Annotated in this window: 104 protein-coding genes (1 of these 104 cut by a window edge); 44 read left to right on the top strand and 60 right to left on the bottom strand. The window is 68.2% G+C overall.

Annotated features, from left to right (window positions below; all coding sequences use genetic code 11):
• The first annotated feature begins 8 nt into the window (after positions 1 to 8).
• Complete coding sequence (locus ABD116_RS34855) at positions 9 to 1,298, top strand: nicotinate phosphoribosyltransferase (RefSeq protein WP_425552215.1); 1,290 nt, start codon at positions 9 to 11, stop codon at positions 1,296 to 1,298.
• Positions 1,295 to 1,771 (top strand): MarR family winged helix-turn-helix transcriptional regulator, encoded by a 477-nt coding sequence (locus ABD116_RS34850; RefSeq protein ID WP_343980528.1) that lies wholly within the window; start codon positions 1,295 to 1,297, stop codon positions 1,769 to 1,771. The genes ABD116_RS34855 and ABD116_RS34850 overlap by 4 nt, the downstream gene beginning before the upstream one ends.
• Before the next feature lie 98 nt (positions 1,772 to 1,869).
• On the opposite strand, the gene ABD116_RS34845 is transcribed toward ABD116_RS34850, so the two are convergent.
• Genes ABD116_RS34845 through ABD116_RS34825 form a run of 5 tightly spaced genes read right to left on the bottom strand, consistent with a single transcriptional unit; the run spans position 1,870 to position 7,262 of the window.
• Complete coding sequence (locus ABD116_RS34845; RefSeq protein WP_343980525.1) at positions 1,870 to 2,679, bottom strand: ABC transporter permease; 810 nt, start codon at positions 2,677 to 2,679, stop codon at positions 1,870 to 1,872.
• A complete protein-coding gene (locus tag ABD116_RS34840) occupies positions 2,676 to 3,578 on the bottom strand; it encodes an ABC transporter permease (RefSeq protein ID WP_343980522.1) in 903 nt (300 codons plus the stop codon). Before ABD116_RS34840 ends, ABD116_RS34845 begins: the two co-directional genes overlap by 4 nt.
• Complete coding sequence (locus ABD116_RS34835) at positions 3,557 to 4,759, bottom strand: ABC transporter substrate-binding protein (protein ID WP_343980520.1); 1,203 nt, start codon at positions 4,757 to 4,759, stop codon at positions 3,557 to 3,559. Before ABD116_RS34835 ends, ABD116_RS34840 begins: the two co-directional genes overlap by 22 nt.
• Positions 4,760 to 4,783: 24 nt before the next feature.
• Positions 4,784 to 5,827 (bottom strand): ABC transporter ATP-binding protein, encoded by a 1,044-nt coding sequence (locus ABD116_RS34830; protein WP_343980517.1) that lies wholly within the window; start codon positions 5,825 to 5,827, stop codon positions 4,784 to 4,786.
• Position 5,828: 1 nt separating this feature from the next.
• Positions 5,829 to 7,262 (bottom strand): aminobutyraldehyde dehydrogenase, encoded by a 1,434-nt coding sequence (locus ABD116_RS34825; RefSeq protein ID WP_343980514.1) that lies wholly within the window; start codon positions 7,260 to 7,262, stop codon positions 5,829 to 5,831.
• A 132-nt stretch (positions 7,263 to 7,394) separates the two neighbouring features.
• On the opposite strand from ABD116_RS34825, the gene ABD116_RS34820 reads away from it, so the two are divergent.
• Both ABD116_RS34820 and ABD116_RS34815 read left to right on the top strand, forming a co-directional pair.
• A complete protein-coding gene (locus ABD116_RS34820) occupies positions 7,395 to 8,138 on the top strand; it encodes a FadR/GntR family transcriptional regulator (RefSeq protein ID WP_343980511.1) in 744 nt (247 codons plus the stop codon).
• A gap of 19 nt (positions 8,139 to 8,157) precedes the next feature.
• On the top strand, positions 8,158 to 8,883 hold the full coding sequence (locus ABD116_RS34815) for a cache domain-containing protein (protein ID WP_343980509.1): 726 nt from the start codon (positions 8,158 to 8,160) through the stop codon (positions 8,881 to 8,883).
• Here the strand turns inward: ABD116_RS34815 and ABD116_RS34810 are convergent.
• A complete protein-coding gene (locus tag ABD116_RS34810) occupies positions 8,870 to 9,553 on the bottom strand; it encodes a glycoside hydrolase family 12 protein (RefSeq protein WP_343980506.1) in 684 nt (227 codons plus the stop codon). The genes ABD116_RS34815 and ABD116_RS34810 overlap by 14 nt on opposite strands.
• A 137-nt stretch (positions 9,554 to 9,690) precedes the next feature.
• Between ABD116_RS34810 and ABD116_RS34805 the strand changes: the two genes are divergently transcribed.
• Complete coding sequence (locus ABD116_RS34805) at positions 9,691 to 10,830, top strand: LacI family DNA-binding transcriptional regulator (RefSeq protein WP_343980502.1); 1,140 nt, start codon at positions 9,691 to 9,693, stop codon at positions 10,828 to 10,830.
• On the opposite strand, the gene ABD116_RS34800 is transcribed toward ABD116_RS34805, so the two are convergent.
• Genes ABD116_RS34800 through ABD116_RS34780 form a run of 5 tightly spaced genes read right to left on the bottom strand, consistent with a single transcriptional unit; the run spans position 10,809 to position 18,552 of the window.
• Positions 10,809 to 12,755, bottom strand: coding sequence for a beta-galactosidase (locus tag ABD116_RS34800; RefSeq protein WP_343980499.1), 1,947 nt, complete (start codon positions 12,753 to 12,755; stop codon positions 10,809 to 10,811). The two genes, ABD116_RS34805 and ABD116_RS34800, sit on opposite strands and share 22 nt — an antisense overlap.
• A complete protein-coding gene (locus ABD116_RS34795; RefSeq protein WP_343980496.1) occupies positions 12,752 to 14,941 on the bottom strand; it encodes a carbohydrate-binding protein in 2,190 nt (729 codons plus the stop codon). Before ABD116_RS34795 ends, ABD116_RS34800 begins: the two co-directional genes overlap by 4 nt.
• A 23-nt stretch (positions 14,942 to 14,964) precedes the next feature.
• Positions 14,965 to 15,927, bottom strand: coding sequence for a carbohydrate ABC transporter permease (locus ABD116_RS34790; RefSeq protein ID WP_343980493.1), 963 nt, complete (start codon positions 15,925 to 15,927; stop codon positions 14,965 to 14,967).
• Positions 15,924 to 16,901: an ABC transporter permease gene (locus ABD116_RS34785; protein WP_343980490.1), complete on the bottom strand. Its 978-nt coding sequence runs from the start codon at positions 16,899 to 16,901 to the stop codon at positions 15,924 to 15,926. The genes ABD116_RS34790 and ABD116_RS34785 overlap by 4 nt, the downstream gene beginning before the upstream one ends.
• Entirely contained in the window at positions 16,885 to 18,552 is a 1,668-nt protein-coding gene (locus ABD116_RS34780) for an extracellular solute-binding protein (protein WP_343980488.1), read from the bottom strand. Before ABD116_RS34780 ends, ABD116_RS34785 begins: the two co-directional genes overlap by 17 nt.
• 154 nt (positions 18,553 to 18,706) lie before the next feature.
• On the opposite strand from ABD116_RS34780, the gene ABD116_RS34775 reads away from it, so the two are divergent.
• Positions 18,707 to 19,912 (top strand): ROK family protein, encoded by a 1,206-nt coding sequence (locus ABD116_RS34775; RefSeq protein WP_343980485.1) that lies wholly within the window; start codon positions 18,707 to 18,709, stop codon positions 19,910 to 19,912.
• A gap of 159 nt (positions 19,913 to 20,071) precedes the next feature.
• The gene (locus ABD116_RS34770) at positions 20,072 to 22,906 is read left to right on the top strand and encodes a glycoside hydrolase family 3 C-terminal domain-containing protein (protein ID WP_343980482.1); all 2,835 of its coding nucleotides are present in this window, start codon (positions 20,072 to 20,074) and stop codon (positions 22,904 to 22,906) included.
• Here the strand turns inward: ABD116_RS34770 and yicI are convergent.
• The 6 genes from yicI to ABD116_RS34740 all read right to left on the bottom strand — a co-directional run bounded on the left by yicI (position 22,890) and on the right by ABD116_RS34740 (position 30,638).
• Positions 22,890 to 25,115, bottom strand: coding sequence for an alpha-xylosidase (gene yicI, locus ABD116_RS34765; RefSeq protein ID WP_343980479.1), 2,226 nt, complete (start codon positions 25,113 to 25,115; stop codon positions 22,890 to 22,892). The genes ABD116_RS34770 and yicI overlap by 17 nt on opposite strands.
• A gap of 11 nt (positions 25,116 to 25,126) precedes the next feature.
• Positions 25,127 to 26,005: a carbohydrate ABC transporter permease gene (locus tag ABD116_RS34760; protein ID WP_343980476.1), complete on the bottom strand. Its 879-nt coding sequence runs from the start codon at positions 26,003 to 26,005 to the stop codon at positions 25,127 to 25,129.
• Positions 26,002 to 26,877, bottom strand: coding sequence for a carbohydrate ABC transporter permease (locus ABD116_RS34755; RefSeq protein ID WP_343980473.1), 876 nt, complete (start codon positions 26,875 to 26,877; stop codon positions 26,002 to 26,004). Before ABD116_RS34755 ends, ABD116_RS34760 begins: the two co-directional genes overlap by 4 nt.
• Entirely contained in the window at positions 26,874 to 28,184 is a 1,311-nt protein-coding gene (locus tag ABD116_RS34750; protein WP_343980470.1) for an ABC transporter substrate-binding protein, read from the bottom strand. Before ABD116_RS34750 ends, ABD116_RS34755 begins: the two co-directional genes overlap by 4 nt.
• 79 nt (positions 28,185 to 28,263) lie before the next feature.
• Positions 28,264 to 29,292 (bottom strand): LacI family DNA-binding transcriptional regulator, encoded by a 1,029-nt coding sequence (locus ABD116_RS34745; protein WP_343980467.1) that lies wholly within the window; start codon positions 29,290 to 29,292, stop codon positions 28,264 to 28,266.
• A 110-nt stretch (positions 29,293 to 29,402) separates the two neighbouring features.
• Complete coding sequence (locus tag ABD116_RS34740) at positions 29,403 to 30,638, bottom strand: D-arabinono-1,4-lactone oxidase (RefSeq protein ID WP_343980464.1); 1,236 nt, start codon at positions 30,636 to 30,638, stop codon at positions 29,403 to 29,405.
• 65 nt (positions 30,639 to 30,703) lie between these two features.
• Between ABD116_RS34740 and ABD116_RS34735 the strand changes: the two genes are divergently transcribed.
• The 3 genes from ABD116_RS34735 (at position 30,704) to ABD116_RS34725 (ending at position 33,650) form a co-directional block, all read left to right on the top strand.
• Positions 30,704 to 31,510 carry an inositol monophosphatase family protein gene (locus ABD116_RS34735; protein ID WP_343980460.1) on the top strand — a complete coding sequence of 269 codons (807 nt, stop codon included), beginning with the start codon at positions 30,704 to 30,706 and terminating at the stop codon, positions 31,508 to 31,510.
• 31 nt (positions 31,511 to 31,541) lie between these two features.
• Positions 31,542 to 32,528, top strand: coding sequence for a hypothetical protein (locus ABD116_RS34730; RefSeq protein WP_343980457.1), 987 nt, complete (start codon positions 31,542 to 31,544; stop codon positions 32,526 to 32,528).
• 120 nt (positions 32,529 to 32,648) lie between these two features.
• The gene (locus ABD116_RS34725; RefSeq protein WP_343980453.1) at positions 32,649 to 33,650 is read left to right on the top strand and encodes a YdcF family protein; all 1,002 of its coding nucleotides are present in this window, start codon (positions 32,649 to 32,651) and stop codon (positions 33,648 to 33,650) included.
• Here the strand turns inward: ABD116_RS34725 and ABD116_RS34720 are convergent.
• Both ABD116_RS34720 and ABD116_RS34715 read right to left on the bottom strand, forming a co-directional pair.
• A complete protein-coding gene (locus ABD116_RS34720) occupies positions 33,647 to 34,405 on the bottom strand; it encodes a sulfite exporter TauE/SafE family protein (protein ID WP_343980450.1) in 759 nt (252 codons plus the stop codon). The two genes, ABD116_RS34725 and ABD116_RS34720, sit on opposite strands and share 4 nt — an antisense overlap.
• Complete coding sequence (locus ABD116_RS34715) at positions 34,402 to 35,202, bottom strand: FadR/GntR family transcriptional regulator (protein ID WP_343980448.1); 801 nt, start codon at positions 35,200 to 35,202, stop codon at positions 34,402 to 34,404. The genes ABD116_RS34720 and ABD116_RS34715 overlap by 4 nt, the downstream gene beginning before the upstream one ends.
• A 106-nt stretch (positions 35,203 to 35,308) precedes the next feature.
• Between ABD116_RS34715 and ABD116_RS34710 the strand changes: the two genes are divergently transcribed.
• The 3 genes from ABD116_RS34710 to ABD116_RS34700 are packed head-to-tail and all read left to right on the top strand — an operon-like array spanning position 35,309 to position 39,236.
• Positions 35,309 to 36,628 (top strand): SLC13 family permease, encoded by a 1,320-nt coding sequence (locus ABD116_RS34710; RefSeq protein ID WP_343980445.1) that lies wholly within the window; start codon positions 35,309 to 35,311, stop codon positions 36,626 to 36,628.
• Positions 36,628 to 37,770, top strand: a complete 1,143-nt coding sequence (locus tag ABD116_RS34705; RefSeq protein WP_343980443.1) for a CaiB/BaiF CoA transferase family protein — start codon at positions 36,628 to 36,630, stop codon at positions 37,768 to 37,770. The genes ABD116_RS34710 and ABD116_RS34705 overlap by 1 nt, the downstream gene beginning before the upstream one ends.
• A complete protein-coding gene (locus ABD116_RS34700) occupies positions 37,767 to 39,236 on the top strand; it encodes a carboxyl transferase domain-containing protein (protein ID WP_343980440.1) in 1,470 nt (489 codons plus the stop codon). Before ABD116_RS34705 ends, ABD116_RS34700 begins: the two co-directional genes overlap by 4 nt.
• 232 nt (positions 39,237 to 39,468) lie before the next feature.
• Here the strand turns inward: ABD116_RS34700 and ABD116_RS34695 are convergent, their stop codons facing one another.
• The 5 genes from ABD116_RS34695 to ABD116_RS34675 all read right to left on the bottom strand — a co-directional run bounded on the left by ABD116_RS34695 (position 39,469) and on the right by ABD116_RS34675 (position 43,452).
• A complete protein-coding gene (locus tag ABD116_RS34695; RefSeq protein WP_343980438.1) occupies positions 39,469 to 40,227 on the bottom strand; it encodes a helix-turn-helix domain-containing protein in 759 nt (252 codons plus the stop codon).
• 40 nt (positions 40,228 to 40,267) lie between these two features.
• Positions 40,268 to 40,861 (bottom strand): DUF3105 domain-containing protein, encoded by a 594-nt coding sequence (locus ABD116_RS34690; RefSeq protein WP_343980435.1) that lies wholly within the window; start codon positions 40,859 to 40,861, stop codon positions 40,268 to 40,270.
• On the bottom strand, positions 40,858 to 42,123 hold the full coding sequence (locus tag ABD116_RS34685) for a PqqD family protein (RefSeq protein ID WP_343980432.1): 1,266 nt from the start codon (positions 42,121 to 42,123) through the stop codon (positions 40,858 to 40,860). The genes ABD116_RS34690 and ABD116_RS34685 overlap by 4 nt, the downstream gene beginning before the upstream one ends.
• Entirely contained in the window at positions 42,120 to 43,217 is a 1,098-nt protein-coding gene (locus ABD116_RS34680; RefSeq protein WP_343980430.1) for a HesA/MoeB/ThiF family protein, read from the bottom strand. Before ABD116_RS34680 ends, ABD116_RS34685 begins: the two co-directional genes overlap by 4 nt.
• Positions 43,218 to 43,320: 103 nt before the next feature.
• The gene (locus ABD116_RS34675) at positions 43,321 to 43,452 is read right to left on the bottom strand and encodes a hypothetical protein (protein ID WP_343980427.1); all 132 of its coding nucleotides are present in this window, start codon (positions 43,450 to 43,452) and stop codon (positions 43,321 to 43,323) included.
• A 382-nt stretch (positions 43,453 to 43,834) separates the two neighbouring features.
• Here ABD116_RS34675 and ABD116_RS34670 point away from each other — a divergent pair, with 382 nt between their 5' ends.
• Positions 43,835 to 44,923, top strand: coding sequence for a hypothetical protein (locus ABD116_RS34670; protein WP_343980424.1), 1,089 nt, complete (start codon positions 43,835 to 43,837; stop codon positions 44,921 to 44,923).
• Positions 44,924 to 44,983: 60 nt separating this feature from the next.
• Here ABD116_RS34670 and ABD116_RS34665 read toward each other — a convergent pair whose 3' ends face one another.
• Entirely contained in the window at positions 44,984 to 45,742 is a 759-nt protein-coding gene (locus ABD116_RS34665) for an AIM24 family protein (protein WP_343980421.1), read from the bottom strand.
• 170 nt (positions 45,743 to 45,912) lie between these two features.
• Here ABD116_RS34665 and ABD116_RS34660 point away from each other — a divergent pair, with 170 nt between their 5' ends.
• The 3 genes from ABD116_RS34660 to ABD116_RS34650 all read left to right on the top strand — a co-directional run bounded on the left by ABD116_RS34660 (position 45,913) and on the right by ABD116_RS34650 (position 48,986).
• Positions 45,913 to 47,436 carry a hypothetical protein gene (locus ABD116_RS34660; RefSeq protein WP_343980418.1) on the top strand — a complete coding sequence of 508 codons (1,524 nt, stop codon included), beginning with the start codon at positions 45,913 to 45,915 and terminating at the stop codon, positions 47,434 to 47,436.
• Between the two features lie 85 nt (positions 47,437 to 47,521).
• Entirely contained in the window at positions 47,522 to 48,292 is a 771-nt protein-coding gene (locus ABD116_RS34655) for an SDR family NAD(P)-dependent oxidoreductase (protein WP_343980415.1), read from the top strand.
• Positions 48,293 to 48,407: 115 nt separating this feature from the next.
• Complete coding sequence (locus tag ABD116_RS34650; RefSeq protein ID WP_343980412.1) at positions 48,408 to 48,986, top strand: nicotinamidase; 579 nt, start codon at positions 48,408 to 48,410, stop codon at positions 48,984 to 48,986.
• Here the strand turns inward: ABD116_RS34650 and ABD116_RS34645 are convergent.
• The 6 genes from ABD116_RS34645 to ABD116_RS34620 all read right to left on the bottom strand — a co-directional run bounded on the left by ABD116_RS34645 (position 48,979) and on the right by ABD116_RS34620 (position 55,018).
• Complete coding sequence (locus ABD116_RS34645; RefSeq protein ID WP_343980409.1) at positions 48,979 to 50,517, bottom strand: AbgT family transporter; 1,539 nt, start codon at positions 50,515 to 50,517, stop codon at positions 48,979 to 48,981. The two genes, ABD116_RS34650 and ABD116_RS34645, sit on opposite strands and share 8 nt — an antisense overlap.
• On the bottom strand, positions 50,514 to 51,431 hold the full coding sequence (locus tag ABD116_RS34640; RefSeq protein ID WP_343980406.1) for a CE1 family esterase: 918 nt from the start codon (positions 51,429 to 51,431) through the stop codon (positions 50,514 to 50,516). The genes ABD116_RS34645 and ABD116_RS34640 overlap by 4 nt, the downstream gene beginning before the upstream one ends.
• Positions 51,432 to 51,525: 94 nt before the next feature.
• Positions 51,526 to 52,284: a creatininase family protein gene (locus tag ABD116_RS34635; protein ID WP_343980404.1), complete on the bottom strand. Its 759-nt coding sequence runs from the start codon at positions 52,282 to 52,284 to the stop codon at positions 51,526 to 51,528.
• Complete coding sequence (locus ABD116_RS34630) at positions 52,281 to 53,066, bottom strand: FadR/GntR family transcriptional regulator (protein WP_343980401.1); 786 nt, start codon at positions 53,064 to 53,066, stop codon at positions 52,281 to 52,283. The genes ABD116_RS34635 and ABD116_RS34630 overlap by 4 nt, the downstream gene beginning before the upstream one ends.
• Positions 53,067 to 53,159: 93 nt before the next feature.
• Positions 53,160 to 53,828 (bottom strand): response regulator, encoded by a 669-nt coding sequence (locus ABD116_RS34625; RefSeq protein ID WP_343980398.1) that lies wholly within the window; start codon positions 53,826 to 53,828, stop codon positions 53,160 to 53,162.
• Positions 53,828 to 55,018: a sensor histidine kinase gene (locus tag ABD116_RS34620; RefSeq protein WP_343980394.1), complete on the bottom strand. Its 1,191-nt coding sequence runs from the start codon at positions 55,016 to 55,018 to the stop codon at positions 53,828 to 53,830. Before ABD116_RS34620 ends, ABD116_RS34625 begins: the two co-directional genes overlap by 1 nt.
• Before the next feature lie 339 nt (positions 55,019 to 55,357).
• On the opposite strand from ABD116_RS34620, the gene ABD116_RS34615 reads away from it, so the two are divergent.
• Positions 55,358 to 56,878 (top strand): M1 family metallopeptidase, encoded by a 1,521-nt coding sequence (locus ABD116_RS34615; protein WP_343980391.1) that lies wholly within the window; start codon positions 55,358 to 55,360, stop codon positions 56,876 to 56,878.
• Positions 56,878 to 57,180 (top strand): hypothetical protein, encoded by a 303-nt coding sequence (locus tag ABD116_RS34610; protein WP_343980389.1) that lies wholly within the window; start codon positions 56,878 to 56,880, stop codon positions 57,178 to 57,180. The genes ABD116_RS34615 and ABD116_RS34610 overlap by 1 nt, the downstream gene beginning before the upstream one ends.
• Here ABD116_RS34610 and ABD116_RS34605 read toward each other — a convergent pair.
• A complete protein-coding gene (locus tag ABD116_RS34605; protein WP_343980386.1) occupies positions 57,170 to 59,071 on the bottom strand; it encodes a bifunctional metallophosphatase/5'-nucleotidase in 1,902 nt (633 codons plus the stop codon). The genes ABD116_RS34610 and ABD116_RS34605 overlap by 11 nt on opposite strands.
• 158 nt (positions 59,072 to 59,229) lie before the next feature.
• On the opposite strand from ABD116_RS34605, the gene ABD116_RS34600 reads away from it, so the two are divergent.
• Positions 59,230 to 60,018 (top strand): polysaccharide deacetylase family protein, encoded by a 789-nt coding sequence (locus ABD116_RS34600; protein WP_343980383.1) that lies wholly within the window; start codon positions 59,230 to 59,232, stop codon positions 60,016 to 60,018.
• Here the strand turns inward: ABD116_RS34600 and ABD116_RS34595 are convergent.
• Positions 60,015 to 60,641 carry a hypothetical protein gene (locus ABD116_RS34595; RefSeq protein WP_343980380.1) on the bottom strand — a complete coding sequence of 209 codons (627 nt, stop codon included), beginning with the start codon at positions 60,639 to 60,641 and terminating at the stop codon, positions 60,015 to 60,017. The genes ABD116_RS34600 and ABD116_RS34595 overlap by 4 nt on opposite strands.
• 176 nt (positions 60,642 to 60,817) lie before the next feature.
• Between ABD116_RS34595 and ABD116_RS34590 the strand changes: the two genes are divergently transcribed.
• The gene (locus ABD116_RS34590) at positions 60,818 to 61,219 is read left to right on the top strand and encodes a VOC family protein (RefSeq protein ID WP_343980377.1); all 402 of its coding nucleotides are present in this window, start codon (positions 60,818 to 60,820) and stop codon (positions 61,217 to 61,219) included.
• Between the two features lie 41 nt (positions 61,220 to 61,260).
• Here ABD116_RS34590 and ABD116_RS34585 read toward each other — a convergent pair whose 3' ends face one another.
• A complete protein-coding gene (locus ABD116_RS34585) occupies positions 61,261 to 61,827 on the bottom strand; it encodes a dihydrofolate reductase family protein (RefSeq protein ID WP_343980374.1) in 567 nt (188 codons plus the stop codon).
• A 335-nt stretch (positions 61,828 to 62,162) separates the two neighbouring features.
• Here ABD116_RS34585 and ABD116_RS34580 point away from each other — a divergent pair, with 335 nt between their 5' ends.
• Positions 62,163 to 62,624 (top strand): NUDIX domain-containing protein, encoded by a 462-nt coding sequence (locus ABD116_RS34580; RefSeq protein WP_343980371.1) that lies wholly within the window; start codon positions 62,163 to 62,165, stop codon positions 62,622 to 62,624.
• 315 nt (positions 62,625 to 62,939) lie between these two features.
• On the opposite strand, the gene ABD116_RS34575 is transcribed toward ABD116_RS34580, so the two are convergent.
• Positions 62,940 to 64,130: a homogentisate 1,2-dioxygenase gene (locus ABD116_RS34575; RefSeq protein ID WP_343980368.1), complete on the bottom strand. Its 1,191-nt coding sequence runs from the start codon at positions 64,128 to 64,130 to the stop codon at positions 62,940 to 62,942.
• A 69-nt stretch (positions 64,131 to 64,199) separates the two neighbouring features.
• Here ABD116_RS34575 and ABD116_RS34570 point away from each other — a divergent pair, with 69 nt between their 5' ends.
• The 3 genes from ABD116_RS34570 to ABD116_RS34560 all read left to right on the top strand — a co-directional run bounded on the left by ABD116_RS34570 (position 64,200) and on the right by ABD116_RS34560 (position 70,285).
• Positions 64,200 to 65,063: a hypothetical protein gene (locus ABD116_RS34570; protein ID WP_343980365.1), complete on the top strand. Its 864-nt coding sequence runs from the start codon at positions 64,200 to 64,202 to the stop codon at positions 65,061 to 65,063.
• Positions 65,060 to 66,262, top strand: coding sequence for a fumarylacetoacetase (fahA, locus tag ABD116_RS34565; protein WP_343980363.1), 1,203 nt, complete (start codon positions 65,060 to 65,062; stop codon positions 66,260 to 66,262). Before ABD116_RS34570 ends, fahA begins: the two co-directional genes overlap by 4 nt.
• Positions 66,263 to 66,511: 249 nt before the next feature.
• Entirely contained in the window at positions 66,512 to 70,285 is a 3,774-nt protein-coding gene (locus ABD116_RS34560) for an endo-alpha-N-acetylgalactosaminidase family protein (protein WP_343980360.1), read from the top strand.
• A 52-nt stretch (positions 70,286 to 70,337) separates the two neighbouring features.
• Here the strand turns inward: ABD116_RS34560 and ABD116_RS34555 are convergent, their stop codons facing one another.
• From ABD116_RS34555 to hppD, 7 genes are all read right to left on the bottom strand, one after another.
• Positions 70,338 to 70,760: a hypothetical protein gene (locus ABD116_RS34555; protein ID WP_343980357.1), complete on the bottom strand. Its 423-nt coding sequence runs from the start codon at positions 70,758 to 70,760 to the stop codon at positions 70,338 to 70,340.
• Between the two features lie 81 nt (positions 70,761 to 70,841).
• Positions 70,842 to 72,086 carry a HAMP domain-containing sensor histidine kinase gene (locus tag ABD116_RS34550; protein ID WP_343980354.1) on the bottom strand — a complete coding sequence of 415 codons (1,245 nt, stop codon included), beginning with the start codon at positions 72,084 to 72,086 and terminating at the stop codon, positions 70,842 to 70,844.
• A gap of 1 nt (position 72,087) precedes the next feature.
• Complete coding sequence (cseB, locus tag ABD116_RS34545) at positions 72,088 to 72,753, bottom strand: two-component system response regulator CseB (RefSeq protein ID WP_343980351.1); 666 nt, start codon at positions 72,751 to 72,753, stop codon at positions 72,088 to 72,090.
• A 39-nt stretch (positions 72,754 to 72,792) separates the two neighbouring features.
• Positions 72,793 to 73,407 carry a hypothetical protein gene (locus ABD116_RS34540; RefSeq protein WP_343980348.1) on the bottom strand — a complete coding sequence of 205 codons (615 nt, stop codon included), beginning with the start codon at positions 73,405 to 73,407 and terminating at the stop codon, positions 72,793 to 72,795.
• 150 nt (positions 73,408 to 73,557) lie between these two features.
• Complete coding sequence (locus tag ABD116_RS34535; RefSeq protein ID WP_343980345.1) at positions 73,558 to 74,931, bottom strand: FAD-binding oxidoreductase; 1,374 nt, start codon at positions 74,929 to 74,931, stop codon at positions 73,558 to 73,560.
• A 41-nt stretch (positions 74,932 to 74,972) separates the two neighbouring features.
• Positions 74,973 to 75,443, bottom strand: coding sequence for a hypothetical protein (locus ABD116_RS34530; RefSeq protein ID WP_343980342.1), 471 nt, complete (start codon positions 75,441 to 75,443; stop codon positions 74,973 to 74,975).
• Positions 75,444 to 75,666: 223 nt separating this feature from the next.
• Entirely contained in the window at positions 75,667 to 76,869 is a 1,203-nt protein-coding gene (gene hppD / locus ABD116_RS34525; protein WP_343980339.1) for a 4-hydroxyphenylpyruvate dioxygenase, read from the bottom strand.
• A 167-nt stretch (positions 76,870 to 77,036) separates the two neighbouring features.
• On the opposite strand from hppD, the gene ABD116_RS34520 reads away from it, so the two are divergent.
• A complete protein-coding gene (locus ABD116_RS34520; protein WP_328320444.1) occupies positions 77,037 to 77,510 on the top strand; it encodes an Lrp/AsnC family transcriptional regulator in 474 nt (157 codons plus the stop codon).
• 238 nt (positions 77,511 to 77,748) lie between these two features.
• Here ABD116_RS34520 and ABD116_RS34515 read toward each other — a convergent pair whose 3' ends face one another.
• A complete protein-coding gene (locus ABD116_RS34515) occupies positions 77,749 to 78,393 on the bottom strand; it encodes an IclR family transcriptional regulator (RefSeq protein ID WP_343980335.1) in 645 nt (214 codons plus the stop codon).
• Positions 78,394 to 78,448: 55 nt separating this feature from the next.
• On the opposite strand from ABD116_RS34515, the gene ABD116_RS34510 reads away from it, so the two are divergent.
• The gene (locus ABD116_RS34510) at positions 78,449 to 79,183 is read left to right on the top strand and encodes a hypothetical protein (protein WP_343980332.1); all 735 of its coding nucleotides are present in this window, start codon (positions 78,449 to 78,451) and stop codon (positions 79,181 to 79,183) included.
• 2 nt (positions 79,184 to 79,185) lie between these two features.
• On the opposite strand, the gene ABD116_RS34505 is transcribed toward ABD116_RS34510, so the two are convergent.
• Together ABD116_RS34505 and ABD116_RS34500 are read right to left on the bottom strand one after the other, a co-directional pair.
• Positions 79,186 to 80,421 carry an MFS transporter gene (locus ABD116_RS34505; protein WP_343980329.1) on the bottom strand — a complete coding sequence of 412 codons (1,236 nt, stop codon included), beginning with the start codon at positions 80,419 to 80,421 and terminating at the stop codon, positions 79,186 to 79,188.
• Positions 80,422 to 80,490: 69 nt separating this feature from the next.
• Positions 80,491 to 81,213 (bottom strand): SDR family oxidoreductase, encoded by a 723-nt coding sequence (locus ABD116_RS34500; protein ID WP_343980326.1) that lies wholly within the window; start codon positions 81,211 to 81,213, stop codon positions 80,491 to 80,493.
• Positions 81,214 to 81,314: 101 nt separating this feature from the next.
• Here ABD116_RS34500 and ABD116_RS34495 point away from each other — a divergent pair, with 101 nt between their 5' ends.
• A complete protein-coding gene (locus tag ABD116_RS34495; RefSeq protein ID WP_343980323.1) occupies positions 81,315 to 82,166 on the top strand; it encodes a helix-turn-helix transcriptional regulator in 852 nt (283 codons plus the stop codon).
• Here ABD116_RS34495 and ABD116_RS34490 read toward each other — a convergent pair whose 3' ends face one another.
• Positions 82,167 to 83,963 (bottom strand): DEAD/DEAH box helicase, encoded by a 1,797-nt coding sequence (locus tag ABD116_RS34490; protein WP_343980320.1) that lies wholly within the window; start codon positions 83,961 to 83,963, stop codon positions 82,167 to 82,169. It lies immediately after the preceding gene.
• 51 nt (positions 83,964 to 84,014) lie between these two features.
• Entirely contained in the window at positions 84,015 to 84,602 is a 588-nt protein-coding gene (locus ABD116_RS34485) for a Uma2 family endonuclease (protein ID WP_343980317.1), read from the bottom strand.
• Between the two features lie 139 nt (positions 84,603 to 84,741).
• Between ABD116_RS34485 and ABD116_RS34480 the strand changes: the two genes are divergently transcribed.
• Positions 84,742 to 85,002, top strand: coding sequence for a DUF3039 domain-containing protein (locus tag ABD116_RS34480; protein ID WP_343980315.1), 261 nt, complete (start codon positions 84,742 to 84,744; stop codon positions 85,000 to 85,002).
• 24 nt (positions 85,003 to 85,026) lie between these two features.
• Here ABD116_RS34480 and ABD116_RS34475 read toward each other — a convergent pair whose 3' ends face one another.
• The 3 genes from ABD116_RS34475 to ABD116_RS34465 are packed head-to-tail and all read right to left on the bottom strand — an operon-like array spanning position 85,027 to position 87,440.
• Positions 85,027 to 85,584: a YqgE/AlgH family protein gene (locus tag ABD116_RS34475; RefSeq protein WP_343980313.1), complete on the bottom strand. Its 558-nt coding sequence runs from the start codon at positions 85,582 to 85,584 to the stop codon at positions 85,027 to 85,029.
• A gap of 7 nt (positions 85,585 to 85,591) precedes the next feature.
• Positions 85,592 to 85,993: a VanZ family protein gene (locus tag ABD116_RS34470; protein ID WP_343980310.1), complete on the bottom strand. Its 402-nt coding sequence runs from the start codon at positions 85,991 to 85,993 to the stop codon at positions 85,592 to 85,594.
• Between the two features lie 10 nt (positions 85,994 to 86,003).
• Positions 86,004 to 87,440, bottom strand: a complete 1,437-nt coding sequence (locus ABD116_RS34465) for an NAD-dependent malic enzyme (RefSeq protein ID WP_343980307.1) — start codon at positions 87,438 to 87,440, stop codon at positions 86,004 to 86,006.
• A 128-nt stretch (positions 87,441 to 87,568) separates the two neighbouring features.
• On the opposite strand from ABD116_RS34465, the gene ABD116_RS34460 reads away from it, so the two are divergent.
• The gene (locus ABD116_RS34460) at positions 87,569 to 88,564 is read left to right on the top strand and encodes a LacI family DNA-binding transcriptional regulator (protein WP_343980305.1); all 996 of its coding nucleotides are present in this window, start codon (positions 87,569 to 87,571) and stop codon (positions 88,562 to 88,564) included.
• Between the two features lie 101 nt (positions 88,565 to 88,665).
• Here ABD116_RS34460 and ABD116_RS34455 read toward each other — a convergent pair whose 3' ends face one another.
• The 4 genes from ABD116_RS34455 to ABD116_RS34440 form a co-directional block, all read right to left on the bottom strand.
• On the bottom strand, positions 88,666 to 89,673 hold the full coding sequence (locus tag ABD116_RS34455; RefSeq protein WP_343980303.1) for a substrate-binding domain-containing protein: 1,008 nt from the start codon (positions 89,671 to 89,673) through the stop codon (positions 88,666 to 88,668).
• A gap of 23 nt (positions 89,674 to 89,696) precedes the next feature.
• Positions 89,697 to 91,019 carry an ABC transporter permease gene (locus tag ABD116_RS34450; RefSeq protein WP_343980301.1) on the bottom strand — a complete coding sequence of 441 codons (1,323 nt, stop codon included), beginning with the start codon at positions 91,017 to 91,019 and terminating at the stop codon, positions 89,697 to 89,699.
• The gene (locus ABD116_RS34445) at positions 91,016 to 92,551 is read right to left on the bottom strand and encodes a sugar ABC transporter ATP-binding protein (protein WP_343980298.1); all 1,536 of its coding nucleotides are present in this window, start codon (positions 92,549 to 92,551) and stop codon (positions 91,016 to 91,018) included. Before ABD116_RS34445 ends, ABD116_RS34450 begins: the two co-directional genes overlap by 4 nt.
• A 438-nt stretch (positions 92,552 to 92,989) precedes the next feature.
• Positions 92,990 to 94,135, bottom strand: coding sequence for a CaiB/BaiF CoA transferase family protein (locus ABD116_RS34440; protein WP_343980295.1), 1,146 nt, complete (start codon positions 94,133 to 94,135; stop codon positions 92,990 to 92,992).
• 44 nt (positions 94,136 to 94,179) lie between these two features.
• On the opposite strand from ABD116_RS34440, the gene ABD116_RS34435 reads away from it, so the two are divergent.
• Positions 94,180 to 94,578 carry a DUF6855 family protein gene (locus tag ABD116_RS34435; protein ID WP_343980293.1) on the top strand — a complete coding sequence of 133 codons (399 nt, stop codon included), beginning with the start codon at positions 94,180 to 94,182 and terminating at the stop codon, positions 94,576 to 94,578.
• Here the strand turns inward: ABD116_RS34435 and ABD116_RS34430 are convergent.
• Genes ABD116_RS34430 through ABD116_RS34420 form a run of 3 tightly spaced genes read right to left on the bottom strand, consistent with a single transcriptional unit; the run spans position 94,575 to position 98,145 of the window.
• Positions 94,575 to 95,516 (bottom strand): alpha/beta fold hydrolase, encoded by a 942-nt coding sequence (locus tag ABD116_RS34430; protein WP_343980291.1) that lies wholly within the window; start codon positions 95,514 to 95,516, stop codon positions 94,575 to 94,577. The two genes, ABD116_RS34435 and ABD116_RS34430, sit on opposite strands and share 4 nt — an antisense overlap.
• A gap of 2 nt (positions 95,517 to 95,518) precedes the next feature.
• Positions 95,519 to 96,337 carry an SDR family NAD(P)-dependent oxidoreductase gene (locus ABD116_RS34425; RefSeq protein ID WP_343980289.1) on the bottom strand — a complete coding sequence of 273 codons (819 nt, stop codon included), beginning with the start codon at positions 96,335 to 96,337 and terminating at the stop codon, positions 95,519 to 95,521.
• Positions 96,334 to 98,145, bottom strand: a complete 1,812-nt coding sequence (locus tag ABD116_RS34420; protein ID WP_343980286.1) for a hypothetical protein — start codon at positions 98,143 to 98,145, stop codon at positions 96,334 to 96,336. The genes ABD116_RS34425 and ABD116_RS34420 overlap by 4 nt, the downstream gene beginning before the upstream one ends.
• An 86-nt stretch (positions 98,146 to 98,231) precedes the next feature.
• Between ABD116_RS34420 and ABD116_RS34415 the strand changes: the two genes are divergently transcribed.
• The 4 genes from ABD116_RS34415 (at position 98,232) to ABD116_RS34400 (ending at position 101,831) form a co-directional block, all read left to right on the top strand.
• On the top strand, positions 98,232 to 98,990 hold the full coding sequence (locus ABD116_RS34415; protein ID WP_343980283.1) for a MerR family transcriptional regulator: 759 nt from the start codon (positions 98,232 to 98,234) through the stop codon (positions 98,988 to 98,990).
• A gap of 41 nt (positions 98,991 to 99,031) precedes the next feature.
• Positions 99,032 to 99,592 (top strand): GNAT family N-acetyltransferase, encoded by a 561-nt coding sequence (locus ABD116_RS34410; protein WP_343980280.1) that lies wholly within the window; start codon positions 99,032 to 99,034, stop codon positions 99,590 to 99,592.
• Positions 99,593 to 99,632: 40 nt separating this feature from the next.
• A complete protein-coding gene (locus ABD116_RS34405) occupies positions 99,633 to 100,214 on the top strand; it encodes a hypothetical protein (protein WP_343980278.1) in 582 nt (193 codons plus the stop codon).
• 87 nt (positions 100,215 to 100,301) lie between these two features.
• Positions 100,302 to 101,831 carry a WD40 repeat domain-containing protein gene (locus ABD116_RS34400; RefSeq protein WP_343980275.1) on the top strand — a complete coding sequence of 510 codons (1,530 nt, stop codon included), beginning with the start codon at positions 100,302 to 100,304 and terminating at the stop codon, positions 101,829 to 101,831.
• Here the strand turns inward: ABD116_RS34400 and ABD116_RS34395 are convergent.
• The 3 genes from ABD116_RS34395 to ABD116_RS34385 form a co-directional block, all read right to left on the bottom strand.
• Entirely contained in the window at positions 101,794 to 102,012 is a 219-nt protein-coding gene (locus ABD116_RS34395) for a hypothetical protein (RefSeq protein WP_343980272.1), read from the bottom strand. The genes ABD116_RS34400 and ABD116_RS34395 overlap by 38 nt on opposite strands.
• Positions 102,009 to 103,370, bottom strand: coding sequence for a hypothetical protein (locus tag ABD116_RS34390; protein ID WP_343980269.1), 1,362 nt, complete (start codon positions 103,368 to 103,370; stop codon positions 102,009 to 102,011). The genes ABD116_RS34395 and ABD116_RS34390 overlap by 4 nt, the downstream gene beginning before the upstream one ends.
• An 83-nt stretch (positions 103,371 to 103,453) precedes the next feature.
• Positions 103,454 to 104,899 carry a flavin-containing monooxygenase gene (locus tag ABD116_RS34385; RefSeq protein ID WP_343980266.1) on the bottom strand — a complete coding sequence of 482 codons (1,446 nt, stop codon included), beginning with the start codon at positions 104,897 to 104,899 and terminating at the stop codon, positions 103,454 to 103,456.
• Between the two features lie 112 nt (positions 104,900 to 105,011).
• Here ABD116_RS34385 and ABD116_RS34380 point away from each other — a divergent pair, with 112 nt between their 5' ends.
• From ABD116_RS34380 to ABD116_RS34340, 9 genes are all read left to right on the top strand, one after another.
• A complete protein-coding gene (locus ABD116_RS34380; RefSeq protein ID WP_343980263.1) occupies positions 105,012 to 105,683 on the top strand; it encodes a TetR/AcrR family transcriptional regulator in 672 nt (223 codons plus the stop codon).
• A 197-nt stretch (positions 105,684 to 105,880) separates the two neighbouring features.
• Positions 105,881 to 106,735, top strand: coding sequence for an EamA family transporter (locus ABD116_RS34375; protein ID WP_343980260.1), 855 nt, complete (start codon positions 105,881 to 105,883; stop codon positions 106,733 to 106,735).
• 301 nt (positions 106,736 to 107,036) lie between these two features.
• Entirely contained in the window at positions 107,037 to 108,443 is a 1,407-nt protein-coding gene (locus tag ABD116_RS34370; RefSeq protein WP_343980257.1) for a glycosyl hydrolase family 18 protein, read from the top strand.
• A gap of 222 nt (positions 108,444 to 108,665) precedes the next feature.
• A complete protein-coding gene (locus tag ABD116_RS34365; protein WP_343980254.1) occupies positions 108,666 to 109,565 on the top strand; it encodes an ABC transporter ATP-binding protein in 900 nt (299 codons plus the stop codon).
• Entirely contained in the window at positions 109,562 to 110,296 is a 735-nt protein-coding gene (locus tag ABD116_RS34360) for an ABC transporter permease (RefSeq protein ID WP_343980251.1), read from the top strand. Before ABD116_RS34365 ends, ABD116_RS34360 begins: the two co-directional genes overlap by 4 nt.
• 24 nt (positions 110,297 to 110,320) lie before the next feature.
• Complete coding sequence (locus tag ABD116_RS34355) at positions 110,321 to 111,475, top strand: sensor histidine kinase (protein ID WP_343980248.1); 1,155 nt, start codon at positions 110,321 to 110,323, stop codon at positions 111,473 to 111,475.
• Positions 111,472 to 112,080 (top strand): response regulator transcription factor, encoded by a 609-nt coding sequence (locus ABD116_RS34350; RefSeq protein WP_343980245.1) that lies wholly within the window; start codon positions 111,472 to 111,474, stop codon positions 112,078 to 112,080. Before ABD116_RS34355 ends, ABD116_RS34350 begins: the two co-directional genes overlap by 4 nt.
• A gap of 1 nt (position 112,081) precedes the next feature.
• Entirely contained in the window at positions 112,082 to 112,636 is a 555-nt protein-coding gene (locus ABD116_RS34345) for a 3'-5' exonuclease (RefSeq protein WP_343980242.1), read from the top strand.
• 22 nt (positions 112,637 to 112,658) lie between these two features.
• On the top strand, positions 112,659 to 113,337 hold the 5' portion of the coding sequence (locus tag ABD116_RS34340) for a sulfite oxidase (protein WP_343980240.1). It continues 431 nt past the right edge of the window; the window shows 679 of its 1,110 coding nt (coding positions 1–679); it begins with the start codon at positions 112,659 to 112,661; its stop codon lies beyond the right edge, outside the window.

The following is a 113,337-nucleotide window of genomic DNA, read 5'->3' as shown; positions in this document are numbered from 1 at the left end:
AGCTGACCATGCTGCAGGCCAGCCTGGCCGACGGCACGGCGCACCGCCGCTCGGTTTTCGAGCTGTTCGCCCGCCGCCTGCCCGACGGACGCCGGTACGGCGTGGTAGCGGGCGTGAACCGGCTCCTGGACGCGCTGGAGCGGTTCCGCTTCGACGAGCAGACGATCGCCTTCCTGGCCGACCGCGGCATCGTCGACCAGGCTACCCGGGACTGGCTGGCCGGCTACCGGTTCACCGGCGACATCGCCGGGTACGCCGATGGCGAAATCTTCTTCCCGGGCTCACCGGTCCTGGTGGTGGAGTCGAGTTTCGCCGAGGCCGTGCTGCTGGAAACCGTCTTCCTGTCGATCCTGAACCACGACTCGGCGGTCGCCTCGGCCGCCTCCCGGATGACCTGGTGGGCCGGCGGCCGGCCCTGCATCGAGATGGGCTCGCGGCGGACCCACGAGGAGGCGGCGGTCGCCTCCGCGCTCGCGGCGTACATCGCGGGCTTCGCCACCACCTCGAATCTGGAGGCAGCCCGCCGCTTCGGCATCCCGAGCGCCGGGACCGCGGCCCACTCGTTCACCCTGCTGCACGACACCGAGCGGGATGCGTTCGTCTCCCAGGTGGATGCCCTCGGCAAGGGAACGACGCTGCTCATCGACACCTACGACCTGACCCAGGCGGTCAAGACCGCGATCGAGGTGACCGGCACCGAGCTGGGCGCCGTACGGCTGGACTCCGGTGACCTGCCGTCGCTGGCCGGGCAGGTGCGGGAGCAGCTCGACGCGCTCGGCGCCACCAAGACCCGGGTGATCGTCACGAGCGACCTGGACGAGTACCAGATCGCCGCCCTCGCCCCAGCCGCTGTCGACGGGTACGGCGTCGGTACGTCGCTGGTGACCGGCAGCGGCTACCCGACCTGCGGGTTCGTCTACAAGCTGGTCGCCCGCGAGGACGCGGACGGCGCTATGAAGCCGGTGGCGAAGAAGAGCCCCGACAAGATCTCGATCGGCGGCCGCAAGTACGCCCTGCGCCGGAGAAGTGCCGCCGGGGTGGCCGAGGTCGAGCTGATCGGCGTCGGCGAGCCGCCGGTGGACGACGGCGACGACCGCGAGCTTCTCAAGCCGCTGGTCGAGGCGGGCAAGATCGTCGGCCGCACCACGCCGGCCGAGTCGCAGGCGCACCACCTCAAGGTCCGCGACGAGCTCCCCCGCAGCGCCAGCCAGCTCAGCCGCGGCGAGCCCGCCATCCCGACGGAGTACATCGGCGACCTCAAGGCCCGCAACCCGTTCGCTCCCCGGAGCAACATATGAGTACTACGGAAGCCAAGCCCCCACGCTGGGACCCGGAGGCGCCGGCCAGTGGCGGGGACATCCTGATCGCCCTGCGCTTCGCCGACCGCGCCGCCCGGAAGGCGATCGGCGAGGAACTGGCCGGCACTGGCGTCCATACCGGTCAGGAGATCGTGCTGGCCAAGCTGCTCCACCACGGCTCGCTACAGGTGGCTCAACTCGCCAAGGTCCTCGATGTCGAGGTCCCCACCGCCACCCGCACCACCCAGCGCATGGAGGCAGCAGGCCTGGTCCGCCGCCTCAAGAGCGACACAGACGCCCGCAAGGTGAGCATCGAGCTCACCGAGCACGGCACCGAGGTGGCCCACACCGTCGCCCGGCTCCACACCCAGGCAGGCGACCGGGCCCTCCAGGGCATCTCCCCCGAGGACCGCCGCCTCCTCCGCAACCTCCTCTGGACCATCGCCGGCAACATCGAGGACCTCCCGGGCTGAGCCCACCAATGGTGGGCTGGAACACCCAACGGCGACCTTGAACAGGTAATAACGTGTTCAAGGTCGCCGTTGGGTGTTCAAGGTCGCCGCAACTGGCCTCAGCGACCGGCTCCCAGAGACTCGGCGTCGCCGGAGAGCTTTTGGGCGAGCCAGACGGGGATGATGGAGATGATGATCATGGCGGCGGCGATCACGTTGACGATCGGCGCCTGATTCGGCCGGAACAGGTTGTTGAAGATCCAGATCGGCAACGTCTGCTGCTGGGCGCCGGCCGTGAAGGTCGTCACGATGATCTCGTCGAAGGACAGCGCGAAGGCAAGCAACGCCCCCGCCAGCAAAGCGGATCGCAGCAACGGGAAGGTGACCAGCCGGAAGGTCGTGAACGCCGAGGCCCCGAGATCGGCCGAGGCCTGCTCCAGCTGTACGCCGGTACGCCGAAGCCGCGCGATCACGTTGTTGAACACGGTCACGATGCAGAACGTCGCGTGCGCCACCACGATCGTCGCGAAGCCGAGTTGCCAGCCGAAGATCGTTCGGAACGCGTTGTTCAGGGCGATTCCGGTGACGATGCCGGGGAGCGCGATCGGCAGGATCACCAGCAGCGAGACGGCATCGCGGCCGTAGAAGTCGAACCGCTGCAGGGCGAAAGCGATCATCGTGCCGAGCACCAGCGCGATGACGGTCGCGGCCAGACCGACCCGCACACTCACCCAGAGCGCATCCAGCGCACCCTGACTCTCCGCCGCCCGCTTCCACCATTCCAGCGTCAGATCCCGCGGCGGCCACGCAAAGGTCTTGTTCGCGTTGAACGAGTTGACCACCACAAGCATGAGCGGCACGTAGATGACCGCCAGGATCAGTGCGGTCAGGACCCGCAGCAGGAGCCGAGTAGGCCGGGAGAAGGTCATAGCGACTCCATCGCGCCAGTACGCCGTACGGCCGCCAGATACACCAACATGACCACCACCGGCACCGTCGCCACCGCCGCCGCGAAGGGCAGGTTGTTAGCTGCACCCACATTGTCGTAGACCACATTGCCCAGCAACTGATTCGTCCCACCGACGATCCGCACCGCGATGTAGTCCCCCAGCGTCAGCGAGAACGTGAAGATCGACCCCGCCACCACCGCCGGCACGATCACCGGCAACACGATCCGCCGCAGCGTCGTCGCCGTCTTGCCACCGAGATCAGCCGATGCCTCCAGCAACGAGTTCGGCAGCCGCTCCAACCCCGCGAAGATCGGCAGAATCATGTACGGCAGCCACAGATAAGCCAGCGTCACGATCGTCGCCGTCAACCCGTACCCAGGCGACGACAACCCGACGAGCCCGGCCAGCGACGACACCAGCCCGCCTTCGGAGAACATCCCGCGCCACGCATACGCCTTCACCAGATAGCTGGCCCACAACGGCATCAGCACCGCGACGAGCAGCACCCGCCGCAGTCCCGGCCGTGCCACCTTCGACATGTAGAGCGCGATCGGGAACGCCACCACCGCGTCGATCACGGTCACCAGCACGGCGACCGCGATCGTCCGCAGCGCGATCGTCCGGTACACCTCGACCGTGAACAACGTCCGGAAACTGTCCAGCGACCAGTCCCGCTCGACCAGCCCGGTGAAACTGTTCTGCGACCACAACGCGGTCACGAACAACGCGGCGAGCGCGCCGAGGTAGGCGACGCCGAGCCACAACATCGGCGGCCCGAGCAACAACCCCAACCGCACCCGCGGGTGGCGGTACAGCACGTTGCCGCGCCGTACCGCCCCACGGGAAGACGCTGCGGTCAGCCCTTGATCTGAGTCCACGCCTGCGTCCACTTGCCGTAGTCGGTGCACTTGACGTCGGTGCGGCCGTCCAGGCACTGCTCGATCGGCGTGGTCCAGTACCAGATCTTCTCCGAGTACGCCGCGTCGCCGGCATGGAACGTCGCGCAGTGCTTCTTGTCCGCGGTCAGATCGCACGCCTTCCCGTTCGACGGCGACTCACCGAAGTACTCGGCAACCGCCGCGTTCGCCTCCGGGCTGATGATGTGATCCATCCACAGGTACCCGCAGTTCTTGTTCTTCGACGTCGCGCTGAGCATCCACGTGTCCGACCACCCGGTGACACCTTCCGAAGGCACCGCCACCTGAACCGGTACCTTCTCCCCGGTCGCCACGTTCGCGATCACCTGCCAGGTGGTACCGATCACCGAGTTGCCACTCGTGAACGCCTGCACCTCCTTCAGATAGTCCGACCAGTACTCCGAGACCAGCGTCTTCTGCTGCTTGAGCAGATCGACGACCGCCTGCAGCTGCGTGTCGTCCAGCGCGTACGGGTTCTTGATCCCCAGATCCGGCTTCTTCGCCATCAGGTACATCGCGGCGTCGGCGATGTAGATCGGCGAGTCGTACGCCGTCACCTTGCCCTTGTACGGCGAATCGGCCTCGAACACCGCACTCCAGCTGGTCGGCGGCGTCGTCACCTTGTCGGTCCGCCACATCAGCAGGTTCGCGCCGTACCCGTGCGGGATGCCGTACATCTGCCCCTTGACCGAGTTCCACGGCCGGTCCTTCAGGAACGGGTAGACGTCCTTGTAGTTCGGCACCAGATCGGTGTTGACCGGCTCGACCTGACCACCGGCGATCAGCCGCAGCGACGCGTCGCCGGACGCCGACACCACGTCGTACTGGCCGGTCTTCATCAGGCTGACGGCCTCGTCGGAGGTGCCGAACGTCTTGACGGTCACCTGGCAGCCGGTCTTCTTCTCGAACGAGCTGACCCAGTCGACCTTGGGATCGTTCGAGCCGTCCTCCGCGTAGCCGGGCCAGGCGAGCACGCTCAGCTTGCCCTCGCCGGCGCCGAGCTTGTCCAGCTTCGGCAGGTTCGGCGCGGTGAAGCCGGCGTCGCTCTTGGTACCGCCGCCGGAGCTGTCGTCCGACGTACCGCAGGAGGCTGCCACCAACGTGAGGGCGCTGAGCCCCACGAGCAGAGTGAGTTTCTTCATCGAGGCTCCCGGATAGATGTCATCTCACGCACCGCCGATGACGACGGTGTGTTCACGGCGCCAGCTGAGCCGGACGGCAACTCCTCGGCGGCCCAGGCTGTCCCCGGCGGAATCCTGCGTGTTCTGCTCCAGAACGAGCAGCGTTCCGCCCGCGTCGAGGTCGACGACCGACTGCGTCGCCGACCCCAGATAGACGACCTCACGAACCACCCCGGTCGCCGTACAGTCGCCGGCCCCGGCTGAGGCTGAGGCAGGCGACATCCTGATCTTCTCGGGCCGGACGGTATAGGTGCCGACGGCACCGATCACCTCGGCCGCCACCGCACCCTCCAGCAGGTTCGACGTACCGACGAACCCGGCGACGAAGGCCGTCGCGGGGTGTTCGTAGAGCTCGGCCGGTGTGGCGAGCTGTTCGATCCGGCCACCGTTGAAGACGGCGATCCGGTCGCTCATCGTGAGCGCTTCCTCCTGGTCGTGCGTCACGAAGACGAAGGTGATGCCGACGTCGCGCTGCATCGCCTTCAGCTCGATCTGCATCTCCCGGCGCAGCTTCAGGTCGAGCGCGCCGAGCGGCTCGTCCAGCAGCAGCACCTTCGGCCGGTTGACCAGCGCCCGCGCGAGCGCGACTCGTTGCCGCTGGCCACCGGACAGTTGATGCGGACGCCGCTGCGCGAACCCCTGCAGCCGGACGGTTTCCAGCGCCTCGATCGCCCGCTTCCGGCGCTCGCGACGCTCGACCCGCTTCACCCGCAGCCCGTACTCGACGTTCTGCAGCACGCTCATGTGCGGGAACAGCGCATAGTCCTGGAAGACCGTGTTCACATCCCGCGCGTACGGCGGGAGCGCGGTGACGTCGACGCCGCCGAGCAGCACCTGCCCCGACGTCGGCGTCTCGAAGCCGGCCACCATCCGCAGGACCGTCGTCTTGCCGGAGCCGGACGGCCCGAGCATCGAGAAGAACTCCCCCTCGGCCAGCTCCAGGTCGATCCCGTCGACGGCGGTGATGTCGCCGAAGGTCTTGGTCAGGCCGCGCAAGCTGATGGCGGTCCTCGTCTCGGTCAGCGTCATCTCAGATCGCCGACATCACGTGCTTGACCCGGGTGTAGTCCTCCAGGCCGTACATCGACAGGTCCTTGCCATGGCCCGAATGCTTGAACCCACCGTGCGGCATCTCGGCCACCAACGGGATGTGCGTGTTGATCCACACGCAGCCGAAGTCGAGCGCGGCCGACATCCGCAGTGCCCGGCTGTGATCGGTCGTGAAGACGCTCGATGCCAGCCCGTACTGGACCCCGTTGGCCATCCGCAGCGCCTCGGCCTCGTCAGCGAAGGTCTGCACGGTGATCACCGGCCCGAACACCTCGTCCTGGATCATCTCGTCGTCCTGCCGCAGCCCGGTGACGATCGTCGCGTCGTGGAAGAACCCGTCGGCCAGCACGCCGGCCGACCGCTCTCCACCCAGTACCACCGACGCGTGGGTGGGCATCCGGGCCACGAATCCGCGGACCCGTTCGAGCTGCATCGCGTTGTTCAGCGGGCCGAACAGCGCATCCTCGTCATCGGCCAGCCCCGGTTTGGCGTTGTCGCGAGCCCAGCCGATCAGGGCGTCGAGGAAGGCGTCGTACTTGCTCTCCTGCACGAGCACCCGGCAGGCTGCCGTACAGTCCTGGCCGGCGTTGAAGTAGCCGCCGACCCCGATCGCCTCGGCCGCCGCCGCGAAGTCCGCATCCTCGAAGACGATGGCCGGTGCTTTGCCGCCCAGCTCCAGGTGGGTGCGCTTGAGGTCGAGCGCTGCCGTGCTGGCGACCTGCGTGCCGGCCCGGGTCGAGCCGGTGATGCTGACGAGCTGTGGAGCCGGATGCTCGACCAACGCCTGACCAGTGTCACGGTCGCCGCAGACGACGTTGAGGACACCGGGTGGCAAGACCTCCGCCGCCAGTTCGGCGAGCATCACGGTCGTCACCGGGGTCGTCTCGGCCGGTTTGAGGACGACGGTGTTGCCGGCGGCAAGGGCCGGGGCGAACTTCCAGATCGCCATCATCATCGGGTAGTTCCATGGCGTGATCTGCCCGACGACGCCGATCGGCTCCCGGCGTACATAGGAGGTATGACCGGCCAGGTACTCGCCGGCCGACTTGCCCTCCAGCATCCGCGCGGCACCGGCGAAGAAGCGCAGCTGGTCGATCAGTACCGCGAGCTCCTCGGTGCGGGTCAGCTCGAGTGGCTTGCCGGTGTTCTGGGACTCGGCGGTGACGAGGTCGTTGCCACGGGACTCGATCAGGTCGGCGAGCTTCAGCAGGCCGCGCTGCCGGTCCGACGGCGTCGCCGCGGCCCATCCGGGCGCAGCATCGGCGGCCACGCGGTAGGCCAGGTCGATGTCCTCGGCCCCGGACAGCGGCGCCGTCCCGAACGCCTTGCCCGTGGCGGGATCGACCAGCTCACTGGTGGCGCCTGAGAGCGCGTCGTGGGGTGTCCCGTTGATCAGATTCCGAACGATTCGCATGAACGCTCCTCCGACTCAGGGCGCTAAACATATGAAATCAGATGTTAAAGTTCAAGCGATCGGCTTGAATACTCCGGAAACGTGTCGGAGATGTGTGCCAACTTCCGACTCAGGACGCTAGGAGGTGGGGGCGTGGCACTGCGGTTCTACGGGAGTGGGGCGGCGGCGGTGTTCGCGCCGCTGGAGTCGCTGAGCCGGTCCGAGCTGGTCGCCCGGCGGCTGACCGACGCGATCGCGCTCGGTCTGCTGCCCGATGCCGAGCAACTGCCCGGCGAGGCCGACCTGGCCGGCATCTTCGGCGTCTCCACCACGACCATCCGCGAAGCCTTGTCCTCCCTCAGACTGCGCGGCCTGATCGACACCCGCCGCGGCCGGGGCGGCGGTAGCTTCGTCCGGGCCCAGGGCAAGATCTCCACCGAGATCGTCCGGGACCGGCTGGACGAGCTGAGCCTCGCCGACCTGCGCGACCTCGGCGACCACTACTCAGCCATCGCCGGTACCGCCGCCCGCCTCGCCGCTGAGCGCGCGACCCCCGAGGACGTCGACCGGCTGACCGGGGTCTGCGACGCGCTGGAGCATGCCGAGGGCGCGGGCGCCAGACGCCGGGCCGACGCGCAGTTCCACATCGAAGTCGCCGCGACGGCGCAATCAACCCGGCTCTATCGGGCGGAGGTCAGTCTGCAGGCCGAGGTCGGAACGTTGCTCTGGCTCGCTTTCGGCGACGACGAGAGCCACCGGCTGACCGTCCAGAGCTGCCGCGAAGTGGTCGCCGCGATCGACCGTGGTGACAGCGAGGCCGCTCGGGCCGCGGCCGAAGAGCGGGTGGCGGACTCGACGGCACGGCTGATCGACCTCAGACTGACACTGGACGACTGATCGCGATGGAGGACCGGCCATGAGCGAACAACTGACGCATCCCGGTGCGCTCGCCGAGGATCCGGGTGTCGCGGCGATCCAGCAGCTGGTCGACACGGTCGCGGGCGAGGCTTTCGGGCTGGCGACGCGGATCGCGGACGAGGTGACAGCGATCTTCGGCCGGCAGGCGGCGGTACGGCGTACCGATCTGGCCGGAGTCGGTGCATTGGTACTGCCGAGCCTGGCCGACCCGGAAGGGCGGATCCAGGGCGCTGGGTATGTCGCGGCGGTGGACGCGCTGGCCGATTCGCGCTGGTGGCTCGAGTGGTTCATGCTGCGCAACGGCTCCCCCGAGCGGCTGGTCGTCGACACCGACCCGCGCGGCGAGAACTTCTACGACTACGAGTCCCTGCCCTGGTACGACGTCCCGCGCACTACCGGCCGACGCCACATCACCGGCCCCTACGTCGACTACCTCTGCACCGACGACTACACCCTCACCTTCACGGTGCCGGTGCTCGTCGGCGGCCGGTTCACCGGGGTGGCGGGCGCAGACCTCAAGGTCTTCGCGTTCGAGAAGGCCGTCCTGCCCCGGCTGCGCGCCAGCCATCACACGATGGCGATCGTCAACGCCCAGGGCCGGGTCGTCCTCTCCAACAGCGCCCGCCACGTCAGCGGCACTCTCCTGCGCGGTCCCGGCACCACCTCCTACCCGATCGGTGACCTGCCCCTGGCGCTGGTCGACCTACCGGTCAGGAAAAGCTGACCGAGTAGCTGTTGGTGGTGAAATTCAGCCCACCACTGGACGAGGTGATCTCGAAGCCGAATTGCACCTCGTTCATCGTCGCGTCGCCGATCCAGCCGCGGTTCCTGATCCAGTTCATCACCGCTTTGATGTCGACACTGCCGGAATTGGTGTTGCCGGACCGCAGGAACGAGAAGACCTGGTTGGACCCGTTGCTGCCTTTGTAGACGTCCCAGCTGTGGCCGCCGACGCTGACACTGGTCTGGTAGCTGCCGATCGGGCCGACCGCGCCCTGCTTGTTCATCCAGAGCATGATCTCGTAGGCGTTCCCGCCGGCCCAGATGTCGTACGCCGAGGTGTAGGCCCCGCTGCCCGGCCGGCTGACGTTGAAGCTGCTGGTCAGGCTGCCGAGCGCGCTGATCTTCTTGCCGACGTTGCGGGCCGAGTGCGGGTAGGCCTTGACCCCGCCGGTGTTCGGGTGATCGGCCCAGACGCCCCAGTTGGAGTAGGAGTTCGCCCAGATGCTCTGGGCGCCGGCGCCGCCGCCCCAGACGTCGTTGCGCACCGTGTAGCCGCCGTTCGACCAGCTGCCGAACTTGTCGCTCGACGACCACGCGGCCGCGTTCGCCGGCAGCGCCGACAGTGCGGTGACCGCGAGCAGCGTCACCAGCGCCACTACCGCCGACCTCATCGATCTACTCATCCTCATCCCTTTCCGAAAGGCAGGGGAACTGATTTCATGATCGCCGGCCGTCGAATTCGAATCGAATTCGACGAATGCACCGAATTACAATTGCAGCGGCGAATGCCAGAACTATCCCAGCGGTTATGGCACAGGTCAACAGTCATTTCGCCCTTGACAAAGCGGGCCCGCCACTCGACCCTGTACCTGAGAAATCGAAGCGCTTCGACCTTGAAGCCCGGACCCCGGAGGCAGCCATCGTCACGATCGCCGACGTCGCGCGGCACGCAGGCGTCGCGGCCAGCACGGTGTCGTACGTCCTCAGCGGCAAGCGGTCGATCTCCAGCGAGACCCGCGACCGGGTCCAGGACAGCGTCCGCGCGCTGGGCTACCGGCCGAACGCCAGTGCCCGCGCACTCGCCTCGAACCGGTCGAATGTACTCGCCCTGGTGATTCCGCTCCGGGCCGGCATGCACGTGCCGGTGCTGATGCAGTTCGCCACCGCCGTCGTCACCACCGCCCGGCGGTACGACCACGACGTCCTGCTGCTGACCGCCGACGAGGGCCGTTCGGGGCTCGAGCGGGTCTCGCAGAGCGCGCTCGTCGATGCCCTGGTGGTGATGGACGTGGAGTTGCACGACGAACGCGTCCCGCTGCTGCGGGAGCTGCCGATGCCGTCCGTGCTGATCGGGATCCCGGCCGACACCGACGGCCTCAGCTGTATCGACCTCGATTTCTTCGCCGCCGCCGAGCAGTGCGTGGACCACCTGACCGATCTCGGTCATCGCAGCATCGCCTTGCTGGGCACGCCTTCGGCCGTCTACGAGCGGCAGACCGGCTTCGCCGCACGGACCCTGGCCGGCTTCCAGGCCGCGACCGCGCGACGGGGAGTCGTCGGGATCGAGACGCCCTGCGAGCCCGCCTTCGACGCCGTGCTCGACACGGTCGAGGACCTGCTCCACGACCACCCCGGGATCACCGGCCTGGTCGTCCAGAACGAGCCGATCATCGGGCCGCTGCTCGACGTACTGCGCCTGCTCGGCCGCCGGGTGCCCGAGGACATGTCGCTGATGGCGATCTGCGCCGACGACGTGGCCGAGCGGCATGTGCCCAACCTGTCCTCCGTCACGCTGCCCGCCGACGACATCGGCCAGCGCGCGGTCGAGATGCTGATCGCCAAGCTCGAAGGCGGCCAGACCGAGGCGGTGACGCTGGTGCCCGCGCAGCTCGTCGCCCGCGCGAGCACCAGCGCCGCTCCCGGTGTTCATGCCCGCACTACTGCCTGACCTCCGGCAATGAGCCTCAACGGGCTCAGGACCTGGGTGCCGGACAGCAGGTCGTAGCCCTCGATCGGCAGCTCGACCACCACTTCCGAGTGGTTGATCAGAATCGTCCAGGTGCGCTCGCCTGCCCGCCGGCGGACCAGCTCCACTCCTGCGGGCAGCTCTGGTCGTTCGATCCCCGCGTCCTGAACCACCTGCTCCACAAGAGATTCGTAGGCCTCGTCCTCGAGCTGGGTCGACACATACCAGGCCACGCCCTCGCCGTACTCGTTCCTGGTGATCGCCGGCGAACCGTCGAGCACGCCACCGGAGTACCGGTCGACTGCCTCGGCGCCGGCCAGGTCGACCTGCTCGCTCCACACCCGCCCCCGGCCACCCGAACGGAGGCGAACCTCTTCGACCGGGTGGAACTCCTCGACCCTGATACCGAGAACCTCGCTGAACGCACCGGGATAGCCACCGAGCCGGACCTGCGCGTCCTCGTTCACGATGCCGCTGAAATAGGTGACGAGCAGCCGCCCACCGCGCTCGACGTAGCGGGCGATCGACGCAGCAGCCTGATCCGAGACGAGATAAAGACTGGGTACGACCACCAACCGGTACGCCGAGAGGTCGGCGTCCGGGGCGACCAGGTCAACGCCGATCCCGGCAGCCCAGAACTGTCGATGCGCTGCTTGCACGGCCGCCAGGTAGTCCAGCTCGGACGACGGCAGGTGAGTCGACTGCATGGCCCACCACGCCTCGGCGTCCCACAGGATCGCGACCTCGGCCTCCACCGGGCTGCCCTCGAGCTCGGCGAGCTGCGGCAACGAAGCGCCGAACTCGGCGACCTCGGCGAACCTCCGTGAGTCGGCGCCCGCGTGCGGCACCATCGCGGAGTGGAACATCTCCGCCCCGCCTCGCGAAGCACGCCACTGGAAGAACAAGGCGCCACGCGATCCGCGGGCGAGATGGGACAGCGAGTGCCGCGCCATCCGGCCCGGCTCTTTCGTGTGCAGCCGGCGGCCGACGTTCAAGGAGCCGGCCGCCTGCTCCATCAACAGCCACGAGCGTCCGCCGGCCCATCCGCGGGCCAGATCCGCGCCGAACGCGGTCTGCTCTTCGGCGCCCAGGCCGGCGCTGCCGGGGTAGTGGTCGATCGCGACCAGATCCACCTCGGCCGCCCAGCGCGCATGGTTGACCGGCACCCAGCCGCCGAAGACGAAGTTGGTGGTGATCGGGGTCTCCGGCGACAAGGACCGCAAGATCGCCTTCTGCTCCTGGAAGGCGCTGAGCAGCTCGTCCGACCAGAACCGCTTGAAGTCCAGCGCCTGGGTCGGGTTCACCAGGTACTGCGTGGCGCGCGGCGGCTGAATCTGGTCCCAGTGGGAGTACCCCTGACTCCAGAAGGCCGTGGTCCAAGCGTCGTTCAGCCGGTCCAGGTCGCCGTACCGCTCCTGCAGCCACAACCGGAACGCGGCCGCCGCATGGTCGCAGTAGCAGGTGGTCCCGTACTCGTTGTGCACATGCCACATCGCCAGCGCCGGGTGCTCGGAGTACCGCTCCGCCAGCACCCGGGCGATCCCGGCCGCCGCCTTCCGGTACGCCGGCGCACTCGCGCAGTACGTGTCCCTGCTCCCGTGAGTCAGCCGGGTGCCATCGGCCTTCACCGGTAGGGCGTCGGGATGACGCAGGCTGAACCACGGAGGAGGTGAGGCCGTCGGGGTCGCCAGGTCGACCTGGATCCCGCCGTCGTGCAGAAGGTCCAGCACCTGGTCGAGCCAGCCGAACTCGTACCTCCCCGGCTCGGGTTCGAGGCTGGACCAAGCGAAGACGCCGACCGTCACCAGGTTGACCCCGGCGCGCTGCATCAGGGCGACGTCTTCCTTCCAGACCTCCGGTGACCACTGCTCGGGGTTGTAGTCCCCGCCGAAGTAGAACGCTGTCATACCGGTTCTCCGTAAGGGATACCGAGGCCGTTGGTGGACAGATAGACCCGCCCGAACACTCTCGGGTCGCCGGTGATCGCGTCGTTGGTGGACGCGTACTGATGCCGGTCGTCGTTCACCCGCACCCAGCTGCCGCCACTGTCATCGGACCGGAAGATGCCTTGAACACCGTCGACCTTGCCAGAGGTGAAGACGGCCATCTCCGTCCGGCCCCGCGCCGCCTTCCCGAATCCCACCGTCAGGGCTTCCTCGATCGTGGTCAGCCGTTGATAGCTGAGCCCTTGGTCCACCGAGCGATACAGCCCACTCGCGCCCGCCGCCAGCCAGCAGTGCCCGCTCCGGTCCAGCACGGTTTCGAGCTTGCCACCCCCGACCGGCAAACCCGTTGCCGTCGGCAAGAAGGTCGCACCGCCGTCGAGACTCCGGTACGCCGTACCTGTGGCGCCGTCGAAGGCGTAGAACAACCCCGGGCTCACCCGGTCGGCGGCCATCGCCACCTGGTTGGGCAATCCGGTCACCGCGGTCCAGGTTGCGCCCCGGTCGCGCGAGTAGTGCGGCGGCACGTCGCCGGGCACCCAGACGATCGTGCGGGCGTCCGTACCGATGACGATCTTGCCGGGCTGGGTCGAACCGCTGGGCTCCCCCGCGAACGGCTGCCAACTGATCCCGGCATCAGTCGAATACGCGCCGCGTTGCAGGCTGCCGCCGTACGCGACCCTGACGACGAATCCCTCCGCCTTCGCCGCGTAGTCGACACTCGGCGAGGAACCGCTGACCGGATTGGAGGCCTGTCCGTCAGGTGGTACCACGTCGAGCCGGTCGTGCCGGTAGACACCGATGTCGCCCAGTGCGCTGATCAACGGCGGCCCCCAGGGCGGGCTGATCAGGTCGAGCACGGCGGTCTCCTCCAGCCCCTGCGCCCGGACCGACCAGTGCGTGCTGCGACCGGCCTCCGCGTTCGTCACGTCGTCGGTGCCGAAGATGGTGGCGCCGGTGACGTACATGACCTTGCCGGAGTCGAACGGGTCGATCGAGATGTCCCCGATCATCCAGCCCAGCTTGGGTGTCCCGTGGAAGTTCAGGAACGGCGCGCCGGAGGTGTCCAGGACGATCTTCGCGCCGATCGAGTGCCAGGTCGCTCCCCCGTCGACCGACCGGAAGATGTCGTCCACCGGACCCCAGCGGCTCATCGTGGACACCATCACTGTGCCGGGCCTTCGCGGATCGATCGCCAGGCCGGCATAGCCGAAGCCCGCTTCACCACCGGTGTTGGGCCGCAGCGGGGTGATGTCGGTCCAGACTCCGGTAGCCGTGTCGACCTTGTGGACCCCGCCGTCGTACATCTCGTATGGTCCGGGCAGGTCGCCATAGGTCAGGTAGAGGTTTCCGTCCGGCGCCAGCTCACCGTGGTGGGGCAGCAACCCGGTCGGTTGACCCGGTACCGGCGACCAGCTCGCACCACCGTCCGTACTGCGCCACAAGGGATTCGCCCGATCGGTCGAGCCCACGTAGATGGTCCGCGTCGGACGGCCGCGCCGGGACGTCCGCGGATCGAAGAGGACGAAGCCGAGTCCGATCCCCGCCGTACCGGTCGTCGGGAAGCTTTCGACCCGGGCCCACGTCTCACCACGATCGGTACTGCGCCACAAGCCCTGGTTACGCGTACCGAAGTACAGGACCCGGCCATCGCGAGGGTCGACCGCCAACCGCTCCCCCATCGAGCGGCCGGGCTCGTTGCCGCCCAGCTTGAACGGCAGATCGGTACGCCGGAAGGTGCGGCCCTGGTCCGTCGAGCGAAGGATGGCCCCGTTGATCGGCGACCACTCGTTGGTATAGGTGCCGACGGCAAGGTAGAGCCGCGACGGGTCCTGCGGGTCGAGGGCGAGGCTCTCGACGCCGGTGAGGCTCCAGTCCTCCAGCCCGACCCACTCGAGCAGCTGAACCCAGCGGCGGGTCCGCTGGTCCAGCCGGGCGGCGCCGCCGATGTCGGTCCTGGCGTAGACCAGTCCGCGCCGGCCGGGGTGGTGGATGATGCCGGTGACGAAACCACCCCCGACGATCTCGACGTTCCGCCAGCGGTACCGCCCGGACGATCCCTGTACTGCCGCAGCCGACTGTGGCAACGCGGCGACGGCCACGGCCGCACCGGCGCCCAGCCCAAGGAAGTGCCTGCGCTGAAGCGTCATCTCACTCCTTCTCCTGAACCATGTCAGCCCTTGACCGCGCCGATGATGACGCCCTTGGTGAAGTGCTTCTGGATGAACGGGTAGATCACCAGCACCGGCACGATCGCGATCACCACGATCGCCATCTTGATCGCCAGGCTCGGCGCCGGCGAAAGGCCCAGCCCCGTCGACGAGGTGACCCCGCCGGCTCCGGTCGGCAGCACCTGCGCCTGCACGATGTAGGTCCGCAGCACCATCTGCAGCGGCCACTTGTTGTTGTCGTTGAGGTAGAGCATCGCGTTGAAGAAGGCGTTCCAGTAGCCGACCGCGTAGAACAGCCCGACCACCGCGACCACCGCGCGCGACAGCGGCAGCACGATCCGGGTCAGCACCGCGAACTCACCGGCGCCGTCGATCCGGGCGCTGTCGATCAGCTCGCCGGGGATACCCATGAAGAAGGACCGCATGACGATCAGGTTGAACGCCGACACCGCCGTCGGCAGGATCAGTGAGCCGTAGCTGTCGATCAGCCCCAGCGAGTTGACGACCAGGTAGCTGGGGATGATCCCCGGCCCGAACAGGAAGGTCAGCAAGACGACGAACAGCAACGGCCGGTGCAGCAGCGATCCGGGACGCGACAGCCCGTACGCCGCGAGCACCGTGATCGCCAGGCTGAAGAACGTACCGATCGCTGTGATGCCGGTACTGATCAGCAGCGCCCGGGTGACCACGCCCCCGGACAGCAGTTGCACGTACGCGGCGATCGTGAGCTCCCGCGGCACCACGACCAGGCCACCGGCCCGCGTGACCGCTTCGGTTGTGGACAGGCTCGTCACCACTACGACGTACAGGGGGAAGGCGACCAGCAGGACCACGATCCCCAGGACGACCGGCTTGCTCAGCCGTCCGAAGAAGGTCGGCTCCTCCTCCCAGACCGGACGGCCGGTCTCCTCGTCCGGGCGGCGCCGGGAGAGGCGGCGCGGCAGGGCGACAGGTTGAGTGGTCATGATCGGGAATACACCCCCTGCTCGCCCACCAGGTGAGCGAATCGGTTGGCCAGCAGGACCAGGACGAGTCCGACCAGTCCCTTGAAGAGGCCCGCCGCGGCGCCGTAGCCGAAGTCGCCGACGAGCAGGCCCTGGTAGTACACGTAGGTGTCGAGCACCTCGGCGGCACCTCCACCGACCGCGCTGCGTTGCAGGATGAACTGCTCGAAGCCGACCGTCAGCGCGTCGCCGAGCCGGAGGATGAGCAGCAGCACGATCACCGGGCGCAGCCCCGGCAACGTGATGTGCCAGAGCCTGCGCCAGCGGTTGGCGCCGTCGGCGGCGGCCGCTTCGTACAGCGCCGGATTGATCGTGCTCAGCGCGGCGAGGAACACGATCATTCCCCAGCCCGCGTCCTTCCAGACGGACTGTGCGGTCACCAGGACGATGAAGCTGTCCGGCTTCGTCATCAGGTCGACGGCGTTGTAACCGTGCGACCGCAGGGTCTGCGCGAGCAGTCCGGCGCCACCGATCATCTGCTGGAACAGCGAGACCACCAGCACCCAGGAGAAGAAGTGCGGCAGGTAGACGATGCCCTGGACGATGGTGCGCAGCCGAACCGACAGCACGCTGTTGAGCAGCAGCGCCAAGAAGATCGGGATCGGGAAGTAGAACACCAGCTGGAAGGCCGTGATCGACAGCGTGTTCACCAGCGCCGACCAGAACGCGGGCTCGGAGAACATCCGGCTGAAGTTGGCGAAGCCGACGAACTCGCTGCCCCGGATCCCGGCGTACGGCGAGTAGTCCTGGAAGGCGATCACGTTGCCCAGCGTCGGGAAGTAGTGGAAGACGCCGAGCAGCACGATCACCGGGGCGACCATCAGCAGCAGCGGCCAGTCCCGGCGCAACCGGTGCCGCCAGCTCGCTCCGCCGGCCTTTCCCGCCTTGCTCTTGCGGCGGGCCGCCAGGCGCGGCGGACTACCGACCGTTGTCACTGAGAACCTTGGCGTAGAAGTCGCGGCCCTCGTTGCCACCGTTGGTCTGCCACTCCTTGACCGCGACCTTGAGCTCGCTGACCGGGCGGCGGCCGCGGTAGATGTCCTGCAGCTTGTCGTCGAACGGCTGGTTCAGCGCCGCCATCTTGGTCGGCTGCTCGACCCGGATGCCCTCGAACAGGTTCTTCTCGCGATGCTTGGCCGCGTTGTTCTCCCAGGCGCTGAGCGCCTCGACGTAGCCGGGGTACTCGCTCTGGGTGATCGCGTTCGGCCGGCCGCCGAGGAAGATGTACGTGCTGGCCACCTCCTTCTGGCCCAGCGCGGTCAGCTTGGGCGCCCCGGAGCTCTGCCGGGTGTAGTGCTTGCCCTCGACCCCGTAGTTGTAGAGCTGGTTCTCCTCGGTGCCGAACGGCGCGGCCGTGTAGTTCAGGACCCCGAGCAACTCGGCGATCCGGTCCTTGCCCAGCCCCTTCTTCACGAAGGTGAAGATGCCGGCCGGATCGCCGCTCCAGACGATCGGCGTCCCGCCGTCGTGGGCGAACGGCGCCACCGCCTGCATGTCGAACTTCGGGTTGATCGCCGACTGCCGCTGCAGCGACTCGTTCCAGGCGCCGAGGCCGTCCTGGCGGATGACCAGCTGACCGCCCTCGAACAACGGCTTCTGGTCGGTCGCCGCGTTGCCGACGACCGTCGGGTGCACGTAGCCCGACTGGAAGACCTTGCGGACGAAGGCGACCGCCTCCTCGAACTCCGGTGTCTCCACCTTGTTCACCAGCTTGCCGGTCGAGTCCTTGCGCCAGCCGCCCGGTACCCCGAAGGCGCGCTGGACCTCGTCGGTGATCGAGCCGAACGCCCACCGGTTGGCCTTCGCGTCGGTCAGCTGCTTGCCCAGGGCGAGCAGATCGTCGGCGGTCTTCGGCGGCGCGGCGCCTACCTGGTCGAAGATGTCCTTGCGGTAGAACAGCGCCCACGGGAAGCCGTCGGACGGGAACGGGACCGCCTTCAGCTGGGAGTTCCAGACGCCGTACGCCCAGGCCCTGGTCGGCAGGTTCGCGAGCATCGGGTACGCCGCGGCCTTGTCACCAGCAAGGTAGGGCGTCAGATCCTCGAACAGCTTGTCCACGGCCTGCCCGAACCGGGTCAGGCCGGAGATGTTCCAGCCGGGCACGCAGAGCAGTTCCGGGACGTTGCCGGAGGCCAGCAGCGGGCCGAGCTTGTCGCCGTAGTCGTTGCCGCTCAGGATGTTGAACCCGACCGGCGCCCCGATCCGCTCGTTGTTCGCGTCGAAGTACGAGTTGTTGCCGAGCCCGGGCGGCAACGGCGCCCACAGCGGAGTCATCGCCGACACCTCCTTGCCGCTGTTCACCGCCTTGTCCGGCACCGCGCGCACCAGTTCGGTCGGGTACTTCGTGAACCCGGGCGAGGCGCCGTTCTCGCCGGGCAGGTCGGGCTTGACCGAGTCGTAGGCGACGTACTTCGGCAGTAACCCGCCGAGCTTGTCCTCGGTCTCGGCCCGGCCGCCGGCCGAACCACCCGATCCACCGGACGAGCAGCCGGTCAACGTCACCCCGCCGGCCGCGACCGCGGTGCCGGCGCCGAGCAGGGACAGGAAAGTACGGCGGTTGGTCGAGCCGCTGCCGGATCCGATCACGATGAATTCTCCTTGCGACTGGGAACGGGCGGCCGTCCCGGAGTAGAATTAGTTGGGCTAGTAGCCAAACAAATTAGCTCACGACGGATACCGCCACAAGGTGTAGAACTGAGCCAGGGCGGTGCCGCCCCAGCCGAGCCGAACAGGACAGACCTTGACGAATCAGACCGCGGACCACACCGACGTCCGGGCCGCCAACCTGGCTGTGGCGCTCGGATTCCTGCGCGCCAACTCCCCCTGCTCGCGGGCGGCGATCGCGGCCGGGACCGGCCTGAACAAGGCGACCGTGACCAGCATCGTCGGCGACCTGATCGACCGCCGGCTGGTCCGGGAGACGCAGCAGACCCAGAACCACGTCGGCCGGCCGGCCACCCTGCTCGTCCTCGACGGCTCGGCCTACGCGGCGATCGGGATGGAGATCAGCGCCCGCGGCCTGACGGCGATCGCGTACGACTCGGCCGGCGGGCAGTTGCTTCGCTGGCACCGGACCGGCCCGGGAGCCGACGCGGGTCCGGCCAAGGCCGTCGCCGCACTGGCCACCCTGGCCCGGCGGGCGATCGCTGCCGTGCACGCGTCCGGACGCGACGTCCTCGGCGTCACGGTCGGAGTACCCGGCCTGGTCAACCGGGACGGCGTCGTCGTCCTGGCGGCCGGCCTGGGCTGGCGTGATCTCGAGCTGCGCAAAGACCTGGTCGCGGCACTCGGCCGGCCTGCCTTCCCCGTGCTGGTCGAGAACGACGCCAACCTCGGCGCCCTGGCCGAGCACCGCTACGGGCCGTACGCGGGCAGCGCCAACCTCATCCTGCTGTCCGGTGAGACCGGGGTGGGCGCGGGAGTGATCTGCGACGGGCGACCACTGCGCGGCAACCTCGGCTACGTCGGCGAGATCGGGCACCTGCGGATCCGGGCCGACGGACCGCTGTGCGGCTGCGGCCGGCACGGTTGCCTGGAGGCCGTCGCCGGCATCCCGGCGATCCTGGCCCGGCTCGACGCGAGCGAGTCGCCCGACACCGACCCACAGGCGCGGACAGACGAGCTGGTCAGGCGCGCCGAGGCCGGCGAGACCGCCACCATCGACGTGCTGACCGAGGTGGGCACGCTGCTCGGCCAGAGCGTCTGCGGGCTGGCGAACATCCTCAACCCGGAGTTCGTCATCCTCGGTGGCTCGTACGCCGCCCTCGGCCGCTGGCTGGTACCGGCCGTGGAGAAGGAACTGATCGACGGCACCCTGGCGCCCGAGGCCGGCGGCTGCCAGGTCGTCGCCTCGACCTTCGGCCACGACGCGACGGCGATCGGCGCGGTCGCCCGCTCGCTCGACCAGCTCGACTCGGGCCGGCTACCGGTCGTCCGTCCCGGCTGAGATCTTGACCGTCCGCGTGGAGGGTGCAACCCTCTGTGTCAATCCATCGAAGCGCTTCGATGTCCAGTCGGAGCCGGCCAGGCGTTCGACGCATTGTCGAAGCGCTTCGACACCACTCCCGTCGGCAGACGGCCGAACGCATCCCGGAGCCCGATCCCGATGAGCAATCCGCCGCCACGCTCACCCCTTCCGCCGTTCCGCGATCCGGCCCGGAAGCTGCCGGAGCGGATCGGCGATCTGCTCGGCCGGCTGACTCCGGCCGAGAAGCTCGGCCTGCTCCACCAGCATCAGGCGGCCGTCCCGCGGCTGGGCCTCGACTCCTTCCGGACCGGCACGGAGGCGCTGCACGGCGTGGCCTGGCTCGGTCCGGCGACGGTCTTCCCGCAGGCCGTCGGTCTTGCCGCCAGCTGGAATCCCGAGCTGGTCCGCGCCGTCGGCTCCGCGGTCGGCGACGAGGTCCGTAGCTTCCACCACGAGGATCCGGCCGGCGTCGGCCTGAACGTCTGGGCGCCCGTGGTGAATCCGTTGCGCGACCCGCGCTGGGGGCGCAACGAGGAGGGCTACTCGGAGGATCCGTGGCTCACCGGCGTACTGGCCGTCGCCTACGGGCGGGGCCTGACCGGTGACGCCGAGGGGACCCTCAAGACCGCGCCGACGCTCAAGCATTTCCTTGCCTACAACAACGAGACGGACCGCTGTACGACCTCCAGCAACCTGCCGCCACGGGTGCTGCACGACTACGAGCTACCGGCCTTCCGGGCGCCGATCGCGGCCGGCGCGGCGGTCGCGATGATGCCGTCGTACAACCTGGTGAACGGCCGTCCGGCCCATCTGAGCCCACTGATCAACGAGCTGGTCCGCACCTGGACCGAGGACGACCTCCTGATCGTCAGCGATGCGGGCGCCCCCGCGAACCTGGTCGAGTTGCAGCAGTACTTCGGTGACAAGCCGACGGCGTACGCCGCGATGCTCCGCGCGGGCGTCGACAGCATCACCCAGGACGACAGCGACGCCGGTCCGTCGACCCGGCACCTGACCGACGCACTGGCCCAGGGCAAGCTGAGCGAAGCGGACGTCGACCTGGCGGTCCGGCACGCGCTGGCGATCCGGTTCCGGCTGGGCGAGTTCGATCCGGTCGAGCTGAATCCGTACGGCGCTCCCGCGGCGGACGTCGTCGGCTGCCCGGCGCATCGTCAGTTGGCCCAGGACGCGGCCAGGCAGTCGATCGTGCTGCTCAAACACGAATGCCAGGTCCTGCCGCTGAGCACCACGACCACGAAGCGGGTCGCTGTCGTCGGACCGCTGGCGGACACCCTGTTCGAGGACTGGTACTCGGGCACGCTCCCCTACCGGATCACAGCTCGGGCCGGACTGATCGAACGGCTCGGCTCCGAGGCGGTCGACTACTGCGAAGGCGTCGACCGGATCGAACTGCGAACCGACGCCGGCTGCCTCGGCGCCGGCCAGGACAAGTCGGTCGGGATCGGCGATACCGGCGCGTTCGACCTCTTCGACTGGGGCGGTGGGGCCTGGACGCTGCGATCGGTCGAGACCGGCTCCTACGTCACGGTGACCGGCACCGGCTCGCTCGTCGCCGATCACCCCGGGCCCAGCACGTGGGAGGTCAAGGAGACGTTCGACCTGATCGCGACGAGCGAGACCACCTCCGTACTGCGGCATCGCCACAGCGGCCGTTTCGTCGAGCTGACGGACGGCGCGGCGACGGCGACCGCCGAAGAGGTGGCCTCGGCGACCGTGTTCGAGCTCGTCACCCTGATCGACGGCGCCGCCCGGGCCGCTGAGCTGGCGGCCGCCGCGGACGTCGCGATAGTTGTCGTGGGCAACCACCCGCTGGTGAACGGGCGGGAGACCGAGGACCGGGCCGAGCTGGATCTACCGGCCGCCCAGGACCGGCTGGTCCGTGCCGTGCACGCGGCCAACCCGCGAACGGTGCTGGTGATGTCGAGCAGCTACCCGTTCTCGGTCGAGTGGGCAGATCAGCACCTGCCCGCGCTGCTCTGGTCGGCCCACGGCGGGCAGGAGTACGGCCGGGCGCTCGCGGACGTGCTGTTCGGCGATTCGGACCCGGCCGGCCGGCTACCGCAGACGTGGTACCGATCGGCGGCCGACCTGCCGGATCTCCTCGACTACGACATCGTCGCCACCGACTCGACGTACCTGTACTTCCGCGGCCGCCCGCTCTATCCGTTCGGGCACGGCCTGAGCTACACGACCTTCACGTACTCCGGTTTGCGCTTGAGCTCGGCCTCCGTACCGGCCGACGGTGAACTGCTGGTGAGCCTCACCGTCACGAACTCCGGCACTCGCTCCGGCCGCGAGGTCGTCCAGCTCTACACCCATCAGCAGCGATCCCGGGCCAAGCAGCCGCTGCGTCAGCTCCGGGATTTCCAGCAGGTCGCGCTGGCCGCCGGTGAGAGTGTCGAGGTGCAGTTCCGGCTCCAAGCCACCGACCTCGGCTTCTGGGACGTCACCCGGAACCGGCGGTGTGTGGAGACGGCCCGGCACAGCGTGCTGATCGGGAGATCCGCCACGGACACCCGGCTCACCGCTTCCTTCGACGTCGCCGGAGAGTCGATCCCAGCGCGGGCGATCTTCACCGCGCCGCTCGCGGCGACGGCCTTCGACGACTACTGCTCGATGACGATGACCGACACCACCCCGGAGTACGGCGATGCCGTGCGTTCGCTGGAGGCCGGTGCCTGGCTCGCCTTCGAGGACGTGGATCTGGACGACGGCGCGACCCGCTGCATCGCCCAGGTCGCCGCTGAGCTCGACGGCGGGACGATCGAGCTGCGGCTCGACGATCCACTGCACGGTCTGCTGCTCGGCACCGTGCAGGTTCCGCCGACCGGCGATCGCCACACCTGGGTAGACAGCGGCACCCCGCTCGCTGCCGCGAGCGGGGTGCACACTCTCTATGCGGTCTTCTCCAGCGCCGCCATCGCGCTCGAGAGCCTCACCTTCGAACGGTGACGGTGAACCGCTCGCAAGTCCCCTCGACGACCCGGGCGGTCGCCTCGCCATCGGCAAGAGTCAGCTCGATGACCGCGGCCGTCTCCCCGTTCGGCCCGGGGAGACGGACGCGAGCCGATTGCCCCTCGGTGGGGGTGTACCACCGCAGCTCGACCCCGTCGGCCCAGTCGTAGTCCGGGCGGTCGTCGACGGCGCCGATCGCGATCACGGCGCCTTCACGGACCAGTACCGGCAAGCTGTCGAAGCCGTGAGTCTGCGTGACCCAGCGGCTGCCGGCCAACTGCTCGCCGGTCAGCAGGTGGGTCCAGGTGCCTTCGGGCAGGTAGAACCGGACCTCGCCGTCCTTGCTCATCACCGGCGCGACCAGCAGGTCGGGCCCGAGCATGTACTGACGCTCGAGATAGGCGACGCCGGGATCCGCCGGGAACTCCAGCACCATCGGGCGCATCATCGGTGTGCCGTCGGTGTGGGCCTCCTCGGCGACCCTGGCGAGGTAGGGCATCAGCGACATCTTCAGCTTGGTGAAACGACGCAGTACGTCGACCGCCTCCTCGTCGAACGCCCACGGCACCCGGTACGAACCCGAGCCGTGCAGTCTCGAGTGCGACGACAGCAGCCCGAACGGCACCCAGCGCTTGAAGACGGCCGCGTCCGGCGTTCCCTCGAAGCCGCCGATGTCGTGGCTCCAGTAGCCGAAGCCGGACGACGCCAGCGACAGGCCGCCCCGCAGCGACTCCGCCATCGCCTCGAAGGTCGACTCGCAGTCGCCACCCCAGTGCACCGGGAACTGCTGTCCGCCGACGGTCGCCGAGCGCGCGAACAGGACGGCGTCGCCTTCCCCGCGGTTGTCCTCCAGCAGCCCGAAGACTGCCTTGTTGTAGAGGTACGGGTAGTAGTTGTGCATCCGCTCCGGATCGGAGCCGTCGTGCCAGACGACGTCCTCGACCGGGATGCGCTCGCCGAAGTCGGTCTTGAAGCAGTCGACGCCGAGGTCGATCAGCACCTGCAGCTTGGCCCGGAACCACGCGGTCGCGGCCGGGTTGGTGAAGTCGACGATCGCCATCCCGGCCTGCCACAGGTCCCACTGCCAGACCGAGCCGTCCGGTCGCTTGAGCAGGTAGCCGAGCCGCCGCCCTTCCTCGAACAACACCGACCGCTGCGCGATGTACGGGTTGATCCACAGGCTGATCTTCAGGCCGCGTTCCTTCAGCCGGGCCAGCATGCCCGCCGGATCCGGGAAGGCCACCGGGTCCCAGACGAAGTCGCACCAGTGGAACTGGCGCATCCAGAAGCAGTCGAAGTGGAAGACGCTGAGCGGCAGGTCGCGCGAGGCCATCCCGGCGACGAAACTGCTCGTCGTCTCCTCGGTATAGTCGGTGGTGAACGAGGTCGACAGCCACAGCCCCATCGACCAGGCGGGCACCCGGGCGGGACGCCCGGTGAGGGCCGTGTAGCGGCGCAGCACGTCCTTGGGCTCCGGCCCGCCGATGACGTAGTAGCTCAGTTCCTGCCCTTCGACGCTGAACTGGTTCTGCGCCACCACCTCCGAACCGACCTCGAAGGACACCTTCGCCGGGGTGTCCACCAGTACGCCGTACCCGGCGCTGGTCAGGTAGAACGGGACGTTCTTGTACGCCTGCTCGCTCGACGTACCGCCGTCGGCGTTCCAGATGTCGACGACCTGGCCGTTCTTCACCAGCGGGCCGAACCGCTCGCCGAGGCCGTAGACGGTCTCGCCCACCCCGAGCGCGAGTTGCTCGTGCAGGAAGTGCCGGCCGGCCGAGTCGGTGATCAGGCCGATGCTGCGCGCCGAGGAGCCGGTCAGCACCTTGCCGTCGCGCTCGAAGCGCAGATCCCAGGGCCCGTCCAGCCGGAGTACCGCGGTGAGGTCGCCGCTGGTCAGCCGGGCCACCTCGTCGTCCACCTCGATCTTGACCGGATGCCCGTCCTCGGCCGTCAGCCCGAAGGCCGGCCGCGGTGGTACTCCCCCGCTGTGATGCTGGATCCGGACGCCGATCACACCGGCCGCGGGCGAGCTGACGGTGACGGTGAAGAGGGGCTGGTTCAGCGTGTCCCCGCGGCCGACGATCAGCTTCGCGGGCGCATAGGCGACCAGTGACCGCTCGGTGGTCTCGACGCTCTCGACCGCGGCCGGGCGCAGCCGGGTCAGGCCGGGGCGAAGCTGCCAGTAGCCGTCTGTGAATTTCATCCACTGCCTCTCTACTTGACCGCGCCGACGGTCACGCCGCGGGTCAGGGTGCGCTGGAAGATCAGGAAGAACACGACCGTCGGGAGCAGGCTGATCAGCGCCCCGGCGTTCGTGGTGGTGGCGTCCATCAGCCGGTCGCCCTGCAACGAGGCGAGGGCGAGCGGGACGGTCTGGGTGCTGTTGTCGATCAGCATCACCAGCGGGATGAAGAACTCGTTCCAGGTCCAGATGAAGAAGAAGATCAGCAGTACCGACAGGGTCGGCCGGACGGTCGGTACGACCACTCGCCACAAGGTCGTCCAGCGGCCGGCACCGTCCAGCGCGGCGGCCTCCAGCAGCGCTTTCGGGAAAGTACCGAGCACGGATGCGAGCAGGTACGTCCCGAACGCGCTCTGGATCACGGTGAAGATGATGATCACGCTCAGCCGGCTGTTGTAGAGACCGAGCGACTTCGCCATCGAGTACAGCGGATAGACCAGCGCCTCCTGCGGGATCATGTTCGCCAGCAGGAAGAGCGCGACGATCCACATCCGGCCGCGGACCCGGCCGACGCCCAGCGCGTAGGCGTTCAGCAGCGACAGGACGACGCCGAGCACCGCGACCGAGCCGGAGATGATGATCGAGTTGAGCAGCTTGCCCTCGAAGTGCACCTGCTGCCAGTACGTCTTCAATCCGTCCAGCTGGAACGACTCCGGCCAGGCCAGCGGGCCGTTGCCCGAGTAGTCGGCGGGCGACTTGAAGGCGTTCATCACCATCACCGCGAACGGCACGAGTACCAGCGCGGCGGTGAGCACGACCAGCGCGAGCACCACCCAGCGCGCCGCGCCTTGCTTGTACCGGTCGGGATCTTTGCGAGACACCCGGGAGCGTGCCAGGGTCAGCGTGGTCATGACTCGGCCCTCCCCTGGACCTTCAGGAATCCGATGCTGACGGCAACGATCACCAGGGTCAGCGCGGTCGCCACGGCAGCGCCGTACCCGACCTGGAGCTTGTTGAAGAAGGCGTTGTAGGCGAAGTACGACGGCACTGTGGTCGCGTTGTTCGGACCGCCGCGGGTGAGCGCCCAGATCGGGCCGAACACCTTCAGCGCGGCGATCGTGCAGGTCAGCGTGACGACGAAGGTCTCCGGCCGGATCTGCGGCAGCGTGATCGCCTGGAACCGGCGCAACCAGCCGGCGCCGTCGATCTCGGCCGCCTCGTACAGGTCGGGATCGACCCGCTGGAGCGCGGCCATGAAGATCACCACCGGATAGCCGATCTGGACCCAGATCATCACCAACATCACCATCGGCAGCGCCGTCTTCGGATCACCCAGCCAGTCGTGCTCACCCAGGCCGATCGCCTTGCCGACGGCGTTGACGGCGCCGTCGGGACGCAACAGCCAGCCCCACAGGATGCCGGCCACGACGACCGGCAGCACCTGTGGGAGGTAGAAGGTGGCCCGCAGGAAGGACGCCGTCTTCTGCCCGAACCGGCGGCCGATCACGTCGAACAACGTGGCCGACAGCACCAGCCCGATCAGCGTCGGGACGACCACCATCGCGATCACCATCGCCGCGGTGTTGCGGAACGACGTCCAGAAGACGTCGTCGTGCAGCAGCCGGTCGTAGTTGTCCAGCCCGATCCAGCGCGGATCGCCGATCCCCGACCACTTGGTCAGCGACAGGTACAGGTTGGCGCCGAACGGGACCGCGACGACGGCGGTGAAGGCGATGGCCCCGGGCAGCAGGTACCACCAGTAACCTGCCTTGCCCCTGGTCATCCGTTCTTGATTTCTTGGACACCCTGGTCGTAGGCCTTGCCGAGGTCGGCGAGCACCTGGTCAGGGTTCTTGGAGCCGTTGATCAGCGACTGGCCGCCGGCCACCAGCACGTCGTAGTACCCGGGGACCGGCCAGTCGGGGTAGAAGGCCAGGCCGTCGGACTTGGTGATCGCGTCGAAGTTCGCGATCAGCTCCTTGTTCTTCGGGTCCGTCACCTGCGCCAGGTCGGCCTTGACCGGGACGCCGCCGTTGTTGGCCATGATGGTCTGGATCTCCGGCCGCATCGTGATGTCGATGAAGTCGTAAGCCAGCTTCTTGTTCTTCGACTGCTCGGGGACCACCCAGAGGTTGCCGGACGAGCCCGCGTTCAGCTTGTTGCCGGGGAACAGGAAGGTGCCCCAGTCGAACTTCTTGATCTCACTGGCGAACCGGCCGTACCACCACGAACCGCTGACGATCATCGGCGTCTTGCCGGCGATGAACGCGGTGCCCATGTCCTCGGCCTTGAGGCTGGCCGACTGCTTGGAGATGTAACCCTTCTGGACCCAGTCGCGGAAGGTGTCGGCGCCGTACTTGAGCGGGTCGGCCTTGAAGTCGACGCTGCCCTTGTACAGCTGGTAGTTGTCGACGAAGGAGCGGTCGGCCTTGGACAGCGCGAGTTCGTAGTACAGCTGACCGGCCGGGTACTCCGCGCCGGCCATTCCCAGCGGCGTGACCTTCTTGGCGACGAAGGTGTCCATCGCGGCGGTCATCTCGTCCAGCGTCTTCGGCACGGCGACGCCGTACTGCTTGAAGAGGGCCTTGTTGTAGTAGACCATCACGTACTCGCCGTAGTTGGGGATGCCGTACCAGTTGCCCGACCCCATCACGCCCTTCTCGTCGTACCGGGCGGTGGTCTGCAGGCTGGGGCTGAGTGCCTTGTCCCAGCCGCGGCTCGCGGCCTCGTCGCTCAGGTCGGTGAGCAGGCCCTTGGAGCTGAGCAGGCCGGCAGTGGCGTTGCCCTTGTTGTACTCCATCAGGTCCGGCGCCTGGTCGGAGGCGAGGATCATCGACGCGTTCTGCTGGATCTGCTCGAACGCCTTGCGCTCGAACTGCACGGTGACGCCGGGGTGCTCGGTCTTGAACACCTCGATGGCCTTGTCCCAGGCCTTGCCCATCGCGCCGTTCGCGCTCTCGTAGTGCCACAGCTTGAGGGTGCCGGTCTCGCTGCCGGCCCCGCTGTCGTCGCCGCTGCTGCAGCCGGCCAGGACGAGGGCGAGCGAGACGATCGCCGCCCCCACTGAGATCATGGTGCGGGGAGACCGCATGGGTGTACTCCTTTGAACGGGTGTCTGTCCGGTGGTTCCTCAGTCCGTCGTCGCGTTGCAGCGCGGCGGCGGACACTCACTACTTCTTCTTGTTCCTTCTGGATTCGGCGGTGGTACCGCGGACCTCCAGCACACAGGGCAACAACTCCTGGTACGTCGACGTGTCGCCGTCGGCGAGCCGCCGGAGCAGGACCCGGGTCGCCGCTGCCCCGACCGCAGCGCCCGGCGACGTCATCGCGGTCAGGGCAGGGCTGGCCAGATCGGCGACGGCCGCCGACGTCACCATCGACACCACCGACACGTCCCAGGGCACGTCGAGCGCCGCCTCACGCAACTCGGCCAGGATCCCGAGCGCCGCGTTCTCGTTCATCACCAGTACGCCGGTCAGCCGCGGGCACAGCTCACGGGCGGTACCGATCGCCCGCCTGCCCCCGCTGGCGGTGTCCTCACTCGGCACCATCACGCCGGTGATCCCGTGCCGTTCCAACGCCGCCTCGAACGCCGCGGCCGTCCTCTTCGCCGGCCCGTATCCCCCGGCCAGACTGGCTTCCGAATGGTTGACATAGGCAATGATCCGGTGCCCGAGCCCGACCAGGTGCGCGACCGCGTCGTCGACGGTCTGCTCGAAATCGATGTCCACACAGGCGAGCCCGGCCGGCTCCGCGGTCCGGCCGATCAGCACGAACTGAGCCGCCAACTCGCGCAGAAGCTCCACCCGCCGATCCTCCAGCTGAACCTCCATCACCAGAAACCCGTCCAGCAACCGCTGGGTCGCCAGCGTCTGCAGCTCGTCGGCGTCGTCCGTGCCGACCGAACACAACATCAGGTGGTACCCAGCCTCCCGCGCCGCCTCCGTCGCCCCCGTGACGAACGCCGTCTCGGTGGCCCCCAGCCCACGCCCGGTGAGCGGCAGCAACAACCCGATGATGTTGCTCCGCCGACTGGCCAGCCCCCGCGCCATCGCGTTCGGCTGGTAACCGAGCTCCGCCATCGCCGCATGCACCTTCTCGCGGGTCGCCTCGGAGATCGGCCTGGTCCCGGTGAGCACGTACGACACCGTGCTGACCGACACTCCGGCACGCCGGGCGACATCGGTCATGGTCGCCATCCCAGCCTCCTCGTCGAAACGCTTCGACGAAGCGTTTCGACAAAAGGTAGGTCAGGACAACTGGGCCGTCAACAGCTCAGAACTCAGGCGGGTAGATCGCCCGCCTGTCCTCACCGCTCTTTCGGCAGGTAGGTGTTCAGGTAGTCGTTGCGGAATTTGCCCTCTGGGTCGTACTTGGCGGCCAGGTCGATGAAGTCGGGGACCTTGGGGTAGCAGTCGCGGAGGGTGGTGGCGTCTGCGGTGAAGACCTTGCCCCAGTGGGGACGGGCGCCGAGCGGGAGGAGGGCTTCTTCGAGGGCGGCGACGACCGGGCGGACGGCTGTCTCGTCCTGGATCCAGGTGAAGTGGAGGGCTACGGTGTCGCGGCCTTGGCTTGGGCTGAGCCAGAGGTTGTCGGCGGCGATGGTGCGGATTTCGGAGATCTGGATGACGGGGGCCATGAGGTTGCCCAGGGACTTCAGTTGTTCGAAGGCTTGCGGGGCGGCGGCTCGTGGGACGAAGTACTCGGACTGGAGTTCTTCGCCGTTGCTGGGGGTGAACTCGAGGCGGAAGTGCGGGAGGCGTTCGTTCCAGGGGCCGGCGACGCCGTGTTGCTGGGTGGCGAAATCGGCGGGCATCGCCTTGATCGGGTGGCGGGCACCGTCGGCCAGACGGGCGCCCAGCCAGGACGGTTCGTACGGCGTACCGGCGAGCATCTTGCGCCACACCATCACGTCGGGGTCGACCCAGTCGGTGAAGGCGCTGACGCTGTAGGCGCTCGAGAAGATCTCCTCGAAGTCGGTGCCGAGGCGCTCGACCGGCAGGCCGTCGTACACGACCTGGCTGATCTCGTACGACGGTTGCGTCTCCAGCTCCAGCTCGACGGTCACCCCGAGGGCGCCGAGCGAGACGATCGAGCCGGGGAAATCGGCGTCGTCGCGGGTGAGGGTGACGAGCTCGCCGTCGGCGGCGATGAAGGTGGTGCTGGTGACGGCGGCCGCGAGTGGGCGGTTGGTGTCGCCGGAACCGTGCGTACCGGTCGAGCAGGCCCCCGCGACGGAGATGTGTGGCAGGGAGCCGAGGTTGTGGAGTGCCCGGCCTTCGTCCTGCAGGTACGCGGTCACTTCGCCGTACCGGAGGCCGGCCGCGATCGTGACGGTGCCGTCCGGGTTGAGGGCGGCGATCCGGGGCAGGGCGGCGACCGAGACCAGCGTGCCGTCGGTGTCCGCGATCCGGTTGAACGAGTGCCCGCTGCCGAGCACGCGGACGTGATCGGACAGCCGTACCAGTTCCTGCATCTCCGCCACCGTGCGCGGCGACCGGACCTCCGCCGAGAAGGTGATGTTGCCTGCCCAGTTCTTCGTCATGCGCCTCACGCCCTTCGCTCGTCTGTCCAGCAGCCTTCCACATGGCCTCGGATAGGTTGATCCCCATGCCCTCTGAAGCCGTTGCCCTGTCCCAGGAGCTGTCCGCCACCGCGGCCGAGGCCGCCCGGCTCGTTGCCGACGATCTGCGGACCGCTTTCCGCGGTGGGATGGACGTCGAGTTCAAGCGCGACAAGCACGACCCGGTGACCGTGCACGACCGCCGGGCCGAGGAGGCGATCTCGGAGCTGCTCACCAAGCGCTTCCCCGACAGCACCGTCGTCGGCGAGGAGGACGGCGCCCACCAGGGCTCCGGCGAGGTCACCTGGTACGTCGACCCGATCGACGGTACGGCGAACTTCGCCCGCGGACTCGCCTTCTTCTGTACGTCGATCGGCGCGGTCCTCGACGGCCGGATCGTGGCCGGCGCGATCCTCGACCCGATGGCGGGCAACCTCTTCACCGCCGACCTGTCCGGCGCGTCGCTGAACGGCAACCTGATCCGGTCCTCGGGTCCGGGCGAGGAGGCCGAGGCAACCATCCTCAGCGGCTACCCGAGCGCACGCGACGTCGTGCAGGACGGGCCGGCGGGCCTGGCGGCGTACGGCGGGCTGGTGACGGCGTACGGAACCCTGCGGCGCCCGGGCAGCGCGGCGCTCAGCCTCGCGCACGTCGCGGCCGGCTGGGCCGACGCGGCGGTCGGGTTCTCGGTCAACGCCTGGGACATCTGCGCCGGCCAGCTCCTGGTCCAGCAGGCCGGTGGAACCTATCTCCCGTTCGGCGCGTCTGGATGGAACCAGCCGCACTATGCGGCCTACACCCCGGATCTTGACCCGGCCGGCCTGAAACACTTCCTGGCAGCTTTCCAGAAGTAGTCCCACTGAAGTAGTTTTGAAGGGATCCATCTTGCGTTTCACCAAGTTCACCGCCCTCGGACTGGCCGCGGTACTGGCCGGCGGAACCGCCGTCACGGTCGCCCTCAAGGGAGCCGACAGTTCGCAGGCGGCGACCCAGACGACCCAGGCCACTGTGGCCACCACCGCGATCAGCTGCAGCACCACGGTCGGCGGCCGGGACTTCTACGACGGTCCGTCCGCGTCGAAGGTGTACAACGACCGGTTCACGGCCAGCGCCGCCGTGCCGAACCTGAGCACCCACACGCCCCAGGGCATCGGCACCTGGTGGAACTGGGACGGCAAGAAGAACCTGCTGCTCGTCACTGCGTACCGGTCGGGCGCGCGCTCGCAGATCATCGGGATCGACCCGGCCACCAACAAGACGGTCGGCGTGGTCGCGATCGACGCGACGCACGGCGGCGGGATCACCACCAGCAACGGCTGGGCCTTCGTGCAGGGCAGCACGAACGGCATCCGGAAGTACAAGCTGTCCACGCTGAAGACCGCGATGAAGGCGGCCGGTACGCCGTACATCAAGCCGGTCGGCGCGGAGCGGAAGGTCTACGGCGCGTCCTTCCTGACCAGCTACGGCGGCTACATCTGGTCGGGCAAGTTCAACGACAAGGGCCGCGACAAGATGTACCAGTACAAGATCAACAGCAACGGCTCGCTGACCACGATCAACAAGGCGTGGGAGGTGCCGACCAAGACCCAGGGCCTGCTCGTCACCGGCAGCCACTTCATCTTCAGCACCTCGTACGGCCGGACCAACCGCAGCAACCTGTACGTCGTCCGCCGCGGCCAGCCCGACCTGGACAAGGCCAAGCTGAAGTGCTTCCGCGCCCCGAGCATGTCCGAGGGCATCACCGAGTACGGCGGCCGCGCCTACCTGGTCTTCGAGTCCGGCTCACACCTGTACGCCGGCGACCCGAAGACCCTGAACGTCATCAAGAACTTGCACAAAGCAACGATCAGCTCGCTCACCAGCCTGGCCTGACACCGCTCCAAATCCCGGGCCGACGGTCGGGCGCATGGTTTGATGACCAGCGCCCGACCTCTCGGTGATCAAGGAGCAACCCGAAGTGATCTCGCCCCGGCGATGGACGGTGAGTGCGGCGTGATCATCTCGTTCGGGATCGCCGGGGTTTGGTTCGTACTGTTCCTCTACACCTGGTTTCGCGATCGGCGGGTGTTGCGCAACGGCGTTTATCTCGTGCTGACGCTGTTCTTCGGTGGGATCGGGACCGTGTTCGCGTTGGAGCAGGTGTCGGATACGGCGGCGCGGTTGCTGGTGATCGCCGTGCTGGTCGCCATCCCGATCACAATCTTCGTGCTGGCGATCTTCCTCACCGTCAACGGGGTGACGATGTGGAAGCGGGAGGGGCATCGGCCGGCGAACCTGCTCTCGCTGGCGGCTGGGCTGGGCATCATCGCGTTCACGATCTTCGGGGTGATCACGCAGCAGTGGTCGTCGCCGTTCCTCGATGTGGTTCGCTCGACGATGTTGCTCGCGCTGACCTATGTCTCGTTCCTGTTCGTCTGCTTTCTGGCGTACTCGTTCGTGTACGCGCGGATCCGGGGATCGCGCAAGGTCGACTTCATCGTCGTCCTCGGCTCCGGCCTCCGCGGCAGCCGGGTCCCACCCTTGCTCGCCAGTCGCCTCGACCGCGCCCACCTCACCTGGCAACGAGCCCGCGCCAAGGGCCGCTCGCCGCTCCTCATCACGTCCGGTGGCCAAGGTCCCGGTGAGGACGTCCCCGAGTCGCACGCGATGGCGAAGTACTTGGTCGATCACGGCGTACCGGCCGACCAGATCCTGCTCGAGGACCGCTCCACGTCGACCTTCGAGAACCTGACCTTCAGCCGCACCATCATGGCCGGCCTCGACCCGAAGTACCGGTGCCTGATCGTCACCAACAACTACCACGCCCTCCGCGCCGCCTTCACCGCCCGCAAGGCGAAAGTCAACGGCCAGGTCCTCGGCTCCCCCACCGCCACCTACTTCTGGCCCAGCGCCACCATCCGCGAATTCGCCGCAGTCCTCCTCGACCACAAATGGATCAACGGCCTCATTCTCGGCCTGATCTTCCTCCGCGGCCTGTTCGTTCTGGCCTTCTAGAGCATGGTGACGGCGGCGGTGAGGCCGGCCAGGACTATGAGGGTTCGGAGGAGGGCGGGTGGGAGTAGGCGGCCTAGGTGGGAGCCGGTGTAGCCGCCGATGATGGAGCCGATGGCCAGTAGGCCGGCGACGGTGTAGTTGATGTCGGCGACGAGGACGAAGATGAGGCCGGCGACGAGGTTTCCGGCCAGCAGGGCCAGGGTTTTCAGGGCGTTGACGACGCGGAGGTCCAGGTCGAGGCCGAGGCTCAGGACGGCCATCATCATCACGCCCGCGCCGGCGCCGAAGTACCCGCCGTAGACGCCGGTGAGGGCGGCGAAGACGAGGGTCGCGGGCGACATCACGGTACGCGGTTGGTGCTCTTCGGTGGAACGGGAACGCAGCCACCGGGAGATCCAGGGCTGAGCGCCGACGAGCAGGCAGGTGAAGAGGATCAGCCAGGGCACGATCGCCTCGAAGACACCCGCCGGCAGCGCCAGCAGCAGCACGGCACCGCCGACGGCCCCGATCGCGCACGTCGCGACGACGAGCCGGCTCACCCGTGGCTGCTCGCGCAACTCCCGGCGATAACCGAGCGAACCGCCGAGCCCGCCGGGGATCAGTCCTAAGGTGTTCGACACGTTGGCGACCACTGGTGGGATGCCCAGGGCAATCAGCACCGGGAAGCTCAGCAGCGAGGCGACGCCAACAGTTGAGGTGAGCAGGCCGGCGCCGAGCCCGGCACCGATGATCGCAAGATGCTCCAGCCCCGTCACAACTCCTCACGCAGATCGCCCGACCCGCGCTGCGGCCCCGGAACCTCCTCGCGCAGATCGCCTGACTCGCGGTGTGGGCGCGGGATGTCTTCGCGGAGTAGGGCTACGTCGCTGACGAGCAGGACGTGTTCGTGCATGGCGAGAGCCGCGGTCTGAGGGTCGCGGGCGAGGATTGCGTCGGCTATTCGCTGGTGGCCGGCCAGGGATTCGCGGGGGCGGCCTGGCTGGGAGAGGGATTCGAGGCGGGTTTCCTTGATCAGGTCTTCCAGGGCGCCCATCATCTGGGCGAGCAGCTCGGACCGGGCGGCCCGGGTGACGGCTCCGTGGAAGAGTTCGTCGCCTTCGACTCCGCGTCCGCCGGCGGTGATGTCGCGTTCCATCTCCTCCAGGGCAGCCCGGATGGCGGCGAGATCAGCGTCGGTACGCCGTACAGCCGCCAGCGCGGCAAGCTTCGACTCCAACGCGTCCCGCGCTTCGATGATCTCGGGCAACCGGTCCGCGTGCGCGCGGATCGCGTCGATCACCGCACCCGTCCGGGCCCGATCGGTCAGCACGGTCCCGTCGCCGTGCCGGACCATCACGACCCCGATCACCTCCAGCGCGACCAGCGCCTGGCTCAGCGTCGCCCGGCTCACCCCCAGCCGCACGGCGAGTTCCCGCTCCGGCGGCAACCGGTCACCGGCGCCGAGACCGTTGGACGCGATCCACGCGGTGATCTGCTCCGCGACCTGCTCGTACAGCCGCGTACGCAGTACCGGCCGGGGAAAGTTCTGATCGCCGTGCGGGTCGTCTGCCATGACAGAGAGCTTATTGACAAGTGGGTCATTGAGCTATTGGCTAGGCCAGTGATCCAGCTCAAACGTTAGAAACGTTGCTTCCGCCCCGAAGACAAGGACCACCACCATGGGACCAGAGTGGGTAGCGATCCTCGCGCTCGTCGCGCTGTTCGTGCTCGGCACGGTGCTACCGATCAACATGGGCGCGCTCGCGTACGTCGCGGCGTGGCTGGTCGGGATGTACTCGCTGCACCTGAGCGAAAAGGAGATCCTGGCCGGCGTCAGCGGTGATCTCGTCCTGACCCTGATCGGCGTCACGTACCTGTTCGCGATCGCCAAGAACAACGGCACGGTCGACCTGATAGTGAGCAGCGCGGTGAAGGCCGTCGGTGGCCGGGTCGCGCTGATCCCGTGGGTGATGTTCGCCGTCACCGCGTTGCTGACCTCGATCGGCGCCGCCAGTCCGGCCGCCTGCGCGATCATCGGGCCGATCGCGCTCGGGTTCGCCGGGAAGTACAAGATCAATCCGCTGATGATGGGCATGTTCGTCGTGCACGGCGCGCAGGGAGGTGGGTTCTCGCCGATCAGCATCTACGGCACGATCACCAACTCGGTGATGGAGCAGAACAACCTGCCCTCCAGCGAGCTGACCGTCTTCCTGGCCAGCCTCGCCGTCAACCTGGTGATGGCGATGATCCTCTTCGTCCTGTTCGGCGGCCGCCAGTTGATGGCGCAGCGGGTCGATCCGAACGATCCGGACACGCTGGCCGAGGATCTGCATCGCGGCGGGGCGACGGGGCCCGCGCGGGGAACCGGTACTTCGGCACCGACCGGGACGCAGGCGCTCGGCGTACGGCGGGACCAGGTGCTGACGTTGATCGCGTTCGTCGGGGTCGCTGTCGTCGCGCTGGCCTTCGACAAGAACATCGGGTTCGTCTCGATCACGGCGGCGGTCGTCCTCGCGATGCTTGCGCCCAAGGAGCACAAGGACGCGGTGAAGCAGATCGCCTGGCCGACCGTGTTGCTCGTCGCCGGCGTCAGTACGTACGCGGCGATCCTGACCAAGGCGGGCTCGCCTGAGTTCGTCGGGAAGTGGGCTGCCGGGCTGGGGGCCGCGGCGATCGGTGCGTTGATCCTCTGTTACGTCGGCGGGGTGGTGTCGGCGTTCGCGTCGTCGACCGCGTTGCTGCCGGTGATCATCCCGATCGCGGTGCCGTTGATCGCCAACGGCGGGATCCACGCCGGCTTCTTCGTCGCGGCGCTGGCGATCGCGTCGACCATCGTCGATGTCAGCCCGTTCTCCACGAACGGGGCGCTGATGCTCGCGAACCGGCCGGACTCGATCTCTGAACCCGTTTACTACCGGCAGATTCTCCTCTACAGCACGATCGTCGTCGTGGTCGGCCCGTTGCTGGTCTGGGCGGCGCTCGTCCTGCCGGAGTGGTGATGGCCGGGCCGCTCGAGGGAGTGCTGGTGGTGGACCTGTCGCGCGCGCTGGCGGGTCCGCACGCGACGATGATGCTCGGCGATCTCGGTGCGCGGGTGATCAAGGTCGAGGTACCTGGTACCGGCGATGACACGCGTGGCTGGGGGCCGCCGTTCGTCGACGGTGAGTCGACGTACTTCCTGTCGGCGAATCGCAACAAGGAGTCGATCGCGCTCGACCTCAAGGATGCGGGCGATCGGGACGTGCTGCTGCGGTTGGTGGATCGGGCCGATGTGCTGGTGGAGAACTTCCGGACAGGGGTGCTCGACCGGCTTGGGCTTGGGATCGAGGCGTTGCGGGAGCGGAACCCCCGGCTGGTGGTGCTGTCCATCACTGGGTTCGGGCATGACGGGCCGGAGGGTGGGCGAGCTGGATACGACCAGATCGCGCAGGGCGAGGCGGGGTTGATGTCGCTGACGGGGTCGGGGCCGGATGATCCGCAGCGGGTCGGTACGCCGATCGCTGATCTGCTGGCTGGGATGTACGGGGCGTACGGCGTGGTCGCCGCTCTGCATGAACGCGACCGGACTGGCGTGGGCAGTGTTGTCCGTACTTCGTTGTTGGCGGCGGTCGTCGGGGTGCATGCGTTTCAGGGGACGCGGTTCACCGTGGCGGGCGAGGTGGGGGTTGCTCAGGGCAACCATCATCCGTCGATCGCGCCGTACGGGTTGTTCCGGTGTGCGGATGGGGCGGTGCAGATCGCTGTCGGGAGTGAGGGGTTGTGGCAGCGGTTCTGTGCTGCGTTCGGGATCGCCGGCGAGGGGCTGGCGACGAATGCTGAGCGGGTGGCGCAGCGTGGGCGGGTGATCGAGGTGGTGGAGGCGGTCTTTGCGGAGTGGACTGCGGAGGAACTGCTGGCGCGGCTGCGAGCTGCGGGGATTCCGGCGGGGAAGGTGCGACGGCTGGACGAGGTCTACGAGTGGGACCAGACGGCCAGCCAGGGTTTGCTGATCGACGTCGAGCACGCGACGCTCGGCGCCCTGCGGTTACCTGGTCCACCGTTGAGGTTCTTCCAGGGCTCCGAGGAGACGACGCCCCGGGAACACGCCCCTCCCCCGACGCTGGACCAGCACGGCCCGGCGATCCGGGAGTGGTTGGCATGAGCGCCCGCGAACTGATCGACGTGGTGCTCGACCAGGGCTCGTTCGAGTCATGGGACCGGCCGATCGAGCAGCCGGACCCGGGCAAGGCGGAACCGGGCGCGGTGGGGCTGGACGAGCCGGAGTCGGAGGCTGGTCGGCCCGAGGCGGTGTCGTACGGGGAGCAGTTGGCCGCGGCTGCGGGGCGGGCCGGGACTGACGAGGCGGTTGTCACCGGGCGCGGGTTGATGCGAGGACGCGCGGTTGCGGTTGTAGTCAGTGAGTTCGGGTTCTTGGGTGGGTCGATCGGCCGGGCTGCGGCGGCCAGGATTGCCGAGGCGGTGGTGCGGGCTACGGGTGAGGGATTGCCTGTGTTGGCGTCTACGGCTTCTGGAGGGACGCGGATGCAGGAGGGGGCGCCGGCGTTTGTGGAGATGGTGCGGATCTCTCGGGCGTTGATGGCTCACAAGGCGGCGGGGTTGCCTTATCTGGTGCACCTGCGGCATCCGACGACCGGTGGGGTGTTCGCGTCCTGGGGGTCGCTGGGGCATATCACGGTGGCCGAGCCGGGTGCGCTGGTTGGGTTTCTTGGTCCTAAGGTCTATGAGGCGTTGTACGGCGAGGCGTTTCCGGCTGGAGTGCAGACGGCGGAGAACCTTGCCGCTCATGGGGTGATCGACGGGGTGGTGGAGTCGGCCGAGCTGCCGGTGCTTCTCGATCGGGCGCTGGGGGTGCTGGTCGACCCACCAACTGAGCCGGTGCTGACTCGGCGTACCGGAGAAGCCGGTCCTGCTGACGGTTGGGATTCTGTACTACGTACGCGCCGCCCCGACCGGATCGGCGTGCGCGACCTCCTCCGACACGGCGCCACCAGTACGGTCCGGCTGACCGAACCGGACGCGAGCATCCTCGTCGCTCTCACCCGGCTCGATGGCCGGCCCTGCGTCCTGGTCGGGCAGGATCGCTCGCAAAACAAGGCGATGGGGCCGACCGCGCTCCGGCAGGCGCGTCGCGGAATGCGCCTCGCCGAAGACCTCGGCCTCCCCCTCGTCACCGTCATCGACACCCCTGGCGCAGAGCTCTCCCGCGAGGCCGAGGAAGGCGGGGTGGCCGCCGAGATCGCCCAGTGCATCGCCACGCTCGCAACGCTCAAGGTCCCGACGATCTCGGTGCTGTTGGGACAAGGGACCGGCGGTGGAGCGTTGGCGTTGCTCCCGGCAACCACTGTGATCGCAGCCGAACACGCCTGGCTCGCGCCACTGCCGCCCGAAGGCGCCAGCGCGATCATGTACGGCGACACCACCCACGCCCCCGCGATGGCCTCAACCCAACGCATCACCGCCGCCGATCTCAAAGAAATCGGCACCGTCCACCACGTCATCCCCGAACCGGACGACGACACACCCGAATCCCTGGCGAAGGCGATCGCCGCCGAGTGCGCGGCCCACCTCAGCGGCGATCGGCGCGAACAGCTCGCGGACCTAGGGTGACTGCTGGGTGTACGGTCTGGGGTAACCACCGGGGACCAGGAGTTCCGCGGCGCACCAGGCTCGGTAGAGCTCAGGCAGCCCACGCGACACCCTCACCCGGGAGCACCTCATGGCGAAGAACAAGGGCGGACGCGAAGTCCGCAAACCCAAGCAACCCAAAACCCCGAAGTCGAACGCCTCCGACAGCTCCATCGTGCCCCCGACCAAGCAGGGTCGCCGGTAGTACCTGCACTCAGGTGCCGTGGGTTCGCATTCGGGCGTAGCGGACGCCTGCCGCGAACCTGGTCTTCACCGCCAGTACTTCCAGCAGGCGGGAGACCTCGTAGCGGACGGTGCGGACGCTGATCGTCAGCAGCTCGGCGATTTCGTCGTCGGTGTGGCCGGCGCTCAGCTGGGCGGCGATGAGGTGCTGGCGTGGGGTCAGTTCGACGGTGCGGTCGCGGAGTTCCCGGGCTCGGACCGCGGTTTGGCGGACAGCTTTCAGGTACTGGCGGGCCGCGTTGACCGCCTCCGGGCCGGTCATCACCATCAGGCTGCGTTCGCCTTCGCCGGTGACCGGGCCCTCGACCAGCACCCGCTCGCCGTCGAACAGCTTCATCTGGATCGGGCCGCAGGCGACGTGGTACGGCATGTCCTCGCCGGCCGCGATGATGAAGTCGGTGACCGCCGACGACCCACCGCTGTTGTCGAAGAAGCTCGTCATCCGCACCCCGCGCCGGACCAGCTCACGGTTCGCCCGATGGCTCGGCGCGAACGTCTCCACCGTCTGATCCCGGATCGACGTGACCGCGATCAGCTCCTCCGCCCCGCCGCACTCCGCCCGCAGCCAGTCGCGCAGGCTCAGCAGGTCCCGGCCGAAAAGGTACACCTCGGCCTGCGTCGACCGCCCCGCCGCCCACTCGTCGCAGCGCGCGGCGCGCACCACCTGCAGGCGCAGCGAGGCGTCCAGTACGCCTTGCCGGCCAGGAAAATCCAGCTCCTCGCGACCCATCCCCGACCCCCGTGACCAACCCTGAACACGAACACGACCGTCAGTTCTCACCATCCGGTGGATGCGGCGGCAGACAGTCCGTCGCACCGTCGCGCCACTGGTGGTTGTACCGGCCGGGCACCAACGTCACGAACGCGACGACGGCGTCCTCGTCGAGCGAGTCGAGACGCTCCGAGCGCTGCCAGCCGCTGAGCGCGATGCCGTGACCGAGCTTCGGGTACGGCGCCACGACCACGTCTCGTGGATACTGCCGTCCGATCCGCTCCAGATCGTCCACCACATCAGCCGGTACGTCGGGCGCGTACTGCAGCAACACGTGCCCGTGCTCGAGGACGTGCACCTGCAACTCCTCCGCGACCGGCTTGCGGTAGATGCCCGGCGGTACGACCCGAGGCGAGTGCGGCCCGGACGTCGGCGGCATCGAGCGGTACGGGTCGTGCGGCGCACCGTCGTACGGGATGTGCCGTTTGCCCTCGAACGGTTGCGGCGTGCCCGGGACCTGGTCGCAAGCCAGCGCGGGCTTGTCGGTGAACGAGCCGAGCAGCACGCCGAAGGCGAGACCGGACATGGTCAGCACGCTCAGACCGGTCACGATCACACTGACCAGCAGTCCCCACTTGCGCGCGGACTTCATACCGCCACCGCCACACGCGCGGCCCGGCGGGCGCGGATACGGTTGCGGAGGGCAACGAACAGTGGCGCGGTCAGGTTCACGAAGGCGAAGGTGACCAGCCCGATCCCCTCCCACCAGTAGAAACTGAAGACCGGCGCGCCGACCATCACCCCGGCGGCCCAGCCGATGGTCACCTTGGCGGCCGGCAGGATGAAGTTCCAGGCGAACCAGCCCATCCAGACGATGCCGGCCAGATACAGCAGCCGGTACCACCGGGCGACCCGCAGATCCTTGGCGTCCGCGTCGCGCAGGATCGTCTGCTCGACCGGTGTGAGCTTGCGGATCAGCCGCTTGAGGCCGAGCCGGGTCACCTGGTGCAGGTTCTTGCAGCCGGTCGCGGTCGCCATCACCAGATACATGTCGGTACGGAGGTACGCCATCGTCTGGAAGGCGAGCTTGCCGACCTGACTGAGCACGAGCATCGCGAGGAACCGGACCACATGCGGGTTCAGATCGAGCCAGCCGCGCGAGTAGGCGAACCGCGGCGCGACGGCGGCGAACAGGACGAACGAGTCGAACCCCATCCCGGCCAGGAACGGGCTGTACCGCTTGGCCGGCGGCAATGCCCACAGCCCGGTCAGGTCGGTCTCCAGCACGGTGAAGATGCCGCGTCGTTCGAGCCTGAGCTGCGACTTGACCCCGGCGGCCGCGCCGGCGAAGGCGTGCCAGATCTCGTGGACGACGGCCAGACCCATCACCACCACATTGGTGATGACCAGGCTGAGCATGATGTCGGTGACGACGAACGCGTCCTCGTAGCTGGGCAGCAGCGAGTGATCGGCGGCGAACATCACCAGCGTCGCGACCAGGCAGCCGACGTAGAACGTCCAGGCGGCCTTGCCGAACAGTGGTTTGACCACCCACGGCGGGATCTTCGAGACCACCCAGTACTTGACCTTCTTCCCCGGCTCGGCCTCCTCGACGCGCGGGGCCGCAGCCTCCCCCGCGGCCTCGCGCTCGTCGAGGAGGCCGGCTTCGACGAGCATCTCGACGAAGTCCAGCACGTCGACGGGCTCGCCGAGCTCGTGCTCCAGGACGTCGGCGACCTCGGCGACGGTGTGCCCGGCGGCCAGCAACTCGATCAGCCGCGCGCCTGCCTCGGGGACGACGACGAACCGGCCGGTGGCCGGATTGCCGAGCACGAACTCGTCCTCGTCCTCCTGGCGCACCAGCAGATGGGCGACGCTCGGACGGCTGGTCGCGTCCAGGGCGGCGATCGTCATCGACCGATCCAGCCGCAGGTCTCGCACTTCTCCCCGGTCGTCGGCGTGACCACGTAGTGGTAGGTCAGGTCGGTGAGGCTCAGGTGGAACATCCGGCCGGCCGTGCTGGTGGGGATCCCGGCCAGGTGGTAGACCGCGTCCATCGCCGCCATGTGCCCGGTGAGGTTCGCGGTCGGCGCGATCACGGCGTGGCCGTCGAAGGGGAACAGGTCCTCAGGCTCCTGGCCGTACCGCTGGCGGATGAAGTCGGTCATGCTGACCAGGCACTCCTGGCAGCAGGTCTGGCCCGGGATGAAGAGTCCGATGACCGCCATCGGACCGGCGTACTGGGCGAGCATCCACGGGGTGCCGGTACGCAGGGCGGCCTCGTTGGTCCACTGGCGGATCAGCTTCTGCGGCTGGTCGGCGCACAGGATGAGGAGGTCGCGGTCGTGCATCAGCGCGGCCACGTCCTCGGTGTTGAAGACCTGCTTCTCCTCACCGGTGACGACGGCGTGCCGGTTCATCCGGCTGAGTCGCTCGACTGCTACCGGGACCTTGGGCTTGCCGAGGTCGTCCTCGGTGTAGAGAAGCTGGCGGGTGAGGTTGCCCTCCTCGACGGTGTCGAAGTCGACGCAGTGCACGCTGCCGACGCCGGCCGCCACGAGGGACGAGGCCACTGCCGAGCCGGTACCACCCAGGCCGAGCACCACGACGCTGCTGTCCTTGAGCCGCGACTGGACGTCATACCGGCTGGGGCGTGGGGTCAGGTCGACCCAGGAGTAGTACGTCGTCGCCCGGTCGTAGCGGTCGATCTCGGCGGGGCTGAGGTTGGCGGGGGTGGGTCCGGCGGCGTCTTCGACGTACCCGGCGTCGATCAGGCCCTGGATCGAGTCACGGATCTCGACCGGGCAGAGCTCGGGGCGCTCGGCGATCAGCGCGTCGACGATCTCGTCCCGGGTCCGGGTGCCGTCCATCAGGCCCAGCAACAGCCAGCGGTCGCCGTCCTCGTCGTCGATCTCGGCGCCGATGCCCAGCTGCCGGCCGCCGATGTTGATCAGCGTCGGCGTCAGCCGGACGGGTTTGTGGATGCCCTTGATCCGTGGCCGCAACATCGCTACCTCCCGTGAAGAGATCCGCCCGAACAGATCCGCCCGTGAATCGAACGCCCCCGGTGGACCGGGACGCGGTCGCCCGCGCCCCGGCCCTACTGACCGGCTAGCCGCATGTGGCGTCGCGGCACCCGCCGCCGCCACCGCCCGGATCGGTGATGATCAGGGTCGTGTCGAGGTTCTCCAGCTTGCGAACCACGAGCTTCCGCGGCTCGCGGACCTCGGCCTTCTGTTCCATGACGTCCTCCAGATGTCTGGTTGGTCATCGCATTGCGACGGCGCCGCAATGCGATGATTAGAGCACCCTGGACAATTAAAGCCAATGCGCCCGCTAAATGTATTTTGGTGTATTTTTTGGGCATTCTCCGGAACAAGCGCTGAAGCAAGCGATCCATCGCCGTACCGCTCAGGAAGCCTGCCACACAGGGGTAAACAGTCAATGGGTAATCTCTACCCAGATTCCTTGCAGGCGGCCCCCATGAAACACCCGTGGCGGCCGGAAAAAATTCCGGGTAATGCTCGGGCGTACATTTCAAGTCACCGTTTGCGGTAGTTTCGGACATATCTATCGGTGACCAATCGGTTGCGCTGGGTAGTTGACCGGGGCATGCTTCGGTGCCATGAAGAGACTGATCGGATGGATCGTGCTGGGGCTGGTCGCGACCCTGGGGGTGACCGCTCCGGCGGTACCCGTGCCGGTGGAGCTGCCAGGCGGGAAAGCCAACTGGGTCGTGTCGGTCGGCGGACTGAACACCTCAGCGGTCAACAACTACGCGAACTGGACCCGGCTCGGCTGGTACATCTTCGCCGCCGACGGGACCGTCAGGACGAACTACTGGACCTGGAACCAGCGCGACGAGCCCGGCCGGGTCGACAGCATGGTCGCCAGCTGCGGCGGCGACGTGCCGACCTGCGCCGTGCAGACGATGGGGAGCTTCCTCACCGGGCCCACAGGTGAGTTCCAGGGCACCTACAAGACCTCGGCCGGCAAGGTCGACGTCACCTGGACCAAGAACGGAGCCGGTACCGCGCTCCCGAAGCCACTGACCGAGCACTGGTCGCTCGACCCGATCCCGGGCGGGAAGGTCGCGCGGATCAGCAGCGACGGATACCACGGGCCGAAGGGCGACGTGACCGTGCCGACCACCTTCTCCGACTACTCGGCGACGTTCGGGATCGGGTACGGGAGCAACGCGCCGCTGTCGGCGGGCAACAAGGCGAGCGTCACGGACATCCGGACCGTCTATGGACAGGATGAGTACCTGGGTACGTTCGTCACGGCCAGCATGGGCGCTGTCCACCGTGAGCCCTCCGGGATGAAGGCGACCGGGTTCGACCAGTGGCGCTCATGCCCGAGCGGCAAGTGCGTCGGCATCCGGGAGAAGAACACCGGCTGCAACTGCACCACGCTGCCGACCCGCAAGGACCGGATCCGGTACATGGCCGATGCTCCGCCGGCCCGGAACAACATCTACACCTACTGGTGTGAGTGCCTGCGCCAGAACGCTGACTGCTACAAGGCCAACAACCATGTGCAGTCGTTGCTGCAGATCATCGACGACGACCGGAAGCTCCAAGGCTGGGTGGGCGTCGAGACCTCGACCCACGTCGATCCGAAGACCCTCGAGCCGGACCAGGACTACGCGCACGCCTACTGGGCGGTGCTCAACATGGTCACCCCGGACCTTCGTGGGCCTCAACCGAGCTGACAGTCAGGACAGACCCGGGCCCGGCGCAGGCGTTGGGGGGCCTGCGCCGGGTGTCTGGGGTCAGCGGCCGCCGAGGAGGCCGCCGAGCATGCCGGCTACGCCGCCTTCCTGGCCGGCTTGCTGGCCGCCGCCGGTGCCGCCGATGAAGCCGCCGGGCGGCTCCTCGGAGGGCTGGACGACGACGAAGCCCTGGCCGGTGAAAGCCATCGTGAACGCTTCGCCGGTGGTCCGGCCGAGCAGGGTGCCGAGGCCGAGCGAGTCGGCGCGCTGGTACCCGGTCTGCAGGCTGGTCGACCAGCAGACGGCCGCCTGCGGGTCGGCGAACGTGGGCTGGTCCACGTTCAGTACGACCGGGGTGCCCTTGCAGGTGATCGCGATCCGGCCGGCGCCGGAGAAGTTGCAGTTGAACAGGCCCGAGTTCGACATCATCCCGGCGCCCTGCACCATCTTGATGTCCCAGCTCAGCGTCGGCTCGAAGGCGAGCACGTTGGCGCCGTTGATGCTGAGCCCGTCGTGCGGGCCCTCCAGGTCGATCAGGTAGATGTCGGCGGCGCGGTCGGCGAGGAACACGTCGCCCTGCCCGCGCATCTTCATCAGCGGGATGCCTTCACCGGTGAGCTTCTGCTTCAGGAACTTGCCGATCCCACCCGCCCCCTGCGCCTCGAACTGCACGTTGCCCTGGTAGGCGACCATCGCCCCCTGCCGGGCGAAGACCTCACCGCGCAGCTCGACCTTGAGCAGCTTCGAGTTCTGCAGCCGCAAGCCGGCCTGGGCCGACTCCTGTTCCTGGTTCGTCGCGGCGAACAGTTCGCTCCGCATGCCGAATCCCCCTCCTTGTCGATGATCCCGAGCGTAGGCTCAGACGCACCGAGTCCCCTCCCGGTGCCATACCATCCTGCCCCCGAATCCCCACTTCCTGCCCTTCCGATCAGCTGACCCCGTGCGCACGGGATGCTGTTGCGCGCCGGAACCACCGAACGGGAGCGTCCATGAGTAACAACTGGTACACCGACAACCGCCAGAATCGTGAGCTGGAGGAGCTTCGCGATCAGATGGCGGCGGCTTCGTCCGAGGCTTCCAGTTTGCGGTCCCGGTTGTCGCAGGTGCAGGGGACGATGGAGACGCGGTTGCAGCGGCTCACGACCGCGTTCGATGCGTTCGTGGAGCTGTCCGACATTCGCGAGAGTCTGATCGGGTTCGCGGATGCGGCGGAGGTACGCCGGCACGCGGGCCAGGTGCTGGCGACGCTGGCGGCCGGGGAGAAGCCGACTCGGGTGGGGCGCGACGTACCGGCGTACTGGCTCGCGCCCGCCGTGGAAGCGATTCGCGAGCCAGGTGCTCTGGACGAGGCCGTGCTGGCTGAGGCGATGAAGCGGGATGAGGTGAGGACCAGTACGTTCCTCTGCCTCGCGCTCGCGGCGCTGGGCCGGCGCAATGAGGTGCGGGCGGAGTGGCTCGGGACGGCGTTCGGTGAGTTGGCGGCGGGCAACGTGACGCGGACGCAGCGGGCGCTGTGGACGGCGGCTGCGCGGGGTGGATTCGGGGTCGAGGGGCAGCAGTGGATCGTGGCTCAGCTCAAGGCCGGTACCGCCGGAGAAGGGCATTGGGCCGGGGTGGTGAAGGAGCGCGCGACTGGCCTGTCCGTGAGCGCGGCGCCGCCGTTCAAGGAGTTCACCACTCAGTTCAAGGCCGGTGCCGACCTCGCCCGGCTGCGGGCTGGGGTCGAGGCGATCACCAGTGACACCAGCGTGCTCGAGCCGGATGGCGCCCTCGCCTACGCAGCGGGAGAGAAGCCGGATCCCGACAGCACGTCTGCCCTGCTGCGGCTGCTCATCGCCGAAGGCAGCGAGCCCGAGCGCGAGATGCTCTCCCGCGTCGGCGAGCTCCGCGCCAAGGTCACCAACGGCACCGCGCCCAGCAACGGCTCACTCGGCGACTCGGCCGGCGAGCTCGGCAAGCTGCTCGAGGCGGATCTCGCCAAGACCGACGAGCCGCACCTCGCCGCGACGGCGTTGCGGGTGGTCGCTGACGCCGTACTCGCGGACGCCGAGGAATTGATGAAGACCGCAAGCCTGCCGACCCCGTCGCAGGTCAGCAAGGAAATCGAGTGGCGGCAGGTGACCCTGACCCCGGACGGCGCGGATCGACTCTCGCTCGCCAAGGCCGAGGTGGAGATCGCCGAGACGGTGAAGCCGCTGTCCGCCGCGGATCTGCGCGGTCCGATCGGGTTCGGCGTGGCCGGCGTTGTGGTGCTGATCGGCCTCGGGTTCCTGGTGCACCCGTTCTGGATCGTGGTCGGCCTGGTCCTGCTGGGCATCGCGGGCTACGGCTACTGGACCGCCCGGAAGAAGCGCGCCGACGAGCGGGCCGACACCGTCCGGCGGATCGAGCGGCTGCGCGAGCAGGCCAAGACGGCCGGCGCTGAGCTGGCGGCGTACAAGGCAGGCGACACCGCCCGCCTCGCCACGGTCGCCGGCGACCTGGAAGAGGTCAGGAAGCGCCTCACCAGCTGACAGCGCCTTGCGTGGAGTTTAGTTAGTCGGCTAAGTTTATTTCTTAGTCGGCTAACGAGACGACTCTACCGCGAGGAGACGTTTGATGGAGCTGGGATTGCAGGGCAAACGAGTGCTGGTGACCGGCGGATCGTCCGGGATCGGCCGCGAGGCGGCGCTGGCGTTCGCCCGGGAGGGTGCGCGGGTCGCGATCACCTACAACTCACGCAAGGAGGCCGCCGGCGAGGTGGTCGCCTCGCTCGGCGGCGAGGCTTTCGCCGTACCGATGGATCTGGGGACGCCGGAGTCGATCGCGGATGCCGTCAGCCAGACGATCGAGCGGTTCGGCGGGCTCGACGTACTGGTCGGCAATGCGGTCAACTGGGGCAACGCGACTCCGCACGAGCTGCCGCGGAAGATCGAGGACGCCCAGCCGGACCAGTGGCTGCCCGTGATGCGAGACAACCTGACGGGGAACTTCCGCCTCGTCCAGCACGCCGCGGCGGCCCTGCGCGCGTCGGATCAAGGGCGGCTGGTACTCCTCTCGACCGATCTGGTCGAGCGCGGAATGGCCGGCGCCTGGGCGTACACGGCCGCGAAGGCGGGTCTGCACGGGCTCGTCGCCAGCCTGCAGCACGATCTGGGCGAGGACGGCGTACTGGTCAACCTCGTCATGCCGGGAGTCACGCTCGAGAACGGCAGCCATCGGGTGATCCCGGACGAGGTGATCGGCGGATTCGCGCAGCAGTTCACCGCTCGCCATCTGCCCGAGGCCGCGGACGTCGCCGCCGCGATCGTCTTCCTCTGCTCGGCCCGGAACACCTCCACCCAGGGCGAGATCCTCCGCGTCAACGGCGGCGCGCTGCGGGCGGCGTAGCCCACGCCACCGCCGCTGCGCCGCCGGACACCATCCTGAAAGCGCGAACCTCAGCGCTGATCACGGTCGAGGCTTGTACGGTGGGGGCAAGGACACATCCAGAAGGAGTGTTGAGATGGCCCGGGCGCTGATCGTGGTCGATGTGCAGAACGACTTCTGCGAAGGCGGGAGTCTGGCGGTCAGCGGCGGCGCGGACGTCGCCTTCCGGATCGGCGAGCTGCTGCACCGCTGGCACGACGCCGAGCCGCGCGACCGGGAGTACGACTACGTGGTCGCCACTCGCGACCACCACATCGACCCGGGCGACCACTTCTCCGAGACACCCGATTTCGTGAACTCCTGGCCGGTGCACTGCGTGGCCGGCACCGACGGCGTGGGCTTCCACCCCAACCTCGACCCGCAGCCCTTCGACGCGATCTTCGACAAGGGCGAGTACGCCGCGGCGTACTCCGGCTTCGAGGGCAAATGCCACGAGAACGGCAAGCCGCTGGCCGACTGGCTCCGCGAGAAGGACATCACCCAGGTCGACGTCTGCGGCATCGCCACCGACTACTGCGTCCGCGCCACCGCCCTCGACGCCAACCGCGAAGGCTTCCGTACGACGGTGCTGACCGGCCTCACCGCAGGGGTGGCACCGGCCAGCACCGAACAGACTCTCGTCGACCTCCGTACGGCGGGCGTCGCCCTTACCTGACCGGCGCGCCGGGGCCGAGCGGGATGCCGAGGGCCCACCAGGCCAGGAAGAGCACGGTCCACGCGACGGTCATCGCGATCGCCAGCGGGACCGTGTACGACGCCAGGGTGCCGACGCCGGCGTCCTTGCGGTAGCGCTGCAAGAAGCCCAGCGCCATCACGAAGTACGGGCTCATCGGTGTGATCGCCGTCGAGCCGGAGTCGGCGATGCGGAACAGCGCCTGGGTGGTTTCGGCGGGGACGCTGAGCAGCAGCATCATCGGGACCAGGATCGGCGCGGTCAGCGACCACATCGCCGAGCCGCTGGTGACGAGGATGTTGATCAGGGTCAGCAGGATCAGGATGCCGAGGAAGATGACGACCTTCGGGGCGCCCAGCTCGCCCAGCCAGCGGGCCGACTCGGCCGACAGCAGGTCGCCGATCCGGCTCCAGCTGAAGTACGCGAGGAACTGGGCGATCGCGAAGAACAGCACCAGGACCGGCGCCATCTGCTTGATCCCCTCGGCCATCAGCTTCGGCACGTCACCGGCCTTCTCGATCACGCCGACCGTGACGCCGTAGGTGATGCCGACCAGCCCGAAGAGCACGGCGACGACCATCGCGATCCCGTCCAGGAACGGCGACTCGACGATGCTGCCGTTCTCGCCCCGTAGCGGGGAGCTGTGCGGGATCAGTACGGCGACGATCGCGATCGCCGCGATCACGAAGACGACCGTTGCCCTGAGCAACCCGGTCCGCTCGCGGTCCGAGAGGGTCAGCGCGTCCGGGTCCTCGCCGGGTGCGTCCGGATCCGCGTCGAGGTCGTCGCGCTTGCTCAGCACCAGCCGGGTGACCAGGGTGATGACGAGCGCGAGCAGGATCGACGAGGCGATGTTGAAGAACCAGTTCGACAGCGGCGAGACGGACGCGTTCGGGTCGATCGTCTTCGCGGCCGCTTCGGTGATCCCGGCGAAGATCGCGTCGTTGGGGGTCGGGATCGGGCTGGCGTCGTACCCGGAGGCGATCGCCGTGTACGCGACCACGACGCCCAGGATCGGCGACCGGCCGACCGCGCGGAAGGCGAGCCCGCCGAGCGGGACCAGGATGATGTACGCCGCGGCCGACGCGACGTGCGCCATCGTGCCGGCGAAGGCGACCGCGAAGACCACCATCGAGGTCGGCACCCGGGACACGCTGACCTTCATCAGCGACTGCAGGAACCCGGTCCGCTCGGCCAGCGCGACGCCCATGATCACCACCACGATGGTGGCCATCGGCGGGAACTCGGCGAAGTTCGAGACCGCCGTCGAGACGGCCATCTGCAGACCGTCACCGGACAGCAGGTTCTGCACCGCGACGACCTTGCCGTCCTTCGGCGACAGGACCGACACGTCCAGCGCGGCCAGGATCGCGCTCACCACGGCGAGGATCGCGGACAGGATCCAGAACAGCCAGAACGGATGCGGCAGCGCGTTGCCGGCCCGCTCGATCACGGCCATCCCGCGGACCAGGCGGGGCAGGTCCTTCTTCGGAGGCGTCGCGGTGGTGGTCATCGCTTGTGCGCCTTGAAGAAGTCACCGATGAGCTCATGCGCCTCGAAGGTCTGGCTGACGTACCCCGGACCCGAGGACGCGTCTGATCCCGGCCACGAATGGCCGCCGTCCGTCACCGCAACATGCACGACGTCAGCATCGCAGCCCTTGTACTTGGTGATCAGCACGTCGTCGCCGAGCTGACTGACCTTTGTGTCCTGATCGCAGTGATCGCGGACAGACCAGTCGCGGACCCAGGTCTGCACGTCCGGAAGATCGCGCTGGCCGTCGCCGCCGTACGGGATCGTGGTGTCGCCGGTGCCGTGGATGTCGAGCACCGGGACCGGCCGGCTCGGGGCGCAGCGGGTGCCCTCGATGTAGAAGGCGCCGGAGACCGGGGCGATCGCGGCGAACCGGTCGGCCATCCGGCAGGCCAGGATGGCGGTGAAGCCGGCGCCGTTGGACTTGCCGGTCGCGTAGACGGTCCGGGTGTCGACGCAGTACTTGCCCTCGAGCTGGTCGAGCAGGTCGGCGGTGAACTTCACGTCGTCGACGCCCTTCGCCGAGTACGGCGCGCCCTGCCAGGCCTGCTTGTTCTCGTCGCCGATCACACCGTTGGGGTAGGCAACGACCGCGTCGAGCTTCGACAGGTCGGAGAACGCCTCGGTCTGCGCGCCGGTCTTGCCGCGGCCGTGGAAGACGAGAATGAGCGGGTACTGCTTGGACGGCTTGTAGTTGTCCGGGATGTGCAGGCGGTACGTCCTGGTGAGACCGCCGCTCTCGACGGTGTAGTCGCCGGTCGGCGCGGCCTGCTTGCCACATCCGGTACTACGGCTCGGCTCGGCAGCTGTTGCTGTGGGCAACGTGGTGGCGGCGGTCACCAGGCCGGCCGTCATCAGCAGTGCGGCAAGGATTTTCGGGCGTGCGAGGTTCATCAGGGGTGCCTCCTCGGGCTGGCGACCTGCAGGCGGGCAGGTTCGCATCTGGAGCGCATCCGGCGCGATCCAGTGAAGGGGTACAGCGGGTGAGTCAGGCCGAGAGCAACTCGTCGGCGAAGGCGGCGATACGGTCAGCGGCGGTCTCGACCAGGAGCCGGCCGTCCTCGGCAGTGGCACGTCGGGGATCACCCAGGACGCCACGCTTGTGGTACGCGTCGAACCCGACGGACAGGCGTGGACCTTGGGCCTGCCGGGACAGCCGGGCTTTCGGGGGTAGTTCGTCGAGCTGGGTCGCGCCGGGCTCCAGGAGTTCGGCCTGGACGAGTTCGGGCGCGAGGTACAACATCTGGGCGGTCTCGGCCTCACCTGCATGGCCGTGCACCTGACTGACCTCCATGCCTGCGATGAGGTCGGAGACCAAGGGCGTGATGGGTGTCCACGCGAAGGTGAGCTCGGGTTGCAGGAGGTACTCCTGGGCCAGTACCGACAGCGCGGCGTTGTTGCCGCCGTGGCCGGTGATGACGAGGAACTGGCGCCAGCCGTGTTGGTGCAGGCTGGCGACGACGTCACGGAGTACGGACTGGAAGGTTGCCGGGGACAACGTCACAGTGCCGGCGAAAGCCATGTGGTGTGGGGATACGCCGTAGTTGACCGGTGGCGCGATCACCGCGCGACCGTCGAGCCGCCCGGCCACGAGGTCGGCCAGCCCGGTTGCTCGGACGGTGTCGGTCGACATCGCCATCCCGCCGCCGTGCTGCTCCTGGGCGCCGACCGGAATGATCACCAGCGGTGCCAGGCGGACGGCGTCGCGGGCCTGGTCGGTCGTCATCTCCGCAAGCTTGTTGCTCATGGCAACTCCGGGAAGGCGGCCGCCTCGATGGCGGTACGGATGTGGTCGAGGTGCTCCCGGGTCAGCTGCTCGGCCGCGGCGGCGTCACCGCTCTTCACGGCCTCGAAGATCGCCCGGTGCTCCTCGTAGTCCCGCTTCCGGTTGTCGTACAACTGCCGAATCTGCTGCTGCTCCCGAACCCGCACCTTCAGCAGGCTCCCGATCAGCTCCTCCACGACCGGATTCCCACTGGCGGCCGCCAACTCCACATGAAAGTTGAGCGCAAACGCCGGCCCGCCCGGAGGCGTCAGCGCATTCGTCACCGCCGCCTCCAGCTTCTCCAACGACCATCCGCCGCTCCCGGCTCCATGGGAGCCCGCCTCGCCTTCGGCTGCTGCTCCTTCTTCCGCCGCGCCCGCGCCGCTAGGCGCGGGCGCGGCGGCTGCCTGCACCCTTGCAGCCTGGGCGGCTACCGCTGGTTCGATCAGCAGGCGAGCGCCTATCAACTCCAACACCGAGTTCTTGGTGATGGGTGGGCGGTGCGGGTTCGCGAGGACGACGTTGTTGATGGTCGGGCCGACGTACGTGCCCGAGCCGTGCCGGAACTCGACGGCTCCGGTCGCCTCCAGCTTGCGGAGGGCCTCGCGGATCGTCGGCGTGGTGAGCTCGAACCGCTTGGCCAGCTCCCGGGCCGACGGAATCGCATCGCCCGGACCCAGATCGGCATCCCGGATGATCCCGAGGATCGCCTCGGTCAACCGGTCCGACAGACTGGGCGCCACACCCACCGTTGAGTTAGTCACAAAGTGACTAAATCACTTGCTCACTTCCCGGGTCAAGACCTCAGGCGTGCTCGAACCCTCAGCCGCGCTCAACCCGTCAGGCGCCGGCTGTCGTCAGGCGAGGCCGGCCTCGTGGATCAGCAGCGCGAGCTTGGTCCGGTTCGGTACCGCGAGCTTCGCCATCACATGCCCGACGTGCACCTTCACCGTCGACTCGCTCACCGACAGCCGCTCAGCGATCTCCGCATTGCTCAACCCCTCCGCGACCGTGATGGCCACCTCCCGCTCCCGAGGCGTCAACGCGTCCAACGCCTCGGCCGCCTCCCCCACCGCCGCGCCGCCTGGTCCGGTACCGGGCGCTGCTCGCGCCGTATACGCGTTGATCAGCCGCCGAGTGATCCGCGGTGACAGCATCGCGTCCCCCGTGACCACCGTCTGCACCGCCTCCACCAACGCCCGCGGCGCGATGTCCTTCAGGAGGAACCCACTCGCTCCCGCCTGCAACGCCTCATACACGTACTCGTCCAGGTCGAACGTCGTCAGCACCACCACCGCCGGCGGATCAGGCAACGCCGTCACCAACCGAGTCACCTCGATCCCGTTCACCTTCGGCATCTGGATGTCGGTCAGCACCACATCCGGCTGGTACTTCGCGACAAGCTCGACCACCTGCGCCCCATTGGTGTCCTCGGCAACCACCTCGGCCCCACCACCCGCCTGCAGAATCAGCCGGATCCCGCTCCGCACCAGTTCCTCGTCATCGAGCAGCACCACCTTGATCATCAGTCAGCCACCTTCATCGGAAGCACCACCCGGACCCGGAACCGCTCCGCGACCCACCCGACCTCCAACACCCCACCCGCCAACGAAACCCGCTCCCGCATCCCCACCAACCCGAACCCCGCCCCAGGAACCTCCGCCTCCACCCCACGCCGACCGCCCGCTGTGTCCCCCACGCCCCGGCCATCCGGTGTCTCGGCGGTGCCTCGGGGATGCGGGTGGCTGGTGCCTGCTCGGGGGTTGGTGATCTCGACCGCCAGGTCGTCGGCGTCGGTGGTGATGACGACGCTGACCGGCTGGCCTGGTGCGTGTTTGGCTGCGTTGGTGAGAGCCTCCTGCACCACCCGGTACGCCGCGCGGCCGGCGGCGGGTGCTGGATCAGGTACCGGGTCTGGCAGTTCGAGGTGCACGTCGAGACCGGTCGCGCGGGCGTCATCGACCAGCACCGGTACTGCGCTCAGCGCCGGCGCGACATGCCCCGGCTCACCCGGCTGCTCGTCACGGAGTACCTGGAGGATCTCGCGTAGCTCGGTCAGCGCGGTCGTACTGGTTCTGCGAATCACCTCAGCCACCTGCTCGGTGTGCTCATCAGGCGCCGTCATCGTCAACGCGCCCGACTGCAGGGCAATCGCGCTGACCCGATGCGCCACCACGTCATGCATCTCCCGCGCAATCCTCCGTCGCTCGGCGATGACAACACTCTCGGCCCGAAGATCCCGCTCCCGCTCAGCCTGATCAGCCCTGTCACGCAACGCCTGCAGCAATGCGCGACGCTGGTAGACCCACAGCCCGAGCAACATCGGCGCACCCACGAACAACACACAAGAAGCAAGCGCCTCAGGCCAGCTATAAGCATCCCGCCGCGGCACCGGCCAAACCACCACAACCACCGAGCAGTACCCGGCCGACACAAGCGCCTGCCACCGAAGCCCCTTCCGGCTGGCGACGGTGTAGGCGGCAACCATGATCTGCAAGCTCGGAAACGCCAACCCCACCGGCGTAACCGCCACAGCAACAAGCGGAAACCTCCGCCGCACCACAAACCCACCGAACACCACGACGCTGACCAGCACACCGGTCACCTTCACCGCCGGCCCCTTGTCCTCCAGAAACGGAAGGATCGTCAGCCCAGCAGCCACCAAGATGTCAAAGGCAACAACCCACCGCTTCCCCTCCCACCAAGAAAGCCGCATGAACCTACGGTAGAGCCTCGCCCTCCTCCAGCCGGCATCCGCCCACGCACCCTCCCGACGCCGGCTTCCTGCCGGCGGCGCGGCTCTCCACGCATACCAAAGGCCGCCCGCGTGCACCCATCGGAGCGGGACATGGACCTCGCGGGGCGAGTTGTGCGTGCGCGGCCGCCCGGAGAACTGGCCTGCGCGAGGTGGTGGAACGCGTCGGCGAGTGCGGCGGAGCGGGCAGTTGGGGCGGCATGGGGGAACTTCTGGGCGGGCGGTCTAGCACTTTGGTAGTACGGAGGTTGCTGTTTTCGGCGGATGTGGGCCGGGGTCGGTGCGCGGCAGTCTGGGCCTATGGCAACTAAGAGGATGACGCGGGTCGTGAGTTTGCTGGCGGCAGGTGTTCTGTTGCTCCCGTTGGGGTTCACGACAGCCGAGGCGGCGCCGGCTCAGCGGGCGGCGCTCGGGGTGGGGCCGGGTGCGACCGATCTCGGGGATCGGCTGTTTCCGGGGCTGGGGAACGGTGGGTATGACGCGTTGAGCTATGACGTGAGTCTCGGCTACCGGGTCGGTACCACCAAGATGCCCGGCGCGGTGACCATGCGGGCGGTCGCGACGCAGTCGTTGAGCCGGTTCAGCGTCGACTCGGCCGGCCAGCGGATCCAGCAAGTGACCGTCAACGGGCGACAGGCGAAGTACAAGCTGGTCGGCGAGAAGCTGATCATCACGCCGGCGCGCACGTTGTACAGGCATCTGCCCTTCACCGTCCGCGTCGTCTACACCGCCGACCGGGCGCAGAACCCAGTACCACCGGGGCTCGACCTCCCGCCGGGTGTGGCCGATCCGTTCACCGTCTGGAACGAGACGCCGGACGGATTCGGCGTGATGGGCCAGCCGAATCGCGCCCATGTCGTCTTCCCGTCCAACGATCACCCGAGCGACAAAGCGCAGTACACGATCCGCCTCACCACCCCCAGCGACCGCACCGGCGTCGCCAGCGGTCGCCTCGTGGCGGAGTACAAGCACCCAACGACCACAACCTGGGTCTACCGAACCCAGCACCCGATCAAGACCGACGTCGTCGCGATCGCGGTCGGCAAGTTCCGCGAGATCCGGCAGACCGGACCGCACGGACTGCCCATCCGCAGCTACCTCGGCCTGGCCAAGTTCCAAGGCAAGCAATACACCGACGCCATGCAGGCCAACGCGCTCCAGACCCCACAACAACTCGCCTGGCTCGAGAAGCAGATCGGCAGACCGTTCCCCTACGAGCAGTACGGCGTCCTCGGACTGACCACGCTCTACGACGGCGTCGCGCTCGAAACGGCCGGCCTGTCCACCTTCGGACTCCCGCTCTCCCTCCCGGCCAAGGACGAAGCAGGCACCCTCGTCCACGAGATGACCCATCAGTACTTCGGCGACGCAGTCTCACCCAAGAGCTGGGACGACATGTGGATCAGCGAAGGCCATGCCCGGTACTACGAACGCAAGTACGACGCCTCCCGCGGATTCACCGACCTCAACGCCGAGCTCAAGGGCCTGTACGAATCCGACCAGCAGTCCCGCCACGACTTCGGCCCGATGGGCCACCTCAACGGCCAGCTGGCCGTCCTCTTCGACACCGACGTACCAGGTCAGCTGATGCTCACCGGCCTCAACACCATTGTCGGCGAGCAGACGTTCCGGCGGATCGAGCAGACCTTCTACGACCGGTACCGCGACGGAAACGCCAGCACGCAGGACTACATCGACACCGCCAACGAGGTCAGCGGACGCGACCTCACGCAGTACTTCGACAGCTGGATCTACGGCAAGACCACCCCACCGATGCCGGGCCACCCGGACTGGCACAGCACTCCCGCAAAGGCAGCCTGATGAACACGACCCTCGCGATCGCCCACGCCACCAGCAGCACGACCAACGACACCCTCGGGGTGATCGGAGCCGCACTGCTGGTGGGCCTCCTGCTCGCCTACGCCCTGCTGGTACTGGGCGCGCTGGTCAGTTCGCTCGGCGCACCGATGAGCGGGGGGGATGAAGCTGGTCTGGATCATCTTCATCTTCATCGCCCCCTTCATCGGCAGCATCTGCTGGTTCCTGATCGGCAAACGCAACGCATACGTGTCGGCGTACCGCTGAGGGCGGTACGTCTCGGCGTACCGCTGATCAGGCGGTGACCACCACGGGTGCGCCGTTGGAGGTCAGCGACCAGTCGGTGGTGTGGAACGTGTTCGGGTTCACCTCACCGGTCGCGGTCACGTAGTCGATCATCAGCTGACGGATCTCGACCTGCCGGTTGTAGACCACCGGCGCGGTCTTGACGTGCGGGAAGTTGCCGCCGCCGGACTGACGATAGTTGTTGACGGCAACGACGAACTGCTGGTCCGCGGCCAGCGGCGCGCCGTCGTAGGTGAGGTCGGTGATCCGGGCGCCGGGGGCCTTGGCGATGTCGATCTTGTACGCCAGCGGCTTGGTCAGCCCGCCCATGATGTCGTAGTTGTAGTCCGGCGTACCGCCCGGAGCGGTCGGCGTCACCGCGTTGGTCACCTGGTCGGCCGGGAAGGGGCCCGGGCCGGAGACCTGCTTGAAGTACTGCGCGGAGAACTCCAGGTAGTCCTTCACCTGGGCGCCGGTCATGGTGACCGCGAGCAGCGTGTTGTCGAAGATGTACAGCCCGGCGACATCGCGGATCGAGACGTCACCCGCGGGGATCGCGGCCGCCCGGTTGAAGGGAGCGGCGATCGCGAGCACCGGCAGCGCGGCTTGCGGCGTACCGGCGAGTGCTTTGCTGACGGCGTCGGCCTGGATGAAGTTGACGAAGTCGAGCGCTGCCGTGTCCTCCCAGGGCGCGGTCGCCGCGGACATCGCCTGGGTGCAGGTGCCGATCTTGGAGTTGACGTAGCCGACGACCTTGTCGTGGTCCTCCTGGAGGATCCGGACGACCTCCGGGTCGGACATCACCGTGTTCGCGTTCAGCACCTGGCTGGCCCGGGCGAGGACCTTCCACTTGCCCTTGACCTTCTGCAGGTCGAGGTCGATCAGGGACAGCCGCATGCCCCACTTGAGCGGCTCGGTCAGGACGACCTGTTCGCCGCTGACCTTGTTCGTCACGAGCCGCTGCGGGATTTCGAGGTGGGCGTGCCCGACCAGGACCGCGTCGATGCCGGGGACGGTCTCGGCCATCAGGACGGAGGCGTTCTCGGGTACCGGCAGCGCATCGCCGTACGAGGAGGACAGGTCCATCCCGGAGTGGGCAGCGACGATCACGACGTCGGCACCGGCCGCGCGGACCTTCGGGACCCATTCCTTGGCGAGCTCGACGATGCCGCCGAACTTGACCTTGTTCTCGACGTTCGCCTTGTCCCAGATCGCGATGCCGGGGTTGGTCAGGCCGAGGATGCCGACCGTGACCGTGCCCTGGCCGTGCACCTGGACCTTCTTCAGCACGTACGGCGGGAAGACCGGCAGGCCCGTCGTCCAGTCCTGGGCGTTGGCGCCGAGCAGCGGGAAGTGCAGCTGGCTCTGGAACTTGCGCAGGATGTCGAGGCCGTAGTTGAACTCGTGGTTGCCGAGCGCGGCGGCGTCGTACTCGATCTCGTTCATCGCCGCGGCCATCGGGTGCCGGTGGCCGCCGGTGATGGGCTGGATCTTGGCGAAGTAGTACGCCAGCGGGGTGCCCTGGATGGTGTCGCCGGCGTCGATCATCAGCGGGTCGGGCGCGTGCCGGGTGGCCTTGACCCGGGCCCGGACGGCCTTCACCAGGGTCGCGACCTTGGCCAGGCCGATGTCGTTGTGGGCCGAGTCGTCGTACTCGGCGTTCTTGAAGTAGTCCCAGTTGAAGACGTTGCCGTGCAGGTCGGTGGTGCCCATGATCGTGAGCCGGACCACTTCTGGGTCCTTGGGCTTGCCGGCGTACGCCGGAGCCGCCTGGAAACCGGCAGCGGCCAGCACCGCGGCGGCCCCACCGATCACCGTTCGCCTGCCCACGTTGTGGTCCACCGCTCCGTCTGCCTGGTTCGCCGGGCCGCCGGCCCCAGTACCGGCAATCGTCTGGTCGCTGTCCGTCATCACTGTCGCCTCACGCGTCGTCGGGTTCTGGCTGAGCTACTGCTGGACCACCCCGCCGGTACCTGTGGGCCCGGCCGGGCCTGCCCCGACACGCACGATACGTGCGAAACGCCGGGGGTGGTGCATGGATGGCCCCTGCGACACGAGAGGATGCCGCAATGACCTTGCCGCCCGGCAAACTCTTCATGATTGCCGCCATCCTGTTCGTCGCTGCCCTCGCCCAGGCCGCCGGCCCTTCCTCCTCGCCGGCCTCTGCCGACCATCTGGTCGCGTCCGGACCGGCCGGGCCCCCGCCGCTGAAGATCTCGACGGTGGCGAAGACGGCCAAGCCGGTGCATCGGGCCGGGCGCAAGAGCCAGCGGACCGGCTCGACCGCGGTCGCGTCCGCGGACGACTGGACGCTGACGAACGACGGCAAGGTGGTGTACCTGACCTTCGACGACGGGCCGCAGGTGACGTACACGCCTCAGGTTCTTCGCGTGCTCGCCCGGCACCACGCGAAGGCGACGTTCTTCGTCCTGGGTCGCGAGGCGGCGGCGCATCCGGAGCTGGTCGAGCTGGCCCGCAGCCAGGGGCACCACATCGGCAACCACAGCTGGGACCACCCGATGCTCACGCATCTGCCGTTGAAGCGGATCCGCGAGGAGATCTTCAGCGGGGTGAAGTCGAAGTGCTTCCGGCCGCCGTACCGCGACACGAACGCGACGGTGGCGGCGGTCGCGGCGGCGAACCACCAGCGGCAGATCCTCTGGGACGTCGACACCAACGACTGGGAGAAGCCCGGCGCGGCGGCGATCGAGCACGAGATCCTGCGCGGCGCCCGCCCCGGCGCGATCATCCTGATGCACGACGGCGGCGGCACCCGCACCCAGACCGTCGCAGCCCTGGACCGGGCCCTCACCAAGCTGACCGCCCGCGGCTACACTTTCCGCGCCCTACCCTGCTAGCTGGTCACTGAGGCCGTTCCACCCGAGAAGTGTTTCAGGGCCTGGTCGATGACGTGGACCGGCTGGTCCAGGGCCTTGACCAGGTACAGGCCGGTCGGTTTGAGCAACGGGCTCGGCTTCACGACCGTACGCACCGCAGGCTGATCAAGTCCTCGTACTCCGGCGGTGGTCGCCCCGATCCCGGGCTGCAACTGCAGCTCGAGGACGAACTGCCCGAAGATCTTCACCTGCTTGAACCCCTTGACCGCCGTCCACGGCAAGATCACCGGGTACGCCGCGCCCTCGCACGCCAGCTCCAGCGCCTTGGCCGACATCCGCATCGCCACCGGCGGCAACTCGTTGGCCGCGAACCACCGCTGCCGCTCCTTGTCCAGCTTGAGCGCCAGCAGCGTACTGACCACCAACGGAGCCATTGCCGCGATCAACAACAAGCAGAACGGCCACATCCCCGACCCCTGGAACGCGAACAGCGCGTACAACGCCAACACGATGCCCAACGCGCCGATCACCAGGGTCACCCAGGCCCCCCGCCGCTGCACCTTGCTGACCACAGCCCGCCGCTGCAACACCGCACCCCGATCGATGCCGACCACAAACGTCTGCACCGGAACTTGATCGCTCATCCCCCAACCCTCTCAGCCCCCAGGTCCTCCCGCCCACCGACACGGTCCGCACGCACCAGGTACTCCCGCCGTCGGCCGCAACATCCGCTCCCTCCGCGCTAGCTCCCACCTACCCCGAGCGCGGGCTACCTCGTCGCCCGCTTGAGGCGACCACCTGGGGTATTACGGTGTCGAGTATGCGTACCTTGCATGTCGGGTTGCGGGTAAGTGAGTTGGAGCGGTCACTCGCGTTCTACACGGCCGTCGGCTATGAGGTCGTCGGGACCGTCGAAGGCACGGCGTACGGGACTCTGACGATGCTCCAGCTGCCCGGCGACCACTTCGTGACCATCGAACTGGTCCACGACCCGGCATCCGGTCCGGCCGGGCCCGGTGTCGGGATCAACCATCTGGTGATTCAGGTCGAGTCGCTGGACGCGACCCGCGCGGATCTCGCCGCCAAAGGGATAGCGGCTGGGCCGGTCGAGAACCCCGGCCCGCGGACCTGCTGGATCACCGACCCGGACGGCTATCGCATCGAGCTCGTGCAGTGGCCGGCCGGCCATCCCGACGGCATCACCAAGGGTGACTTCGCCTGATCTGACCTGCCGTCGTAGGCCGGAAGGCAAGGGCGGTCTGTCTAGTTGTCGACCCCGTAGCGGAGAAGTACCAGGCCGTTGCCGAAGGAGGTCGCTTCGAGCACCTTCAGGTTCCGGGTGTCCTCGAAGACACGGGTGCCCTTGGCACGAGAGACCGGACAGACCAGCATCCGTACCTCGTCGACAACGCCGGCGGCCAGCAGGGAGTGCATCAGTTTCAGGCTGCCCCACAGCCAGAGGTCCTTGCCCTCCTGCGTCTTCAGTTCCCGGATGGTGGCGACCGGCTCGCGCGTCACCGTCGCGGCGGGATAGCCGCCCCAGGGAGCCGCATCCAGCGTCGACGAGACGACGTACTTGGTGAGGTTGTTGACCTTCTCGCCCCACTCACCCTGCTCCTCGGCGTACGGCCAGTAGTCCTTGGCCTGCTGATAGGTGTTCGCGCCCAGGATCATCGTGTCGATCGAGTCGCCGAAACCCATCATGCTCGCCTTGAAAGCCGGATCGGTCTTCTCGGAGAACGGCTCCCCCGACACGAAGCTGAGGCCGCCGTCCTCCTCCGCCGCGATGTTGTCCACAGTCACCCACTGCTGCACTACGAGCTTGCGCATGCCACTTCCTCCGCTACCTGGACAAGCGACCAGGCCGGCCGCTCCTACCCCTGGGACGGAGCCACCACGCCAGCCTCGACATCCCACCCGAAATCTTCCCCAAGCATCTCCACCGATCCGCGGGCGCCCGCCCGGACCGGTCGACATGAGCGCTCCGTGGACTACGGCGTTGGCTTTCGTCGCCGAGCGGCTGAACGAACAGACGAACAGGAAGTAGTCGTCTCTAGCTAGTGCACTTGAGCGTGGAACGCGTTCCCGCGTACGCCGTATCGCGGTGCACTACCTGTTCTTCGGTACGTCTGGCGATGTCGGAGCGGCCTGGCATCCTCCGCTGTATGCCGATTCCACGCGCAGTCGCTGTAGTCACCGACGGTCGTCGAGCACTCGTCATCAAGCGCTACCTGCGGCAAGAGTCAGCCAGCGCCTGTGTCATGTGCGAAGCCAGCAACCAGCCCGGCCCGGATTGCCCTGGCCACCACTACGCGGTACTTCCCGGAGGCCATGTCGAGGAAGGCGAAACCGCCGAGTCGACAGCCTTGCGAGAGCTGCATGAGGAGACCACCCTCACCGCCCGAATCGACCACCTACTGTGGACCGGCAAACACAACGGCAGACCCGCGTCGTACTTCCTGATGACCGACGTCGCCGGCACGCCACTCCTGTCAGGCGACGAAGCAGAAGCGCACGGCCCCAACAACAGCTTCGAACTGCTGTGGGCCGGCGCTGACCAGTTCGAGGAGCTCGGCCTCTACCCAGTCGACATCAGGCCGCCCCTGACGGAGCTGCTCGGCGCCTAGCAGTCGGGCACTCCCGGCCAGCGGCTAGCGCACTACATGCACTCGGCAATGCGGCCCGCCCGCTCGGTGGTCACAGAAGCGGGCGGCAGACATGGGCAGTACCGCCGGCCAGACGCTGGCCACCAAGCGCAGCCACCTGCACTCGGCGCCACGGGCCGCCCGCCCGGTGGTCGCCCAAGCGGGCGACGAAGTAGCCCGCGCTCCGGGGCGGGTGGGAGCTAGCCGCAGAGGGAGCGACGCAGGAGCGGACGTTGCGGCCGGCGTGGGGAGTCCCCCGGCCAGAGGGCCGGCCAGGGGTGGGGGGGGTGGGAGTACCTACAGGCGGCGGCCGGCCCAGGTCCAGGCGTAGACGCCGTCGTCGACTGCTGCGCCGCCTTCGCCTAGTTCCAAGGGGCGGAAGGTGTCGACCATGACTGCCAGCTCCTCGAAGGATTCGGCGCCTAGGGACGCCTCGATGGCGGAGGGCTGGGGGCCGTGGGCGTAGCCGCCGGGGTGGAGGGAGATGGAGCCTAGGGCTATACCGGAGCCCTTGCGGGCTTCGTAGTCGCCGCCGCAGTAGAACATGACCTCGTCGGAGTCGACGTTCGAGTGGTAGTAGGGCACGGGCACCGACAAGGGGTGGTAGTCGACCTTGCGCGGCACGAAGTTGCAGATGACGAAGTTGTTGGCTTCGAAGACCTGGTGGACGGGTGGCGGCTGGTGGATCCGGCCGGTGATCGGCTCGAAGTCGCTCACGTTGAAGGTGTAGGGGTAGAGGCAACCGTCCCAGCCGACAACATCGAAGGGATGCGTCGCGTACGTCATCCGGCTGCCGACGATGCCACCGGCCCCGTTGCCCCGATGCTTGACCAGCACCTCGACATCATTGCCCTCGACAACGAACACCGACCCCGGCGCATGCAGATCGCGTTCGCAGTACGGAGCATGCTCGAGGAACTGGCCGAACCGGCTCAGATACCGCTTGGGCGGCGCGATGTGGCTGTTCGCCTCGATGCAATAGGCCTGTACGCCGTCCGCGCCCGGCAGCCAGCGATGCGTGGTGGCCCGAGGGATGATCACGTAGTCGCCCTCGACCGCCGACAGCACTCCGAAAACGGTCTCGACCGTGGCCGAGCCGCGCTCGATGTAGACACACTCGTCGCCGATCGCGTTGCGGTAGTACGGCGAGACCTCCGAAGCGATGACGTACGAGATCCGGACATCACCGTTCCCGAGCACCAACCGGCGATGCTCGACGACATTGTTGCCCGCGCCGGACACGAAGAGGTCGTGCAGCTTGAGATGCCGCGGCGTGAGCGGATGGTTCGCGACCGTCGCTAGATCCGGCAACTCCCAGACGACCGAGTCGACGATCGCCGACGGCACGCCCGCGTGGTACAGCAGCGACGAGTCCGACGAGAACCCCTCCTCGCCCATCAGCTCCTCGTAGTACAGCCCGCCGTCCGAGTTGCGGAACTGCGTGTGCCGCTTCGGCGGAATCTGACCTGCCTGCCGGTAGTACGCCATAACACCCAACCTATCCGATATCCGAACACAAGTGTCCGCTTACCGAAAGCATCCGTTAGGCTCGGAGCCATGTCAACCATCCCTGCCCTGTTCCGGCACCTGGTCGACGACGCGGCGATGTTCCCGCCCGGCGACCTTCCCCTGGTCGAGGCCGTGGCCGCGCACCGGGCCCACCGCCAGGCGCCGTACGCCGAACTCGTCGGCCCGCTGATCTGTACCGACGACAACCTGATGAAGGTCGCCGCCGAAGCAGCGAAGGCCGGCACCAACGGCGCCGCACCCCTCGAGGTCTCCGTCGTGATCACTGGCGGCGCCGGCGGCATCGAACCGGCCATCCGGTACGGCGACCGCTCGGCCGACGTCACCGTGAAGTCGATCGAGGTGCGGCTGCGCGACGAGGACGACCTGTCCCGCAACGCGCTGCGCGTGGTCCGCGCCTGCGACGACTGCGTGGACGAGGAGAGCGCCTTCGTCGAGATCGGCCTGGACGGCGCCTGGGAGCGCGCGCTCGACGTCGTCGCCGACGCCGGGTACTACGCGAAGCTGCGCACCGGCGGCCTCGACGCCTCCCTCTTCCCGACCGCCGACCAGGTCGCCGCCTTCATCACCGCCTGCCTCGATCGCGAGGTCGCCTTCAAGTGCACGGCCGGGCTGCACAATGCCGTCCGCCACACCGCCGAGGACACCGGCTTCGAGCACCACGGCTTCCTCAACGTCCTGCTCGCCACCCGCGCCTCACTCGACGGCGCCGGCCAGGACGACATCGCAGCAGTACTGGAGAACCGCGACGGTGAAGCCCTTGCCGCCCGAGCCGCGCAACTCACCGAGGAGCAGGCCAAAGGAACCCGGCGCTGGTTCACCAGCTTCGGCTCCTGCAGCATCGACGAACCCCGCCACGACTTGACCGCACTGAAGCTCTTGGAGACCTCGTGACCTGGATCGACATCCCCGCGAACGCAGCGTTCGGACCGGAGACCCTGCCGCTGGGCATCTTCCGGACCGGCGACGAAGAGCCGAGAGTGGGCGCGGCGATCGGCGACCAGGTGATCGATCTCGCCCCGGTCGCGTCGGCGCAGATGCTCGACGGCGCGCAGGTCTTCACCCAGCCGACGCTGAACGCGTTCCTCGCGCAAGGCCGGCCCGCCTGGCACGCGACCCGCGAGTGGCTGCTCGACCTGGTCCGCAACGAGAACAACCGCGTCGCCGTCGAACCGCATCTGATCCCGCAGTCGCAGGTGACGATGCTGCTCCCGTTCGAGGTCGCCGACTACGTCGACTTCTACGCCTCCGAGCACCACGCGAGCAACGTGGGCAGGCTGTTCCGCCCCGACGCCGAGCCGCTGCTGCCGAACTGGAAGCACCTCCCGGTCGGGTACCACGGCCGCGCCGGCACGGTCATCGTCAGCGGCACCGACATCGTCCGCCCGAGCGGTCAGCGCAAGGCGCCGGCCGACGACAACCCGGCGTACGGACCGTCGCAACGGCTCGACATCGAGGTGGAGCTCGGGTACGTCGTCGGCAAGCCGTCCCAGCTCGGCAGTCGCGTCGGGGTCGAGGACTTCAGGGATCACGTGTACGGCGTGGTGCTGCTCAACGACTGGTCCGCACGCGACATCCAGGCGTGGGAGTACGTCCCGCTCGGCCCGTTCCTCGGCAAGTCGTTCGCCACGTCGATCTCCCCGTGGGTCGTCCCGCTGGAGGCGCTCGAATCGGCCGAGGTCGCCCTGCACGAACAAGACCCGCCCGTACTCCCGTACCTGGCGAGTGATCGCCTCACCAACCTCGACATCACCTTCGAGGTCTACTGGAACGGCGAGCTGGTCAGCAGCCCGCCCTACCGCGAGATGTACTGGTCCGCAGCCCAGATGCTGGCCCACCTCTCGGTCAACGGCGCCTCGGTCCGCACCGGCGACCTGTACGCCTCCGGCACCGTCTCCGGCGCCGACAAGAACCAGCGCGGCTCCTTCCTCGAACTCAGCTGGGGCGGCCGCAAGCCCGTCACCGTCAAGGGCGAAGAGCGCACCTTCCTCCAAGACGGCGACGAAGTCACCATCACCGCCACCGCCACCGCATCCGACGGCACCCAGATCCCCCTCGGCGCCGTCACCGGCCGCATCCTCCCGGCCGTCTGAACCACCCGCCCCAACCACCGGCTGAACCGCCCGGCCAAGCCACCCGGCCGATCAGCCCGCCCGAGCCACCCACCCGGCTCGACACACGCGCCACCCCAGCCGCAGACCGGCGCAGCCGGTCTGCGGCTGGCCGTCGTGCACGCTTAATCGTTCACCAATCTTGTTCATTAGTGTTCGTTTCTCTTGACTAATTAGCGGTTATGTACGCAGAATCCGTGACACAGTGACCCGCCCGTCAGGAGTCCTACCGTGTCTCGACCCGTACTTCCGTCCTTGGCGGCAGCCGCGCTGACCGCCGGCCTGCTCGTCGCGGTGCCGCCCTCAGCGGCAACCGCCGGCCCCACCGCCGCGACCGACCGCACGCTCATCTCACCCGAGCTCACCGTCACCGTCGCCACCGATTTCCCCCGCGTCATCCGGTACGCCGACAACACCACCGGCCAGCAACTCGGCGGCCAGCCCGACGCGATCTCGACCATCACCGTCAACGGAGTCGCCCGCGCGGCCCACCTGACCGAACCGCCGACCGTGACCACCGCCAAAGCGCAGTACAAGCTGGCCTTCGACGCCCTCCCCGGCGTCGAGCTCGACGCCAGCCTCGCGCTGACCGGCCGGGTGACCACCTTCAGCATCGACGCCATCCGCGACACCGCGACCAGCCGGGTGAACACCCTCGACATCCCCAACCAAGACCTGGTCTCCGTAAACAGCACCGACCCGGGCGCGACCACCGCGTTCACCACGCTCGACCCCGACTCCACCCGGACCGCGGACAAGATCACCCCGGTCACCGCCGCGACAGCAGCGGAGCCGACCGCCACCGGAGCGGCGTACGCGTTCGTGAACACGAGCGGCCTCGCCGCCGGCATCGAGTCCAACTCGACCTACGACAAGCCGTCCGGCCAATCCGTCGACGACGGCGCACGGTTCTGGCACCAGGCCCGCAAGGCGGCCGACGGGACCAGCCGGGTCGGCGTGTGGAGTGGTCAGTGGACCTACCGCGCCGACACCTCGCCGTACACCGAGCCGCTGCCCTGGGCGAAGGTCGTGGTGACGCCGGACGCGAACAACGACAAGACCGTCGACTGGCAAGACGGCGCGATCGCGTTCCGCTCGATCATGGTCGAGCCGAAGGGCGGCGACCAGGTCAAGGACCGGGTGATCACCCACATCCCGTTCAACTTCGCCAGCCAGGCGACGCACCCGTTCCTGCGCACGCTGGACGACGTCAAGCGGATCTCCCTCGCGACCGACGGCCTCGGCCAGATGGCGCTGCTCAAGGGCTACGGCTCGGAAGGCCATGACTCGGCCCACCCGGACTACGGCGGCAACTACAACCTCCGGGCCGGTGGACTCACCGACCTCAACACGCTGCTGAAGCAGGGCAAGGACTACAACGCCGCGTTCGGCGTCCACGTGAACGCGACCGAGTCGTACCCCGAGGCGAACGCGTTCAGCGAGGACCTGGTCGACAAGACCAGCAAGGGCTGGAACTGGCTGAACCAGAGCTACTACATCAAGCAGCGCCCAGACCTTGCCTCCGGCAACATCGTCAAGCGGTTCCAGCAGTTGCGCGACGAGACGGACAAGAACCTGCAGGAGCTGTACATCGACGTGTACTACCAGTCCGGCTGGCTCGCCGACGGCCTCACCCGGCAGCTGGCCGACCAGGGCTGGCAGATCGCCACCGAATGGGCCGACCGGCACGAGCGCACCTCGCTGTGGTCGCACTGGGCCAACGACCTGGACTACGGCGGTCCCACCAACAAGGGGCTCAACAGCAAGATCATCCGGTTCGTCCGCAACCACGAGAAGGACGTCTGGAACGCCGACCCGATCCTCGGCCAGTCGTCGATCGTCGAGTTCGAGGGCTGGACCGGCGAGACCGACTGGAACAAGTTCTACGCCAACATCTGGCAGAAGAACCTGCCGGCCAAGTTCCTCCAGCAGCAGAAGATCGTCGACTGGAACGCCGGCCAGATCACCTTCACCGGCGGTGTCAGCGGAGCCGTCGTCAACGGCAAGCGCAGCCTCAGCGTCGGCGACGCGAAGGTGCTCGACGGTGACAAGTACCTGCTGCCCTGGGACGGCAACAAGAAGCTCTACCACTACAACCCGGCCGGCGGCACGACCACCTGGCAGGTCCCGTCGGCCTTCACCACCGACCGCTTCACCGTCTACAAGCTGACCGATACCGGCCGCGTCCGCATCGGTACCGCGCCCGTCCGCAACGGCTCCATCACGCTGACGGCGCAAGCCGGACAGCCGTACGTCCTGTACCCGACCCAGGCCCCGCGCCTCGCCGACCCGCAGTGGGGCCAGGGCAGCCACCTCGAGGACCCTGGCTTCAACGCCGGCGACCTGCGCGCCTGGAAGCCGACCGGCGACGCCTCGATCACCACCCTCGAGAACGGTCAGCACGTCGCCGAACTCGGCACCGGGGCGACCACGCTCAACCAGCGCATCCGCGACCTCACCCCCGGCCGCACCTACAGCGCCTCCGCCTGGATCGAGGTCGAGCCCGGGAAGTCACGCGCAACAACGCTGGACGTCAACGGCACCTCGGTCGTCGTCAATCGCTCGACCGCGATGAACCGGGTCGCCTCGGACGACAAGCAGGACCTGTACTACCAACGCGCCCGCGTGGTCTTCGAGGCCACCGGCACGACCGCTGAGCTCAGGATCGGAGCCGTCGCCGGTGCGGCCAAGGTCCGGCTGGACGACGTACGAGTGGTGGAGACCAAGCGCCCGGCGGCCGGACTCGTCGACGACTTCGAGAACGTCGACCAGGGCTGGGGACCGTTCGTGAAGGGCGATGCCGGTGGCACGACGGACCCGCGGACCGTACTGGCCAAGAAGCACGCGCCGTACACGCAAGCCGGCTGGAACGGGAAGCTCGTCGACGACGTGCTCGACGGTGACTGGTCACTGAAGTCCCATGAGGAGAACGAGGGCCTCGTCTACCGGACCACCCCGGCGACCGTTCCGTTCACGCCGGGCCACAAGTACAAGGTCAGCTTCGACTACGAGAACGGCGTGGCCGGCCAGTACAACTGGGTGCAGGGCGTGGATCGCCCGGACTCCGTCGAGGTGAAGGCGACTCCGATCGGAGTCCAGCGAACCAAGGCGACGTTCAGCCAGGAGTTCGTGGCCGGTTGCGGCGGCGACTACTGGGTCGGGCTGCGCAAGCTCTCGTCCGGGGGCGACCAGGCCGACTTCGTGATCGACGACTTCGCCGTCACGGATCTCGGTGCCTCGAGCCAAGCAGCAGACTGTACTTCGCTGAACCTGTCCGGCGCCGGCCTGAACGGCATGGTCTCCGGCGAGGAGAACACCGTCGTCAGCACCTTCACCAACAACGATGTGGTTGCTGTCAGCAACATCACGCTGGCGCTCACCGCACCGGCGGGCTGGACGGTCACCGCGACGACTCCGGCCACCCACGCGACAGTTGCCGCCGGCGCCAGCGTGACCACGAACTGGTCGGTCACTCCGCCGGCCGGTACGCCGGAGGGCAAGTACCCGCTCTCGGCAACGGGCGGCCAGGCCAGCACCTCGGCCGAGGCGACGTTGCTGCCGCCGGGGATCGTGCCGCAGTCGCGGATCACGGTGGCCGACGTCAGCAGCGAGGATGTTGCCACAGGTGGCGCCGCGACGGAGGCCTTGGACGGAAACCCTTCCACCATTTGGCATTCGGCCTGGTCGGAGGTGTCCACGCCGGCCACTTATCCGCATCACATCACGCTGGATCTCGGTACGGCGTACCAGGTGAACGGGTTCAGCTACCTGCCGCGGCAGAGTGGGACGAACGGGATGTTCAAGGGCTACGAGCTCTACGTCAGTACGGACGGGCAGAACTGGGGTACGCCGGTGAAGACCGGCCAGTTCCCCAACTCGACCGCCGTCCAGCGGCTCGACTTCACCCCGAAGGCCGGCCGCTATGTGAAGTTCGTCGGTACGAGCTCCCTGAACGGCGCGGTGTTCGGCTCTGCTGCCGAGCTGAACGTCTACGGCGTCAAGTAGAACAAGAAAAGCGGCGCCGACTCCCCCGAGTTCGGCGCCGCTTTTCCTTGTCTCACTTGGTGATGTTGACCGAGACGGCCGCGGAGGTCGCCTTGGCGGTGACGACGCGGAACTTGTTGACGCCGACGCGGCCGCTCTGCACCCAGACCGAGTAGGTCGACTTGCCGGTCACCTTGGTGGTGGCCGGGAAGTTGACCCACTTGCCGGCCTGCAGGCGCTGGACCTGGACGACCGAGCCCTTGGCGATCGCGGTGGTCTTGCCGGTGAAGGAGACCTTCGCCCACGCCTTCGCGGTGGCCTTGTCCGACTTGATCGTGATGGCCGGCTTGGCCGCGACCGTGGTGGAGACGGTGGTGGTCTGGTTCGGTGCCGCGCTGGCCTGCAGGGCGCCGGCGATGCCGACCCCACCGGCGGCCAGAGCGATGCCTGCGACAACGGCGGCGGAGCGACGAACGACCAGAGAGCGAGTGCGCATGATTGGTGATTTCCCCTCGTGTGTATGGGGTTCTGGTGAACCCGACACAGTGGAGACGCCGCCACTTCGCGAAAGGTTGTGTTACGACTCCGTCTCAGGACTATCGGGCAGAACCAGGCGGGCACAGGCCCCGCCGCCGGGCGCGATGCCGAAGGTCAGCTCGGCGCCGAGCACCTTCGCGTGACCGGCCGCGATGGTCAGTCCGAGGCCGTGCCCGACTCCTCGCTCGGCCACCCCGGACCTGAACCGGCGGGGGCCCTCGGCAATCAATTCCTCGGGATACCCGTTGCCGTGGTCCACCACTTCGATGGTCCGGCCCTGGACGGTCACCTCGACCGGCGGGCGGCCGTGCCGCAGTCCGTTGACGATCAGGTTCGCCAGGATCCGCTCGATCCGGCGCGAATCGGTGGAGATCGTCTCCTCCCGGCCGAGCCGGTGCACGACGACGCTGTCCGGGGCGAGCGACTGCTGCATCCGCAGGCGCCCGACGGCCGACCCGACGAAGGCGCCGAGCCCGACGTGCTCCAGGTCGGCCTGCTCGACGCCCGAGTCGAACCGGGCGATCTCGAGCAGGTCCTCGACCAGTCGCCGCAGGACCTTGGCGCGGTCACGTACGAGCTCGCTGGGCCGGCCGGGTGGCAACAGCTCGGCGGCGGTCAGCAGGCCGGTGACCGGCGTACGGAGGTCGTGGGCGACGTCGGCGGTGAATCGCCGCTCTGCTTCGAGTTGGCCGCGCAGGGAGCTGGCCATCGTGTCCAGAGCTGTCGCCAGCGCCTGTACTTCGTCCTTGCCCTTGCCTGCCGCGCCGGCCGCCGAGGCGTCGAGATCACCCGCGGCGATGCGGCGCGCAGTACCGGCCACTGCCACGATCCGGCGGGACAGGCTGCCTGCGGCGATGACGCTGCCCAGGGCGACCAGCGCGACCGTACCGATGCCGCCCAGGATCAGGGCGCGGCGCAGGGCGTTCATCGACGGGTCGTTGACGTCGTAGTCCTGCACGATCGACAGGATGCGGCCGTTCTTGACCCCGACCGCCGCCCACATCTTGGCGTTCGGCGCGGCCGTCTTGAAGGTGGCGCGCTTGCCGTTCATCACCGCGTCGCGCAGCGGCGGCGGCAGATCGGGATCGTCCAGCCGCGCCCCGAACACCGGTACTTCGCTGCGGTCGTAGCTCTCCGCGGCAGCCTGGATCCGCTCGTCGGCGAAGCTGCGCGTGCGGTCCAGCCGGGCCGACTGGGCCTGGGTGTAGACCGCAACGCACAACACCAGAATCGCCAGCGACGACACCAGTACGAAGATCAGGCCGAGCTTGCTCCTGAGCCCCACATCAGGCCCGCAGCTTGTATCCGAATCCGCGAACCGTCTCGATCCGGTCGGCGCCGATCTTGGTCCGGAGCCGCTGCAGGTGGACGTCGACCAGGCGGCCGTCGCCGCCCCACTCGTAGTCCCAGACGCGTTGCAGCAGGGTCGACCTGCTCAGCACGACGCCCGGGTTGTTCGCGAACTCGATCAGCAGCTTCAGCTCGGTCGGGGTGAGCTGGACCGTCGTACCGGCCCTGCGCACCTCCAGTGCCTCGCGATCCAGCTCCAGGTCGCCGAACGACTCCACGGTCGCGCCAGTGGCCGGAGTCGGCCGCTCAGGATCGGCCACCGCCCGCCGCATCACCGCGCGCAGCCGGGCCACCAGTACCTGGGTGTCGAACGGCTTGGTGACGTAGTCGTCCGCGCCGGCCTCCAGCCCGAGCACGACGTCCAGCGCGTCACCGCGGGCGGACACCATCACGATCGGGACCGTGCTGGTCTCCCGGATCCGGCGGCACACGGAGATGCCGTCCAGACCGGGCAGCATGATGTCCAGCATCACCGCGTCCGGATGGATCTTCTCGAAACTCTCGATCGCCTCGAGGCCGTCCTCGGCCGTCGTGACGTCGTAGCCATGGCGTTCCAGGGTCAACTGGGTCGCCTCACGGATCACCGCGTCGTCCTCGACCATGAGAATGCGCGCTGCCGGTTCTTCCGGTACCACTGAAGTTCAGTCTCCCTTTTGATCCGTCGAGCTCACCTTGGTCATCCGACCACCGGCCCAACGGTAGACCTCGACGCGACGTCCGGACGGGCAACAGGGCCTGTCGGTCAGCGCGAATATCTGTGTCTCGACCACCAGGTCGCCCTGCTGGCTGGGACTGATCTTCAACTGATCGGCCTTCAAACTCCAAACCCGGCGCGGTCCCTTCGGCGAGTCGGCCATCAGAACGGCTCCGAAGACGAAGTTGTCGACCGTGTGGACCAGCACCACCAGCTGCGGCGTGCCGCTCTTCATCACGTCGACGGCGACGCCCCGGGTCAGACAGCGCGCGACGATCGAGCAGTTGCCGACGATCTTGGCCATGTACGGGTCGAGGCCCTTGTCGACCTGCAAGCTGTCGCGCACCTGCTCCAGCGTCATCGCCGACTGGGCGATCCGGCCCGTCTTCGGCGACGGCGTCACGGACGGGGCGAAACCGTTGTTGGTGCTCACCGATGGCGTCGCCGAGGTGGTGGCCGGATCGGCGCCCTCGACCCGCAGGCCGGAGCCGTTGGCGCAGCCGGAGGCGACGACGAGGACGGCCAGCGCCAGTGCGGCGGGCAGCAACTGCCGTGCTCGCATAGGTGACCTCCTGCCTCGCCTCACGGTGCTCCCCCCGGTTTCAGACAACTGCCTTCCATAGTGCGGCCGGCACGTCACATTCGACGGCCATGAACGTCCAATGGCCCCGGCAGTTGCGTTGCGGTTCAGTCACAGAAGATGAAAGAACCCTCACGAAACCACCTTGCCCGGATTGAGGACGTTTTTCGGGTCCAGCGCGGCTTTGATCGCGCGGTGCACGGAGACCGCCACCGGGCCGATCTCCTCGACCAGCCAGTCGCGCTTCAGCATCCCGATCCCGTGCTCGCCGGTGATTGTGCCGCCGAGCTCCAGACCGACCTCCATCACCTTGTCGAACGCCGCCTGGGCCCGGGCCGCCTGGTCCGGATCCTCCGCGTCGAACACCACGGTCGGATGCATGTTGCCGTCACCCGCGTGGCCCAGCACGCCGATGGTGATGTCCAGGTCGAGCGAGATCTGCTCGACCGCGCTGATGAAGTCGGCCAGCCGCGAGCGCGGTACGCAGACGTCGTCGATCATCGTCGTCCCGAGCTGGTCCAGCGCGACCAGAGCCGCCCGCCGGGCCTCCAGCAGGAGCTCGCCCTCGGCCGGGTCGTCCGCCTCGATGCACTCGATCGCGCCGTACTGGCGGCAGAGCTTGGCCACCGTCGCCACATCGGCGGCGCCGGCCTCCCCACCGGCGTCGGACTGGGCGATCAGCATCGCCGCGGCCTCGGTCGGCAGGTCCATCCGCTTGTAGCTGTTGACCGCCATGATCGTGGTCCGGTCCATGATCTCCAGCAGCGACAGCGAGACCCCGCTGCGGATGATCTCGACGATCGCCTCGCCGGCCGTCCGGCCCGAGTCGAACAGCGCGGCCATCGTGCGGGGCCGGGCTGCCTCCGGGCGCAACGCGAGCGTTGCCTCGGTGATGATGCCGAGGGTGCCCTCGCTGCCGACGATCAGCTTGGTGAGGTCGTAGCCCGCGACCCCCTTGACGGTGCGGCGGCCGGTGCGCAGGACCTGGCCGTCGGCCAGTACCACCTCGAGGCCGAGCACGTAGTCGGTCGTCACGCCGTACTTCACGCAGCACAGGCCGCCCGAGTTGGTCGACAGGTTGCCGCCGATCGAGCAGAACTCCCAGCTCGACGGGTCGGGCGGGTAGAACAGGCCCTGCTCGGCGACCGCGCGGGACAGCACGGCGTTGAACACGCCCGGCTGCGTCACGACGTACCGGTCGACGGTCTCGATCTCGAGGATCTTGTCCATCTTCTCGAGCGAGATGACCAGGCAGCCCTCGATCGCGTTGGCCGCGCCGGACAGCCCAGAGCGGGCACCTTGGGGCACGACCGGGACGCCCGCGTCGGCGGCGATCTTCACCGCCGCCACGACGTGGGCCGTCTCCCGCGCGAGCACCACCGCGATCGGCTCACCGGCCGGGCAGAACATCGCCCGGTCGTACCGGTAGCTCTGGATCCGGTCCTGGTCGGTCACCAGCGCCTCCGGCGGCAGTACTTGCCGAAGGCGCTCGACTAGATCGTTCATATCCAGGAGCCTAAGCGGTTTTTTTGTTGTGTGGCAGGTGCTCAGCGGGTCCTGCTGGTCGCGTTCTGCGAGATCTCCTCGTAGCCGCTGCCGTAGTTGTGGAACTCGCGCGCGATCGCGACGAACGTGACGCCGCCGTCGGTGGACTTCACCTTCGGCGTCCGGCAGGTCCGTTGCCCGGCCGTGACAGCGCCGTTGCCACCGCTGCTGTCACACGACAGCGTGCGGCCGGAGTTGTTGCCGCCGTACTGCACCAGGTAGGCGTTGGCCCGCTGGTTCGCGGTGAGTCGCGGATTCATGGTGATCTCGGCCCAGTACTGCGAACAGCTGTCCCGGACGAGCCGGACAGTGCCCCAGGTGGGTGGTCGGTGGTCGCGCAAGATGCTTGCGGACGAGATGGATGTCGCACCGCTGCAGCTCGCGGCAGGCGCCGCCTGAGCTGAGGTGGCCAGGGCGAATACGCCCGCTCCGGCCAGTCCCACGGTGCTGAGCACAATGCCCAGTGTCTTCATCGGAAAACCCTTCCTGAGCACACGCCCCGACGTGCACTCATGGGGCAGAGTAGTCCAACCTCACCTGACCTGACAGTCAATCCGATAGTCGGACACTGAGACACGCCCGCAACGGTGTGTCGCGGGCGTGTCACGGTAGGTAGATCAAACAGAGATCAAACCCTCGCCCTCGCGCTCGGTGGCCATTTCCCCCACCACCCCGAGCGAAGCGAGGGGTGTTTTCTCAGAGGTTGCCGCGACGCTCTTGCTCTCGCTCAATTGCTTCGAACAGCGCCTTGAAGTTGCCCTTGCCGAAGCCGAGCGAGCCGTGGCGCTCGATCAACTCGTAGAAGACGGTCGGGCGGTCGCCGATCGGCTTGGTGAAGATCTGCAGCAGGTAGCCGTCCTCGTCGCGGTCGACCAGGATCTTGCGCTTCTGCAGCTCCTCGATCGGCGCCCGGACGTTGCCGATCCGCTCCCGCAGTTCCGGGTCCTCGTAGTAGGAGTCCGGCGTGTTCAGGAACTCCACCCCGTTGGCCCGCATGATGTCGACGGTGCGCAGGATGTCGTTGGTGGCCAGCGCGATGTGCTGCGCCCCGGCGCCGTCGTAGAACTCCAGGAACTCGTCGATCTGCGACTTCTTCTTCGCGATGGCCGGCTCGTTCAGCGGGAACTTGACCCGGTGGTTGCCGTTGGCCACCACCTTGCTCATCAGCGCGGAGTAGTCGGTGGCGATGTCGTCGCCGATGAACTCCGCCATGTTCACGAAGCCCATCACCTTGTTGTAGAAGGTGACCCACTCGTCCATCAGCCCGAGCTCGACGTTGCCGACGACGTGGTCCACCGCCTGGAACAGCCGCTTCGGGTGCCCCTCCGGCCGGGTCACGGCGGTCTTCGCCTCGACGAAGCCCGGCAGGTACGGGCCGTCGTACTTGCTCCGGTCGATCAGCGAGTGCCGGGTGTCGCCGTACGCCGCGATGGCGGCCCGGCGGACCGTACCGTGCTCGTCGGTGACGTCGTGCGGCTCCTCGAGCACCGTCGCACCCTGGGCGCGGGCGTGCTTGACGCACTTGTCGACGTCCGGCACCTCGAGCGAGATGTCCGCGACGCCGTCGCCGTGCTTGCGGTGGTGCTCGTTCAGCGGGCTGTCGGGGGTGACACCGCCGGTGATGACGAAACGCGCGGAGCCTGCCTTGAGTACGAACGCCTTGTGGTCCTTGTTGCCGTTCTCCGGGCCGGAGTAGGCGACCAGGTCCATCCCGAAGGCAAGCTGGTAGTACTTCGCGGTCTGGGTGGCGTTGCCGACCACGAACACCACGGCGTCCATCGCGGTGACGGGGAACGGGTCGGTGCTCTCGTCGTACGGCACCAGGCCGACCAGCTGCTTCAACTGGTCGAGGTCGAGATCGGCGTCGAGCTCTGCCGGCGTGAGGTCGGTGCTGGTCATCGGGGTCCTCCCGGTCGGTGTCGGCTTGCTGCCGCTGAGCTTCGCCGGGCCAGGACAGGTTGCGCAACAGAACCGTTTTTCACTGAGCACTCTGACCAGTATTCTCAGCCTTCTATTGGACTATTTGGTCACCCTGACCACACCTTGCCCTCACCCTGGAGGATCGCATGGCCGGAGTAGACGCCCTGGACGCCCGCATCCTCGACCTGTTCGCCGCCGAGCCCCGGGTCGGCGTCCTCGAAGCCTCCCGCCGCCTAGGCGTAGCCCGGGGCACAGTCCAGGCCCGCCTCGACCGCCTCTCCCGCGACGGCGTCGTCCGAGGCTGGGGCCCCGACGTAGACACCACCGAAATCGGCTACCCCGTCACCGCCTTCGCCACCCTCCAAATAGAACAGGGCTCCGGCCACACCACAGTCGCCGCGGCGCTGGCGGCCATCCCCGAAGTCCTGGAGGTCTACACAATCACCGGCGCCGAAGACCTCTGGTGCCGAATAGTCGCCCGCTCCAACGCGGACCTCCAACGAGTAATAGACCAGGTAGTCATCGTCAGAGGCATCCAACGAGCCTCCACTGTCATCGCCCTGGCAGAACAAGTCCCCCACCGAGTCCTACCGCTCCTGCACGCCGCCACCCGCCCCTAACCAGCCGGCCGCCAACACCAAGTCGGCCGACTGCACCCCCGGTCCCGAAGCCCGTCAGCCGTTGCACCCCTGACTATGTCCCGATCGACAGGACATAGTCACCGATCCGCCCCCAGCCCACGCTCAGCCGCCGACCCAACACCCACCCCACACCGACTATGTCCTGTCGATCGGGACACATCTCCCAGCCCCGCAGATCCAGCCCGCGAAGCCTCACGAGCAGGTTGTGTGGGTGGGGTCAGGCGAGGCGTTTGGCTACTTCTACCGCGGCTCGGGCTACTCGGGGGCCTACGAAGTCTCGGTCCAGTTTGCCGAGGACGACGACGCCGATGGAGGCTTCTACGCCTGGTACGCCGAGGACCGGCGACGAGACGCCTTGGGCGCCGGCCTGGAGTTCGCCGGCTGTGATGACGAAGGGGCGGCCGGCCGGGTCGGGCTTGCGGCGGCCGGCGAGGATTGCTTTGCCGGCCGCGCCCTGGTCGAGGGCGTGGCGCGACCCCATCCGGTACGAGACGTGGAAGTCGGTCCAGCTCGGTTCGATCACCGCGATCGCGAGCGCCTCGTCCCCGTCGGCGACGGTCAGGTGCGCCGTCGCGCCGGTGTCTTCGGCGAGCGAGCGTAGTACCGGCAAGGCAGCGTCTCGCAGGGTCGGCTGGACGCGACGCGAGTAGTGCAGGACGGCGAGCCCGAGGCGGGCGCGGCCTTCGCTGTCGCGGCGGACCAGCCGGTGCAGTTCGAGCGTGTTGACCAGGCGGTAGACGACCGTCCGGGAGACGTTCAGCGAGGCGGCCAGCTCGGTGATCGACAGGCCGTCCGGGGCGTCCGCCAGCAGCTCGAGGACGGTGAGCCCCCGGTCGAGTGTCTGGGACGTCTCTGCGGGCACAGCCGAAGCGTAACCTTTTTCGGCCCGCGGCCCGATGTCCCCGTATCTTGCTGCCGTGCGAAATTACTGGGCGCTGCTCCCCGCCATCGCCATCTGCGTCGGTCTGATCCTCCTGTACGCCGTGCCGACGCTGGTCAATCCGCAGTGGACGAGCAGCATCCTGGGCCTGTTCAAGCAGCTCCCCGGCGGCGAGGAGACCGAGGAACCGGCTCCGCTCGGCCCGAAGCAGATCCGTTCCCGGCGGATGCTGGCCGGCGCGCTGGTGATCGGCGCGCTCGGGCTGGTCGGGTTCAACGTCGTGCTCAACCGGGAGGCGAACGGCTGCTACCTGGCCGCCAAGGCGTGGGGCGCGACCGACGATCCGAAGCAGGACGGCGACCCGTGCGTCAACAAGATCTTCGGCGCGTTCTTCAGCAACGGCAAAGGCGAGGTGCTGGAGAAGTCGCAGCAGCCGGTGGCCGGGTACCAGGTGGTCAAGGGCAAGCATCCGGCGTACCTGAAGTGGATCCAGAACCCGCCGAAGCCGGACGAGGTCGCGATGGTGTTCGGCGTCGGCTTCAACTGCTCGAACGATCTGAAGGTGATCGAGACCGCCGACAAGATCACCGCGGTGATCGACGACACCGAGCCGTGCCCGCCGGACAGCCAGATCGAGGTCGTACCGATCAAGCTCGACAAACCGGTCGGCGACCGCCCCGTCGTCACCGTCGGCGGCCAGCCGATCCCCCGCATCGACCCCGACCTCCCGTCCTGGGGCACAGTCCTCAAGAAACTCGCCACCGGCGGCTGAGTTCAGCGCAGGGCGCGTACCTGGGAGTCGTACCGGCGGAAGGGCCGGTTCGTGGCGAGCAGGATGAGCAGGCCGGTGATGCAGACCGCGGCGCCGCCGAGCAGGGCGATCGTCGGGGTGCTGAGCGAGGCCGCAGTACCGGCCACGAAGTCGCCCAGCCTCGGGCCGCCCGCGACGACCACGATGAAGACCCCCTGGAGCCGGCCGCGCATCGCGTCCGGGGCGGCTGATTGCAGGACGGTGTTCCGGTACGCCGAACTGACCATGTCCGCCGCACCCGACAACGCGAGCAGCGCGACCCCGAGCCAGATCGTCCGCGACAACCCGAACAGCCCGACCGCCGCCGCATAGACCGTGATCGCCGCGACGATCGCCACCCCTTGCCGCCGGACGCGGCTCACCCAGCCGGAGAACAGCACCCCGACGAGCGCCCCGATCGCCGGCGCCGCCTGCAGCAGCCCGACAGTCCGTACGCCGCCCGCGAAGAACGCGCCCGCCACGGCTGGGAACAGGGCCCGCGGTTGCGCGAACACCATCGCGAAGATGTCCGCGAGGAAGGTCGCCAGCAGGGCCGGGGCGGCTCGGAGGAACGTGAAGCCCTCCAGGACCGAGCGCAGGCCGGCCCGGCGTACCAGACCCGTCGGTGGTACCGGAGGCAGCCGGAACAGCGCGTAGAGGGCGGCGGTGAAGGTGATGACATCCACCAGGTACGCCGCGCCGAACCCCTGCCACGCGATCACCACGGCCCCGAGCAACGGTCCGGCGGTGAAGCCGAGGTTGAACGCGGCCTGGCTCAGCGTGTTGGCCGCCGGGAGAAGCTCAGGCCGGATGAGCCGCGGGATGATCGCGGACCGTGCCGGGTTGTTGACCGCGAAACACGCCGACTGCACCGCGACCACGGCGTACAGGACCCACACCTGATTCCAGTGCAGCTCCGACTGCGCCACCAGCACCATCGACAACAACCAGAGCCCGCCCGACGAGACGAGCGCGAGCGTACGCCGATCGATCGCGTCCGCCATCGCCCCGCCGTACAACCCGAAAACCACCAGCGGCACCAGCGCGAAAAGCCCGACCAGCCCCACCGCGAAGGTCGAATGCGTCAACGCATAAACCTGAATCGAAACCGTCACCGCAGTCATCTGCTGCCCCAACTGCGACACCGTCGACCCGACCCACAACCGCCGGAAATCCGCCGACTCCTTGAGCGGACGCACATCGGTCAACAGTCGAGCCACAGCCCTGAACCTATGTCACAACCTACGGCCCCCGACAGCAGGGCACAGCCCTTTCACTACTGACACCCTTCACCAGGGCAGCCGGCCGTTCTCGTCGTGGACCTGGCCGGTCGGGCCGTCGGGTCCGAGCGTCGCGAGGCGGACCGCGACGGCCGCGCCCTCGGCCGGCGTACGAGCCGCGTCCCAGCCGCCCATGTCGGTCGCGCAGTTGCCGGGGTCGGCGGCGTTGACCAGGATGCCGGTGCCGCGGAGTTCGTTGGCGAGCATCACGGTGACCATGTTCAGCGCGGCCTTGGACGAGTTGTAGCCGAGTGTCCGGATGGCCGACATCGGCGACTCGGGATCGCCGACCTGGGTGAAGGACGCGAGCGAGGTGGACAGGTTCACGATTCGGGCGGCAGTGGCGTTGCGTAGTACCGGGAGCAACGCGGTGGTGACGTCGACGACGCCGATCACGTTGGTCTCGAAACCGGCGCGGAGCGGACCGGCGGCGACCTCGGTCACGCCCGCGTCACCGTCGGGGATGATCGCGGCGTTGTTGACCAGTACGTCGAGCCGCCCGTGCTCCTGGCCGATCCTGGCCGCCGCGTGCCGGACCGACGCCGGATCGGTGACCTCCAGCTGGACAGCCTCCGCATCGAGGCCGTCGGCAACGAGTTCCCCGGCCGCTGCCTCGCCGCGAGCCAGGTCTCGCGATCCGATCAGGACGAGGTAGCCGGCCTCGCCCAGCTGGCGGGCGATCTCCTTGCCGATTCCCTTGTTGGCTCCGGTGATGAGTGCGAGTTTTTTCATGCCTCCGACCTTTGCCGTGGACGGCGGGTCGCGGCAGAGTGGGCCGAGCCTGGGATCGGCGGTCCCTGGCTGGGTTTCGGCGGGCTTGAGATGCTGGCGGCATGGACACGGCACAGCTGGCGGAGTTCCTCCGGATCCGCCGGGAGCGACTGCGCCCGGACGATGTCGGCCTGCCGGCCGGACTCCGGCGCCGTACTCCGGGCCTGCGGCGCGAGGAGGTCGCTTCGCTCGCCACGATGTCGACGGACTACTACACCCGCCTCGAGCAGGGCCGTGGTCCACGACCGTCCCGGCCGGTACTGACCGGCTTGGCCCGCGCGTTGCGGCTCTCCGACGACGAGCGGGCGCATCTGTTCCGGCTGGCCGGGGAGCAGCCGGGGCCGCCGCCGGGGCCGGCCGTTGAGGTGCGTCCCGGCGTACTGCGGATGCTGGCGAGGCTCGACATCCCGGGGTTGGTGCTGGATGCGAAGTACGACGTACTGGCCTGGAACCCACTGGCCGCGGCGCTGATCGCGGACTTCTCCGCCATCCCACCCCGCGACCGCAATCTCCTGCGCCTGCGCTTCCTGTCCGGCTCACGCCAGCAAGACCGCTTCGGCGAGTCGCAGACTGTGCAGTTCGCCCGCGAAGCAGCTGCGGACCTACGAGCCGCAACCAGCCGCTACCCCGACGACCCGTCGACAGCCCACCTGGTCGAGGACCTGCTGTCAGGCAGCACCGAGTTCGCCCAGCTCTGGTCCCGTCACGAGGTCGCCAGCCAGCAATCCATGTGCCAGACCATCCACCACCCCACCGTCGGCCAGATCGACGTGACCTGCGAAGTCCTCGTCATCCCCGACCGCGACCAGCGAGTAATCCTCTACACCACCGCCCCCGGCTCCCCCTCCGCCCAGGCCATTCGCCTACTGGAAGTAGTAGGCACCCAGTCCCTCACCAGCAGGCCAGGGGGGTAGTCAGGCTCGGCGTTGGGTGGCCCAGTCGCGGATCAGTTCTATTCGGTCTTTCAGTTCTGTGGACGAGGCGTGGGCGGCGGCGGGGCCGCCCAGTTTGCGGCGGAGGTCGTTGTGGATGACGCCGTGGGGCTGGCCGGTGCGGTGGTGCCAGGCGGCGACCAGGCCGTTGAGTTCTCGGCGCAGGAGAGCCACCTGCTCGTGCGTGGCCAGCTCGACCGGGGTCGGTTCGTCGCGGGTGGTGGACTTGCCGCGCCGCTTCTCCTGGGCCAGCGACTTCGCCTGCCGCTTGTTCAGCAGTTCGCGGACCTGGTCGGGCTCGAGCAACCCCGGCAGACCGAGGAAGTCCAGCTCCTCGTCCGAGCCGAGATCGCCACCCATCCCGTAGTCGCCACCGTCGAAGACCACCCGGTCGAAGCTCGCATCCGACCCCAGCGCCTCGAACTTGGCGTCCAGGTCGTCGCTCGCGCCCTCGGCCTCGTTCGCCTTCTTCAGCAGGTCGTCCTCGAGGGCGAAGATGTCGCCGTCCTCGGCGGAGTTCTTCCGGCCGAGCACGTGATCCCGCTCGACCTCCATCTCGGCCGCGAAGCTCAGCAACCGGGTCACCGACGGCACGAACACCGACGCCGTCTCACCCCGCTTGCGCGCCCGTACGAACCGCCCGATCGCCTGCGCGAAGAACAGCGGCGTCGAGGTCGGCGTCGCGTAGACCCCGACCGCCAGCCGCGGCACGTCGACGCCTTCGCTCACCATCCGGACCGCGACCATCCACCGCTGCTCGCCGGCCGAGAAGGTCTGGATCTTCTTGCTCGCCGCCTTCTCGTCGGACAGCACGACGGTCGGCGCCTCGCCGGTCAGCTCGCGCAGCACCTTCGCGTAGGCGCGAGCCGTGTTCTGATCACCAGAGATGACCAGCCCGCCTGCATCCGGCATGTGCCGCCGTACTTCGGTCAGCCGCTTGTCAGCAGCAGCCAGTACTGCGGGCATCCACTCGCCAGTCGGGTCCAGCGCGGTACGCAACGCCTGCGCGGTCAGATCCTTCGTCAGCGGCTCACCCAGTCGCGCCGCGACCTCGTCACCGGCCTTGGTGCGCCAGCGCATCTCCCCGGAGTACGACATGAAGATGACCGGCCGTACGACGTGGTCGCGCAGCGCGTGACCATAGCCGTAGACGTAGTCCGCCCGACTCCGTGCAGCGCCATCGTGCCCGTGCTCGTACGTGACGAACGGGATCGGGTTGTCGTCGCTGCGGAACGGCGTACCGGTCAACGCCAGCCGACGGGTGGCCGGGTCGAACGCCTCCCGGATGCCCTCACCCCAGCTGAGCGCGTCACCGCCGTGGTGCACCTCGTCCAGGATGACCAGGGTGCGGAACTTCTCGGTCCGGACCCGGAAGGCGAGCGGGTTCACCGCGACACCGGCGTACGTGACCGCGACGCCCTGGAAGTCCTTGTTCGTCCGGCCCTTGCCTCCCGCGAACGTCGGGTCGATCGCGATCCCGGCCCGGTCGGCCGCCTCGGCCCACTGGACCTTCAGGTGCTCGGTCGGCGTCACCACCGTGATCCGGTCGATCACCCTGCGCTGCAGCAGCTCGGCGGCGACGGTCAGCGCGAACGTCGTCTTACCGGCGCCCGGCGTCGCGACCGCCAGGAAGTCCTTCGGCTGCTTGTCCAGATAGAGCTGAAGCGCCTCCGCCTGCCAGGCCCGCAGCTTGCTCGCAGTTCCCCACGCGGCGCGGTCCGGATAGGCCGGAGGTAGCACGGCTGGTGCTGCTGGCACGTGCGAATCCACGGACGGCATACTCCCCCGATAGTCGACTGTCGGCCGTACAGGAACGTTACCCGAGATCCCTCACAAGGTCAGATCGGCAGGCACGACACTCACTTCGAACGGCACCGTCAACCGGGCGATCTCGTCCCCGGCGGCCTTCGCCACCTGCGCATATGTCCCGTCCCGCAGCTCCCACGCGATCAGCTCCGGCGTGTCGGGATCCACCACCCAGTACGCCGGGCACCCGGCCGCCTCGAGCCGAGAGAATTTCAGCATCAGGTCGACCCGGCGCGTGCTCGGCGACAGCACCTCGACCGCGAGCAGGGGCGCCGTCGGGAGGTCCCGCTCGGTGAAGTCCTCTCGTCTCGCAACCAGCAGATCTGGCTGCATCACAGTGTCCTGGCTGATCACGACGTCGGTCGGCGCCACCAGTACCTTCAGGTCCGACGGACAGGCAGACTTGAGCTTTACCAGCAGGTTGACCACGACATCCTGATGCCGGATCGTAGGCGCCGGCGTCATGATGAGCACGCCATCGATGAGCTCGTAGCGATGCCCGTCATTGGGCATCCGATCGAGATCGTCCCGGGTCAGTGGTCCGGACGAGTGCCAGGGCGGTTGCCACGAAGGCGGGTAGTCCGGATCCGGTTCCGTTTCCATGAGTGCCATGGTGCCTCCTTGTAGTCGTCACATCTACAAAGTGCAGTGATCTGCCCCCGGCCTGACCGGTTGTCCACAGGGCAGTTCAGGAAGTTCGCTGTGGACGAACTGCGGGCGTCGGTCGGCGTGGCGACCTACACTTGCGGCTATGAGTACTCAGTTGAGCCCGGGCGCCGAGACGGTCATCGACGAGCGGACCAAGCCGTCGCTGGACGAGGGTGATCATGAGCGGTTCTCGCACTATGTGCCGAAGGACAAGCTGACCGAGGCGATGGTGATGGGGACGCCGGTGGTCGCGTTGTGCGGCAAGGTGTGGGTGCCGAGTCGCGACCCGCAGAAGTTTCCGGTCTGTCCGGAGTGCAAGGAGATCTGGGAGTCGCTCAACCCGGGCGACGACGACAAGGAGTAGCCACCCAAGGCCCAGAAGGTGCAGTCAGTTCTGGGTCGGGTCGTCGGGGTAGGTGGCCAGGTAGGCCATCTCGTCGTGCTGGCGCCGCAGGACGCGGCGCCACAGGCCCTCGGGCTGCAGGCTGAAGACGTCGTCGGGCTCGGACGGTACGACGTACCAGGCGCCCTCCGTGATCTCCCCCTCCAGCTGTCCGCTCGACCAGCCGGCGTACCCGGCGAAGATCCGCATTCGCTGGATGGCGCCCTCCAGCAGCGCCGGCGGTACGTCGAGATCGATCAACCCGATCCGGCCGAAGCACTCCCGCCATCCCGGCGGGTCGGCCGACTCGATCACCTCGGCGACCGCGAGGGCGCTGTCCGTCCCCACCGGCCCGCCCATGAAGAGCACACCGGGCTCGCTCACCGTCTCCGACCAGTCGGCCAGCACCCGGTCGACCTCGAGGTCCGCGGCCCGGTTGACCACGACGCCCAGCGCACCGTCCTCGTCATGATCCAGCAGCAGGATCACCGACCGCCGAAACGGCGGCTCGTCGAGCAACGGGGTAGCCACCAGCAGCGAGCCGGTCAGGGTCGTGGCCGTCATGCACCCATCATGTCGTGCTCGGCAACTTTTGCGTACGGATGGCGCGGAACCCGAGCCACGCGCCCACAGCCAGCCCGCACAGGTCCGCGACCGAGTCGAACGGATCCCCAGACCGGAACGGCAGCCAGTAGTACTGCACGATCTCGCTGATCACCGCGTTGGCGGCAACCACCGGCAACAGATACCGAGCCGGTACGCCGGCCCGCAGCCCGAAGTACGCGACCGACCCGAACAAGAACAGATGCGCGAGCTTGTCCGAATACGGGAAGTCGACGCTGGACGCGGCCTGGTGCGGTGAGTACACCCCGTACAGGTGGATGCCGCAGGCCACCACGAAGGCGACCCGCCACAACCACGCGGTACGGGAGGACGTACGGACCTCAGTTGAAGTAGAGATGGAGTCAATCAAAGCAAATGACTCAAATCAGCGCGCCCGGGGAGTCGTCCGGGAACAGCTCCGCGGCCGGCGCCTTGCCACCGGCCGCGTCGCGGACGGCGTGCGCCACCCGCGTGTGCACCTCCGGGTGGAAGACGCTCGGCACGATGTAGTCGGCGTTCAGCTCGTCGTCGGTGACCACGCTGGCCAGCGCCTTCGCGGCCGCCAGCTCGGTCTGGATCGACACCTTCGACGACTGCGCGTCGAGCAGGCCGCGGAAGACGCCCGGGAAGACCAGTACGTTGTTGATCTGGTTCGGGAAGTCGCTGCGCCCGGTCGCGACCACGGCCGCGTGCTCGTGCGCGGCCGCCGGGTCGACCTCGGGGTCGGGGTTGGCCAGCGCGAAGACGATCGAGTCCTTGTTCATCGTGGCGATGTCGGCGCCGTTCAGGATGTTCGGCGCCGAGACCCCGATGAACACGTCGGCACCGGCCAGCGCGCCCTTCAGGTCGCCGCTGTACTTCGCGGCGTTGGTGTTCTCCGCGATCCAGCGCAGCTCCGGTGACAGCCCGTCGCGCTCGGTGTGGATGACGCCTGCGATGTCGGCGACGATCGCGTCCTTGACGCCTGCCTCGATCAGCAGCTTGAGGATCGCAGTACCGGCCGCACCCGCGCCCGACAGCACGACCCGGACCTCGCTGATGTCCTTGTTGACCACCCGCAGCGCGTTGAACAGCGCGGCCAGGACGACGACCGCCGTCCCGTGCTGGTCGTCGTGGAAGACCGGGATGTCGAGCTCCTCGCGCAGCCGGGCCTCGATCTCGAAGCAGCGCGGCGCGGAGATGTCCTCCAGGTTGATCCCGGCGAAGCCCGGCGCGATCGCCTTGACCACGGCGATGATCGCCTCGGTGTCCTGGGTGTCCAGGCACAGCGGCCAGGCGTCGATGCCGGCGAAGCGCTTGAACAGCGCGGCCTTGCCCTCCATCACCGGCAGCGCCGCCTCCGGGCCGATGTTGCCCAGGCCGAGGACGGCCGATCCGTCGGTGACGACCGCGACGGTGTTGCGCTTGATGGTCAGCCGGCGGGCGTCCTCGGGGTTGGCCGCGATCGCCAGGCAGACCCGGGCGACACCCGGGGTGTAGATCATCGAGAGGTCGTCGCGGTTGCGGATCGGGTGCTTGGCCTCCATCGAGATCTTGCCGCCGAGGTGCATCAGGAAGGTCCGGTCGGAGACCCGGCCGATCTCGACGCCCGGTACGGCCCGCATCGCCTCGACCAGCCGGCCGGCGTGCTCGGTGTCGGCGGCGGCACACGTCACGTCGATCCGCAGCCGCTCGTGGCCGGAGGCGGTCACGTCGAGGGCGGTGACGAGGCCGCCGGCCTGCTCGACCGCTGTGGTCAGTTTGCTCACCGTGGAGCCACCGGCGGGGACCTCGAGGCGGACGGTGATGGAGTAGGAAACGCTCGGCAAGGCAGTCACGCGGGTGATCCTCTCATGTCACTGGTCAGGTCCGGAGGTTCTGTTCTTAAAGTGCACGGCGAACGGCTGGGTAATCCATTACCCGCCCGCTACGCTGAGCCCTCTGACGCAAGTACGGGAGGGCGCGGATGGCGACGATCAGCGAGGTCGCGGCCAAGGCCGGCGTCTCCACGGCAACCGTCTCGCGTGCCCTGAACGGCAAGTCCACGGTCGATCCCGACCTGGTTCTGCGCGTACGCCGGGCCGCCGAGGAACTCGGTTACCAACCCAACGGCCCGGCCCGGAACCTGCGCCGTCAGGAGGCCGCCGTCGTCGCGCTGATCATCTCCGACGTCGAGAACCCCTTCTTCACCGCGATCGCCCGGGGCGTCGAGGACGTCGCGCACGAGGTCGGCTACTCGGTCGTGCTCTGCAACTCCGACGAGAACGCCGAGAAGGAGAACCGCTACATCGACGTCGCGCTCCAGGAACGGGTGGCCGGCGTCATCCTCTCCCCGTCCGGTCCGACGACCAGCGTCGAGAAGCTCACCAAACGCGGAACCGCCTTCGTGGCGGTCGATCGGCCGTTGCCCGGGCAGTCGAGCGACGTCGTCCTCGTCGACACCCGGCTGGCAGCGCGGGAGGCGACGGCTCACTTGATAGACCAGGGCTATCAACGGATCGGGTGTATCACCGGTCCGGCCGGGGTTCGTACTGCGGATGACCGGCTGGCGGGGTATCGGGACGCGTTGAAGAGCCGGCGGCTTCGCAGTACGACGAAGTTGGTGCGGCGGACGGAGTACAAGGCTGCTGGTGCGCATCGGGCGGCGCAGGAGTTGCTCGACCAGGCCGAGCCGCCGGACGCGTTGCTGGTCGCGAACAGCGCGATGGCGGTCGGTGTACTGCAAGCCCTGCAGGAGCACGGCATCCGACCGGGCAAGCAGGTCGGGATCGTTGCGTTCGACGACGCTCCCTGGGCCGAGCTGGTCGATCCGCCGCTGACGGTTGTCGCGCAACCGGCGTACGAGATCGGTACGGTGGCCGCCCGGCTGTTGCTGGCCAGAATCGGCGACAACACCCGGCCGACCACCACGACCACCCTCGCCGCCCGCCTGATCGAACGCGGCAGCTCCCACCGCGGCTGACCACCCCGCCGCATTTCAGGGGTTGACCACCGAAGTGAGGGGTTGCCCCCCGAGATTCCGGGGTGGCAACCCACAAGGTCGGGGGGCAACCCCCGAAATGGTCAGCCGGTCGGGTTCTCCTCGGCGTAGATGCTCGCCGCGTTGTCCTTGTCGATCAGGCGGGTCTTCAGGGTCTGTGTCTTCTCGATGGAGCCGCAGTCCACCAGGATCTTCTTGGCCGCGGCGATCGCTTCCTTGCCGTTGGTCGGGTAGGTGAAGGTGGCCGAGAGCCGGCCCTCCTCGACCGCCTTGATGCCGCCGGACGGGATCGGCAGCGCGTCGATGCCGATGAACTTCATCTCCTTCTCGCGGTGCACCGCCTTCGCCGCCAGGTAGGCGCCCTCGGCCATCGGGTCGTTGTGGGCGTAGACGAGGTCGATCTTCGGATTGGCCTTCAGCAGCGCGTCCATCTGTGCCTGGCCCTTCTCCCGCAGCCAGTCGCCGCTGGCGTCGGCGACGATCTTGATCTTCGGGTTCGCCTTGATCGCGTCGACGAAGCCCTGGTGGCGTTCGGCCTGTGGGGTCGCGCCGGCCAGGCCCTTGAGCTCGACCACGTTGCCGCCTTGTGGGAGGAGCTTCTCGGCGACGTACTTGCCGGCCTCGGTGCCGATCTCGACGTTGTCGCCGCCGATGAAGCCGGTGTACGCGTCACCCTCGACCTTGCGGTCCAGGACCAGTACCGGGATGCCCTTGTCGTAGGCCTTCTTCACCACGGCGGTCAGCGGCTTGGCCTCGTTCGGGCTGATGATCAGCAGGTCGATCTGCTGGGTGAGGTAGTTCTCGACGTCCGCGACCTGCTTGGCGTTGTCCTGGGCGGCGTCGGCGAACTTCACGTCGAACTGTGGCACGTCCTTGGCTGCGGCCTTGATGTCGTCGTCCATCCGCTGCCGGTACGGCTCGGCGACGTTGGCCTGGCTCATCCCGATCACATACTTGCCATCAGCCCCTTTGCACTGCTTCGAGGCGCCTGCCTGCGGCTTGTCGGAGGTCCGGTCGTTGGTGGTGCCGCAGCCGGCCAGGACGAGGGCGGCGACGGCCGCGGCGGCCAGCGGTGCTTTCAGATTGCGCATGACGAGCCCTTTCACTTGAAGCTTCAGGAGGCGGGACGGAGGCGTTGCAGCGCGGCCGCGGCGACGATCACGAGTCCCTTGATCAGCAGCTGGATGTTGGAGTCGATGTTGTTCAGGGCGAGGATGTTGTTCAGTACTCCGAGCAGCAACGCGCCGGCCACAGTGCCCGCGACCGAGCCGCGCCCACCCGCCAGGCTGGTGCCGCCGATCACGACTGCGGCGATCGCATCGAGCTCGTAGCCGATGCCGTCGTTCGGGCTGCCCTGGTTGAGCTGGACGGCGTGCACGATCCCGGCCAGCGAGGCGAGCAGTCCGCAGATCGCGAAGACGGCGATCTTGACCCGGATCACCGGTACGCCGGACAGCCGCGCGGCCTTCTCGTTGCCGCCGACCGCGTACAGATGTCTCGAGAACGCGCTGACCCGCAGGAAGACGACGGCCGCGATCGCCACTACCGCGAAGATCAGCACCGGAATCGGCACCAACCCACCGAAGGTCCTCTCCCCGAGAATCGCGAAAGAATCCGGCGCCTCGTGCGGACCGTTGCCATAGGCAATCGCCACGCCCTGCCCGTCGGACCAGATCCGCGCCAATCCACGTGCTATCTGCAGCCCCGCCAGCGTGACGATGAACGACTGGATCCCGATCATCGCCGTCGCCATCCCCTGCAGCGCCCCGAACACCAGCCCGATCGCCAGCACCACCACAACAGACGGCAGAAACCCCCAGCCACTCTCCACCATCAACACCGCCGACCCGACCGCCGCCAGCCCGAGCACGGCCCCCACCGACAGATCGATCCCCCCGAGCAGAATCACGAACGTCATCCCGACCGCGATGATCCCGATCTCCGAAACAGCCCTGACCACATTGGCCAGATTGTCCGCACTGACAAACAGAATCTCCCCATCCCGCCTCGGCGAGAAAATGATCGCCGCGACAAACACCGCCAACAATCCAAAGACACTCTGAAAGCGGAACAAGGTCGCCACGACGCCACCAGACTTCTCCGCAACCGCCGTCGGCGCCGTACCGACGCCGACGGCGGTGGAGCTGGAAGCAGCACGGGTAGAAGCGCTGGTCGGGGAGAGGGAAGGCGCCGTGGCCGAAGGCCCGTCCGCCGACCGGCCGTCCGGCTGCTCCGCAGCGGCCTCGGCTGATGCAGCCTCGACCACCGGATACTGAGGGGCGGCACCCGCCGAAGCAACCGCGTCTTCCGGCTGCTCTGCACCGGTCTGAGCCGCAGGCACGTCAGCCACTGTCCGCCCGGCGGCGTCAGCCGACGCCAGTTGATCGGCCGGCCGCTGCGCGGAGGACGGTGTTGGGGCGTCCTGGGGGTTGGTCATTGGAGGGCTCCTTCTCCCATGGCGGCGGCCAAGAGGTCTCCTTCGGTGGAGTTGGTGGTGGTGAAGGAGGCGACGTCGCGGCCGTCTCGGAGGACTACTACTCGGTCGCAGACTCCTACTAGTTCGGGGAGTTCCGAGGAGGCGAGGAGGACACCGATGCCTTGGGCTGCGAGCTCACCCAGGAGGCGGTAGATCTCGGATTTGGCGTTGATGTCCACGCCCCGGGTCGGCTCGTCCAACAGCAGGAGTTGCGGGTTGGTGAGGAGCATGCGGCCGAAGACGACCTTCTGCTGGTTGCCGCCGGACAGAGTGCCGACCTCGTCCTGCAACCTCCCGTACTTCAACCGCAGCCGGTCGGCCATCCGCACCGACGCGGCCCGCTCCATCCGGCGCGCGATCACCCCCAACCGCCCGTACGCCGGAAGGCTCGAGACCACCGTGTTGGCGAGGATCGAGTGGAACAACACCAACCCCGAAACCCGCCGATCCTCCGGCACGAACCCGATCCCCCGCCGCAACGCAGCGCGCGGACCGGAAGGCCGGATCTCCTTGCCCTGCAACACGATCCGCCCCGACCGCGACCCACCCGGCGCAACGCCGTACAGAGTCTCGAGCAACTCGGTACGACCGGAGCCGAGCAACCCCGCCAGCCCGACGATCTCGCCGGCTCGCACGCTCAGCGAGATCCCGGCCGGATCACGCCGCCCCGGACGCGGCCGCCGCGGGGTCAGTACAAGATCTTCAACTCGGAGCAACTCATCTCCCGTCGCCACATCCGGCGTCGTGAACATCGTCTGCACCGGCCGCCCGACCATCGCCTCGACCACCTCCGCCGTGGTCAGCGAACGCGGGTCGAAGCTCGCCACGTTCTGCCCGTTGCGCAGCACCGTCGCGCGGTCGGCGACCTGGGCGATCTCCTCCATCCGGTGCGAGATGTAGACGATCCCGACCCCGCTGCGACGGAGTTCGCGGATCACCACGAACAGCCGCTCGACCTCGGACGTCGTCAGCGCGGAGGTCGGCTCGTCCATGATCAGCACCCGCGCGTCGAGCGAGATCGCCTTCGCGATCGTGACGAGTTGCTGCTCGCCGACGCGCAGTTCGCCGACCGGGCGGCGCGGGTCGAGGGCGACTCCGCTGCGGATCAGCAGCGTGCGGGCTTCGCGTTCCATCCGCCGGCGGTCGACCGTGCGGAGCGGAGTACGGAGTTCCCGCCCGAGGAAGATGTTGTCCGCGACGGACAGCCCCGGCACCAGATCGAGTTCTTGGTGGATCATCGCGATCCCGGCGGCCTGCGCGTCGGTCGGGCCGTTGAAGGAGACCGGGGAGCCGTTGATCTCGATCTGCCCGTCGTACCCGGTGACGTCGCCGGACAGGATCTTCATCAGCGTGCTCTTGCCGGCGCCGTTCTCCCCGAGCAGCGCGTGCACCTCACCCGCGCCGAGGGTGAAGTCGACCTCACGACAGGCCTGTACGCCGCCGTAGCGCTTCCCGATCCGGGTCATCCGGACCAGGGCCGCGGCCTGTGGCATGGCACCTCCGCGATCGAGCGAGTAATCGATTTCCCGGACGCTAGACCCGCACGCCGCGCACCGTCAACCCTTCACCGACCCTAGGCCCCCATCGGTACTGATTGGCAGCCTTTCCACCCACCCCGACCGCCCCGCCGCACCCGGCGCACCCGGCGCACCGACGCACCGACGCACCGACGTTGGCACCTTGAACACCCAACGGCGGGCTTGAACAAGCAATAACGTGTTCAAGCCCACCGCTTGGTGTTCAAGGTCGCCACTCCCTGTGCAAGCCCGCCACATGTGGGTTCGGACACGCAACGGCGACCGTGAACAGGCAATAACGTGTTCAAGGTCGCCGCTTCGTGTTCACGGTCGCCACTTGGTGTTCACGGTCGCCGCTTGAGGTGCGGGCCCGCGTGATGTCGAAGGGGGGTGGCGCGGTTGGGGAGTGGGAGGCTACTCGTCCAGCCAGGCGCGGACGGACTCGTCGTGCTCGCCGAGGCGAGGTGGCGGCAGGTTGGTCTCGCGCGCGCCGGCGTACGGGTTGTCGTCGAAGCGGAGCGGTGGGCCGGGGAGTTGGATGGACCCGAGGGTCGGGTGCTCGACGTCGATCAGCAATCCCTGCGAAATCGTCTGCTCCCACTCGTAGACCTGCTGGAAGTCGCGCACCTTCCCGGCCGGGATCCCCGCCTCAGCCAAACCGCGCAACCACTCATCGGCCGGCGACACGCTGAACGCCGCCTCGATCGCGGCGGTCAACTCATCGCGATGCGCCACCCGCAGTGGATTGGTGGCGAAGCGCTCATCCGAAGCATCCAGCCCGACCAGCGGCGCGAAGGTCCGCCACTGCGACTCACTCCCGACCGCCACCTGCACGATGTCGTCCTTGGTGCGATACATCCCGTACGGCGCGATCTGCGCGTGATGATTGCCGACCCGTTCAGGCAACTCCCCCGCGACCGTCCACTTCGTCCCGTGGAACGCATGAACCCCAACCACCGACGCCAACAACGAAGTACGAACCACCCGCCCAAGCCCAGTGACATTCCGCTCGTGCAGCGCGGCCAGCACCCCATACGCCCCGTACATCCCGGCCAGCAGATCAGCGATCGGTACGCCGGTCTTGGTCGGCTCCACCTCACCCGTGATGCTCATCAGCCCGCCCTCCCCCTGAGCGATCTGGTCGTACCCGGCCCGCCCGCCCTCCGGCCCGTCATGCCCGAACCCGGTGATCGACAAGATCACCAACCGCGGATTCAACGCGTGCAACCGCTCGACCGAGAACCCGAGCCGATCCAGCACCCCCGGCCGGAAGTTCTCCAGCAACACATCGGCCTTCTGCACCAGCCGGCTCAGGAACTCCTTCCCCTCCACCGACTTCAGATCCGCGGTCACCGACTCCTTGTTCCGGTTGGCCGACAGGAAGTACGTCGACTCCCCCTCCACAAACGGCGGCCCCCAGCCCCGGCTGTCGTCCCCACCGTCCGGAGTCTCGACCTTGATCACCCGGGCACCGAGATCCCCGAGCATCATCGCCGCATGAGGACCGGACAACGCCCGAGTCAGATCGACGACCACCAGGTCAGACAGAAGGTTCTGCACCTGCTCACCCTAGGCGTAGCCTCCGAAGGAAGGAGGGGATTGTGATGGCGTTCACCGGCAGTGGGACCAAGGACGACCCGTGGGTGCTGAGTACGCCGCCCGGCGGGTCGCAGTACGAGATGTATCGGGATGACGACGTGCTGGTGTGTCAGGTGGGGAGTACCAGGCTCAGTTATCAGGCGCGATGCATCGAGGATCTGCACGAGATGCTGAAGAAGCACGGGGACTGGATGTTGCTGGGCAACGCGGACGAGCAGAAGCCGGCGGCGCCGGGGACGGTGGAGGCTTGGGCGCGGGCGGAGGACAACCCGGTCGGTGGGTGGTACGGGTTGAAGAAGGGGTTCCGGGGACGGTTCGCGAACTACGTGCCGCCGGTGCTGGAGGCGCTCGGGCTTGCGGAGGTCGAGCACAACGCCCGCAACAACCGCATGCGAGCGCTCTAGACGCGGACCTTCCGTACCAGCGACGCCAGGCGTTGAGTCACATCGCGGGGGCGTTCCTGCATGAGCATGTGCCCGGCTCCCGGGTACATCCACAGGCGCGCACTCGGCAACAGGTGGGCCATCCGGTTGGCGTGGCGTGGTCCGATCAGGCGGTCGCGGGTGCCGTGCATGATCTCGACCGGGATCTGGTCGAGCACCTTCAGCACGTGCCCGCGGTCGTGCCGGACGATCTCCTCGAAGAACCCGCCCAGCGACGGACCAGGCAGCCGCGCCACGTCCGCCAGCAGGATGTCCACCTCGGCCGGATCCACATGCTTCCCGAACGCCAACTGCCGCAACGCAGGCCGACGAGCCGCCGCTGACAGTCCTTGCCGCCAGGGAGCCGGTACTACCGAAGCCCGCCGCTCAACCCGCGCACCCGCCAGGTGTACCGCCCGCGGAGCGAGCAGCGCGGCAGATGCATCGAATCGCGCCGGCAACCCGAAGGCCCGCGAAGCCAGCTGCCCCGACGACGTACCGACCAGAGCCGCCGCCGCAATCCGCGTCTCGAACAACTCCGGCCGCGTCTCGGCCAGCGCCATCAACGTCATCCCGCCCATCGAGTGCCCGGCATAAACCACCGGCCCATCCCCGACCACCTCGTCGAGCACGAACGCCAGATCCTCCGCCAACTGCGAGATCCGCGCGGTACCGGCCGGAGCAACGTCCGACGCCCCATGCCCGCGATGGTCATAGGCGACCACCCGTACGCCGTCAGCGCCCAGCACCCGAGGCAGCCCACCCAGCTGGTGATGCCAACTCCGAGTAGAACAAGTCCACCCATGCGCCAACAGCACCGTCACCGGCGCCGCAGCCGATCCTGTTGTCTCGACATGAAGGCGCACTCCATCGGGAGTAACCACCTCGGTGGAGACTTCATCAGATCGTTCTGCCTGCATCGTCATATCTTCCCCAGTTTGTCTGTCCACTCGCCCAGCCCGCCCTTGCGGCGCTGCGAATTCGTCCGCCACCGGACCACCCGATCCGCCACCGACGGCAGATGCCGGGCGAACCCGACCGCCAGCCCCGTCGACCTGGTCGACGCCCGGTTGCGCGGCGGACGCGCGGCCCCGGCGACCGAGACGATCGTGCCGACCACCTGCGCGACGGTCTCGGCCGGAAGGAACAACCCGAGGTCGACGCCGCGCGCAAGAGAGGCGTCGTGGATCGGAGTCGGCACATAGCCCGGGTAGATGACGCTCACATCGATCGCCCGCCCGTTCTCGATCCGCAGCGCGTCCGCGTAGGTGTCGATCGCCCGCTTGGAGACCAGGTACGACGCCGCCAACGGCAGCGTCACGTACGCCAGCCCGGAGGACACGAAGATCACCCGGCCACGGGCGGCGCGGAGTACCGGCAAAGCCGCCGCGGTGACACCCCAGCCGGCGAAGAGATTCACCTCGATCACCTTGCGGGCAACGGCATCCGGCACTTCCCCGGCCAGTGCCGGTACGCCGATGCCCGCATTGTTGATCAACAGGTCCAACCCGCCGAGCCGCTCAACCGCCTCGGCCACGGCCCCCGGAATCTGATCCGCCTGCGTCAGATCACACTCGATGACGTCATCACTCTTCTGCAGATCGAGCCCGACAACCGAAGCACCCCGAGCCCGCAACTGCTCGACAGTCGCCGACCCGAAAGCCCCAGCCGCACCCGTGACCAGCGCCTTCTTCCCGCGCAGATCCCAGGCACCCTTCCGCAACCCAGCCCGCCCACTCACGCGGACTCCCGCTCACGCCGCGAGCCCTGAGCCTCCAGGTGCGCAGCCCGCAGCCGCCCACCGCGAGCTCCACGCCCGACCAGCCAAGCGATCCCGCCGATCTCCAGCGACCCGACGACGGCGAGCAACGCATACCCGCCGTTCCACATCCACCGCGGTACGTCGGTCCGCTCCTCCCGCCGCAGCGTCTGCTGCTCCCCGATGAACTCGACCGTCTGCCCGTTCGACACCTGCTCGGCCGGCTTCTCGATCTTCAGGTCCTCCGGCGCGTAGACCCACATCGCGACCATGTCCCGCGCCCCTTGATGCAGCCGGATCATCGACTTCCACTTGCCGTACATCGGCAGCGGCTCGGTCGACCGGTAGGTGCCGTCAGCAACCTTCTCCATCGCGTGCGTCATCGACCCGCCACCCTGCCAGGCCAGCGCCTCGAACCACCGCGCCCCGTCAGCGGCGTCGACCGGATTCATCGAGACCGTCACGTACGCCGTCGGCTCCGACCCGATCGACGCCGGCTCCAGCGACACCGTCGCGCTCACCCCAGGGTCGGCCGACCGAGGTACGCAGAAGAAGAGCGCTGCCAGTACTACGACCAGCCCGACCGCCCCGAGCTGATGCGTCAACCGCACCGGCGGAGTCATCCGCACCTCGCCCGCCACCTCGGCGTACCGGGTAGCCAGCCATGCCCCGAGAAGCCCAGCACCAAGACCGGTCACCAAGCCGAAGCCAAGAGCCGGCGGAAGCATCGAGGCGGGCCAGTGAATCGGCATCCACACCTGCGACCACCCGTACTCAACAACCACGCCGACCGTGCCGATCAGCGCACCCGAGACGAGTCCCAGCCGGAACCGGTTCTTGTTGCCCAGAGCAAACGCCGCGAGCTCGACCAGTACCGCCTCGGCGATCAGCAGCGGGAAGTGACCGAGGATCTCGCCCAGCGGCTGATCCACCGCCCAGGCGATCCCGCCGCGAATCACCAGGTACGTCGCGAGCGCGCCGAACGTCACGAAGGGCCCGCGCCGCGCCCGCAGCAAAGTGAAGGCCAGCGTCGACCCGAAGACGATCAGAATCGGCTGCAAGATCAACGGAAACTGAGGTACCCCGTAGTTGAACTCGGTGCTGAACAGGTCCCACGCGATCAGCAGAGCGCCGACCGCGATGATCTCCTGCGCCCGCCGGCGCCAGTTGAGACCGGCCAGTTGCTCGACCTCGGCCGAAGCGAGCAGCCGGGCGAAGATCGAGAAGACCACACCGCCGATCATCAGCAGGTGCGTCGGCCCCCAGAGCGTGACGTCCTCACCGAACAACCGGTGCCAGACGTCGTCGAGCGGGAAGCCGACCAAGGCGAACGTGCCGCACACCGTCACCAGCGCCGCGCTGCACGGGATCCGCCAGCCCTTGGTCAGCTTGATCGTCCGGGCCGGCAACGGCTTGCGGGCCAAGGCGATCGGCAGGACGCCGGAGATGATCACGCCGAGGATGCCGAAGAAGATCGGGTAGTGCGCCGGCGTACCGAACGGGCCGGTGTCGCGGCCGCGGTCGATGTGCACCGCGATGTCCCACCAGACCCCGAAGGCACAGGCGAGCAGCGAGACGGCGTGCAGGTACGGCGTCAGCGCAGCCCATCGGGGGACTCCGTCCAGTCTCCCGATGGTGTCCGCGAGGCGCCCTACCAGCGTCACCCGGCCGGTGCGTTCCCGCCACAGCAGCACGGCGAGTGCGAGGTACATCAGCGAGACCAGCCCGGTGACGATCGCGATCTGGCCGAATGACGCGGTTCCGGTGGTGGCCGCCAGAGGGACCGTCATGGGGAGCTCCTTCGACATACGCCAGAGGCAATGTTACATAAGCTATGTAACGTGTAATCTGGGAGACTGTCAAGGTGGGAGGACAGATGCCGGCCGAGTCGGGGCCAGAAGCCGAGTTCACGGTCGACCAGCTCGCGGCCAAGGTGGGCATGACGGTGCGGAACGTGCGCGCGTACGCCGGCCGCGGCCTGATCCCGCCCCCTCGCCTGGCCGGCCGCACCGGGTACTACGGCGCCGACCACGTCGCCCGGCTGACCCTGGTCCGCGAGCTGCTCGACAAGGGCTACACGCTGGCCGCGGTCGAGCGGATGATGAGCGAGCTCCCCGACGGCGCGCTGGCGCTGGGCGTGTTCGAGACGCTGGTCAGCCCGTGGACGCCGACCGAGCCCGAGGTGATCACCGAGCAGCAGCTGGCCGATCGCGCGGGCATCCCGCACAACCCGGACACCATCGCCAAGCTGGTCGAGCTGGGCATCGCCGAGCGGCAGGACGACGGCCGGCTCCGGATCCCCAACCCGGACCTGCTCCGTACCGGCCTCGAGGTGATCAAGCTCGGCGTACCGCTGGAGGCGATCTTCGAGATGCTGCCGAAGCTGTTCGAGCACGCCGACGCGGTCGCGAAGGTCTACGTCGAGCTGTTCCGCAGTACCGTCTGGCGGCAGTTCGCCGACGCGGGCCTGCCGGCCGACGGCTGGCCCGAGATCCAGCGCACCCTGGAAAACATCATCCCGCTGGCCGGCCAGGCCCTGGTCGCCTCTTTCCGCGAGGCGATGGGCCGCGAGATCGAGGTCGTCGCCTACGAAGAACTGGGCCTCGCCCCCGACACCCTCCCCTCGACCGGCTGACCCCCGCAGTCCCCGACCAGCCCGCCGTCAGGAGCCCACCGGTGACCTTCCGCCCGAGCTATCCGATCAAAACCGAGCGCCTCGATCTGCGTCCGCATCGGATGGACGATCTCGACGACCTCCTCGCCTTCCACTCCGACCCGGAGGTCGTCCGGTACGTCCCCTGGCCGGTCCGCAACCGCGAACAGGTCCGCGCCGCCCTCGAGGTCAAGCTCACCCAGGACGCGCTCACCGAGCCCGGCCAATGGCTCGTCCTCGCGATCGAGCTCCGCCAAACCTCCACCGTCATCGGCGAGGTCCTCCTCAAGTGGGACAGCGACATCAACCGCCAAGGCGAGCTCGGCTACGCCCTCCACACCGGCTACCACGGCCGCGGTCTGGCCGCCGAAGCCGCCCGGGCCATGCTCCGGATCGGCTTCGAGGACCTCGGCCTGCACCGCATCCAGGCCAGCGTCATCAACGGCAACACCGCCTCCACCAAACTCCTCGAACGCCTCGGCATGCACCAGGAAGCCCACCTGATCGAAAGCCTCTATTTCAAAGGCGAATGGTGCGACGACCTCATCTGGGCCATCCGCGAGCAAGAATGGCGGTCCAAGTAACAACCAAGAGGGGGAACACGCCACCGCCGGCACTTGCTCGATGGTGATGCCGGCCCGCTTCACCATCCGGGCAGCCGTCACCAACTTCACCATCCAGCTGGCGCAGAACTGCCGCACCGCCGGGCTCGAGAGCGCCACCTGGAACGGTTCGACCACCGGGTCGACCTGGCCCGAGCTGCTGATCTTCGACTCTCCCGGATACACCGACAAGCTCACCATGTACGCGAACCTCACGCCGGTCGGCCGGACCACGTGGATCGGCACCAGTGCCTACGACCACGACTTCAACGACGTCACCCAGACCAATGCGACGTCGTACACGAAGTACGGGTCGTCGGCGACCATCATCGGGGGCCGGAAGGGGACGAAGACGGCGCTGGTGGCGACCGTCGGGTACTACAACCCGAAGCTCAACCAGTACGTCCGCTGGCCGAACAAGCCGGTCACCTTCCAGTACCAGGAGAAGGGCAGCACGGTCTGGAAGTTCCTGAAGTCGGTGACCACCAGCAAGACCGGCCAGGCCGCCTACACCTACTACCCGAACAAGACCAGGACCTACCGGGCGTACGTCCCGCAGAACGCGACTTTGTGGGACTACTACACGGTGGCGATCAGCCGCTGACCCGAACCCCGTAACCTCAGGCTGAGCCGACAGTTATCGTTTGGTCGCACTATGTCACGATCGCCCGGCTCAGTCCTGAGGACATTGATGAAGAAGGCAGTTCTGGTATTGGTCACGGCCGTGGCCGTGATCGCCGCAGCACTGATCCCCTCGGGACGGCCCGTCGTGGCCGCCACCTCGGTCTCCGGGCCCGGGTTCGGGTCGGCATTGTCGGCGGTCCGGCAGTTGGCCTGGCAGACGAATGCGAGCGTCAACACGCTCGCTGTCGCAGGCAACACCGTGTACGCCGGTGGGCTGTTCACCCGGATCCGGCAGCCGGGCAAGGCTGCCGGCCAGGGCGAGTCGGTTCGGACGTACCTGGCCGCCTTCAACCGGACCACCGGCAAGCCGCTCGCGTTCGCCCCCAAGCTCAACGGCGCCGTGTGGTCGATCGCGACCAGCCCGAACGGGCGCTGGGTCGTGGTCGGCGGCGACTTCACCACCGTCAACGGGCTCGCCCGCAAGCACCTCGCGATGTTCAGCGTCGCCACCGGCAAGCTCGTCGTCGGCTGGCATCCGGCGGTCGCCTACCGGGTCTCCGCGCTCGCGATCGGCGGCAACAGCGTGTACTTCGGTGGCTCGTTCGGCCGGGTCGACAACACTGAGCGCAACAACGTCGCCGCGGTCACCCTGTCGACCGGCGCGCTGCTGCCGTGGGACCCGGACGCCGACGACGACGTCTACGCGATCGACCTGGCCGACAGCGGCCGGCGGGTCTTCATCGGCGGCGGCTTCAACGAGATCCAGGGCGAGGACCACTACGCGCTGGCGATGGTGAGCCCGACCACCGGGGCCCCGATGCGGATGCCGGCCGCGGCCGCGATCCCCGAGCCGTCGCCCGACTGCCAGAGCCGGGTCAAGGACATCGACACGCTCGGCAGCAAGGTGTTCGTCTCCAACGCCGGCAGCGGACTGGGGTGCTACGACGGCGTACTGGCCGCCGATGCTGCCACCGGCAAGCTGCTCTGGCAGAGCAACTGCCTGGGCGCGACCGAGGCGATCAAGGCGATCGGGAACTGGCTCTACAAGGGTTCCCACGCGCACGACTGCAGCCGGGACGGCGGCTTCAAGGACGGGAGCGGCACCCACCATCTGCTGGTCGAGAGCACGATCAACGGCAAGCTCGGCCCCTGGTACCCGAACACCGACGCCGGCGGTACGACGGACGTCGGCCCGCTCGCCTTCGCCTCGGGCGGCAACGACCTGTGGGTCGGCGGCGACTTCACCCGCGTGAACGGCGCCCTCCAGCAAGGGCTCGGGCGCTTCACCAATGCCGCTGGTGGCGCTCAGCCGGCGCTCCCGGCGGCGCCGAAGGTGTCCAGCACGGTCAAGAACAAGGCGACGGTCAGCTTCGCGACCGTGGTCGACGCGGACAACATCTCGCTGATCTACTCGCTGTTCCGCGGCACCACCAAGGTCGCGAGCTGGAAGCGCAACTCCTACCCGTGGACGAAGCCGGTCGTGACGACCTTCACCGACGCCAAGGTGAAGAGCGGCAAGACGGTCAGCTACCGCATCCAGGTCAGCGACGGCCGCAACGTCAGGACCGGCCGGGCAGCCGCGGTGAAGGTTCGCTAGCCGGTTCAGCAGGCTTCTCGATATCGCCTAGGTCGGCGTCCCAGTCGTCCTCGTCGTCGACGGCGTTCGCGTCGTTGCGCCGGGCGATCCGGACGAACGCGATGATCAGCAGGATCGGCCCGAGGAACATCGCCGCCTCGGGCACACCACCCATGTGCAGCGCGATCAGCTGGGCGATCATGACGCGGTCACCAGCGCGATCCCGCCCGCGGTGAAGGCGACCATCGCCGCCAGCATCGGGTACTGCGCCCGCCGCAACTGCCGCCGCCGGAACAGGTGGGTCGCGCGATCGTGCGCGGACACCACCCCGAGCACGTGCCCGAGCACGATCGCGCCGATCTGGACGGCCGCGATCAGCCCGGTCCCCAGGAACGCGTAGTCGATGCGGGTGCTCCCGAGCCCGAACAGATCCCAGCCGCGCCCGAACGGATCCGTTGCCAGCAGCAACCCTTCCTGCCCCTGGAACATCGCGAACGAGAAGTAGTGCGCGACGGCGTACCCGATCGCGATCGGCACCAGCGAGTGCACGAATGCCCCCGGCAGACCCGCATTGCCCAGCCCACCAGGCCGGATCCGAGCCGCGCCCGTCGCCCGGGCGGCCAGCAGGAAGAGCATTGACACGACTGCGACCGCCACCAGCAGGCCGAGCGTGTAGACGAGCAGATGTCCGCCGTGCCCGAGCTCACCGGTCTGGTTGGTCCAGGCCGACCACCGGCTGATGCCGTCGAAGGCGGTCGATCCGAGCAGCAGGCAGAGCAGCCCGACCATCCCCCGCTCCTGCGGGATCGTCGCGAGCCCAGCGAGCGGATTGCGCAGCACGAGCCGGCGATTGGAGTCGCGACCCAACGGGCTGAGCTTGGCGAGTACCTCGGCGTACACCTCGAAGCTGTCGCCGATCGCGAACCAGGGCGGGCCATAAACGATGCCCGCGGCAACATTCACCAACGCGTAGCCGGTCACGAAGACGGCGACGACGAGCGGCTCCGAGCCATCGGGGAAGACGAGCTCCAGCCACAGAAACCCGAACAGCCCCGCGACCGCTGGCCAATAAGCGATCCCCTGAGGCAGCTCCCGGTACGCCGTACGCGGCACCCACCCGGCGATCGTGCGCAGCGGATTGGCGAGCCGCCACACCGGCCCGAACAGCAGCGACACCGGGATGATCCCGACCCAGATCCAGACGTAGAGCCAGGTCGGCGCCGGATTGCGACTCGGCGAATCACTCCCGAACCACGCCACCCCGAGCAACAACCCGAACGCCGCCAACCCAATTGCCTTGAGCAACCAACGAACGGTCCGGGCGTCAACCAACCCCGTCAGCCAGGCGAGCGGGACGTCGCCGGCCCCGGCCGGCCCGCGCGGCGGCGTACCGGCGCGCAGGCCCCCCGCAGCGGGTTCGAAGCGGGGTTTGGACCAGAAGGCAGCCAGGGCGAAGAAGGAGACGGCTACCGCGGCGGCGGCCGAGTAGATGGCGAGCCAGAGCGGTACCGGCAGGTCGCCCCGGCCACCGATGCCGTGCAGCGGGACCAGCAGCGTCACGGCGCCCTCCGATCGACTCGCTATCTGACCGATCGAATGTAACACGATCGATGTCACATAGCGACAGCTCGCGAGTGCGCCGGTCAGCGAGTGCTGTACTCCGAGGCGTCGAAGTGCCGGGTCAGCTGCCGGAAGCGGAAGGTGAAGGACGGCCAGAGGGTCGTATTGCGGCCGGCCGAGTCCAGATACCAGCTGGTGCACCCACCGCGGGTCCAGATCGTGTTGCGCATCGACGACCGGACGCCGTCCACGAACTCCCGCTGCACCTCCGGCCGCACCTCGACCTCCCGCAGCCCGGTCGCGTCCATCGTGCGCAGCGCGTCCAGGATGTAGGCGATCTGCGACTCGATCATGAACACCATCGAGCTGTGGCCGAGGCCGGTGTTCGGCCCGATCAGCAGGAAGAAGTTGGGGAAGCCGGCGATCGCGGTACCGAGGTGCGCCTCCATCCCGTCGGCCCACGCCTCGCGCAGGGTCTTGCCGTCGCGGCCGTGCAGCATGTCCATCACCGGCAGGTCGGTGACCCGGAACCCGGTGCCGTAGATGATCGTGTCGACTTCGTGCTTCACACCGTCGTCCGTGACGATCCCGGTCGGGGTGACCTCGGTGATCGCGTCGGTGACGACGTCGACGTTCGGCTGGGCGACGGCCGGGTAGTAGTCGTCGGAGATCAGCACGCGCTTGCAACCGAGGGTGAAGTCCGGCGTCAGCTTCGCGCGCAGCTCGGGGTCGCGGATCTGCTGGGCGAGGTGGCGTTCGGCGATCTTCTGACCCTGCTTCATCATCGCGGGCAGCTTGGCGAAGCCGAGCACGAGCGACTCGCGGCTCCAGTAGATCCCGGCCCGGACGGCCTTCTGCACAAGGGGAAACGCGCGATAGATGCGCTTCTCGGCAGCGCTGATCTTGCGGTCCGGCCGCGGCATCACCCACGGCGGCGTCCGCTGGAACAGGTGCAGCTCCTCGACGTCGGGCTGGATCGCCGGTACGAACTGGATCGCCGACGCGCCCGTGCCGATCACGGCCACCTTGCGGCCACTCAGGTCGAGGTCGTGGTTCCACTGGGCGGAGTGGAAGACCTCGCCCTCGAACTGCTCGATCCCGGGCAACTTGGGGATCGACGGCTCGGCCAGCGGACCCATCCCGGACAGCAGCACGTCGGCGGTGAAGTCGCCCTGGTTCGTGTGGATCAGCCAGTGATCGCCCTGCCAGTGCGCCGACTCGACGGCGTGGCCGAAGCGGATGTGGGGGCGGACCCGGAAGCCGTCGGTCACCTTCTGCAGGTACGCCTCGATCTCGGGCTGCGGCGAGAACGTGCTCGACCAGTCCGGGTTGGGCGCGAACGAGAAGGAGTACAGATGCGAGGGCACGTCGCAACGGCAGCCCGGGTAGGTGTTGTCCCGCCAGGTCCCGCCGACATCCTGCGCCCGCTCCAGTACGACGAAGTCGTGGTAGCCGGCCTGCTTGAGCCGGACCCCCATCCCGATCCCGGCGAACCCGGTCCCGATCACCACGATCCGGTGCTGTTTCATACCTTCCCCACCCCGCCGCCCCGATCGGTGAGCAGTCATGAGTAACCCTCCAGAGGCCGACGACTTCGAACTTACTCCGAGTAAGTTACTCCGAGTCAGTTAGAGTGTGCAAGTGACCTCGACCACGGACAGCCCCGTACCGGCGACCGGCACCGCGGCCCCGGATGCCGTCGGCGGCGTGCCGGTGAAGCGGCGGCGGGACCGCGCGGCGCGGGAGCGGGAGATCCTCGACGCGGCCGAGCGGATCTTCGGCGAGCGGGGCTACCAGGGCACCTCGATGGACGACATCGCCGCCGCGGTCGGCGTCTCCAAACCGCTCGTGTACCAGTACTACGGCTCCAAGGACGGCCTGTTCCTCGCCTGCCTGTCCCGCCTGCGCGCCCAACTCCTGGACACGGTCTCCGACGCGGTCCTCGCCGCCGCCGACCCCGAGCAGGCCATGTACGCCGGCTTCGTCGCCTGGTTCACGTTCCTCGACGAGCACCCGAGCGCCTGGTCGGTGATGGTCGACGAGGGCATGCTCGCCGCCGGCCCCGCCGCCCAGGCCGCCGACGAGGTCCGCGCCGAGTTCGTCGCCCTGATCGCGATGATGGTCCGCCTCAACCTCCCCGCGGATCACCCACACGACGAGGAAGAGATCCAGATCGTCGCCCAGTCGGTCTCCGGCGCCACGGAACGCCTAGCCATCTGGCGCACCCGCAACGGCGGCACCCCCACGCCGGAGAAGTTGGCGGCCACCCTCCAACGACTCCTCTGGCGAGGGCTGGACTCGTTGCGGGGGTGACCTTCGTCGGCGACACTGGCGCGCTAGCCGTCGAGCCGTCCCAACCGCCAGCCCATCAATCACCTCCCGTCGCCCCTCCCCTCGCCCCCTCCACGCCTCCCTCCCGCCTCCGGCGCGCCTGGGTCGTCGCGGCCTGCGGTGGGATTGATGGGGTGGAGGTCGGCCCTCCCGATCCCCCCATGATCTGATTGACGTTTGTGCGTACATTCAGGGTCCCGCCGACCGCCATGGTCCTGGGTGGCGTCGTGTCCGTGCAGTTCGGTGGGGCGCTGGCCGCCAAGCTGATCCAGCAACTGGGGGCCGCAGGCACCGTCTCCCTGCGACTGGCACTCGCCGTACCGATCCTCCTGCTCATCGCCCGCCCGAGCCTGCGCAACCGCACCAAGCGAGACCTCCTGGCAGTTGTTGCCTTCGGCATCGTCCTCGGACTGATGAACCTCTCCTTCTACCTGTCCCTGGAGCGACTCCCGCTCGGCGTCGCCGTCACCATCGAGTTCATCGGGCCGCTCGGCCTGGCCGCCGCGATGTCCCGCAAACGCCGCGACCTCTTCGCCGTCGCCGGGGCCGCGCTCGGCGTCGTACTGGTCAACGGGCATGAGCTGGGCAAGGTCGACTGGCTGGGCGTGGGGTTCGCCGGGCTGGCCGGTGCCTTCTGGGCCGGCTACATCCTGCTCAGCGCCGAGACCGGCCGCCGCTTCGCCCAACTCGACGGCCTGGCGCTCGCGATGATCGTCAGCACCCTCATCACGGCCCCCATCGGCCTGATCACCGCCGGCAGCGACCTCCTGCACTGGCACTCCCTCGCGATCGGCCTGGCGATCGCCGTGCTCTCGTCGGTACTTCCCTACTCACTCGAGACGCTCGCGCTGCGCCGGATGAAGCCGGTCGTCTTCGGCATCCTGATGAGCATCGAGCCGGCCGTCGGCGCCACCGCCGGCTTCCTGATCCTCAGCCAGCGGCTCGCCGCCATCCAGCTGGCCGGGATGGCCTGCGTGGTGGCCGCCTCGATCGCCATCACCCGCACCTCCCGCTCCGAGGCGCCGGACATCTAGACCGCCGGATTTCCCAGCGGCCAGGGCATCCAAACATAGGATCTCCGCCGCGAGAATGCGCATTCTGAGTTGCTCTGACGTCTTGACGGCGGTCAGACATCCGAGCAAACTAACGATGACTTCGGTCAGATCTCTTCTATATTCACCTTCGCAACAGCCGCCCCCGGAAGGTGCTTGAGAAGATGCCACCGCTCGATCGCCTCTGCCCGCGACCGAGCGGCTGTCGTCGATCTGTGTGAGCCTGCCGGGTGCGGCGCGAGGGTCCATCCGAAAGGACACCGCCCCCATGAAGTCGTCAAGGATGAAGCTGCGAAGTCGCGTGGCCATCGCGGCCCTCGCGCTCGCCACCGGCACCGCCGGGTTGATAGCGACCTTCGCCCCGGCCCCCAAGGCCGACGCCGCCTCGACCGCCGCCACCGCAAGTAGCGCCGCCGCGGCGCTGCCCGCCGGGTTCAAGAGCATCGGCTACCTGCCGTCGTGGGCCGGCAGCGTCAGCGCCGTCCAGTACAGCAAGCTCACCCACATCAACTACGCGTTCGTCCTGCCGAACTCCAACGGCACCCTGCAAGGCGTCCCCGACAGCGGCAAGCTGTCCTCGCTGGTGAGCACCGCGCACGCCAACGGGGTCAAGGTGTCGCTGTCCATCGGCGGCTGGAACGACGGCAACGACTCCGCGTTCGAGTCGTTCGCGGCCAGCTCCGGCGGTCGCACGACCTTCACCAACGCGGTGATGGGCCTGATCAACCAGTACGGCCTGGACGGTGTCGACATCGACTGGGAGTACCCGGACCCGGGCGCCTCCGGCGACCACTACACCCTGCTGATGCAGCAGCTGAGCAACACGCTGCACGGCCAGGGCAAGCTGCTCACCGCGGCCGTCGTCTCCGAGGGTGACACCGCGAACGGCGTACAGCCGGCTGTCTTCGGCTATGTCGACTGGCTGAACATCATGGCGTACGACGGCGGCAGCCCGCACGCCAACTACGACTGGTCGATCGCCTCGGCCAACTTCTGGAAGAACCGCGGCCTGCCGAAGGCCAAGACCGTGCTCGGCGTGCCGTTCTACAGCCGGCCGGGCTACCTGACCTACTCGCAGATCGTCGCGATGAACCCCAACAACGCGAACGTCGACTGCATCCAGGCCAACGGCGCCCAGCAGTGCTACAACGGCATCCCGACGATCAAGCGCAAGACCACCTGGGCGGTGGCCAACGCCGGCGGCATCATGAACTGGGAGCTGTCCCAGGACACCACCGGCAGCACCTCGCTGGTCAGCGCGATCTTCGACGCGGCGGGCGGTACCGGTACTCCGCCGACCGGTGGCAAGACCGGCCCGATCAAGGGCATCGCCGGCAAGTGCGTCGACGTCGCCGGCGGCAGCAGCGCGAACGGGACGGCGGTCCAGCTCTGGACCTGCAACAGCAGCGCCGCGCAGACCTGGACCGTTGGCACCGACGGCACGATCCGGGCCCTCGGCAAGTGCCTGGACGTCGCCGCCGCCGGTACTGCGAACGGCTCACTCGTGCAGCTCTACGACTGCAACGGCACCGGAGCTCAGGGCTGGCAGGCCCAGTCGAACGGCAACCTGCTGAACCCGAACTCCGGCAAGTGCCTGGACGCCACCGGCCAGAGCTCGGCCGACGGCACCCGGCTCCAGATCTGGACCTGCGCAGGCAGCGCCAACCAGCTCTGGACCCTCCCCGCCTAACCGCCCCGAACCCCGGCAAGCCCACATGTGGTGGGCATGAACAGCAAACGGTGGCCTTGAACAAGTCCAACCTTGTTCAAGGCCACCGTTACGTGTCCGAGCCCACCACAGGTGGGCTTGCCACCCTGACGCTCGACCCTGAGTGGGCGCTGACGGATGTCATGGGTGGGTCGTGACGGCCGATCCAGGGCCGGAACGGCCGGCACCGGCAGCATTCTGGGTATGACGACAACGACTGCGGTCACCCTGAGCGGTGTGACCAAGAGGTACGGCAACGTACAGGCTGTCGCCGGGGTGGATCTGACCATCCGCTCGGGCGAGGTGGTGGCGATGCTGGGCCCGAACGGCGCCGGCAAGTCGACCACGATCGAGATGCTGCTCGGCCTGGTCCGGCCCGACCAGGGCAGTGTCCAGGTCTACGGCACCTCGCCGGCCGAGGCGATCGCCGCGAGCCGGATCGGCGTGATGCTGCAGAGCGGCGGCATCATCGAGGACGCGAAGGTCGGCGAGCTGCTGAACCTCGTCGCCGGGTTGCACAAGGATCCGGTGCCGGTCGGCGAGGCGCTCGAAGCGGCCGGGATCGCGGACCTGTACGGCCGCAAGATGAAGGGCCTGTCCGGCGGGCAGAAGCAGCGGGTCCGGTTCGCGATGGCGATCATCCCGCAGCCCGACCTGATCGTGCTCGACGAGCCGACCACCGGGATGGACGTCGAGTCCCGGCGTGACTTCTGGGCCTCGATGCACGCCGAGACCGCCCGCGGCCGGACCGTGCTGTTCGCCACCCACTACCTCGAAGAGGCCGACGCGTACGCCGACCGGGTGGTGCTGATGCGCAGCGGCCGGGTCGTTGCCGACGGCACCGCCGCCCAGATCAAGGCGAGTGTGTCCGGCCGGACGATCCGCGCGACCGTACCGGGTGCCGACCTCGCCACGCTGGCGTCGCTGCCCGGAGTACGGAATGTGGAGACCCGTGGCGACGTCGTGCTGCTGCAGTGCGGCGACTCCGACCACACGTTGCGCTATCTGCTGAACAACACCCCGGCCCATGACATCGAGGTGACCTCGGCCGACCTCGAGGACGCCGTACTGGCGCTGAGCGCCGACCAGGAGGCAGTCGCATGAACCTCGACTATCTGAAGTTCGACATCCGGCGGACGCTGCGGAACCGGCGGGTGGTGATCTTCGCGATCCTGATGCCGGTGATCCTGTTCGCGATCTTCGGCCTGACCATCCCCAAGGACGCCAGCGAGAGCGGCATCTCGGCGATCGCCTACGTGATGGTGAGCATGGCGATCTTCGGTTCGATGTCAGCCGCGATGAGCAGCGGCGGCATCATCGCCGCCGAACGCGACGGCGGCTGGAACCGGACCCTGCGGCTCACCCCGCTGAAGCCGCAGGCCTACGTGATCAGCAAGGTGATCCTGTCGCTGCTGCTGGCGATCCCGCCACTGGTGGTCGTCTTCCTGTTCGGCATGACGGTCGGCGACGTGCACCTGAGCGTCTCCCAGTGGGTCTCCGTGGCGCTGGTCTCCTGGCTCGGCGCGCTGCCGTTCGCGGCGATCGGCCTGGTCATCGGGTACGTCGCCAAGCCGGACAGCGTGCAGCCGATCACCGGTCTGAGCACGATGCTGATCGCGGCCTTCGGCGGACTGTGGCTGCCGGTCGACTCGATGCCGTCGCTGATGAAGCACATCGCCCAGCTGACGCCGGCGTACTGGACCGGGCAGAGCTCGCGCAGCGCACTGTCGCAGAACGGGCTGGACATGAACGCGGTGCTGGTGGTGCTGGCCTGGACGGTCGTCCTCGGATTCATCGCACTGCGCCGGTACCGCGCCGACACGGCCCGGGCCTGAGCCCCGACCGGTTAGCGTGAGTTCGTGAGCACTCCCCAGCCACCGTCGCCGCTGGACCGGTTCGAGGCCATCGGCGACGGGCTCGACACCGTCCGCCGCCGGCCCGGCTTCGGCTGGCTGCTGGCGGGCGTCTGGCTGTTCTTCCTGAACAAGCCGTTCGAGAACATCCTGAAACACGACAACATGGCCGAGCGGGTCCTCGGGCTGGCGGCGGTGGTCCTGTTCGTCATCGCCTACATGGGGTTCTTCTGGTACGCCCGCGCCCGGAACATGGCTCGGGTGAGGGCGCCGCTCGGGGTCCAGATCGGCTTCGTCGTGGTGCTGCTCGGGCTCGGCGCCCTGATGCTGCCCGCGGCCGGCGAGAGCGCGCTGACCACGCTGGTGTTCGTCGAGGCGATGGGCATGATGATCCTGCCGCTCCGGTTCGGCGTCGCGCTCGGCGTGGGCCTGCTGGCGCTCGCCGAGCTTGTGCTGCGAACGGTTCCGGGATGGAAGGACGACGGCAGCTACAGCCTGGCGATCGTGCTCGGCGGGCTCGCGGTTTTCGCCATGCGGCGGGCCATGTTGCGCAGCGTCGAGTTGGCGGTGGCGCGCAAGGAGTTCGCAGAGCTGGCGGTGCAGGAGGAGCGCGGGCGGTTCGCCCGGGATCTGCACGACATCCTCGGGCACTCGCTGACGGTCATCACGGTGAAGGCCGAGCTGGCCGGGCGGCTGATCGAGGGGCATCCGGAGCGCGCGGCCGCTGAGGTCGCTGACGTCGAGCGGCTGGCTCGCGCGGCGCTGGCCGACGTACGGGCTGCTGTTGCCGGGTACCGGGAGTTGAGTCTGGCCGGGGAGCTGGTGTCGGCGCGGTCGGCGTTGCAGGCGGCCGAGATCAAGGCCGAGCTGCCGACGGTGACGGACGAGGTGCCGGAGGCGAATCGGGAGTTGTTCGCGTGGGTGGTCCGGGAGGGCGTGACGAATGTGGTCCGGCACTCCGGGGCGAAGAGGTGCACGATCAAGCTGGCCGCGCAGCAGGTGGAGGTGCTGGACGACGGTAGCGGGCCGGCGCCTGGTGGTGGTGTGTCCGGGCACGGGCTGGTCGGGTTGCGTGAACGCGCCGACGAGGCCGGGGCGAGCCTGCAGATCGGGACCGCGCCGGGTGGCGGCTTCCGGCTGGCTGTCAGAGTTGGCTCGTGACGATACGGCTGCTGATCGCTGACGACCAGGCGCTGGTCCGGGGAGCGCTGGCCGCGCTGCTGGATCTCGAACCCGATCTCGAGGTGGTCTCCGAGGTCGGCCGCGGCGACGAGGTGGTCGAGGCGGTCCGGTCGGCCAAGCCCGACGTGGCGCTGCTCGACGTCGAGATGCCAGGACTGGACGGGATCGAGGCCGCGGCGGCGTTGCGCCGCGCAGTACCGGAGGTCCGGGTGCTGATGGTGACGACCTTCGGGCGGCCGGGATACCTACGGCGCGCGATGGAGGCCGGGGCGGCCGGTTTCGTCGTCAAGGACACGCCCGCGGCGCAGCTCGCCGACGCCGTACGCCGGGTCCACCAAGGCCTGCGCGTGGTCGACCCATCGCTGGCCGCCGAAACTCTCGTGGCCGGGACCAGCCCACTGACCGCCCGCGAATCCGACGTACTCCGGGCTGCCCGCGAAGGCGGCACCGTCGCCGACATCGCCCGCGGCCTGCACCTGTCCGAAGGCACCGTCCGCAACCACCTGTCCGCCGCGATCGGCAAGACCGGCGCCCGCACCCGCGCCGAGGCCGCCCGGATCGCCATCGACAACGGGTGGCTGTGACATGTACCTGAACGTGGTCGACGTCGAGGCGACCTGCTGGGATGGCGAGCCGCCGCCGGGCGAGCGGCAGGAGATCATCGAGATCGGGCTGACCGTGGTCGACCTGGTCGCGCGGGAACGGGTCGCCAAGCATCGGATCCTGGTCCGGCCGGCCACCTCGCGGGTGAGTGCGTTCTGTACCGAACTCACCGGGCTGACCCAGGACGAGGTCGACGGTGGGATCAGCTTCGCGGAGGCGTGCAAGGAGCTTGCCAAGACCTACGGCTCCGGACAGTTCCCCTGGGCGAGTTGGGGCGATTACGACCGCAAGCAGTTCATCACGCAGTGCGACAGGACCGGGGTGCGGTACCCGTTCAACCAGGTGCACGTGAACGCGAAGCTGGTGTTCACCGAGGCGCGTGGGCTGCGGCGGCGACCGGGGATGGCGAAGGCACTGGAGCTGGCCGGGCTGCCGTTGGAAGGGCGGCATCACAGCGGGGCCGACGACGCCTGGAACATCGCGGCTGTGGTGCTTCAGCTGGTCGAAGCTGGTGACTGGCCAACGCCAGTGAATTAAGGTGTGTCATCAGGGGGCTGACATGTCGATCGAGCAGTTCAGTGGCAAAGGGCGGTTGGCGGACACCGGGGAGGGCATCACCGGGGACGAGCTGCAGTTGGCGGCGCGTAACCACGGGATGCCGCTGGAGGCGTTGCGGTACGACCTGACGCCGGCCGGGCTGCACTACGTGCTGGTGCACTACGACATTCCGGCGGCCAGCGCGACGAACTGGCGGCTGACCGTTGATGGTTGCGTCGAGCAACCACTGTCGTTCGGGATGACCGAGTTGCGGGCGATGGGGCGGCAGACCGTCCGGGTGACACTGGAGTGCGCGGGCAACGGCCGGGCCGGGTTGCAGCCGCGGCCGATCAGCCAGCCCTGGTTGATGGAAGCCGTCGGCACGGCGGAGTGGACCGGCGTACCGCTGGCCGCGTTGATCCGGGCGGCCGGGATCCGCAAGGACGCGATCGACGTGGTGTTCACCGGCGCGGATCACGGGTTCGAGCGCGGTATCGAGCAGGACTACCAGCGCGGGCTGACCGTCACCGAGGCACTCGACTCCGGCGCGATCGTCGCCTGGGAGATGAACGGCGCGCCGCTGCCGCCGCAGCACGGGTATCCGCTGCGACTGATCATGCCCGGCTGGTACGGGATGGCGAGCGTGAAGTGGTTGCGCTCGATCGAGCTGATCGACCACGAGTTCACCGGGTACCAGAACG

Origin of the sequence: Kribbella koreensis (assembly GCF_039525325.1) — a bacterium.
Lineage (GTDB): Bacteria > Actinomycetota > Actinomycetes > Propionibacteriales > Kribbellaceae > Kribbella > Kribbella koreensis.
This window is presented reverse-complemented; position numbering and strand designations above follow the sequence as displayed.

Coding starts and splice junctions, on each gene's coding strand:
- ABD116_RS34650 (WP_343980412.1), top strand. CDS start 48,408: ATGGCCCGGGCGCTGATCGTGGTCGATGTGCAGAACGACTTCTGCGAA.
- ABD116_RS34590 (WP_343980377.1), top strand. CDS start 60,818: ATGCGTACCTTGCATGTCGGGTTGCGGGTAAGTGAGTTGGAGCGGTCA.
- ABD116_RS34665 (WP_343980421.1), bottom strand. CDS start 45,742: ATGCGGAGCGAACTGTTCGCCGCGACGAACCAGGAACAGGAGTCGGCC.
- ABD116_RS34845 (WP_343980525.1), bottom strand. CDS start 2,679: ATGACCTTCTCCCGGCCTACTCGGCTCCTGCTGCGGGTCCTGACCGCA.
- ABD116_RS34685 (WP_343980432.1), bottom strand. CDS start 42,123: ATGACGATCGCCGCCCTGGACGCGACCAGCCGTCCGAGCGTCGCCCAT.
- ABD116_RS34360 (WP_343980251.1), top strand. CDS start 109,562: ATGAACCTCGACTATCTGAAGTTCGACATCCGGCGGACGCTGCGGAAC.
- ABD116_RS34490 (WP_343980320.1), bottom strand. CDS start 83,963: ATGCCGTCCGTGGATTCGCACGTGCCAGCAGCACCAGCCGTGCTACCT.
- ABD116_RS34660 (WP_343980418.1), top strand. CDS start 45,913: ATGAGTAACAACTGGTACACCGACAACCGCCAGAATCGTGAGCTGGAG.
- ABD116_RS34655 (WP_343980415.1), top strand. CDS start 47,522: ATGGAGCTGGGATTGCAGGGCAAACGAGTGCTGGTGACCGGCGGATCG.
- ABD116_RS34450 (WP_343980301.1), bottom strand. CDS start 91,019: ATGACCAACCCCCAGGACGCCCCAACACCGTCCTCCGCGCAGCGGCCG.
- ABD116_RS34610 (WP_343980389.1), top strand. CDS start 56,878: ATGAACACGACCCTCGCGATCGCCCACGCCACCAGCAGCACGACCAAC.
- ABD116_RS34670 (WP_343980424.1), top strand. CDS start 43,835: ATGAAGAGACTGATCGGATGGATCGTGCTGGGGCTGGTCGCGACCCTG.
- ABD116_RS34585 (WP_343980374.1), bottom strand. CDS start 61,827: ATGCGCAAGCTCGTAGTGCAGCAGTGGGTGACTGTGGACAACATCGCG.
- ABD116_RS34570 (WP_343980365.1), top strand. CDS start 64,200: ATGTCAACCATCCCTGCCCTGTTCCGGCACCTGGTCGACGACGCGGCG.
- ABD116_RS34770 (WP_343980482.1), top strand. CDS start 20,072: ATGAGCAATCCGCCGCCACGCTCACCCCTTCCGCCGTTCCGCGATCCG.
- ABD116_RS34500 (WP_343980326.1), bottom strand. CDS start 81,213: ATGAAAAAACTCGCACTCATCACCGGAGCCAACAAGGGAATCGGCAAG.
- yicI (WP_343980479.1), bottom strand. CDS start 25,115: ATGAAATTCACAGACGGCTACTGGCAGCTTCGCCCCGGCCTGACCCGG.
- ABD116_RS34850 (WP_343980528.1), top strand. CDS start 1,295: ATGAGTACTACGGAAGCCAAGCCCCCACGCTGGGACCCGGAGGCGCCG.
- cseB (WP_343980351.1), bottom strand. CDS start 72,753: ATGGTCGAGGACGACGCGGTGATCCGTGAGGCGACCCAGTTGACCCTG.
- ABD116_RS34535 (WP_343980345.1), bottom strand. CDS start 74,931: ATGAACGATCTAGTCGAGCGCCTTCGGCAAGTACTGCCGCCGGAGGCG.
- ABD116_RS34760 (WP_343980476.1), bottom strand. CDS start 26,005: ATGACCACGCTGACCCTGGCACGCTCCCGGGTGTCTCGCAAAGATCCC.
- ABD116_RS34635 (WP_343980404.1), bottom strand. CDS start 52,284: ATGAGCAACAAGCTTGCGGAGATGACGACCGACCAGGCCCGCGACGCC.
- ABD116_RS34740 (WP_343980464.1), bottom strand. CDS start 30,638: ATGACGAAGAACTGGGCAGGCAACATCACCTTCTCGGCGGAGGTCCGG.
- ABD116_RS34495 (WP_343980323.1), top strand. CDS start 81,315: ATGGACACGGCACAGCTGGCGGAGTTCCTCCGGATCCGCCGGGAGCGA.
- ABD116_RS34595 (WP_343980380.1), bottom strand. CDS start 60,641: ATGAGCGATCAAGTTCCGGTGCAGACGTTTGTGGTCGGCATCGATCGG.
- ABD116_RS34805 (WP_343980502.1), top strand. CDS start 9,691: ATGGCACAGGTCAACAGTCATTTCGCCCTTGACAAAGCGGGCCCGCCA.
- ABD116_RS34795 (WP_343980496.1), bottom strand. CDS start 14,941: ATGACGCTTCAGCGCAGGCACTTCCTTGGGCTGGGCGCCGGTGCGGCC.
- ABD116_RS34475 (WP_343980313.1), bottom strand. CDS start 85,584: ATGACGGCCACGACCCTGACCGGCTCGCTGCTGGTGGCTACCCCGTTG.
- ABD116_RS34455 (WP_343980303.1), bottom strand. CDS start 89,673: ATGCGCAATCTGAAAGCACCGCTGGCCGCCGCGGCCGTCGCCGCCCTC.
- ABD116_RS34575 (WP_343980368.1), bottom strand. CDS start 64,130: ATGGCGTACTACCGGCAGGCAGGTCAGATTCCGCCGAAGCGGCACACG.
- ABD116_RS34605 (WP_343980386.1), bottom strand. CDS start 59,071: ATGACGGACAGCGACCAGACGATTGCCGGTACTGGGGCCGGCGGCCCG.
- ABD116_RS34385 (WP_343980266.1), bottom strand. CDS start 104,899: ATGAAACAGCACCGGATCGTGGTGATCGGGACCGGGTTCGCCGGGATC.
- hppD (WP_343980339.1), bottom strand. CDS start 76,869: ATGACCAGCACCGACCTCACGCCGGCAGAGCTCGACGCCGATCTCGAC.
- ABD116_RS34530 (WP_343980342.1), bottom strand. CDS start 75,443: ATGAAGACACTGGGCATTGTGCTCAGCACCGTGGGACTGGCCGGAGCG.
- ABD116_RS34735 (WP_343980460.1), top strand. CDS start 30,704: ATGCCCTCTGAAGCCGTTGCCCTGTCCCAGGAGCTGTCCGCCACCGCG.
- ABD116_RS34745 (WP_343980467.1), bottom strand. CDS start 29,292: ATGGCGACCATGACCGATGTCGCCCGGCGTGCCGGAGTGTCGGTCAGC.
- ABD116_RS34695 (WP_343980438.1), bottom strand. CDS start 40,227: ATGGGTCGCGAGGAGCTGGATTTTCCTGGCCGGCAAGGCGTACTGGAC.
- ABD116_RS34345 (WP_343980242.1), top strand. CDS start 112,082: ATGTACCTGAACGTGGTCGACGTCGAGGCGACCTGCTGGGATGGCGAG.
- ABD116_RS34705 (WP_343980443.1), top strand. CDS start 36,628: ATGGCCGGGCCGCTCGAGGGAGTGCTGGTGGTGGACCTGTCGCGCGCG.
- ABD116_RS34435 (WP_343980293.1), top strand. CDS start 94,180: ATGGCGTTCACCGGCAGTGGGACCAAGGACGACCCGTGGGTGCTGAGT.
- ABD116_RS34825 (WP_343980514.1), bottom strand. CDS start 7,262: ATGCGAATCGTTCGGAATCTGATCAACGGGACACCCCACGACGCGCTC.
- ABD116_RS34625 (WP_343980398.1), bottom strand. CDS start 53,828: ATGATCAAGGTGGTGCTGCTCGATGACGAGGAACTGGTGCGGAGCGGG.
- ABD116_RS34520 (WP_328320444.1), top strand. CDS start 77,037: ATGGCCGGAGTAGACGCCCTGGACGCCCGCATCCTCGACCTGTTCGCC.
- ABD116_RS34855 (WP_425552215.1), top strand. CDS start 9: ATGCTGCAGGCCAGCCTGGCCGACGGCACGGCGCACCGCCGCTCGGTT.
- ABD116_RS34700 (WP_343980440.1), top strand. CDS start 37,767: ATGAGCGCCCGCGAACTGATCGACGTGGTGCTCGACCAGGGCTCGTTC.
- ABD116_RS34710 (WP_343980445.1), top strand. CDS start 35,309: ATGGGACCAGAGTGGGTAGCGATCCTCGCGCTCGTCGCGCTGTTCGTG.
- ABD116_RS34555 (WP_343980357.1), bottom strand. CDS start 70,760: ATGCGCACTCGCTCTCTGGTCGTTCGTCGCTCCGCCGCCGTTGTCGCA.
- ABD116_RS34430 (WP_343980291.1), bottom strand. CDS start 95,516: ATGCAGGCAGAACGATCTGATGAAGTCTCCACCGAGGTGGTTACTCCC.
- ABD116_RS34830 (WP_343980517.1), bottom strand. CDS start 5,827: ATGACGCTGACCGAGACGAGGACCGCCATCAGCTTGCGCGGCCTGACC.
- ABD116_RS34675 (WP_343980427.1), bottom strand. CDS start 43,452: ATGGAACAGAAGGCCGAGGTCCGCGAGCCGCGGAAGCTCGTGGTTCGC.
- ABD116_RS34365 (WP_343980254.1), top strand. CDS start 108,666: ATGACGACAACGACTGCGGTCACCCTGAGCGGTGTGACCAAGAGGTAC.
- ABD116_RS34680 (WP_343980430.1), bottom strand. CDS start 43,217: ATGTTGCGGCCACGGATCAAGGGCATCCACAAACCCGTCCGGCTGACG.
- ABD116_RS34415 (WP_343980283.1), top strand. CDS start 98,232: ATGCCGGCCGAGTCGGGGCCAGAAGCCGAGTTCACGGTCGACCAGCTC.
- ABD116_RS34640 (WP_343980406.1), bottom strand. CDS start 51,431: ATGAACCTCGCACGCCCGAAAATCCTTGCCGCACTGCTGATGACGGCC.
- ABD116_RS34405 (WP_343980278.1), top strand. CDS start 99,633: ATGGTGATGCCGGCCCGCTTCACCATCCGGGCAGCCGTCACCAACTTC.
- ABD116_RS34370 (WP_343980257.1), top strand. CDS start 107,037: ATGAAGCTGCGAAGTCGCGTGGCCATCGCGGCCCTCGCGCTCGCCACC.
- ABD116_RS34395 (WP_343980272.1), bottom strand. CDS start 102,012: ATGATCGCCCAGCTGATCGCGCTGCACATGGGTGGTGTGCCCGAGGCG.
- ABD116_RS34485 (WP_343980317.1), bottom strand. CDS start 84,602: ATGGCACTCATGGAAACGGAACCGGATCCGGACTACCCGCCTTCGTGG.
- ABD116_RS34580 (WP_343980371.1), top strand. CDS start 62,163: ATGCCGATTCCACGCGCAGTCGCTGTAGTCACCGACGGTCGTCGAGCA.
- ABD116_RS34445 (WP_343980298.1), bottom strand. CDS start 92,551: ATGCCACAGGCCGCGGCCCTGGTCCGGATGACCCGGATCGGGAAGCGC.
- ABD116_RS34690 (WP_343980435.1), bottom strand. CDS start 40,861: ATGAAGTCCGCGCGCAAGTGGGGACTGCTGGTCAGTGTGATCGTGACC.
- ABD116_RS34800 (WP_343980499.1), bottom strand. CDS start 12,755: ATGACAGCGTTCTACTTCGGCGGGGACTACAACCCCGAGCAGTGGTCA.
- ABD116_RS34420 (WP_343980286.1), bottom strand. CDS start 98,145: ATGACGGTCCCTCTGGCGGCCACCACCGGAACCGCGTCATTCGGCCAG.
- ABD116_RS34620 (WP_343980394.1), bottom strand. CDS start 55,018: ATGCGGCTTTCTTGGTGGGAGGGGAAGCGGTGGGTTGTTGCCTTTGAC.
- ABD116_RS34480 (WP_343980315.1), top strand. CDS start 84,742: ATGAGTACTCAGTTGAGCCCGGGCGCCGAGACGGTCATCGACGAGCGG.
- ABD116_RS34835 (WP_343980520.1), bottom strand. CDS start 4,759: ATGAAGAAACTCACTCTGCTCGTGGGGCTCAGCGCCCTCACGTTGGTG.
- ABD116_RS34645 (WP_343980409.1), bottom strand. CDS start 50,517: ATGACCACCACCGCGACGCCTCCGAAGAAGGACCTGCCCCGCCTGGTC.
- ABD116_RS34400 (WP_343980275.1), top strand. CDS start 100,302: ATGAAGAAGGCAGTTCTGGTATTGGTCACGGCCGTGGCCGTGATCGCC.
- ABD116_RS34790 (WP_343980493.1), bottom strand. CDS start 15,927: ATGACCACTCAACCTGTCGCCCTGCCGCGCCGCCTCTCCCGGCGCCGC.
- ABD116_RS34540 (WP_343980348.1), bottom strand. CDS start 73,407: ATGCGAGCACGGCAGTTGCTGCCCGCCGCACTGGCGCTGGCCGTCCTC.
- ABD116_RS34815 (WP_343980509.1), top strand. CDS start 8,158: ATGAGCGAACAACTGACGCATCCCGGTGCGCTCGCCGAGGATCCGGGT.
- ABD116_RS34755 (WP_343980473.1), bottom strand. CDS start 26,877: ATGACCAGGGGCAAGGCAGGTTACTGGTGGTACCTGCTGCCCGGGGCC.
- ABD116_RS34810 (WP_343980506.1), bottom strand. CDS start 9,553: ATGAGGTCGGCGGTAGTGGCGCTGGTGACGCTGCTCGCGGTCACCGCA.
- ABD116_RS34750 (WP_343980470.1), bottom strand. CDS start 28,184: ATGCGGTCTCCCCGCACCATGATCTCAGTGGGGGCGGCGATCGTCTCG.
- ABD116_RS34600 (WP_343980383.1), top strand. CDS start 59,230: ATGACCTTGCCGCCCGGCAAACTCTTCATGATTGCCGCCATCCTGTTC.
- ABD116_RS34715 (WP_343980448.1), bottom strand. CDS start 35,202: ATGGCAGACGACCCGCACGGCGATCAGAACTTTCCCCGGCCGGTACTG.
- ABD116_RS34615 (WP_343980391.1), top strand. CDS start 55,358: ATGGCAACTAAGAGGATGACGCGGGTCGTGAGTTTGCTGGCGGCAGGT.
- ABD116_RS34460 (WP_343980305.1), top strand. CDS start 87,569: ATGGCGACGATCAGCGAGGTCGCGGCCAAGGCCGGCGTCTCCACGGCA.